The sequence below is a fragment of the Gloeocapsa sp. DLM2.Bin57 genome (genome assembly GCA_007693955.1).
Taxonomy (GTDB): Bacteria; Cyanobacteriota; Cyanobacteriia; order Cyanobacteriales; family Gloeocapsaceae; genus Gloeocapsa.
Genome location: RECR01000066.1, coordinates 1 through 115,343, shown reverse-complemented (window position 1 = coordinate 115,343; position 115,343 = coordinate 1). Strand labels below are relative to the sequence as shown.

Here is a 115,343-nt window from a genome sequence, read left to right as displayed (position 1 = left end):
TTAAATTGGGTAGAAAAACAAATTAATCAATTACGTCCTTACGCTTCCTTACTCAAAGCTTGGGTAGCCTCTAACTATGAAGATGAGGCTTATTTATTAAAAGGACAAGACCTAATCAACGCTCAAATATGGGCTAAAGATAAAAACTTAAGCAACGAAGATTATCGTTACCTAGCGGCTAGTCAAGAAAGAGAAAAAAAAGAGGTACATAGCCATTTAATTATTACTCAAAAAGCCAACCAAATTCTCAGCAAAGCCGAAAAAAAAGGGAAAAAAATTATTCATTTTGGGTTATTAATTGCTTTAAGTTTATTAGGAACAGCAGGATGGTTAGCCATACAAACTTCTAGACAAAAAAGACAAGTAGCTTTTGGGGAAATTAAAGCCATGACCTTAGCTTCTGAGGCATCTTTTGAGTCTCAATATAACCTAGATGCACTCTTACAAAGTCTGCAAGCCGGGAGAAAACTACAGTCTATGGGTTGGGAAAATACAGATTTAAGCGTACAGGTAGAAAAAACCTTACTACAATCTCTTTATTGGGTAAGAGAAGGTAACCGTTTAGAAGGTCATAAAGATGTAGTCACTAGAGTTAAATTTAGTCCCGATGGTCAAACCTTAACTAGCGCTAGTTGGGATAAAACCGTTAGAATTTGGCGACCTGATGGAACTTTACTCCATACTATCACAGGTCATAACGATGCGGTCTGGAGCGTTAATTACAGTTTAGATGGTAAATACCTAGTTAGCGCGGGTAGGGATAAAACCGCTAGAATTTGGCGTGTTGAAGATGGACAAGAAATAGTTACCCTAGATGTTGGGGATTGGGTAGCTTGTGTAGGTTTTAGTAAAAATGGTCAGATAGTGGTTACTATAGGTTGGAATGGGATAATAAAGTTATGGAATATACAGGGTGAACTGTTACAATCCTTTCCTACTCATCAAGAACCCGTTGTGGCTATTTCTGTAAGTCCTAAAGATAATTTAATCGCTACCGCTAGTCGTGATGGGACAGCCAAAATTTGGAACTTTCAGGGTGAAGAAATAGCTAGTTTAGAAGGACATACAGATTGGTTAATGTACGTCAATTTTAGTCCTGATGGTCAAAGTTTAGTTACCAGTAGTAAAGATAAAACCGCTAAACTCTGGAATCTTCAAGGAGAAGAATTAGCTACTTTTAGAGGACATACAGATACAGTAGCTAGTGTCGTCTTTTGTCGAGATGGTCAGATCATTGCTACAGCAAGTTTTGATCACACCGTTCGTTTGTGGAATACTCAAGGTCAATTACTAGAAATATTCCAAGGTCATACCCAAGGGGTTTTAGGAGTTAATTTTAATAATTATGGTAATCTTCTCGCTAGTAGTGGAGAAGATGGGACAGTACGTCTGTGGAATGTGTCTGATACCACCCTAAAAACTCCTCATCGAGAGCGTTTTTTTCTAGGAGATACAGCTACTGCTTATCTTAGTCTGAGTCCTGATGGTCGTTTGTTGGCAACAGCAGGAAATTACAATATGGGTCAGTTATGGGATTTACAGGGGAATTCTCTAGCTGTTTTCAATGATCATGGTGATAACCTCAGAAGCATTAATTTTAGTCGAGATAATCAATTAGTAGTCACCGCTAGTAGAGATCAAACCGCTAAAGTCTGGAATACTCAAGGAGAACTATTAGTTAGCTTAGAAGGACATCAAGGAGACGTCAGAGACGCTCATTTTAGTCATGATAGTCAACGAATTGTGACAGCTAGTTGGGATACCACTGCTATAATTTGGGATTTACAAGGACAACCTAGAGTGACTTTACGAGGACATCAGGGTAGTCTCAGAAGCGTTAGTTTTAGTGAAGATGATCAATATTTAGTTACAGCTAGTGATGATACCACCGCTAAAGTCTGGAATAGTCAAGGAGAACTATTAGTTACCTTAAAAGGTCATCAAGATAGTGTTTTGAAAGCTATTTTTAGTCCTGATGGTCAAACCATTGCTACGGTAAGTAAAGATAAAACTATCAAATTATGGAATTTAACGGGAGAAGAGTTAATTACTTTACGAGGTCATCAAGGAGAAGTCAATACCGTCAGTTTTCATCCCCAAGGTCAAATCATAGCTACCGGTAGTGAAGATGGAACTATTAAATTATGGAATCTTCAAGGAAAGATTTTACAAACTCTAGGTGGTCATAATTCAGGAATCAATACTGTTAATTTTACTCCAGATGGTTTGAAATTAGTTTCTGCTGAAGCTTCAGGTGAAGTTATTGTCTGGGATTTAATCTTAGATGCTGATCCAGAAACAATGTTAAAACAAGGTTGTCAATGGGTAGCTGATTATTTACAAACCAATCAGAAGTTATCCCCACAAGAGCGAGCACTCTGTAAGTAAACTAGTTACGATATATAGCATCAAAAACAGTACAAACCTCACTCATTTCCCTAACATCGTGGACTCGGAGAAGATCAGCACCACCTGCGATCGCCAGACAACAAGCAGCAGCTGTCCCCCACACCCTATCTTTAGGATCACTTTTCCCGAGAATTTGACCGATAAAGCTTTTACGAGATGGTCCTACTAAGATAGGAGTTTCTAAGTACTTAAATTCCTCTAAATTGCCTAAAATTTGGCGATTTTGGTCATAATTTTTGGCAAAACCAATACCAGGGTCAATAATCAAATGCGATCGCTTAATACCCATAGCCACAGCAGTATTGATTCTAGCTGCTAAAAAAGCCTTTATTTCTGTGATTAAATCATCATATTGGGTTAATTGCTGCATAGTTTGAGGAGTACCCCGACTGTGCATTAAAATAAGGGGAACACCTAGATTAGCCACTACTGTAAACATTTCAGGATCTATTGTTCCACCTGAGATATCGTTGATTAAATCAGCCCCTGCGGCGATCGCCGCCGAAGCTACTTGAGATCTAGTGGTATCCACAGAAATAGGAATATCTAATCTTGAGCGCAATTCTTTAACTACAGGAATAACTCGTTCAAGTTCTGTTGCTAAAGGGATAATTTCAGCCCCAGGACGAGTGGATTGACCACCAATATCGAGGAGATCAGCACCTGAATTGACCAGTTTTTCAGCTTGTGCAATAGCCTTAGAGAGGTTATTAAATTCGCCACCATCACTAAAACTATCGGGAGTAACGTTAAGTATCCCCATCAGATAGGTTTTGCTTCCCCAGTTAAAGGAATGATTTCTAATAGTTAAACTAGACAAAGAGAAAGAGTATAATAAGAATCCGTAGTTATTATAGCAGACACTCATGGCTATTTGGATAAACGAACAAATTGATCCCAGCGGCATAATATATGCCTGTATTGCATCACCTGATGAAGAATTAGCCAAGTCTTGTCACCAATCCTGGCAAGAGAGTTTAAGTCCCGAACAAAAACAACAGGGTTGGTCTGCTAATTTACGTACTGTAGAATCTTGGGACGAAGTACCTGTAAACGCCTTAAAACTAAACTAGGAATGATAATATGGAGATATCAGAACTAAAAAGAGAAATCGATTCCACCAACGCGCGCCTGGGGAAAACCCAGGACTATCTTTGACCTGAATACTTTAACAGCCAAAATCAAAGATTTAGAATATACCGCCTCTGAACCAGAATTTTGGGATAATCCCGACACAGCCCAAATGGTTTTAAGTGAGTTAAATGAGCTGAAAAATACCCTCAAAGAATACCAAAAATGGCAAAATCAGTTAGAAGATACCCAAGCGATCGTCGAACTCTTAGAGGTAGAAACCGATAACAGTTTATTAGAAGAAGCCACAACCACTCTGACAACCCTCAATCAGGAATTAGACCGCTGGGAATTAGAACAACTTCTTTGTGGTACTTATGACGCTAAAGGGGCGGTATTAACCATTAATGCTGGTGCAGGAGGTACAGACGCTCAGGATTGGGCAGAAATGTTATTGCGAATGTACACCCGTTGGGCACAAAAACAGGGATACAAAGTACAATTAGCCGAATTATCAGAGGGAGACGAAGCGGGGATTAAATCAGCTACCCTGGAAATCGAAGGGCGTTACGCTTTTGGTTATCTCAAAGGTGAAAAAGGAACTCATCGACTAGTTAGAATTTCTCCTTTTAACGCTAATGGTAAACGTCAAACCAGTTTTGCAGGGGTAGAAGTCATGCCGGCTTTAGGTTTAGACGCGGTTAATGTAGATATACCTGACAAGGATCTAGAAATAACCACTACTCGTTCCGGTGGTAAAGGAGGACAAAATGTTAATAAGGTAGAAACAGCTGTACGTATCCTTCATATCCCTACAGGAATAGCCGTACGTTGTACCCAAGAACGTTCTCAACTACAAAATAAAGACAAAGCCCTCGCTTTACTCAAGGCTAAGTTATTAATCATCGCTCAAGAACAACGCGCACAGGCGATCGCCGAAATCAGAGGGGATATGGTAGAAGCAGCTTGGGGTAATCAAATCCGTAACTATGTTTTTCATCCCTACCAGATGGTTAAAGACTTGCGTACAAACGTAGAAACTACCGCAGTAACTGACGTTTTAGATGGTGATTTAGAACAATTTGTCGAAGCTTATTTACGTAGTTTATAAGTTAAAATGAACCAAAGAGGGTTTTTGAGGAAAACATGAATAAAGCAGCTAAAGACGTTCAAGTATTACCAATTGCCCAAAATACTAGGGTATTAAGATCGCGCACTTGGACTAGATTAAAATTTGAAATAGAATATGGTCTGCAAAAAGGTACAACCGCCAATAGTTATCTAATTGAGAGCGATCGCACTATTTTATTAGATCCTCCAGGAGAGTCTTTTGGTGATATTTTCCTCAAAAATCTCCAACAGCGAATAGACCTGAAAACCATAGACTACGTTATTTTAGGTCACGTCAACGCTAATCGTGGTTATACCCTCAAAGCTTTACTAGCATTAGCCCCCCAAATTACCTGTGTCTGTACCAATCCCGCGGCGATCGTCCTCGGGGAAATCTTTAACGAAAACCTTCCTAACCTCAAAATTATTAAAGGAGAAGAAAGTCTAGACATCGGTCAAGGTCATCAATTAGAATTAATCCCTATACCCTTACCTCGTTGGCCCGACGCACTCGCTACCTACGATCCTCAAACCCAAATCCTCTATACCGATAAATTATTTGGTGCTCATGTTTGTGGAGATCAAGTTTTTGATGAAGGTTGGAGGGTTTATGAACAAGATAGACGCTATTATTTTGACTGTTTAATGGCCCCTTGTGCTAAACAAGTAAGTACTGCTATCCATAAATTAGGGGAAAAAAACCCTAAAATCTACGCTACAGGTCATGGACCATTGGTACGCTATGGGTTGCAAGAATTAAACCAATCTTATCAACAATGGCTAGAACAGGAAAAAACTCAAGCATTAAGCGTAGCTCTAATTTATGCCTCAGCTTATGGTAATACAGCAACCCTAGCTCAAGCGATCGCCCGTGGAATCAGTAAAGCAGGAGTTAGGGTAGAATCCATCAACGCCGAAATTGCCGACGGAGAAACCATTAAAACCGCAGTCGTAGCAGCAGATGGCTTTATTTTTGGTTCTCCTACTCTCGGTGGTCATGCTCCAACCCAAATACAAACAGCATTAGGGATAACTCTAGCCAACGCTGACTCTAAGAAACTAGCGGGAGTTTTTGGCTCTTATGGTTGGAGTGGAGAGGCGATCGACTTTTTGGAGAGTAAGTTACGGGATGGGGGTTATAGTTTTGGTTTTGAACCAATCAGAGTTAAATTTACTCCTACAGAAGTAGTGTTAAAAACTTGTGAAGAAGCGGGGACAGATTTTGCTCAAGGGTTGAAAAAGGCTAAAAAAGCTCAAACCCCACGTCCTTCGGTTTTAGGTGCTACAGCTAATTACACAGACCAAGCTTTAGGGCGAATCGTTGGCTCTCTTTGTATCGTTACTACCCAACAGGGAGAACTTAAAAGCGCTATGCTCGCTTCTTGGGTATCTCAAGCTACCTTTACTCCTCCAGGTATCACCGTGGCTGTAGCTAAAGAAAGAGCAATAGAATCTCTGTTATATCAGGATAGCAAGTTTGTCCTCAATATTCTCGCTGAGGGTAAGCATTTAAAACTAATGAAACATTTTCTCAAACCCTTCGCACCGGGAGAAGATCGCTTTATAGGAGTAGAAACCACCACAGCTAATAATGGTTGTCCGATTTTGAGTGATGCTTTAGCTTATCTAGAATGTAGAGTAGTTAACCGTATGGAATGTGGCGATCACTGGTTAATTTACGCGATCGCCGAAGTGGGTGAACTCCTCCAATCTACTGGTATAACCGCAGTGCATCACCGTAAATCAGGAAATCATTATTAGTTATTGAAAAGCGTCTTTGAGAGCAGTCCGAGCAGCTAAATGATTACGAGTAGAGGTCAGAATTTCCCCTTCTCTATCTAGTCTGGCTGCAGTGTCGCGCATTTCTAAGAGCATTTGTTGTTCTGAAGCTACATCATAGAGATTACTAGCAATCCAGTAAGATAACTCCATAGGAAGTTCAGGTAAATCATCGGGTAATTCTATCTTCTGATCGGTTAACTTAGCAGATAAATGTACCACATCTGTTAATAAACTTTTGACCTCTTGAGCTTTTGGGTTAAGATCCTCATTAGTGGGCTGATCCTCAAACCATTCCACTAAACCCACTAAATAGGGTTTCTCCCGCACAAATTCTAGGACTCGAAAACGAGATTGTCCAAGGGTAAGTATTTTCAGGCGATCGTCAGGTAAACGCTGAAAATGGATAATTTCCGCACAACAACCAATTTGTGCTACCTTACCCTCTACAGGATCAACCATGAGTACCCCAAAACGACTATCGGTTTCCAAGATAGTGTTCATCATGATTCTATAGCGGAATTCAAAAATATGCAGTGGGAGAGGACGTCCTGGAAATAACACTACCTTGGGTAAAGGAAATAAAGGAAGTTCTCTAACGGCGATTGAAGAAGGAGATTCCATGAAACTATAATCTTAAGTTGATAGCTATCTGTCTCTACTTTAACTAATTTTTACACTTATGTTGTTTTTAGCAAAATTATGACCACAATTTCTCCTAATCCCGACGATTTAATCGCAGCTTTGACTAGTACAACTGATTTAAACTTTGAATTACCAGATCCAGAAGATGAAACCATCGCTGAAAGTGAGTTTCAAACCCAGTTAGAGCAAATTTGGCAAGTTTGCGAACGTTTTGATTTACAGACAGATATCTGGAGAGGTAGAATTCTCAGAGTAATACGCGATCGCGAAAAAAAAGGGGGAGATGGTCGAGGTACAGGTTTTATCAACTGGTTAAAAAACCGCGAAATCACCAAAAGTCAAGCTTATGGGCTGATTCAATTGGCTAATAGCGCTGATACTTTACTCGCAGAAGGGAAATTAGACCCAAATAGTATTAATAATTTTAGTAAGCGCGCTTTTGTAGAAACGGCTAAATCAGCACCTGAAATACAACAATTAGTTAGTGAAGCAGCGCAACAGGGAGAAAAAATCACCCGTAGGGAAGTACAACAACTTGCTGATCAATGGACGAGTTTAAATTCAGAACTTTTACCCTCAGAAATTAAGGAAAAAGCCAGTGATGGTTCTTTACCTCCCCGTCATCTCGTTCCTTTGGTGAGGGAAATGGAGAAATTACCCGATCTCCACCTCAAAGAAATTCAACAAGAAGTAGCCACTAATCCTGATTTAGATACGGTAAAACAAGTTACTTCTCAAGCGCGTAATTTAGCCAAGTACCTAGATTTAGCAGGTCAAGTACAGACTCTCAATAGTGCTTCTTGTGATTTAGAATTAGCTTTAGAAGAAGCTTTACGTCTTGATGTCTTGTCAAATACTTCTGAATTAGTCAAACAAGCGAGTCAGTTAGAACAAAATGTAGCTAAACTTTATACCACCTGGAAAAGACTCAGAAGTGTCGCCGATCGCCTTTATGTGGAAACAGGTGCGAGTAATCCTCATTTACGTTCCATGTTAACTTCTCTAGAAACTCTCACAGGGGAATTGATTCAGATTAACTTAGATGAAAACGGCGATCGCTCAATTCGTCTGCAGATTTTTGACGATAATGACTAATTCATGGAGATATTGTTTAGTTTTATTACCTATCAACGTCCATTTCTTACTCCCTTGGTGACACATTATGGGACTTGGAAAGTTAGAGAAGGTATAATTATCTACTTAGTTGACCAAGAAGGTAGAGTAGGAAAGGGTGAAATTGCTCCTTTACCTTGGTTTGGTTCAGAATCTTTAGCACAAGCACTGTTATTTTGTCAAGAGTTAAACCAAGAAAAATTTAGAGAAAGTACCCTTAATCAGATTCCCTCTGGGTTAACCGCTTGTCAGTTTGGTTTTACAACCGCTTGGGAGGATTTGCATTCTCCCTCTACTGTTTTGGAAGATTCCCTCAATTATAGTTATCTACTTCCTCATGGTGAAAAAGCTATCTCTATCTGTCAACAAGAAAGACAAAAGGGGAGAACAACTTTTAAATGGAAAATTGCGATACAACCCCTAGAAACAGAATTGCAGATTTTTAGTCAACTGGTGTCTGTGTTAAAAGGGGCTAAATTAAGGTTAGACGCTAATGGGGGGTTAAATTACCAAGAAGCGATCGCCTGGTTAAAGATAGCAGATAAAACTGGTGTGGTGGAATTCCTCGAACAACCCCTACCCCCAAGAGAATTTAGCACTATGCTAGACTTGAGTCAAAAATCTAACACAGCGATCGCCCTAGACGAATCCGTGGCTACTTTAACAGAATTAGAAACTTGTTATCAGCAAGGTTGGCGAGGGGTTTATGTGGTTAAACCTGCGATCGCGGGTTCGCCCCAAAAATTAAAACAACTGTGTCAAAAATATCAACTTGATATCGTCTTTTCTTCAGTCTTTGAGACAGAAATCGGAAGACAAGGGATACTTAAACTAGCTAGAGAATTAAACTTAACTCGTCCCCTCGGTTTTAGCGTTAATCAATGGTTCAAAGAAAATTAGCACAACAAATAACCAACAACTGGTTAGTTAACTATGATAATCAAAAATTTTATAACCAAGTACAAGGGTTTATTAACCTCTTGCAATCCACTTGGCAAAAATCAACCCCCCCTAAAATACTTTTAGCTGAGGATAATCCCTATTTATTTTTAGCCTTATTTTTAGCCTGTGTCATCCTAGACTATCCCGTTTTCCTGGCTAATCCTTCCTGGAGTGTATCGGAATGGCAACAGGTGTGCCAACTTATACAACCATCATTACTTTGGGATACCCATAAACAGCAATTTATCTTCTCTGATTTCTCAGAAATACCCTCTAATCACTTTTCGGGAAAAATTATGATCCCAACAGGAGGAAGTTCTGGTCAAATTCGCTTTGCTATGCACAATTGGGAGACTCTAACCGCATCAATTCAGGGTTTTAGTCAATATTTTGCGCAAAAAACCATCAATTCCTGTTGTTTGTTGCCACTATATCACGTCAGTGGTTTAATGCAGTGTTTGCGTTCATTAGTAACAGGAGGAAAACTGCTGATTTTTCCTTACTCAGACTTAAAAAATGATCACATACCCTCATTTTCTCCTCAAGACTATTTTCTATCTCTAGTCCCTACTCAATTACAATTTTTATTAGCCTCAAATCCTCTGTGGTTATCTCAATTTAAAACTATTTTACTCGGTGGTGCACCTAGTTGGACAAGCCTACTTAATCAAGCTAGACAGGAGGGAATCCCCTTAGCTTTAACCTATGGGATGACAGAGACAGCAGCTTTGATAGTTGCTCTTAAACCTGAACAATTTCTCCAGGGGAATGATACCATGGGTCAAGTTCTTCCTCATGCTCAGGTTGAGATCTTAACTGAACAAGGAGAAATTCTCGATTATGGACAAACTGGCATAATTGGGATTAAAGCATCTTCTCTCTGTTTAGGCTATTATCCCGATACTTTTAGTCAAGATGTCCTTTTTTGGAGTAATGATTTAGGTAGTTTGAATGCTGAAGGTTATTTAACCATACTTGGGCGTAGAAATCGCCTGATTATTACCGGGGGTGAGAAAGTTTGTGCAGAAGAAGTGGAAAAAGTAATTAAAGATACTGGATTAGTGGATGATGTCTGTGTTGTCGGTTTACCCCATTCCTATTGGGGAGAAGTTGTCGTCGCGGTTTATGTCTCTTTTACCTCTAACCCGACAGATCAAGCTATAACCGAGAAAATGAGCGGAAAATTGAGTAAGTTTAAACTTCCTAAACACTGGTTACAGATAGACAAGATACCTCGTAATAGTCAGGGAAAAATTAATTATCTGCAAGTTCAACAATGGGTAGTTACACAGCTAGGGGTTGTTTATTGAAGAGGGAAGACTTGCGGAATTTAGCGTAAGAAGTAGGTTGGGGATGGAATCTGGACATAAAGTTAGTCTGAATGCCAATACTGTTAAGGTAGAATAGGTAAGAATTCATACTCTCTACGGTTTGAGCATCGGTATAGTCTAAATAGTATAAACTCGGTTGTTCCCCATCTTGCCAATAATTATCTTGGGGTACGTCTCCTTGGATTTCTTTTACTTCGGGATTAGGATAAAGGGGAAGATGGAGATGTTTGATTAAAATGCGATTTAAGGCTTTACGCTGAACCGATACTCCTAATGTTCTACCTATAGACCTCACTAACAAATATTTAGAGAACACCAATAACATCAAAATGGGTTGTCTTAACTCGTTAGGAACATCCTGACTAATTGACAACCCCGATATCTCAAAAACCTCATCATTACTTACTTCTGCGCAACATCCCCAGTGTTGTGTTCCGAAAAATTTCTCACTCTTGATAAGTTTGTCTTCTTTTTTGAGTTCTATATTTAAATTACCTACTACTTTTCCTTTGTTGATGATCACAATACCATAATCGTTATCATCGATCAGTCTATCAGTTCCCCAAACCTGATGATAAACTTCATCCGCAAGTAATCGCCCTTTTTTGTAAAAGATGTCATTATGATTTACCAAATGCACATCTATCTTAGTCTGAAATTCAGTCTCTGTTCTATCTTTTGTCCAGATAGCCAGTTTTTCCATGAGTGCGTTAGAAATGTTTAGCATTTGTTTAATCCTCGATTAACTCGTACTTGTTACCTTGTTAAATTGATAGTTGGTCTTGGTATTGTTTGATACAAATTTATCTTTTTTCAAGGTTTTCTAGGCTTTTCGTTGTGATTAATAATCAGTAATTTTAACGATGAACAACCTAGGGTTATACAGAAATTAGTTAACTTTTCTGATGTTTTTGGGCTACAGATAGGAATGTTTTTTCAGCTTTTTGCCTTATTATATATAGGTTTTGAGCTTTGTTAAGAACTGCATCTGTAGCCATCTTTTTCAGAAAAATAACAGACTTATACGAATATATGAGGAATAATCGCAATTGTCAAGACATTTTAAGCTTAGATAAAATATTCTTATTGCTGTTTTTTAGGGATAATTGAAGAGTCGCTTTTCTAGCTTAGGGTTTGAGGGATGTTTAATCGGTTATCCCTGATATTATCAAAACGAATCAATTTATTGCTATCATAATTATATTCGTAGAGTACTCAGTTTATGCTTGATTTGGTTAAATTAGCTAAACAATTACCCGGTATGAGTGAGCAGATGAAGCAAGAAGCCCTAGCTTCCGCTAAAAGGCTGCAAAAAGCCCTAGAATTATTAAATGAGGCTCAAAACAATCTAGCACAGTTATTGGAAAAACAGCAACAATGGAGCGATCGCCTGATTTTTCCCGCAGCCACTCCCATTGAATCTCTAGATACACCCATTACTATCCCTAAACCTCCTACCAGTCATAGTGTGTTTGCTACCGATGGTTCACAAATAGCCCCATCTCATCACGAAATAGCCTATTGTTATCTGATTAATATCGGTTTGATTATGCTTCACTATGGGCAAAATCTTCACCCTCTTTTAGAGAGTATTCCAGAAATATATTATAAGCCAGAAGATTTATACATCGCTAAACAATGGGGAATTCGTACCGAAGAATGGATGAGTTATAAACGCACCATAGCAGAAGCAAAAGCACTCGCTACCACCGCTTGTGATTGGGTTAAACCACCTGGTGCACATTATGAACCAAATTTAGCTTTAGTAGATGGTTCACTGATTTACTGGTTTTTAGAAACTTTACCCACAGAAGCTAAAAATCTCATTCTTCCGGAAATTTTCGCCTCTTGGGCAGCTTTACGAGCAGAAAATATCCCTTTAATAGGTTATATTAGCGCTTCAAGGAGTAGAGAAAGTCTGAGTTTTTTACGTTTACAAGCTTGTCCTTACCCTGAAAGCGATTGTCAACGATATTGCGCTAATCTCGATAAAACCCCTTGTCATGTCACAGAGTCTCTCAGAGATACCACTGTTTGGGGTTATCTTTTACAACCAGGAGAAAGAAGTCCACTCTGGCGTAGTAATATCAGGATTTTAAATGACTATAATCAGATTGATCGTGTCTATTTTTGTTATCTCAACGTAGGTACAGAGATAGCTAGGTTAGATATACCAGCTTGGGTGGTGGAAAATCCACCCTTACTCGAACAATCCCTGAGTATCATTCTCGCACAAGTGTATAAAGGTGATGGTTATCCTATTTCTCTAGCTGAAGCACATAATCAAGCGGTAGTTAAAGGAGGCGATCGCTATCGCTTTTTTGCACTTTTAGAAAAAGAAATGATTAGCGCAGGTTTAAAAAATGTCAGTATCTCTTATAAGGAAACTAGTAAACGGGGAAGTATTGCTTAATTTTTAAGCTTTTTTGCTATACTGAGATAATCTCAAGGCGACTAAATTACTATGGAAGTTATCCCCGCTATCGATATATTAGATGGAAATTGCGTCAGATTGTACCAAGGAGACTATCAACAAGCACAGATTTATAATTCTGATCCTGTAGTAGTTGCTCAAGAATGGGCGCAAAAAGGAGCTAGTCTCGTACATCTGGTGGATTTAGATGGAGCTAAACAGGGTAAACCAGTTAATTTAGAGGTAATTAAAGCCATTATCGCAGCAGTAGATATCCCTGTACAAGTAGGGGGAGGTTTACGCGATCGCCAAAGTTTACAAGAGTTATTTGCTTTAGGTGTAGCTAGAGTAATTGTGGGGACGATCGCCGTAGAAAACACCAAAGAAGTACAAAACTGGTGTCAAGACTTTCCAGGAAAGGTAATTATTGGTATTGACGCTAGAGACGGTAAAGTAGCTACCAAAGGTTGGTTAGAAACCTCAAGGATCACAGCAACATCTTTAGCTCAACAATTTCCTAACACTGCAGCTATTATCTATACCGATATTCAACGAGATGGTACACTTACAGGACCTAATTTGACCGCACTGAGGGAATTAGCCCAAGTCGTAGATGTACCGATTATCGCTTCTGGAGGGGTTAGCTCTCTGACAGATTTATTAAGTTTATTATCTTTAGAATCATTAGGAGTAACAGGAGTAATACTGGGACGGGCTCTTTATACGGGAGCGGTTGATTTAACCGAAGCGATTCGCGCTATTGGTAATGGGCGTTGGCAAGATGTACCCCCTGAAGGGAATTTCTCTACTTTTGCTTAGGAGCATTTTTGAGTAGGTTTTCGGTCATTTTTGCTAATTCAGCTAATTGCTTTTCTAAATCTTGTGCTTGACTTTGATAAGATAATTTACGTTGCAATGCTGCTTTAGCTAAGTCTTCGCGATTACGTCGTAAAGCTTCTTGAGCGACTTTTTGCCAACTATCCCTTTCTTGTAAAGCTTGTTGATATTGGGGTTGAATCTTATCCCAAACTGTTCTAATATCTCCTAAAGCTTTATTAATCATATTTTGAGCGTTAGCAGAATCTGTTTGTTTAAAAGCGTTGAACAGAGGATTAGTTAACTCATCTACATTCAGGCGAGAAATTATGGGTGTAAAATCCCGCACTTGTTTACTATCACTAATCCCTGTTTTACACCAAGTAGCAAAATGTTCACAATTGTTAAACAAGAGGTTATATTTTTGCTCTCCTAAACGACTTTTCGCTCTTTCTACGACTATTTCGGGAATAAAACAAAAACCATCGAGATATTCTCTAAGGTAAACTTGATTACCCCGAGCAAAAGTTACTAAAGAAGTTTGCTCAATTATCTCTGATGGTTTACGATAATGAATTACTGTCCCATCACCACAGTCAATCCCATGATGTTGATAGACTCCTTCGAGATTTAATAACTCACGATAAACGTAAATTTGTTCACCTAAACCCATTTATCAGTATTGTCCTTTTTGCCGTTTTGAGAAATTACACGGGCTGAGAATACCCCCCCTAGAAACCCGAATAAATGACCTTGCCAAGAAATATGGGGAACACCAGGTAATATACCCCAAATCATGTGACCATAGAGTAGAAATGTGACTACAGCTAGGGCGATCGAAGCTGGATTACCCTGGAATAAACCACGGGATAATAAAAAGCCTAAATAGCCGAAAATTAAAATACTAGCGCCAATATGTACCGAATTAGGCGCACCAAAAAACCAAATACCTAAACCTCCAATTAGCGTTGCTAAGATAGTAACTAGCCAAAAATCCCTAATTCTCTGCAGCATTACTAACCAACCCAGAATCAGAAAAGGGATGGTATTGGCGATTAAATGACCTAACCCTCCATGTAAAAATGGCGCTAAAGGAATCCCCCATAACCCACTAATACGAGTTGGTCTAATCCCGAAGCGATCTAAATTACCGCCAAAAATCACGATATCGACAATCTCTAAAATCCAAAATACCGCAACAAAGCTAATCAGAATAGTCAATTGTTGCTTGATTTTATTTTTAGTTTTGTGAACCATTGTTGTCACTTTTAAAACTCAATAAACATATTATAACCTTATATCAAGTTGTTATCCACCCGAAGGAATCCCGAAGAGATAAGCACTCACGGTGTGGAAGATTTATTTAACGTTATTATAGTTTGTCTAAATTTATAACCAGAAACCAAGCCAAGCCCAAAGATTAGACAATCAACATCTTCAAACCTGGGATCCTGAGGAATAGCTTCGTTATCTCCACATCTGGCTACCTACTTATCTAAAGGATAAACATAAGCTGTTGAGGTATCTAGAAATAAATTTGCTTGTTCAAACAAGATATTATTCTCTTCTATTTCTAAAACGGGCCAAATATTAGTTAAAGGGATAACCAATTTATATTTAGCAGAGATATAATAATCACCCTGTTGACAGTCAGGAGTAATGATCAAGTTTCTTTTAGTTATATAAGTATCTAGATAATCATATTGATTGTGAACTTCTCGTTTACCTGTTTTCTCGGGATAACATATTCTTGATTCTGGGGGTATTGCTGCTAAAATATTAACAACATCATTAACCGCCATTACTCTATGTTGACCATATTTACTAGCTAAGTATTTACTAGTATGATGTAGATTAATACTTATAGATAGGACAATTAAACCAATAATTATCAATTTAACTACTTTAGGGATAAACTGATTACCTAGGGTTAAAACAGTAAAAATTATTGGCGCAAATAAGATAAGTAACTTATAAGTTATAAAGAAATATTGTCCTTGAAAATTAGCTGCAGCATAGAGAAAGATTAACCAAGTTAACATTAAACAACCTAAAATTACTTGATTACCTTTGAATTTAATTAACCCTAACAATGTTACGGCAACAATAAAAATAGCAGATAACCAAACACTTAAGGATGATTCACCAATAAAATACGCTTGTTGTCCTAACTCTAAATAATCTTTGATAACTAGTAGTTTTGACCATAAACTAGTTTGCTCTGAACTAGAAGTAATTAATTGTCTAATTTTTCTACTGTTATTAAAATTACTAGCTATTTCTATTTTCCAATAAAGCAATAAAGCTAGATTAGTAGCAATCACCGCAACTATTGGTAATAAAAAATGATACTTATCCTGACGTTTTTGATAAATAAACCAGAGAGAAGTAATTATAAAAACTACTGGCATCACGAAGAGGGTACTAGAGTGTAAACTGACTAAGATAGCTAACACTATTCCCGAAGCTATCCAAGCAATTACCTGTTTAGGTAAAGAAGCTTGACTAGTCATTTGATAATTATATAACAACACAAATAATAATAAGAAAAAAGGGGTAGGACTAGGGTTAAAATTAAAATTACTGATAAATATTTCTGGAAAAATTGTACTATACCAAAATCCAGCTACACCAGCTAAAAATATTCGTTGATCTCTAGCTAAATTAGGTAATAACAAGTAAACTAAATACATTAATAAAAGAATTGATAAAAAAGAAAAGACACCATTAGCTAAAGCTTGATAAACAGGATTTGGACCAAAAATAGTAAAAGGGAAAACCAGATAATAATATAAAGGTGGTAAATAATAATTGCCTTGAGAAGCCCATGGACCTAAATGAGGGAATTTTCCTGACCAAATACCCATATAAATAAAAGCATCTCTAATTTGGTCAGGATCTGGCCCTATATCAAAAGTATTATAAGTAAAAACAGCAATAATTCTTGTAAAAAACCCGAACAATATCCCTAAAGCAATTAAAATTAAGCCGATAACTTCTAATTGGTTAGTTGGGTGGATTATCTTGTTTATCTTTGCTAAAACCATAGGATTCTCTGATTAGATATAAAGGTCTTCTTTTAACTTCTTCATAAACACGACTCAGGTATTCTCCAATAATTCCTAAACTAATTAGTTGGATACCCCCTAAGAATAAAATAGCCACAATAAGTGAAGCGTAACCTGGAACATCAATACCAAAAATAAGGGTACGCAACACTAAAAAACTAGCATACAATAAAGAGATAAAAGAGATAAATAAACCTAAATAACTCCAAATTTTCAGAGGAAGAGAACTAAAAGAAGTAATACCCTCGATCGCTAAATTCCATAATCGCCAATAATTCCAGCTAGTTTTCCCCTGAAAACGCGGTTGACGTTCAAATAACACCGAAGTTTGCTTAAAACCCACCCAAGCGAATAATCCCTTCATAAAGCGAGTTTTTTCGGGCATTTGCTTGATTGCTTCTATTACTTGGCGATCGAGTAAACGAAAGTCACCAGTATTCGGGGGAATGGCAATAGGGCTTAAATTACTGATAGTTTGATAAAAAGCTTTAGCGGTAAAACGTTTTAACCAACTCTCCCCTTGACGAGATTTTCTAGTAGCGTAAACAACATCATAACCTTCTCGCCATTTCTGTAATAACTCCACAATTAATTCTGGTGGATCTTGTAAATCCGCGTCAATAGGAATAACCGCATTACCATTAGCGTAGTCTATTCCCGCACTCAGGGCAATTTCTTTACCAAAATTCCGAGAAAGATTAATAACCTTAATCACGGGATAGCGTTGATGATATTGCAGTAATTTAGATAATGTCTCGTCTTTACTCCCATCGTTGATACAGATAATTTCGTAAGTTATTGCTAAATTATTTATCACTATAAACAATCTCTCAAAGAGATAGTCAAGATTAGACTCTTCGTTATACATAGGAATAACTATGGAAACCTCAATACTCATGTAACTTCTTAATCAAGACAACTTCTCTAGGGTTAGTTTGTAGCCATTTTTCCCTATCCTCACGAATGTTAGCCAAATGTTTTTCTATATTCTCACTAGTCAAGAAAACCCCAAAATCTGGGGGGATTCCTTCTTTTTGAGTCTGGAATATTCTCGCTAAAATTAAATCACCAATTTCTGGAGTATAGTGAGACTCATCTATATAATTACTCATGTAATCAGCAAGAGGTTCTCTTGTCACGCTATTATACCCCGAAAAATCCCAAACGGTAGTAATTCTCGTTATTTCTCGTTTCCAATCCTCAAAAATTTGCCAACGTCCCGTAATATAGATAGCTTCTAATCTACTAGCGTGCGGAGGAGAAATAAAGACTATTAAGTTAATTTCATTTTCTTGACAAAGTTGCACAATTTTCTCAAAATCTCTGAGATATTCAGGAGATAATTGATAGTCAGAATGCAAGCTAAAATATTGTCTCAGGGAACTTTCAAATCTTCTCACTGTCTCTCCATCATTGGTATCAGGATTAACCAGAAAACCATTCTGACTCTTTTCTCTCCCTGGTTGATTTAAACTAGCTAACAAAGTGTTATGACTCACAGATAGAGTACCAACAGAAAATAAAGCATTAATTCCATCAAGAGGAGTAATAAAAGTTTTACCTAAACGATGTTCACTAAAACTAGGTTGATTACCCAAATCAGCGTTGAACATAAAAAAATCCAAACCGAGGATAATTGTTTCTAAGTCTGGTTGATTAGTCAGAGAATGTTCTATGTATCTTAATAATTCATACATATTAGCCCCATTGAGACCTAAATTATAAACAGGTTGTTTTCGTTCAAAGATAGGATTGTTGGGGTTTATACCTTGTTTGACGCGGGAAGAACCAACTATAATTGTCTTGGGTTTGATTCTGATAATATCTAAAGCTTTATAGAGTCTGTCGTTATTATCTTTTTCTGGTTTAATATGATTTATCCCTAAAAAGTTAGGAGTATTAAATACCTGATAAGGATCAATTAGCCAATTAAACCCTGATACCGTAACCAGAGGGAGACTAGTAAATAACAGTAGGAGTAAATTAAATTGACGATATTTACTCATGGTTAAAATTGAAAGTATAAAAATTCAGAAACTCGATTCAGAGACAATAGGGATACACTGGCTAATAAACCGATAACTAAAGCCCATCTCCAGTTAGGTTGAAACTTAGCCATAATTTCTTGGGTATTCGGAGTAAAGGCAACAATAATTGTCAGTATAGCTAAAATTATTATACTTAGAGATTTACTTTCCCAAACTAGGGGTAAATAAGCTAACTTAGTCCAGGATTGTAGTTGTATCCCTAAATGAGTGATAACCGCTAACTTACCCTCTGCTTCACCAGGTAAAATAATACCATGTAAACCCATTAGAGTTTGGGCGATCGCTATCCCATCAGATAAACTTTCAGCCCGAAATAATCCCCACCCTATCACTACTGCAACAAAAGTCAACCCCCACCCTAACCAACCAGGAAGAGGTTTATTTAATTTACTCCAAGCGTGATTAATACAGAGATACATTCCCTGTAACCCTCCCCAAAGTACAAAAGTCCACCCTGCACCATGCCATAGCCCACCTAGTAACATAGTGGTGAACAAATTACCATAGCGACGGATTTCACTGCGACGACTTCCCCCCAAAGGGATATACAGATAATCTTTCAGAAAATTAGACAAAGTAATATGCCATCTGCGCCAAAAATCACTAATTGAGGTAGCCTTATAGGGAGAGTTAAAATTAATAGGAAGATTGATATTAAATAATAAACCCAAACCAATCGCCATATCCGAATAACCCCCAAAATCAAAATAAAGCTGAAAGGTATAAGCTAATACTCCCACCCAAGCTTCAATAAATACCACCTCATGAGAGTGATTAAATACTGTTGATACCCAAGGAGAAAGATGATCAGCAATGAGGACTTTTTTAGCCAATCCTAAGCTAAATAAACTCAATCCCATCGCCAGATTTTGTTGAGAGAGTCGAAATATTGCAGGTTTTTGTAATTGGGGAATTAATTGATCATGACGTAAAATAGGACCTGCGATTAATTGGGGAAAAAATGTCACAAAGAGACTATAGGTGATTAAGTCATACTTATTTTCTTTAGTTTCTCCGCGATAAACATCTACTAAATAAGCAATCTGAGTAAAGGTATAGAAGGAAATGGCTAAAGGAAGGATTATCTCTGTTAAGCTTAGGTTAATTCTCAGAGAATCAAGAAAAAAATCAGCGTATTTGTAATAACCAATTATCAGTAAATTAACTCCGATTCCTAACCCTAGAAATAATTTAGCTTGATTGCTTTTGGGTTTAGTAGCTAAAATGACGTTTCCCATTTGATAGTTAAAGAGGATAGAAAACAACATCAGTGGTAGATAAAAAGGATTCCAATAAGCATAAAAAAACAACGAAGTTATGATTAACCAGATTAATCTACCTTGCTTGAGTAGGAAAAATACTATTAAACTTATGGGTAAAAAAAGGAAAATAAACTCAAGGGAATTGAATAACATAACGTTCAACCTTAGTAACAGTTTGTTTTTCTCCTGGAGAGACAGTGGTTTCATCCATAAAATAAATGGTTAAACTTTTAATGTGTTGACTATCTAGATTATTTTGATTCCATTCTCTTACTAAATAAGCTGCAAATTCTGGTAATAATATGTCCCCGATTGAACGATTTAATCTAATAAAATAAGACCGCCATTGCATATTTTTTAAGACTTTATTTCTTTCTTTTCTAGTTGGCTTATCCCAAGTAATTGTTCCAATTTGATTGCGTAAAATATCAACTTCTGAGCCATCTTTTAAGGTAGCTGTAACCACGTACCAACCATCATCCATAGGAGGATTAGGAGCAAAAATACTCCAGGATTGATCTAAACGAGTTAGTTTAGCCAAGGGTTCTAATCTATTAACAGTACGACGATTCAAGACTTGATATTGAGTTTCTACCCAAGGTTTTCTTAAATCATCTCGCCAATATAGAGTATTAATAAAAGTTCGCCAATTCCACAAAGAAGCTAAAGCGAATAAACTCAAAGTAATGATATTTAAAGTTAAAGAAGACTTGAGAATAAGGGGACGAAATTTTAAAGGTTTAATAAAAGTTCCCGCTAGTTGACGATTATTGGCGATCGCTGTGTAGAATTTATTACCCCAAAATGATATTAGCTTCTGACTCATAATTATCCCTAAAGGGAAGAAAACTGGTGATAAACTGACTACATAGGTTAAACCTTGCCATTTATAATAACGTTTACTTTGACAATCTTCTATAACCCAAGAATTATATCTCTCTAAATCAGTATAAATAGAAGGATAATCCTGGGCTGGTAAGAGAGGAGTTTTTGGTAAAATTAATAAGGTTCTTAATAAATGGACGACTTTTTTACAAAAGCCACAATCTGAGTCATAGTAAATTTTTAATCCTTGTCGAGAAGGAGTATCTAACCTTTGCTGTAAACCATCCCAAAACTCACTAGGAAGAAAAACTAACCAAGTAATAATTCCTAAAGCAGGAAAAAGACCAATCGTAAAGATTAAACCAAAGGAAAAGTGTAACCCCACAAATAGACTAATCGCTAAATAACGACAAATTTTTGCACTGAAAATAGGTATTAAGGGTAATAACACAATCAATGGTCCTAAAAGTTCAAACCAAAGGGTAAACCAGGTTAAAAACTTGAGAATACTATCAGGTAAAGATAGTAATAAGTTACTCACAGGAGTTGCATAATAGTCAAAACTTAAAGAATAATAAACAGCATCACCATTTTGCCAAAAAGGACTTTGATGCTTATAAGCTACTGACCACATATAAAAGTAACAAATCTGGAAAATTAAAGCAATAGTTGCTCCAGATAACCATCTTTTTGGTAAGGGTTGGTTATGATTATTTAAAGCACTATCAAAAGAATAAGTAGCCCCTAAAGGTAAAAACATCGACCAAAATAATAAAGCCCTTAAAACGTCATCTCCTGCAAACAAAATAAAAGGGTTACGATTGTGTAAGGAAATCATCATTACCCAAGTGGCGATCGCCGCTAATCTGGTACGATATCCCACTAAAAAACAGATAGCGATTAATAAAGCAACCCAAAAAATCAACCACTGTACCCAAGGATAACCACTAATTGCATTAATAGACCAATAGAAGTTATCCGTTAATAGCTTACGCGGAACAATCCCTGAGTCGCTATAATGGGCTTTAACATCTCCCCAACGTATCCACAAATCAATTATGACGATCGCCCCTATTCCTAAACGAAATATAGCGAGGGAACGCAAGTCAAAACCTAGTATTTTATCCATTGATTGTATAAGTCTTGCACTACTCGATCTAATTGTACAGAACGAGAAGCTTTAAATAAGAGGCGATCGCCAGGGATAATTAATCCTTGTAAATAGTTTAACAACTCTTGGTGGTTTCTAAATATTTCTGTCTCAACACCAGTAGCACCTAATGCTATAGCTTCGGTAGCAGGTTCATCAGCTAAGATACATAGACATTGAATACCTAATTGTTTCACCTTTTCACCCACCCGATGATGAAACTCAAGACTATAATCTCCTAACTCCTTCATCGTACCTAAAACAGCGATATGACGTTGACCGGGGGATTGTTTGAGCATTTCTAAAGCTGCTTCCATGGATTCTAAACCCGCGTTGTAGGTTTCGTCCAAAATTACAATATCTGGTTCAAGGTGATAGGTTTTAGCCCTACCCTTGGGTATATTAATTATTAGCCCCTGAGTTAATGGTTGTAGATCAATTCCTAAGACTTTAGCTACAGCTAACGCTGCTAAATAATTAAGCGCGTTATGTCTCCCTGGTAACGGTAAAGGAAACTCTAAACCATCTACTCTCAACTTGTCTGGATTGATTAACTCACCTTGTACATCCCCACCCTCTAAACCAAAAGTAACCGTTTTACCTTGCCAAACTGCTCTTGCCGTTTTGATTAATCTTGGGTTATCATAGTTAAGTATAGCGATCGCCTCTGGAGACATTTGAGCTAGTAACTCACATTTAGCCTGTGCAATCGCCTCTGTTGAACCCAACCTTCCTATGTGAGCTGTACCTACGTTAGTGATGACCCCAATATTAGGTCTAGCTATCTTTGTAAGAAGGGCAATTTCGCCCCTAGCTCGCATAGCCATCTCAATCACCCCGTAGTCATGCTTAACCTCTAACTCTAAGAGCGTTTTGGGTACTCCAATCTCGTTGTTCTGGTTAGCGTGAGTCTTTAAAACCTCCCCCTGAGTACTTAACACCCCCGCAATTAACTCTTTTGTAGTAGTTTTTCCTACTGAACCAGTTACAGCAATAATCGGGATAGGCAGTTGATTACGCCACCATAAGGCTATCTCTTGATAAGCCTCTAGGGTGTTTTCAACGATAAATTGTGGTATTTGCTTAAGTAAACTCACTGAAACAAGTTTATCTACAATAATAACACTCGCACCTTTACTAACAGCAACATCTAAGAAATCATGACCATTAAAATTTTCGCCTTTTAAAGCTAGAAAAGCTTGATCAGGTTCTAAACAACGACTATCTGTACAAATTCCTGTGAGAAAACGATTAGTCAAATCTACTGAATTGATAATTAGACTAGGTCTAATAATCTTACTGAGTTGAGCAAGAGAAAACCGTAAAGACATAAGTAAAATCAAGAAAAAAAGAAAAATTACCGCAAAAACAAGGAGAAATTAACCCCAAAAAATAGGTAAGAAAGCTGTACTCATTTTAGAAGATTATGCCTTATAATGTAATTTAAACGGTGAGCTTTAACTAAAGTAGTTCACGACTTAAGGATGGCTAAAAAAGGTGGTTACATCAGTGAAAGAGAGTTTCCTCCAAAATACCAGTCAAGAGGAACAAATAATCTATGATCACCTACTCGAATGTGTGCAACATCAATCCCCAGAAGAGGTGATCGATGCTTTTCGTTGTCTTTTTATCAAAGGCAAAGACTATCGCGATCATCAAGTTCGTATAGCCCTAGCTAGAATAATTAACTCTAAAATAGGAGAACAACAGTTTAATTATATACTGAATAGATGTTGTCATATTCTGGTTAACCGTTGGCAAATGCAACCGCAGTATCAAACGGCTATATCCGCTTTGTCTGAATTATTCGAGCACCTAGCCCCTCCTACATCTACTTACTCAAATACTTCTGCTCGACTCAGAGAACTAGTAATCGAGTTTAGCAAAACCGATCACTATCTCAGACTAAAACGTCTAGGAAGAGTAATTACCCAAGGAAAAGATACAACCTATGTAGGGAATCTGATTAATCGTTATCCCTATCTCTATGAACATTACTTACTCTCAGAAGATAGTAACTTTGAAGATCAAAGAACAGTTAGACAACTACAATCGAAATCGCAACAACGCTTTGAACTAGATTTATCTAAATACGTAACCTATAAAGTTAGACAAGTACAGGTAACCCGTAAACCAGACTTAATCACACCGAATAAATCGATAATTACACCCATAGACAATCCAACCTTACTAAGCGATCGCGAATTAGGTATGGCTTTAAAACAATTCGTCGGGACAATAGAAGGAGGTTATAGCTACAGAGACCTCTCCCAAAGTTTTCTGACTCACACCAGTCAAACCAAAGACTATAAAACCTTTAAAGACGAACTATACCATTATCTGATTACTTCTGTAGATACTAAATACGGCAGACATAAATTTAACGAGAAACTTTATAAAAGAATCCAGACAACCCTACCCCATTGTGATAGTAAAAAACCCGACGAATTCCTGGTCTTACGTACCACTAGTCAACTCCTCAATTTCCTAGTGGTAGAAAGTGGTGCTAACCCCAATCACTACATCTTCATGGACTTAATTACTAATATGGGAGCAACACCTACGGTAGGATTACTCCTTAAAGTAGTTTTACTCTGTCACAAAGTCAAACCCTACTTAGAAAAACGCTTCTCTATCCTCTTTGGTCACTACGAATCCTTTACCAAAGAAGGTGTACCCTGGTTAGTTAAAGCCTTAGAAAACATGAATATCGCTTTTAGCGTTAACTTCGGTAAAGCTGACCTATCTTTCTTAAGACAAATGATGTAAATCCCGCTTAAAAAGCGGGATAGTTGACTATTTAGCTATAGGTTGTAACAAACTGAGTAAGTGTCCATCAGGGGTTCTTACCGCTGCTACTTTACCAAAAGAAGGCTCTCTAACTCTACCCTCTAGTTTAGCACCTAAGCTCTCTAATTTAGTCAAAGTATCCTGTACATCGGTGACATGAAAACTGAGGATAGGTGAGTTACTCCCCTCTACTCCTTCTCCCGCTGCGTGAAGGGCGATCGTCGTCCCATTGGCGTCTAATTCAGCCCAACCAGGACTAGACATCCTAATCGGTAAACCCAAACCATCTGCATAAAATTTAGCAGTTGCTTGTACATCCTTGACCATCAACATTACGTGTTTGAATTCAGCAGTCATAAATTTAATTCCTACTTAACCACTTTTGACCATTCAGACGTTGTAGAGTATATAAAACCAGCAAATCTAGAGTGATTTTACGTTCATCAATCATAAAAGACTCAATCGTACTAGGACTGGTATTGAATGTACTATAAGAAAAAGCCTTCTGACCACTGATACTCTCTTCTAGAAAATAAACATTAAAACGACGTTGACCATCTAGAAACTTTCCTTGTACTTGCCAACAGTTCTGACCATTCCCTGCTATGGGTAAACTATCTTGGGTAAATTTTAGCTCAATATCTTCTATCCCTTCACTCTTTAAAGCCTTTTCCAGCGCACCTAAAAAATGCTGTTCGATAAATTCCCCAAAGGGTTTATCTTCTAATGCGGGAGGTTTTGCTTTCTTAGCCGCGGGTGGCTTGCTTTGGGGTTTAGCTTCTTCTACCATAGTCAGAGTGATTCTAGATCTTAACTTTTTACCCTAAAGCTTACCAGATTCCCCGAGAAAAGGCAATAATTATCTTAAGTTCTTAAGTGGTTTCAATTGCCAGATTTGCTCCTCAGACAGTTCTAACAACAAATCATGATACTTAGTTAAAGTGGGACGATGTCCTACACTAACATAGGTTGTCCCCGTACTTCTTAAATGAGAGTAGAGACTTTCTTCGTTATTAATATCTAAGGCGCTAGTAGCTTCATCTAATACAGCATAAGCGGGTTTAGTAACTAAGATACGCGCAAAAGCCACTCTCTGTTGTTCCCCTAGCGATAAAACATCTCCCCAGTCTTTCTCTATCTCTAAACTACCAAATCTACTGATTAAATCAGGAAGGTTAACTAAGTTGAGGATTTTTTCTAACTCCCACTCTTCTATCTCTAGGTTACCCTTGGGGTAAAGTAATTGTTCTTTTAGACTTCCTAAAATCATATAGGGACGTTGGGGCAGAAACAAGATATCATCTAAATCAGGACGATTAATCTTCCCACTTCCAGAATTCCATAAACCGGCGATCGCCCTTAACAGAGAACTTTTCCCACAACCACTCGCACCCATAATCAATAAACCCTGTCCTGGTTGTAAACTTAAAGAAAGATCCTTAATCAATGTTCTTTGATAATTAGGGGTTTGTAGGGTTAAATTATCAAAACTCAAACTCGGTTTAATGATTGTTTCGATCGTATCATAACCATTAGTTTCGGAAATCGACTGAGGTTTGGAGAGATACTCTTCAAAGGAATAAAGACGATTAATCCCCGCAGCGAAACTAGTTAGAGATTGGAAACGGCTTACAATTATATTAAGGGAGAAAAACACCCGCAAAAATGCTCCCGTAGATTCTTGTAGTTTCCCTACTTCTAAATCCCCGTTTAAAATACTCGGTCCAATAATTAAAGCGGGAATAATATAGGGTAAAAATTCATAGGTATTTGTAAAGATGCCTAAATAAATTTCTTGCCAGATAATCAAGAGATTAAAATTATCAAAGACTTCCACAAAACTTCTTTTTACCTGGTTATTTTCTCTATTTTCTCCACGGTAAAAAGCGATGGACTCGGCATTTTCCCTAACTCTGACTAACCCAAACCTAAAATTTGCTTCTTTTTTCAGTTGGTTAAAATTAAGTTTAATTAGTTTTTTACCAAACACGACAACCGTTACGATTGTGCCTATTACACCATAACCTATCAAAAAAATTACTAAAGGTTGGGATATTTTCCAGAGAACTACACTAAAGGCGATTATCTGTAAAATTGATTGAGCAAAAACTAATAAAAATAACAGAGAATCTTGCGAAAAACTGCGGATATCTTCTGAGATACGTTGGTCAGGGTTATCTATATCATTATAAGCATGACTAAGATTATAAAAAGCCCGATTACCAAAATATTTACCCAAGAAATGATAAGTTAACCAACGTCGCCAATATAAACCTAACCTTCTTTGTAAATAACTAAATCCAGCAAACAGGGGTACATACACTACTAACACCCCTAAGTATATCCAGACAGTGCGCCAAAATCTAGAGGTATCCTGTTGAGACAAAGCCGAAAAAAGCTCACCCTGTTGAGTATTTAACTGTACACTCAATTGGGTATAGGCTACTAATAAGACAGCTAATAAAGCTAACAGGGTGAGTGCGCCTTTTTTTTCTTCTCCTAACCAATAAAGTTTAGCGATCGCCCAAAATCTTTTAACAACAGTCAGGTTAATTCGATTCATCCAGCCAAAGTTACTAATTTTTGGTGATTATAGCATTATTACAATTAGTAACTCGCTATATCTCAACGAAATCTCGATAGAGGTACTGTCCCACCCTGACTAGGTACATCTCCATGATTCTGTTTTTCCCACTCATAAGGGTTTGGCTGGTTTTGTTCAAAGATAATCAAGCTATCTTTTGATTCTGTTCTCATTTGATAAGTAGGCGCTTCATTATTGGGATAGTTATCACCACCTACACTCCAACTATCCGTTTGATTGTTTATACCGTCTAGATTAGCTAAATCCGCGGCTGATCCTTCTACTGGTTTTAATTCCTCTACCTCGGTTACTGGTATTGGTTGAGTTTCTGTTTGGGCTAAAACAGGTACAGAATTTAACCCCAGGTTTAGTAATAATACACTTGCTAATATAACTTTCATGATTCTAATCAAATTAGTCACGTTATTTTTTATTCTACTATTAATTAATCAAGAGATTGTTTTAGTTATAAAAATTTAATATTTAATCCAATAAAAGTAAGCTTAAATACTCATTAATTGTAATAGTATTTTAACTATTCAACTACAGAAACTACTCAAAAAAGCCTACACCAGACGTAAATTCCTGAAAAAAGTTACTTTAGCCACAGCTACAGCCATAACTACCAGTCTAGTATCTCCGAGATTACCCGTAAATAGTCAGAGTCCTCCTCATGTGGCGATCGCTGGGGGTGGTTTAGCAGGTTTAAACGCAGCTTATCAACTACAAAAAAACGGTATCAAAGCAACAGTTTATGAAGCGAATAATCGCTTAGGAGGAAGAGTTATTTCAATTACTTCTAGAGTAGGTAAAGACTTAGTATCAGATTTAGGCGGGTCTTTTATTAATGTAAATCACCAAGATATGCTTAGCTTAATTGATGATTTTCAACTAAAATTATTTAATCGTAACGAACACGCAGAATCTCTTGATTATCCTTTGGTTAAATATTATCTCGATGGTCGCAGTCTTTCTGAAGCTGAACTAGTAGAAGCATTAACCCCAATTGCTACACAAATAGGGGAAGATTCAGGCTTGATTTACAGCGATTATGAAGAAAACTCAATGGACATCTAATCCTCTCTCTCAAGGTAGTTATACTAGTTTTAAACCTGGACAATTAACTGAGTTTAGTGAATTTTTTTATGTAGAAGAAGATGGGGAAATATCCCAAGAAGTAAGAGTAGATCAACTGATTTTCGCAGGAGAAAATTTCAGCGATGAATTTTACGGTTATATGAATGGTGCTGCTCAAACGGGTAGATTAGCTGCTCAGATTATTATCAGAGAAATTGGTTAAGAAATTTGACATTATAAGTTTTATGGTTTTCTCGGCATTATATAGTTATTTAATAATCTTATTGGTTATAGGGAAGAGAGGGTGTAGGGTGTAGGGTGTAGGAAACAATAATTAATTCTTAATTCAGAATAACACCGTTCCACCGTTCCACCTAACCCTAAATTATTTTATTTCTCAACCAATTCTCTAAATCTGCTTGACTAGTAAAATCCATTAAATCTTCGGCTAATGTCTCTAAAGATTCTAAATTTAATTGAGAAATTGTTGTTATTAAATCAGGGTTAATATTTCCTAATTTTTTAGTTAATAATCGCTGAATTAGACTTAAAGCCTCTTCAGTTTTAGCTCTGGCTCTATCTTCTTGATATAATGGTGCTAGTCTCATGATTAACTCACTCTCTTCTGTGTTTGTACTTGGTTGATTAACTTCTAAATTCTTTTGTAAGGTATAGAGTATCTCTAGAATAACTGATTTAAGAGGATTATCTGGAGATAAGTTGATTAACTCTTCTATTGCTCGTTGTTGTACTTTTCCCCTTCCTAATAATCTTAACCATAAAGTCTCACTAGTAGAGGGTAACTGGTGTATCACTATTATAGCCGCTCTTAATAGATTAGCCAAAAAGTAGATACCTTCTCCCCAATCGGATTGAATCTCTCCACCACATTGACTCAGTATTGCTTTAGACGCTGTTGGGGTAATAATCCAGAGTCGGGGTAAGTCTGAATCTAAGATAGTTTGCTTATTTCGGTTACCTTCACGGTATAATTGTGCTCTAACGGCTAAAAGTTTGAGCAGACAATCGCCAATTTCTCTAGGAGTAACGGGATTACGGTAAGGTTCAAATAGAGACTTTGTCGCTGCTAGTTTAGCTAGGATACCCAATTCAGTAGGAAGTGTCGCAACGGTGGGGTTAAAATAAAGGTCGATTTCTCTGATTTCGTCAGAAAGTTGTTTAGCCACTTGTACTTCTCCATAAGGAGTTAAAAGGGTTTCGAGATAATCTTTATTAAATTGGTCATAGATAAATCTAGTCAAGGTAAAATGATCTCTATAGTTATTTAATAATCTTATTGGTTATAGCCAAGCAACAGGCAATTAATTTGCTTTGTTTTTAAGATTATCCCAACACTACCGCTTCCCAAAGATGTCGATACTCCTCTAAAGTAGCAGCAGATAAAGGTAATAAAAACTCGCTACGTTCTAAAATATTCTCGTCAACAACTACTAAAGGTTTATCTATTTCCGCAGCGATAGGATTATTTAAAATCATCGGAGAAGCAGCATCAGTCAAACGGGTAATAGCTTCAACGGCTTGGGGTTGCCAACAGAAATCAAGCCATTGTTTAATTATATTAGTATCTTGATGATTTTCTTGAGTTGCTTTAACCCAAACATCTACCCAAAGAGACGTTCCCGAAGAGGGTATAACCGCCTCAATTCTGCTATAATTTTTGGCTAAGGGTATAATATCTGTTGACCACCCTACAGCTAACCAGGTATCACCCATAATTAACGGTTGTAAATAAGAGTCAGAACTATAAAACTTAACTTGTTGATGTAATCGTTCTAATTCGGGTTTTAATTGGGGTATAGCTGTTAAATTTTCTTGATTATAGGAATAACCTAGTTTTTTCAGGGTTAAACCAATAACCTCCCGAGGATCATTAGGTAAAGAAAAGCGATCGCGCAATTCTTCTCGCCATAAATCACCCCAATCATTAGGGGTAATACCTAATTTACTTAAATAATCACTGCGATAAGCGATCATCATTGTACCCCAGCGGTAAGGTGCTCCCCAAATTTGCCCATTAGGGTTAGGATAACCAAGGCGATCGCGAGTTACCAACTGTTGATAGTTAGAGGGTAATTGTTGCCAATTGCTTAACTCCTCTTTACTTAGAGGTTGTACTAAATTTTCTCTAATCGCTTTTTCTAACCAAGTATCCCCAAGAGTAACTAAACTTGCTTCTTGATTAACTAGTAATTCCCAGAGGTTGTCTAAACTAGTTTCTAGTTGAAAATTAATCAATCTATCTTGATCTACTCCCTGACGAAATTTAGTTAAAAGTTGCGCAGGAATAGAACTTCTCAACAGAGATACCCGTAAACCATTGTGCTTATTTTGACAACTTGTTAAAAGATTAGCTGCTACGATACCACTTAAACCAATTAATAAAGAGCGACGAGTTAACATTAGGAATATTAAATTAATCAGAAATAGTTGCTATTTAACCCAAAAGTATGATTAGGATAGCAGTAACCAGTTAAATAATAGAATAACTATGGAATCAATGCAGAGGCAAATTCTCGAATTACACTACAAAGTTGACCAACTTTACCGCACTATCGAAGGCTTGAGCAATAAATTAGAACGTTTGCTCAAAGACTCTAAACAAACCCCTGTCAGTAATTATACTAGCTATAAAAAACAAAAAACAACTCAAAAGAATAAACATAAAGATATTTTAGACGATAATGACAATGGTCAAGAACATTATCAAAAATCTGATTTAGAAGAATTACTCTCACCAGATGTTCAGATTCAGAGACTAACCGCGCAGTTAACCGCATCTTACCATCGTATCGCTGCCCTCGAAGAACAATTATTAGCCGTGAGAAGCAAAATTTAGCTTAAACCACTAGCTACAGCTTCTATAGCTTCTAATAGCTCAACTTGAGACCAATTTTGAGCAAGATGAGCAGCGATCGCACAACCACCTGCACCTACTCCTTCTTTAACATAACCCCTTTCATAAGCTCTGAGAGTTTCATAGCGAGAATGGGTAAAATTGAGTTGAGTCGCTATTACAGGTAAACCCTGTAATTGATAAAATGATTCTATAGTTTTAGCTAAACCGACAGTATCTCCTGTAGAATCTTCCACAACCCAACGAGTTGTACCAATGGTAATGTATTCTAGTCTCATTTCTAGGTTTAAAGCATTAATTAAAGCATAAACAGCTAACATTTGTGTACCACCTGCGAGCATTACACCAGTATAACGACTAGCGGCGATCGCCATTCCCGCAGCTACGATTTGCATTGGATCACCTACTGTCGCTACCCCTAATAAAGGAGACAGAGGTATTGTTAACCCCTCTAAACCCTGTTGTACGATTGACCATTTTTGCGCGTGATTACAGCGACGATGACTACTATTAACTTTATCTTTAGCCTCAATTCCTAAAGCTGTCAATAAAGCCAAAGCTGTCGTAGTTCCACCTACCACACACTCTCCAATAATAACATAATCATGCTCTTGGGCTAATTTCTCACCCCAACTTAAACCCTGGTTAAAAAGATGTTTTACTACCTCAACAGGTAAAGCTTTACCAGAACTTACACAAAGAGCAGGCATACCACCTAGATTAATATTAAAAACTACAGGAGGAGTAGGTAACCCAGCGTTAAATAAATAAACAGGAATATCTAAAGCACTAACTACAGCACGACTAATTAAAGCAGGAGATGCACCTACATCTAAAGGAGGTAAAGGGTAACAAGGAGTCACACCAGGTCCATTGATTAAAAACTCAGCATCGGCGATCGCTGTATATTGACGTTGAGCAGGAGTAGCACCCGCGGCAGAAATTCCCTCTAACAATCCTGTAGCGGTAAAACCCAATATACAAGCAAACACAGGTTTTTTACCTTGATGACGCTCTAACCACGCTTTTCCTTGCTCTAGAGAGTGATAAACCTTAATCATAGTCTAGGATCGTTTTTAACCATTCAGGAGGACGAGGAATGGGGTTACCCAACTTATCTAAAACCAGTAACGCTGCTAAATGTACCGTCAGCACATAGATAATATTACTGATAAAAATCATCACCAATGCTAATAACTCAATCATCCACAAACTAGGTTCAATCAATAACCCTAATTTGAGAAAAATCCAGTTAGCTAATTCCGTGATTTGTACCATAAAATAACTCCACAAGTCCTCCCCAAGAAAGAGAGAAAACAACGCGACACGGAAGAAAACCCCAAAAGTCCCAATAATTCCACCCACAATTAGCGAAAAATTCCAAGTCGCACCCCGTCGCCAAAATAAGCCTAATTGTACTCCCATTAAGCCATAGGGTATCAAAAATACGATACTGCGCACAGGTCCCATTAAAACAGATAATAACAAACTAGTCACTAAAGTAGCCATCCAAGCCGCCCGTTGACCTTGACGTAGGTAAATCAAAGCGATGGGAATCGGAAAAAATAGCCTTAAAATTGGACCTAGAGGAAAATAATAGTTAATCAACCAAATCAAAGCAGAAGTACTCGCTAAAAAAGCGGTTTCTACCATGACTAGAGTTTTACTCTTTCCTTTAGATATAGGTTTTAGTTGATTAGGGGGAGTAGGTTTACTATAGTAGGATTCGCTGGAATCTTCATCAACCCAATTACTTTTATCTGTCATAATTTACTTCTTTAATAGTTTGCAGTAAAGCGCGTTTCTGTTCTAAGATATCCTCTATATTATCTTCAGCGAGACGCTCTACATAATTCACTTTAACCTCTTCTAATAAAGCAGTGATCAGATATTCGATCTTTTTCATACTTTTTTGTGCTTGCATTTCTGAAGTCATAATTTTACGAAAATCTTTTAAGAGTTTTTCTAAGATTTGATCATATACAGGATCTTCTTCAACGATAACGAATAAAACATTATAAACATTTTGATAAACTTGTTTAGCTATTTGTTCACTTATTCCTTTATTGACTTGTTCTGCTCCTGGTAATTTAGCTATACTTTGCCAAGCTGGAGATTCTTTTAAACCTTGACCTAAAATATGTTGAAATAATGCTTCTATATCTGTTTCTAGTTTAGGTAAAACTTCCCTCACCATCAGATTAGAGACTAATTTAACTATTTCTTTCGTCTCATCAATATCATTTAAATCAATATATTGTTGGTCATTATATTGAGAGATAAAATTAGCTAATTCTCCTCTTCTGACTGAATTTTGCAGTTGATTAATGATTTGGATTACCACCACTTCGGTGATATCTCCCGCGATATTAGCTACAAAACCTTGACTAACTTGTCTTTGGACTCGACGTAAGTCTAATAATTTAGCTTGACTCAAACGAATAATTACAGGAATTACCCGCAAAGTGCGAAAAACTGGTAAAAATAAAAACACATCATACCAACGCCATAACATCGCGTCAAGCCAATTTACACCGGTATAACGACGACTAATAATCAATGTTCTTAAGAGAAATTCAGCGAAGAAAATTAACCCAAAAGGGAAATCTATTAAACCAAAGTTATCAACTGGTTGTCCCGTTTCTCCTACAGGTCTAAAATAATTAGTCGCTATTAATGGTTCAATTTGTTCGTAAAAAAAATCTAATTCTTGTTGGTGATTAGTTAATAAGTGACTCCGAGACCAAAAAATATTGAATGATTGGGTAGCTGAAGCCTGTTTATTACCAAAAATGTGTAAACGCATTTTGCGTTTTATTCTCTCTAACGTACCAGTTTTATTAGCAGCAGAAAAAGGATCATTAGCAATCATTTGCTCACTTTTTTCTCTTAAATCTGCTAAGAGAGTATCAATACGAACAATATTTTCAGGAGCAGGATTTACCTCATTTTCTTCTAAAAGTTGTCTTAATTCAGCAACGGTTTGTAAATAATCACTGGTAAAACGTTCAGGTTCAATTCCTTTCACTAAATCATAATATGGAGTAATATTAAAGGGTAAAACCTTCAGAGGAGGATTAGGTATTTCATACTCTAATGTACCTAGTTTGACAAAAACTTGCAGTCTTCCCTGTAACCAAAAATCCCGTAAGGGAATATAAGTTAAGTCAAAAAAGACTAAAATAAGATTAATCAGAGCTAAAATAGCCATGATCTTCTCAAACCAAATCCGATTATGTGTAGATTTATATTTACGAGTGGTAATAGTCATAATTATTTATCTGCTAAAACTCCATGAAGGAAAATATCAGCGATACCCTCAGCCATTTCTTGTAATACTTCAGGTGACGCGTCGGGTTCAATGATGGTATGGTTAGAAAAACCAGCGATCGCAAACATTCCTAAAAAGACTTGAGCGACAATACGAGGATTACTACGACGATAAATACCTTTATCCATAGCGGTTTGAAAAAAAGCTTCAGCAACAGTAGTCATTTTACTAATAATCTCTGTCTGAATGCGATCGCGCAAATCGGGATGAAATTGCGCTTCTAGAAAACAAACGCGAAACAATTCGCCACTGTCTTTTAGTCTGAGCATTCTTTTGCGCATTACTTTTGCTACCGCTTTGTAGTTATCCATTTCGCTTAACTCAGTGAGTAAATCGGTGAGAATTTCTACCCAACCCTCGGTTACCACTTCTATGAGAATAGCCTTTTTATTGGGAAAATAACGAAAAAGTGTACCCTCAGCAATTTGAGCAGCAGCAGCGATATCTTTAGTGGTAGCGCCATCAAAACCCTTGCTAGCAAATAAACTTTGAGCTTGTTTTAAAATACGTTTACGGATTTTTTCTTCTCTAGAATCGTTGTGAGTTGAATTTTTGTTGGTATTTTTGAACCGAAAAACTTGCATAATATTTAAAGTGTCTAATTGAGGAGACTTATTGTTATTTTGCTATAAAAATCCCGCTAAATCTCGCTAAACTTTACAGATTGTTATTAAGAGACTCATGTTAACGAAAATTTTGTTTTTGACGATTGTACCCCTTTATTTTGCCTTAAATTGCTTAATCTTACCAGTTAATGCAGCAGAAGCAATTCAACCTTATTTAGATCAAGTCACGGAAAGTTTACAAGAATTTACCCTAGATAATGGTCTAAAATTTATTATCCTAGAGAATCACCAAGCACCCGTAATCTCATTTGTGACATATGCTGACGTAGGGGCAGTGGATGAACCTGATGGTCAGACAGGAGTAGCACATTATTTAGAACATTTAGCCTTCAAGGGAACTACTAAGATAGGAACAACCAACTATCAAGAAGAAAAAAAAGTCTTAGCGCGTTTAGACGCAACCTTTGCTGAATTAATGGAGAATCCCACTGTCGAATTAATCGAAAAATGGCAACAACTCCAACAAGAAGCTAGTCAATACGTTAAACAAAACGAATTTGGTCAAATCGTGGAGATAGAGGGAGGAGTAGGTTTAAATGCAGTAACTAGCGCCGATTATACCGCTTATTTTTATAACTTTCCCGCTAATAAACTAGAATTATGGATGTCTCTAGAATCAGAAAGATTTTTACAACCAGTATTTAGGGAATTCTACGAAGAAAAAGAAGTTATCCTAGAAGAGAGACAATTACGCACAGATAACTCTCCCATTGGGAGAATGATTGAAGCTTTTTTAGATACAGCCTTTAGTGAACATCCCTATAGACGTCCAATTATTGGTTATGAAGAAGATATCCGCAACTTAACCAGAACAGATGTAGAAAAGTTCTTCCAAACTTACTATATACCCGATAACTTGACCATGGCTATAGTAGGAGACGTCCAACCCGAAGAGGTAAAACGATTAGCTAAAATCTATTTTGGCAGATATCGTCAAAAACCTCAATCACCCCAATTACAAATAGTTGAACCACCCCAAAACCAACCACGGGAAGTAAACTTAAACTTACTATCTCAACCATTGTATCTAGAGGGTTATCATCGTCCTAGTTTAACTGATCCCGATAGCGTGGTTTATGACGTGATTAGCGGTATTTTAAGCGAGGGAAGAACTTCTAGACTATATCAATCTCTAGTAGAAGAACAACAAGTAGCTTTAAGTGCACAAACCTTTAATGGTTTTCCAGGTAATAAATACCCTAATTTAATCCTATTCTACGCTTTAAGTGCACCTAATCACAGTCTCGAAGAACTAGAAGCAGCTTTAAGTGTAGAAATTGAACGACTCAAAACCGAAGAGGTCACCCAAGCAGAGTTAGATAGAGTCAAAACTCAAGCTAAAGCTAGTTTATTACGAACCCTAGATACTAATGGGGGAATGGCACGATTATTGGTAGAATATGACGTGAAAACAGGAAGCTGGAAAAATCTGTTTAAGGATTTAGAGGCGATCGCCGAAGTCACACCAGCTGACATCCAAAGAGTAGCAAAGATAACCTTTACCCCAGAAAATAGAACCAGAGGACGCATTGTTAACGATGAAAAAATTTACTAAACTATTACTGTGGCTAATCTTAGCAATAGCGATCGCCCAATTTGGCTTAGGGATTAATCCCGCATTAGCAAAAGCAGCCGCGCATTATACTGAGTTGGAATTTCCACCCCTACCAGAACTAAGCATACCCGATTATGAACGCTACGAATTAGACAATGGGATGGTAGTGTATCTGATGGAGGATCATAAATTACCCCTAATCCAAGGAACAGCTTTAATCAAGGTAGGATCTCGATGGGAAAAACCCCAACAAGTAGGATTAGCGGAATTAACAGGGATAACTTGGCGCAGTGGAGGGACTAAATATCATTCTCCCACGGAAATTAATCTGTTACTAGAAAATAAAGCCGCCATCATAGAATCTAGTATTGGGACATCCCTAGGAAACGTGAGTTTTAACGCACTCAGCAGCGATATAGAGACGATTTTACCCCTATTTGGCGAAATTATTCGTTATCCTGATTTTGACGCTCAACAAGTCACTATAGCCAAAACCCGTATAGAAGGAGGTATCGCCCGTCGTAACGATAATCCAGGAGCGATCGCCAATCGAGAATTTAATAAATTAATCTATGGGGAAGATAGTCCTTACGCACGTACAGTAGAATACGAAACCTTAAAACCTTTAGAACGTAAAGATGTCATCAGATTTTACCAAACCTATGTACATCCAGAACAGGTTATTTTAGGGATAATCGGAGACTTTGAAACTAATCAGATCAAAGAATTAATCTCAGCAACTTTCGCTGACTGGTCTGATACAAAAGTAACTAAAGACCTTACGATTCCTGTAGCCCAACAAAAACTACTCTCGGGAGTTTATCTAGTAGATCAACCACAATTAACTCAGAGTAATATTGTTTTAGGACATATAGGAGGAGAATTGCAAGATCCTGACTATCCCACCTTATCGGTATTAAATGGTTTACTCAATGGTTTTGGTGGACGTCTCTTTCGAGAAGTGCGATCGCGTCAAGGGTTAGCTTATTCCGTCTATGGTGTCTGGAGACCTCGTTATGATTATCCAGGATTATTCATTGCAGGTGCACAAACTCGCTCAGAAACTACTGTACCTCTGATTGAATCATTAAAAACCGAAATTGACCAAATACGCACAACTCCCATTACCGATGCAGAATTAGACTACGCTAAAAACTCCATTCTCAACTCTTTTGTCTTTGAATTTGAACAACCAAGTCAGACTCTCTCCCGTTTAATGTCCTACGAATACTATGGTTATCCCGAGGATTTTATCTTTACCTATCAACAACAAGTACAAAACACCACCACAGCAGAACTCCTCAGAGTCGCCCAAACCCATCTTAAACCCGAAAATATCGTTATCCTAGTAGTAGGTAATCAAAGCCAAATTGAACCCCCCCTAACTAGCTTACAATCAGAACCCAAAATCCTGGAGATTTCCCGTAGTTAACCATCATGCAATTTATTGACCAAGCAGAAGTAGAAGTTTATGGAGGAAAGGGAGGAGATGGAATCGTCGCCTTTCGTCGCGAAAAATACGTACCCGCGGGAGGTCCTGCGGGAGGAAATGGGGGTAAAGGTGGTTCGGTTATTTTTGTAGCTGATAGTAATCTACAGACACTGTTAGACTTTCGCTACGCGCGCATCTTTCGCGCTGAAGATGGTAAACGGGGAGGACCAAATAATTGTACTGGTGCATCGGGAAGCGATCGCCTGATTGCCGTACCTTGTGGTACTTTAATATTAAATGCAGATACAGAAGAATTAGTCGGGGATTTAGTCACACCAGGTCAAACCATCTGTGTCGCAGCAGGGGGAAAAGGTGGACTAGGAAACCGTCACTTTTTAAGTAACCAAAATCGCGCCCCAGAATACGCCTTACCAGGTTTAGAAGGAGAATACAAACGCCTACGCTTAGAACTAAAATTATTAGCTGAAGTAGGTATTATTGGTTTACCCAACGCAGGTAAATCTACCCTGATTTCTGCTGTCTCCTCAGCCCGTCCTAAAATAGCTAATTATCCCTTTACTACCCTTATTCCTAATTTAGGAGTAGTTCGTAAACCCACGGGCGATGGTACTGTCTTTGCTGATATTCCAGGTTTAATCGAAGGTGCACACCAAGGAATAGGACTTGGTCACGATTTCTTACGTCATATCGAACGTACTCGTCTCTTACTCCACCTTATCGATGGTACAGCAGATGAACCCATTCAAGACTATCAAACCATCCAAACCGAGTTAACAGCCTATGGTAAGGGTTTAGGTGAACGTCCCCAAATTATCGCTCTTAATAAATCTGACGCTGTTTCCCCCGACAAGGTAACAGAAATTATCTCTGGCTTAAATCAGTTAACCAATGACCCCATTTTAGTTATTTCCGCAGTCACTGGTAAGGGTTTAGACTCTCTGTTACAAAAGATTTGGCAAGCTTTAGAATCTCAATTAGTTTAATCAAAACGTGGCAAGGGAAGTCATGTTACTTTGTATTTTGGCGATCGTTTCACTATTTTGCGTAATCCTAAAGATGAACTAAAAACAGGTACTGCTATAGATGAGCAAGAAATCGATCAGATCATTAATCCTCGTCTAGGAATAAATTTGGCAATTGTAGAGCGAATTTTGTTGAGTTTGGACAAAAATATAGATGTGCGCGTTATCTCCAAATAGTACTCAATTAATTTCAATTAACCTCAACTTCAGCTGCTGAAATACCTTGATTTTGATAGCCAAAATACCATAATACCGCAGCAGCTTCAACCCTAGTTACAGATTTATCCGGTTGAAATAAAGTAGTAAATCCAAAAGCTCGACGTACATTAGATTTAGCTTGCCCAGTTTGATAGTCTATATAAAGAGCTTGTAAAACCCGAGGCTCGATATCTGTAACGTCTTGAAAACCCCAAGTCTGACGAATATCATCGAGCGAAGTAATCGGTAAAGCCTTACGATAGTCTAAAGGTACTTTCCAAGCGATTAAATCACCTCGATTGAGAGGAGTATCGGGATTAAAGCCGGTAGCGGTAACATCTCTACTCAGTGGTGAAGGGATTACACCCGCTTCTGCTAAACCTTGAATAATGGCAAAATCTGGATCATCTCGGGTAACATCTTCAAAAGCTGGATTAGCTTCAGGAGAAGCTAGTTTAATCTGTTGACTAGGGTTATTCTGATGAAAGCGATTATTAGTTTCTAATAACCAACGAGCGTATTCTCGACGGGTAACGATTTGATTGGGTTGAAAGTCTTCGATTTCGCCAAAAATACCTAATCTAGCTAAATCTTGGATATATTGTTGGTGGATTGAGGATATTTGGGTATCCTTAGTAGTTTCAGTTTCAGTTTCAGTTTCAGGTGTAGGGGTTGTTTGGGGTTGGTAACTAATGATGATTTCTGTCAGAGAAGCAGATGAGTCGAGAGTAACTTCTAAATCAAGGTTATCTTTTTGTGCTTTGATTTGGTTTTCAGAAGCTGAGGGAGATAAGATCCAACCTTGAGACTCTAACTCTTGTTGATAATAACTGCTAATCAGGTTACTAGGATCTGATGATTCCCAAGTTATCATACCTTGATCAGATTTTAAATCAGGAGAGATCTCCTTAATTTCTGCTTCAGGATAAATGGGTATGCTTTCGGGAAATTCTGGGGGTACACTTAATGCTGGTGGTGTAACGGTAACAGTAGTGGTAGTAGGGGTTTCTAACTGAGGATCAGGGGTAAATAACCCTTCCACGTTTTGATTACCGCTACAACTACTTAAAACTGTGGCTAAAAGTATCAGAGAAAGTAAGGATAGGGGAAATTTACGAGACATTGTTTAAGCTGGTTTAAGAGTGACTAAATCTTCAGGTTTAACCGCACCTTTTTCGGTAATAATCGCGGTGATTAGAGATGCTGGTGTCACGTCAAAAGCGGGATTATAATATTCTACTCCTTGAGGACATATTACTGTCTCTCCTACTTGATACACTTCTACGGGGTTTCTTTCTTCGATAGGTATCTGACTACCATCACTGAGACTAAAATCAATGGTGGAGAGGGGAGCTGCTACAAAAAAAGGTACATCATGATATTGTGCTACAATGGCTAGAGAATAAGTACCAATTTTATTAGCGGTATCCCCATTAGCAGTGATCCGATCTGCTCCTACTATAACAGCGTGAATCATCCCTTGTTGCAGACAATGGGCTGCCATATTGTCGGTAATTACTGTGACAGGGATATTTTCTTGAACACATTCCCAAGCGGTGAGTTTTGCTCCTTGAAGACGGGGACGTGTTTCGTCTGCATATACCATAGATAGGCGATCGCTCGACCAAGCTGCTCTGATTACTCCTAATGCTGTACCGTAACCTGCTGTAGCTAGAGAACCAGTATTACAATGGGTCAGAATATTGAGTTGAGTTGGGCTTTCTGGTAATACAGTCAATCCCTCTTTACCGATAGCTAGACAAGTTTCTAAATCTTCTTGTTGTATAGTTTGAGCGGTTTCTAGTAAGGTTGCTTTGAGGGTAGCAATATCTCCTACGCTTTCATAAGCTGTTTTCAACATTCTGGCGATCGCCCAAGATAGATTAACAGCGGTGGGGCGAGTTTCTCGCAGACATTGGGCTATTTTGGCTAATTCAGCGATAAATACACTTCTCTTCTCGGTTTTAATCTCTCTTGCACCTAAATACATTCCATAAGCTGCTGCTACTCCTATTGCTGGTGCACCTCTGACAATCATCGTTTTGATTGCTTGAGCGAGATCTTCATAACGACTGATATCTATAACGCTATATTCTCCTGGTAGTCTGGTTTGATCTATGAGTCTAACTTTGTCTTGATACCAAACCACGGGGTAAATTGATTGAGCTGATTTGCGCATATTGGTTAATTAATAGATCAATTGAGCATCTTGATTAAAAAATTGACGACTAATACCTCTAGTTACTAGCAATAAAGTAATGAGATTACTAAGTGCTATCATAAATAAAATCAAAATTTGATAAGAAGCTGCATTCAAAGGGTTAGCACCTGCTAAAACTTGTCCTGTAAACATCCCAGGTAAGCTCACAATTCCCACCACCATCATTTGATTAAGGATAGGAATAAAACCCGCGCGAATCGCTTCTTGTCGATAGGAAACAATCGCTTGAGTAGGGGTAGCACCTAAACAGAGATGGGTTTCTATTTCTTGACGATTTCTGGTGATTAAACTGACTAAACGCTCTCCCGCTACAGAAGCACTATTCATAGCTTGACCTAAAACCATTCCCATCAGAGGTATTAAATATTGGGGTTCATACCAGGGATTAGGTTGGATAATTAATAACAGAGCGTAAGCTAGGGTAAAAGCACTACCTGCTAACAAAGATAGCCAGACAGTGGGAATTAAACCCTTAAGCTTTTGACTAATCCGATTGCGCGCTACTATGGCTGCGATAGTTAACATAACCCCTAGTAGTAATACTACTAGGAGCGGATTGTTTAAAGCAAAAATGATGGTTAGAAAATAACCTACCACCATTAATTGTAACAGCGATCGCCCCGTAGCCAAGATTAACTGAGATTCTAACCCAAGCCGATGCCAACGTACTAGAGCGATCGCCATTGCCATTATCCCCAAGGAATAGACTAAATCTTCAACATCTAACTCAATTATATTAGGCATAAATACCTAATTAATCGAGATATATTCAGGTTTATTACCATTGTCATTATCTTGAGAGGTGTTAACTTGAGTTAAACCTTGTTTTTCTAGCCAACTTTTCAGGGGATCTTCTGCTAAATTCAGACGCAAAGCACCTGCGATCAATCCATTGACAAAGGGTACGGGTTGTTTGATAAATTCTTGGAAAATTGGATTAAGTTCTTGTAAAAACATAAATTACCACTGCAAATAAGCACATATATTATCTCATGATAGAGAATTGTTGAAAGATTGGTAACTCAATTTGGTAAATTAGATCCGATAAGACTAAAAATAACAAAATTGAGGTTAAACATGAAATACCGTGGCTTGATTACCACTTTTTTACTGGTGATATGTTTTGGGTTGATCTCTGCTTGCTCTGACGCACCAGATACTACTGTTTTTAACAGAGAAGATTACACATACGATCAGATTGTTAATACAGGATTAGCCAATAAATGTCCCGAACTTCCCGAAAGCGCGCGGGGATCTCTTCCTATTAAAGCTAACGAGACTTACGCCTTTGAAGAGTTATGTATCGAACCTCAAAAATACGCCGTTAAAGAAGAAAGCGGAATTAAGCGTAAAGAAGCTGAATTTATCTCGGCTAAAGCTTTAACTCGCTATACTTCTAGTTTGGAACAAATTAACGGTACAATCAAAGTAAGTGACAATGGTGTATTAACCCTCAAAGAAGATAGCGGCATTGACTTCCAAGCAGTTACTGTTCAACTACCAGGTGGAGAACAAGTACCCTTTTTATTCACCGTTAAACAATTAGTAGCTCAGACTGAACCAGGTTTTAGCAGTATTAACACCTCTACCAACTTTAAAGGAAAGTTTAACGTTCCCTCCTATCGTGGTAACGTTTTCCTAGATCCTAAAGGTCGTGGTGCAGCTAGTGGTTATGAAAACGCTGTAGCGCTTCCTTCTCAAGCTGATAGCGAAGAGTTCCTAGCGTCTAACATCAAACGCTTAGATAAAGGAAAAGGAGAAATCTCTCTATCTATCACTAAAATCGATAGTGAAACTGGAGAAATCGCTGGTCTTTTTGAGAGTATTCAGCCCTCTGATACTGATTTAGGAGCAAAAGAAGCAGTAGATGTAAAAATTAAGGGTACTTTTTACGCTCGTATTAAATCACAAGCTTAGTCACCTTTTTACCAACTGAATTGGGAATCTAGGTTGGGTTTAATCATTATTAGACTCAACCTTTATTGTAAACTTCTCATAACATCTAGTAGTTTTTGCTCTAACTCTTGATCTTGTCTAACCTGTTGGGTAATCTGGTTAAACTGCTCCACAGTCATACCCGTATCTTTAACGATATTTTCGGAAGTTTGACAATAGATTATCGCTATTTGAGCTGCATCTTCTGGAAGACTATTATAGCTACTCGGTTGATTACAGACTATGTCTGGGGGATTCTCCCCCATAATCTGTTGAATTTCAGCATAAGCTTGCTGACGATTAGATTCAATCTGCATTACTGCTTGAGCGTAATTACTAATCTGTTCATCACTCAGGGTTTGAGCTCTAACTACTCCACCACAGAGAGTGATTACAGTGGTGAGTAGAGTTAAATGATAGAGTTTACGTAAGTACATACATCTAAAACTTGAGAGACAATATAATCATTATTGATGGTTTTTTGGTTAAATAAGTTCCTGATTATTGATTAATCTTCGTCTAAAGGAAGACCAAAACGCACTTTACCCCTACCAAAGTAGCGACCAAACTGTAACTCATAGACCTCATCTTCTGCTTGAGTTTCCACTACTAAATCAGAACAAGCATAACTGACGCATAATAAAGCGTAACCTTGTTTTTGTAAGTCTGGAGATAATCCCATCGCTTCGGGTTGTGCTAATGTACCTGAAAGGATTTTAACCGCACAAGTTGTACAAGCGCCATTACGACAGGAAAAAGGTAGTTGATAACCCTGCGCTTCCGCACTTTGGAGAATATAGCGATCGCTACTAACGGTAAAGTTGTAGATTTCTTGTTGATGATGAACAGTAACTTGATATTGCTCAGACATTGGTTTATTAAGATTATTTAAGTTATATTTTACCTGAAATCTACCTGCATAATAGACAAATCATCAGCAAAATCATCACCACCATTAATGATGCGAACTTGTGCGAGCAAATCATCTAGATTACACTTAGAACAGTATTGATAGCGCAATAGACTAATAAATTGCTTCAAGTTCCAGAATTCCCCTGGGTTGCGATCAATCTCATAAATACCATCACTAAACACATATAATCTAGATTGAGGAGTAATCACACAAGTTTCTTGACGATATTCTGATTCGGGAAAAAAACCAATACTAGCACCACGAGTAATTAAATGTTTTTCTACCACACTACCATAATCATCAGTAGCAATGAGTACAGCAGGTGGATGGCCGGCGCTAGCATAAACTAAACTATGATTTTTACGGTTATAAACCCCATACCAAATCGTGAAAGATTGTTGATTATGTTCACTCATGGGAAAAGAGCGATTTAAACCCGCTAAAACCTCCCGAGGATAATAAAAATTAACCTGATTCAAACTTTGAGAACGTAATAGATTCAAAATAGAAACAGAAGGAAAAGCAGCTTTAATACCATGTCCTTCCACATCGAGTAAATAAATAGCTAAATGATCTTGATCAAGCCAATAATAGTCAAAACCATCCCCACCCAATTGACGGGAAGGAATAAAATGAGAATCAATATCAATATATTGACAATGAAGAGGTTTTGGTAAGATAGAGCTAACATATTCTGCAGCGTCTTCTAATTCTGCTTCTAGATGTCTTTTCTCCTGTTGTAGTGCTTGATAGAGACTATAAACCCTGACACCTGCTCTTACCCTAGCTTTTAACTCATGATGTTTGCGCATCACCGATTTAGACAAAAAGTCATCACAACCCCCATCTAAACCAGTGACTTTATTTTCCTCATTAGACTCTGCTGAAGTTAACAGAATAAAAAAAGTTGCTGAAAGTTGAGGATTACATTTAATTTTACTACAAACATCTAGACCACTCATCCCTGGCATTTTCCAATCACAGATAATTAAAGCAGGTTGATATTGGTAAGCTAAATCTATCCCTTCTTGACCACTACTAGCTACCAAAATCTCATACCCATCAGGAGCTAGAATCCTCCTTAAGATTACCTGTATGCTTGGATCATCATCAATAATTAAAATAGTCGTCATAAAGACAAGGTGGTTACTGCTGCTAATTGGCGATTACATTGATTTAGGTTGACTAAAATATTATATTATCAGGTAATATAGTTTGATAATATTGTTGTCCTTGAAAAAATATATCTAAATATAACGATTCTAGCTATTATACTCAAAGTTAACACTGAAGATCTTATGATTACTAATAGCCAATGGCTTCTCGAAAATCTTGATAACCCTAATTTAATTATTATTGACTGTCGTTTTCGTTTAAGTGATCCTGCTTGGGGCTATCAACAATACTTGTTGAGTCATTTACCCCAAGCTTATTACTTGGACTTAGATTTAGACCTTTCGGGGAAATTAGCTACACATGGTGGACGTCATCCCCTTCCCGATGCTGCTGTTTTTACTGAAAAGTTAAACAAGATAGGGGTAAATTCTGCTAGTATTATTGTAGCTTATGACGATAATAGGTTTGCTTTTGCAGCTCGTCTTTGGTGGCTTTTACGCTATTTTGGACATCAACAAGTAATGGTTTTAGATGGTGGCTTCTCAGCTTGGGTAAGTTCGGGTTATCCTGTAACCTCAGACATTCCCCTACCTAAACAGGGCAATTTTTCCCCTATCCCTCAATTAGAGAAAATAGCTACTAGGGAAGAACTCATCACTAGTGAAAACACCCCTGAGATAGTTTTAATCGATTCTCGTGCAAGCGATCGCTATTTAGGTAAACGAGAACCCCTCGACCCTGTAGCTGGTCATATTCCAGGAGCAATTAATTTCCCTTGGTTAGATGTTTCTACTTCTGAGGGTTATTTTCTCTCATCGGCAGATCAAGAGCAAATCTGGCAAAAACTCCCACCTCATGACTCAATTATCGTTTATTGTGGCTCGGGAGTGACCGCTTGTGTTAATCTTTTATCTCTAGACTCTTTGGGTATTACCAATACAAAATTATATCTAGGTGGTTGGAGTGATTGGTGTTCTTATTTAATTTAAATTGCTTCGGCTTTTTCGACAAACCTCTCGTCAGCTCTGAGGGTTAACTTCAAAGCTTGTCCAGATTGGGCAGCCCTTACCGCTTGACGATAGACGGGATAATGGGTAGGAAGAGTTACATAACTACTTCCCTGTCTGTAACTAATAGTATAATCAACCTGTCGCAACATCTCAGGTGGGCTATGTCTTTCTCCCGTTTTTTGTAGATCCTCGACTTCATCGATGGTAGGTTTAGGGGGTATTCTTGGCCACCATAAACCCTGATTATCTGCGTCTCCAAAAGCATCAGGGGGACGTTCTCCGTTAATATTTTCTAAAGAAGCACTGCTAAACTCTTCCCAACGAGATCGCGATGGTCGATCATTGCTACCGATATAATATTCTACTCTCCAGGTTAGGCTAGTAGTAGCAACAGCCTCATATTCGTCAATAATTAATCTGGTACAACTATTGAGAACAATTGCTAAACAAAAAGTGATCAGAGTTAAACATAGATTTTTAAACATATCTAAATCAAGTATTTAATCTTAATAGCTATGGTACTTTGTTCAGGAGTAAAATCAAATTTCATCGCTTCATAATCAGGACCACCTTTCCAAATGCTAGGATTATTAGAAAAGCCCATACCTTCTTTAGGAATACCTAGAAAATTAGTATTGAGTTGAAAATCCTCATTTTCGTCGTGAAAAACAGCGATCGCATAACTCCCATAGGGAAGTTCACTAAAAGTTAGATTTTGAGGATCATCAACCAACAACAGACAGGAACTTCTAATCGGTTGTAGATTACTTTTATCATTATAAGAGTCTGGATTATCGAATAAAGCGACACAAAGGTTACCCTTAATCTTGCGAAAACCAGAAACTTCAACGGTTAAGATATTAGTGACCATTTACCTAGAGCTATATAATCAAACAGGGCAATTCTAACATTTTTTCTAAAGAGCAATATGACATCTATTCGTGAATTACATCAACAACTAGTAAACAAGGAACGTTCAGCAGTAGAAATTACTACAGAATATTTAGAGAGAATTGACGCGGTAGAAGGGAAAGTCAAGAGTTTTTTAACGGTCACGAGCGATCGCGCTTTAACCCAAGCTAAAGTAGTAGATGAGAAAATCGCCCAAGGTGAAGCAATTGGATTATTAGAAGGGATTCCTATTGCTATTAAAGATAATATCTGTACCCAAGGGATAACCACTACTTGTGCTTCACAGATTCTCGCTAACTTTGTACCTCCCTATGAATCTACAGTCACCCAAAAATTAGCGGATTTAGGGACAATTTTACTAGGTAAAACTAATCTAGATGAATTTGCTATGGGTAGTTCTACAGAAAATTCAGCCTATCAAGTTACCGCTAATCCCTGGGATTTATCCCGTGTTCCGGGGGGATCTTCGGGGGGTTCAGCAGCAGCGGTAGCCGCCTCAGAATGCGTTGTGGCTTTAGGTTCAGACACGGGTGGTTCGATTCGTCAACCTGCTTCTTTTTGTGGCGTGGTGGGCTTAAAACCTACCTATGGGTTAGTATCTCGTTATGGGTTGGTAGCTTATGCGTCTTCTTTGGATCAAATTGGACCATTGAGTCAAACTGTGGAAGATACTGCTATTATACTCAAAGCGATCGCAGGTCATGATCCTAAAGATTCTACTAGTTTACGGTTGGAAATTCCTGACTATCCTAGTTTACTCAAACCCGAATTACCCAAGGTCAAAATAGGTATCATCGAGGAAACCTTTGGAGAGGGATTAAACCCTGAAGTAGAGACAGCGATAAAAGCGGCGATTCAACAATGGGAAAATCTCGGCGCGACGGTAACCACGGTATCTTGTCCCCGTTTTCGTTACGGGTTACCCGCTTATTATATCATCGCTCCTAGTGAAGCTTCCGCTAATTTAGCTCGTTACGACGCGGTTAAATATGGTTTACGTCAAGAAGCAGAAAATCTCTTATCGATGTACACTAAAACTCGTTCCCAAGGATTTGGTACAGAAGTAAAACGTCGGATTATGTTAGGAACTTATGCTCTCTCTGCGGGTTATTATGATGCTTATTATCTCAAAGCCCAAAAAGTGAGAACATTGATTAAACAGGATTTTGAGCAAGCTTTTGAGACTGTAGATATTTTAGTTTCTCCTACTGCTCCTGTGACTGCGTTTAAAGCGGGAGAAAAAACCGCTGATCCTCTGAGTATGTATTTACTGGATTTAATGACTATTTCGGTTAATTTAGCAGGTTTACCCGCTTTGAGTCTTCCCTGTGGTTTTGATGCTCAAGGTTTACCCATTGGTGTACAGTTAATCGGGAATGTCTTAAGTGAAAGTTTATTATTACAAACCGCTTATGCCTATGAACAGAGTACAATATGGCATAAAAAAACGCCGAGTCTATGATTAAGCAATACCCAAGAGTAATATTAGCCCTCATTTGGTTACTAGGGGCGATCGTCGATCGCCTTTGGTTAAGCTTAGATAGTACTGTACCTGCTTGGGACCAAAGTGAGTACCTTAATGGTGCAATTAGATATTATCAAGCTTTACAATCTCCCCTGTGGTTTAGCCTCGATTGGTGGCGAGAATTATGGTTATTATCACCAAAAGTACCGCCTTTTACCTATCTGATGGCTACTCCTGTACTTAATATTTGGGGAACTAGTGTAGAAGCTGCTACTATTTTAATGCTTTTTTGTAGCGCTATCTTGATTTACTGTGTTTATATTCTAGGAAAATTACTATTTTCTCCTGGGGTAGGATTATTAGGGGCGATCATCTGTCTATTATTACCAGGATTATATATTTATCGTCTCGAATTTCTTCTAGATTATCCTCTGACGATGATCGTTACTCTCAGTTTTACCGTTTTAACTGTGTGGAGAGAGAAACAGACTTATCTGTGGATGATAATTTGGGGTGTATCCTTTGGGTTAGCGATGTTAACGAAACAACCAGCGCTGTTTTTTCTATTGATTCCCTATCTCTGGTTAGTAGGAAGTAGCATTAAACAAAGAAAGTGGTCAGCTTTGCTCCAATTATTACTAGGATGGGGAATAGGGATGGCGGTTTTATTTCCCTGGTATCGTACTAATTGGTTATTGATGCTAACTTCAGGAAAAAGGGCTACCATTGACAGTGCGATCGCTGAAGGAGATCCCCCCCTCAATACTCTAGCTGCGTGGACTTTTTACCTAGAAATCTCGCCCTATTTACTCTCTTGGGTATTGATAGTTGTTCCCTTATTGGGTTTAATTATCTATGGTTGGCGCAATCGGACTCTTAAAAAGAACAATCTAGTTTGGTTACTAGTATTTCTAGTGGGGGGTTATTTACTCTCCTCTGTTAATCTCAATAAAGATGCTCGCTACATTCTCCCTTTGTTACCCGTATTGTCTATCCTCTTAGCAGTAGGTTTACTCTCCTGGAAGGGAAGATGGGGTTATCAAGTACGCGTAGCGACTATCTCGGTGAGTATTGTTTTAATGTTAGCTCATTTATTTCCCTTGGGGTTATCTCCTCTACGCCATGCTTTAACCCCTGGTAGAGATAATTTTCCCTATCAGGGTGCACAATGGCCCCATAATGAGGTTATTGCTACTATTAATCAAACTTCTCCTTATCTGCATTCTACTTTAGGGGTTTTACCCTCTACTCCCGAGATTAATCAACATAATTTCTCTTTTTATGGCGCACAGTTGGAGTTTCCTGTATCTGGACGTCAAGTAGGAGTCAGAAAAGCAGAGGTTGTCTCAGACGCTAACTCCCTAGATTGGTTTGTGACGAAAACTAAAGGACAGGGTTCTGTACCCCCCGCTCAAGGTATGATTGTAGAATTAGTAGAAAATGAGCCTAATTTTAGCTTAGAAAAAGCTTGGCAATTACCCGATCAAAGTATTTTACATCTCTATCACCGCGAACCACCTAGTTTAAGGGTTACACCCACAACAACCACTGCTGAGATCGTTACTCTAGACGCTGTAAGTATTCCTGAGAGTTTCCCTCCTGGAATACCTATACCTGTTACCTATGAGTGGTCCGGTTCGGATCAACAACTTAAACAGGGTATCGTGTTATTAACTTGGGTAAATATTGACCCGAATCAGGGTGATTCTTTCTGGATTCATGACCATGGTTTAGGTATGGGTAGGTTAAATTGGGGTAATTCTAGTGGAGACTTTACCGTAATAGAAAGAACCGCTACTTTTCCTCCTGCTGAATTAATACCTGGTGATTATCGTTTAGAAGCTATTTATCTTAATCGTGACACTAATCAAACCTACTCTATCTCTGTACCTGATATCATTGTTACTGTTGATCCTAATGCTCAATCAACTATCGCTCCTGAGTTAGATTTACCTACCCAATTGCGTCTAGCAGCTCCTGATTTAGCTAAAGGTATCGATGGTTTAGAGCCAATTTTTGCCCTAACTGCAAGGATTAATCAGTATGATCCTCGTTTAGATTATCTCTCTCAATTAGAAAAGTCTTTAGAATATCGCTTATCTACGACTGATTCCTTAGATTGGACATACGCTTTAGCTTTAGCTAATGTTCTCCAACAAGATGTAACTCAGGCTAGATTAGCTGTGCAACGCTTAATTAAATTAGATCCTGACAATCCCTATCATCATGCTTATTTAGCTTTTATCTATCTCTATGATTGGAATCCTACCCCCGCAGCTGTGGCTATTAACCAAGCGATCGCCTTGAATCCTGATGTTCCTGAATTTACTATTCTCAGAGGTCTTACTTATCTATTTCGTGGTCGTTTCTTCTTAGCTTGGCAGGATTTAAAATCTCTGGTAAGCAATGGGGAATAGGTTCGAGAGGGGGGAGTGTCAACACTAACCGAGCAGTATTGCTTTGTGTTTGACATTTTCAAGTCTTGAAATCCATCCAATTCTTACTCCCATGAATATTTACTACTAAAGGAATTGATAACTTAACTACGTTTTCCATAGTTGATTTAAGTTGTGGTTGTAACTCTTCCCATTCTTGTCGGGGTACTTCTAAAATTAATTCATCATGAACTTGTAATAATAATTGTCCTTGATAATTAGCTAAGATTTTGTCGAGATTAATCATCGCCATTTTAATAATATCAGCACTTGAACCCTGAATAGGTGCATTAGCTGCAGCCCTGAGTAACTGATTATCAGCGTAGTTAATCTTTAGTTGATCTAGATTAATTAAATTAGCAGGTGTACCCCGTAATTGTTGCAGATCATCACTACTAAAATTAAAATAGCGTCTTCTTCCTAAAATAGTAGTAACATAACCAGAGGCGATCGCTTGTTTTTTCACAGTCTCTAAATAAGTAAAAACCCGAGAATATCTTTGACGATATCTATCAATAAATTGTTTACCCTCTGAGGCGCTAACTCCTGCTTCTTTAGCGAATTTTTGCGCACCCATACCATAAATTACCCCAAAATTAATAATCTTACCTAAACGTCTTTCTTCTGGACTAATATCGGGTTTTTCTAATAAAATTTGTGCTGTTAAAGTATGGACATCTTGATTATTTTGATAAGCTTCGACTAAGAGAGTTTCTTGACTTAAATGGGCGAGTATTCTTAACTCTATTTGGGAATAATCTGCACTTACTAATAACCAATCCCTTTGGGGTATAAACGCGCGACGAATTTGACGAGAAAAAGCGGTACGAATAGGGATATTTTGTAAATTAGGATTAGAAGAAGATAATCTACCTGTAGAGGTCTTAGTTTGATTAAAGTTAGTATGTACACGTCCTGTATCTTTTCTAACTAGTAATGGTAAGGCGTCAACGTAGGTAGATTTAAGTTTAGCTAGGGTACGATAACTCAAAATTTGGTCTATAATTGGATGGTCACCTTGTAACTTTTCTAAAGTAGCATGGTCTGTAGAATAACCCGTTTTAGTTTTACGAGATTTACGACGATCTAACCCTAGATTATCAAATAAAATTGTTTCTAATTGTCTAGGAGAATCTAGATTAAATTCTTGTTTAGCGAGTAAATAAGCTTCTTTTTGAATTGTGCTTAATTCTGAGTCTAGTTGTTGAGAGAATTCTTGTAAATAAGGGATATCTAAACTGATTCCTTGGTACTCCATCTCTGCTAGAATTGGCTCTAAGGGAAGTTCTACTTCTAGTAAGAGTTTATTTAACTCGGGAATAGCGGCTAATTCTTGTTGCAAAATAGGAAAAAGAGCTAAGGTTGTATAAGCGTCCATTCCACAATATTCTGCTACCGTGGCTATATTTAAACTGGCGATGTTTTCTCCCTTGGGGATATTTAAATCTTGATAACTTTTCGATTCTAGGTTAGTTAAATACTTTTGGGTGAGACTTTTGAGGCTATGACTTTGTTCAGAATTAAGTACATAACTAGCTAACATTGTATCAAAGACAACCCCAGCTAATTTAATTCCCTGGGTTAAGAAGACTTTGCGATCGAATTTAGCGTTGTGGAAAACTTTAGAGTAATCTCGATTAGTTAAAATAGTCTCTAGGGATGATAATACCTCATTCAATGGTAATTGTTTACCCTGAAGATGTCCTAGGGGAATATAAGCTACTTGATCTAGTTTATTTCCCCAACAACAACCAATCCCTACTAATTTAGCATCCCTAGGCTCTAAAGAAGTGGTTTCTGTATCCCAAGCTATTGGATGTTCAATTGTCGTTAATATTTCTCTTAATTGGGTTAATTTTTCCTGAGTATCAATAATTTGGGGTTGAATAACTGGTTGGTTGGGAAATAATTCTAGTTGTGTTGGATTTCCTGTTACCTGTAATTGGTTTAACTTACTACGAAAGGTATTTAATTCTAGTTTAGACAGTAAAGGTTCAATTTTACGCCAATCGAATCCTTGTAAACCACAACTTTCTAAGTTAATATCTAAGGGAACGTCTAAGATTATTTGTGCAAGTTTTTGAGAGTGATAAGCATCTGCTTGACCTGCAATCAGTTTTTTAGCGAATTTATCAGGTATTTGGTCTAAATTAGCGTATATTTGCTCTAAACTACCATATTCGGTTAATAACTTAACCGTGGTTTTTTCCCCAATACCTTTTACTCCAGGAATATTATCAGATTTATCACCACATAAAGCCTTATAGTCAACTATTTGCTCAGGAGTAACTCCGAGTTTTTCGATGACTTCCTCGGGATGAAATTCAGCATAATTAACGGTTTTAATCGTACTGCGATGGAGATAAAGTACAGAGATACCTTGTTTACGATTGACGAGTTGGAATAAATCGCGATCGCCTGTCATGATTTTAACCTGAAAACCCTCTTGAGACGCTTTTTGAGCTAAAGTAGCCAGAACATCATCAGCTTCGTAACCAATGGCAGTAACTATAGTAAAATTTAAATTAGAGAGTAACTCCTGTAAATTAGCTAAATCCACCAAAAGATCAGGAGGTGGTGCTTCTCGATCTGCTTTATAATTTTGATCAGCTTGATGACGAAAAGTCGGCTCAGCTAAATCAAAAGCGATCGCCACATAGTCAGGTTTTTCTGCTTCGAGCACTTGTAACAAAGAATTAACAAAACCAAAACAGACACTAGTAGGAATACCCGTAGAAGTGCGCAACCCTCCCGAGGTAGCAAAAGCATAATAAGCGCGAAAAGCTAAAGAATGACCATCAACCAGCAAAAATACCATTTGAAAACACCCCTACTATCAAGGTGAGGGGATTCTGAACCACCATTACTAGCAGTTCCCTACTCTTTTAAAAGGTTTGCTAGGCTGACCGTGCAACCACTAGTCATACTTCCATCTATTGCTAGACACCTTGCCAATTCAAGGTTAGCCGTTACTTTCTGAGGGACTCTCAGTAGATAGCCGTTAACGCTATACACCAATACTAGCACAAAGCTGTCTGTTCAGGACAGGGTTTTAGACCCATTTTTTTGATAAATATTTGTAAAATTTACCCGAAAAAAGAGATAATATCTTCTTTATCCATGATAGGTTATTAATCATGAACAATAGAGCTTGTAATTTTCGCTCTAAATTCCCTCATCTGTGATCATCAGAAGTGGGATAATAATTGTTAGGAGTCCAACTCGCTTGTTTATGATTTATCCGCCAATTTTGGCGGTTTTAGTTTATTAAAACATAGTTTTTGATAGAATAGTGCTTTCGTTAAATCAAAGCAATATCATAAAAATTATCTTATGTGTGGAATTGTCGGTTATGTAGGTACTCAAGAAGCCACAAATATTTTAATCAATGGATTAGAAAGATTAGAATATCGGGGTTATGATTCAGCAGGGCTAGCAACGGTTAACCAAAGTGAATTACATTGTATTCGTGCTCAAGGTAAACTATTCAATCTACGTCAGAAGTTAACAACAGAAATAAATCCCTCTCAAATTGGTATAGCTCACACCCGTTGGGCTACTCATGGAGTACCAGCAGAACATAACGCTCATCCCCACAGAGATATGTATAATCGGGTAGCGGTGGTGCAAAATGGGATTATCGAAAATTATCAAGAAATTAAAACTGAGTTAATTAATCAAGGGTATCAATTTACCTCAGAAACAGATACAGAAGTCATCCCCCAACTTTTATCTAGCTATCTACCTGACAACCCCGAAGGAGATGATTTTTTAATTGCGGTACAAAAAACTGTTAATCGCTTACAGGGTGCTTTTGCTTTAGGGATTCTTTGTGCTGATTATAGCGATGAAATAATTATAGTGCGCAATCAAGCACCTTTAGTCATAGGTTTTGGTCAAGGTGAGTTCTTTTGTGCTTCAGATGTTACTGCAATAGTTCCCTACACCTCCACGGTTTTATACTTAGAAAATGGCGAAATAGCTCGTTTAACCCCCATTGGCGTAGAATTATACGATTTTGCTTTAAAACGCTTACGCAGATTCCCCCGCAATCTAGATTTAACCCATGTAAGTGTGGATAAAGATGGCTTTAAGCATTTTATGCTCAAAGAGATTCACGAGCAACCTATAGTTATTCAATCCTGCTTAGACCATTATCTCAATAGTGACACAGAAGGTAACCCCATTTCTTTAAATTTAGATCCCCAAATATATAATAATACCCAACAGATTTTAATTTTAGGATGTGGCACAAGTTGGCACGCAGGTTTAGTGGGAAAATATCTCTTAGAACAATTAGCAGGTATTCCTACTTCAGTACAGTACGCTTCAGAATTTCGCTACGCTCCCTCACCAATTCTCCCTAATACTTTAACCATTGGCGTAACTCAATCAGGAGAAACAGCCGATACTTTAGCTGCTTTAGAAATGGAAAAACAACGCTATTTGAACTTAAGTAAAGAAGGAAAATTTAAAATCTTAGGGATTACTAGTCGTCCTGAAAGTACTCTCGCTCAAGTAGTTGAACAAATTATTAATACCCATGGAGGGATTGAAATTGGCGTAGCTTCTACCAAAAGTTTTATCGCTCAACTAATGAGTTTTTATCTTTTAGCCTTAGATTTTGCTTCCCGTAGAGGTACTTTATCTGGAGAAAAAATTAACAGCATTATTCAAGATTTACGTCAACTTCCTAGTCAAATCGAAGCAATTATTAAGGAACAAAATAGTAAAATTGAAGCAATTGCTCATGAATTTGGCGAAACCCAAGATTTCATTTTTATCGGCAGAGGAGTTAATTTTCCTATAGCTTTAGAAGGAGCACTCAAATTAAAAGAAATCAGCTATATTCACGCTGAGGGATATCCCGCGGGTGAAATGAAACATGGACCGATTGCTCTATTAGATGCTAAAGTACCTGTAGTGGCGATCGCTGTACCAGGAGAAGTCCACGATAAAGTCTTATCTAATGCTCAAGAAGCCAAAGCCAGAGATGCTCGCTTAATTGGGATATGTTCCTTAGAAGACCAAACAGCTAGCAATACCTTCAATGATATCTTATTTGTTCCCAAGGTAGAAGAGTTATTGTCTCCAATTCTGACTGTAGTTCCCTTGCAATTACTTGCTTATCATATCGCAGCGATTAAAGGTTTAGACGTAGATCAACCCAGAAACTTAGCTAAAAGCGTAACAGTTGAGTAGTTTTTAGGTTTTTATTAACATATGTGTAATGCAACTAATTTATTTTTAGCCAAAACTAATTACTTTTGAGATGCGTTACGCTAACGCTAACACATCCAACAAATTGTTATTCTTGACCTATATTATCAGGTATTATTATATGCTCATTTCTTCCCCAATCAGGGGGATATACCCCTTCTAAAATCAAGCGATGAAGACTCGAATAAGACCAATCTTGAGGCGAATCACATAACCCATGATTCACAGGATTATAATGAATATAATCAGAATGTAAAGCAAAATCTCGCTCATCTCTAATACAATGTTCCCAAAAACGACGTTGCCAAAGATTACTTTCTCCTCGCTTTTGTCGAGACAAAGAAACCCCTAAATCAATCCCTAATTGATCCCGATAATGTTTGGTTACATAAGTTTTAATTAATCGTAACCTAACTGATATATTTTTATCATGTTCGGGTAATGTCCAAAGACCATGAAAATGATCAGGTAACAACACAAAAGCATCAATAGAAAATGGATATTTTTCTCGTACTTTTTCGATCGCTTCTCTTAATCCTTTTCGTCCAATTTCAGAACATAACCATTTTTGGCGATGGTAAGTGACTTGGGTAATAAAATATGTCCCCCCAGATACATATAATCTTCGATAATTGGGCATTTGGCTAGTCAATTACGTTTAAGATGCGTTCCTACATTTTAGCTTCTCTTGTAGGGTGCATTAACGTAAGTGTAATGCACCTAGTTTATTATCCTCCAAGCCTAATTAATCTAATCTCCCCTAATTAGACATTTGACTAATCAAGTTAAACTTGAAATGCGTTACGCTAGCGCTAACACATCCTACATTTAAACGTACGTATAATGCTCCTAATTTATTGAACGAATTGCACCCCTTTGAGGGAATAAAAATCTATTGTCTTCCAAACCTAATTACTTTTAAAATGCGTTACGCTAGCGCTAACACATCCAACAAATTGAAAATTTTTGCTCCTTTTGTCTAATTCAGAGAATCAATAATAAACAGAAATCTGATGTTGAAGAATATTTGGCTATTTTTACTTTCTTTGGTTATAAGCATTTCTTTTGCCGCTTGCACTTCTGATCCACCTATTACTGAAACAACCAATACTGATGATGGTGTACTTAGACTATTATATTGGCAAGCTCCAACTATTCTTAACCCCCATCTTTCCACTGGATTTAAAGATTATGAAGCTGGTAGAATTACTCTAGAGCCTTTAGCTAGTTTTAATCAACAGGGAGAATTAGTCTTATTTTTAGCAGCAGAAATCCCTAGTCTCGAAAATGGACAAGTAGCAGCTGACGGAAAATCTGTTACCTGGAAACTCAAAGAGAATCTTAAATGGTCTGATGGTGAACCCTTCACAGCTGCTGACGTAGTCTTTACCTATGATTATATAAGTAATCCAGAAGTGGGTTCAAGCAACGCAGGAACTTATGAAGTAGTGGAAAGCGTGGAAGCGATCGACGATTATACCGTTAAGGTGAATTTCAAAAACGTTAATCCTGCTTGGTTTGCTGTGTTTGTTGGTACAGAAGGTATGATTTTACCTCGTCATCAATTCGCTGATTATAACGGTAATAACGCTCGTCAAGCACCAGGGAATCAATTACCAGTGGGAACAGGTCCATATCGCGTAGTAGAATTTAAACCAGGTGATACGGTTATTTATGAACCTAATTCGGAGTTTCGTAACCCTGACATCGTCGCTTTTCAACGGGTGGATCTCAAAGGGGGAGGAGATGCAACCTCAGCCGCAAGAGCAGTCTTACAAACTCAAGAGGCTGACTATGCTTATAATTTACAAGTAGAAGCTAACGTTTTAAATCAGTTAGTAGCCGTAGGACAGGGTCAAATTTTATCTAGTTTCGGTGCTTTGATGGAACGAATCTTGATTAATCATACTGATCCTAATCAAGTAACCGCTACAGGAGAGAGGTCTAGTTTAGAGTTTCCTCATCCTTTTTTTAGTGATGTCAAAGTACGTCAAGCTTTTAATTTAGCAGTCGATCGCCAACTCATCGCCGAACAACTTTATGGAGTCACAGGAAAACCCACAGCTAATGTTTTAGTCGCTCCAGAAGAGTATAATTCTCTTAATACTAATTATGAGTTTAATTTAGCTCAAGCTAGTCAATTACTCGATGAAGCGGGTTGGGTAGATACTAATAATAATGGCATACGCGATCGCGATGGACAAGAAATGAACATACTCTTTCAAACCTCTGTTAATCCCTTGCGTCAAAAAACCCAACAAATCGTTAAACAAGCTTTACAAGAGATTGGTGTAGAAGTAGAGTTAAAAAGCATCGATCCTAGTGTTTTCTTTTCTGGTGATCCCGCTAATAACGATACCATTGAAAGGTTTCACGCAGACATCCAAATGTACACTACTGGCAACACTAACCCAGATCCTACTGCTTATCTCCAGAGTTTTACCTGTAGTGCTATTCCTCAACAGTCTAACAATTGGAGTGGTAATAATACCTCTCGCTATTGTAATCCCGACTACGATCAATTATGGCAACAATCAGCCCAAGAATTAGATCCTGACACAAGAAAACAAATACTAATCCAGATGAATGATTTACTAGTTCAAGAAGCTGTACTTATCCCCATGGTACATCGTGCTGACGTTATTGCTATTAGTAATAGTCTTCAGGGAGTTGAGTTAACACCTTGGGATTTAAGAACTTGGAATATTCAAAATTGGCGTAGATAGTTAATTTACAAGCAAAAATTGCACCCTTAGTAAGAAGTGCAATCTAGTTTATGTTAAATTTTGACTGAAAAATTAGGCGATATGGTAGGAATCTACTGGTTGATAAGTTTTTGATTCATTAAGTTTTTTTTGTGCTTGAATTGTTTCTTGTTTACCTTCAGATATATTTAAAGAATTTTCCAATAAAACAATATCTTGTATTTTTTCCCAAGGGGTTACAAAAGGAGGAAGAGCAAAAGAACAAGACTTCCAATTAGCTTGAACCTCTACTCCTAATTGATTACATAGACCACCGCGACGTCCTTCAGGACAGTAATGACGACAATAGCGACAAGCAGAAGTGATTCGATGTGGCTCGTTCATGAAGGTGGACCTCTCTTAAAGTGGAGAATGATTATAAGCTTGTCTATAGCAAGTTTCTTATTATTTAATTATCACTGATCGCTTGTGCTGTAATTATTGGGTTAAAGCCTAGATACAGTATGGTTTTGAGTGATCCCAAAATATACTCAGAACTTTAGAATCTTTTAATAATGCCTTTACAAAGGTACATATAAAATGATTAACTACTCATTTTTATCACTTTGAAAAAATTTGATATATCAGAGAATATTGCTTAAAAACCAATGGGGATCAACTTTAAAGTGGCTATGATTGTGTCAAGACAATTATTAAAAAAAAAGTTAACAAAACCTTAAAACAGGAATTTAGTTAAATCTAAGACAATTTAGGGTTGGTCTTGCCTAAAGCTATTTACAATTGTTAATATAATCAAGAGTTAAGTAAAAAAGATGGTTAAAAATAATTGGCAAATCAAACTGCTATACGATGGAGAATGTCCACTCTGTCTAAGAGAGGTTAAATTTCTCCAAAGCAAAGACAATGGGAGAGGATTAATCGCTTTTGTAGATATTAGCGATCGCAACTACTCACCAGCAGAAAACAATGATATCGACTTCGCCACAGCTATGGGAACAATCCACGCCATTTTACCAGATGGAACAGTAATCACCAATTTAGAGGTATTCAGGCGAGTATATACCATTTTAGGCATGGGGTGGTTATATAGCTTTACCAAATTACCAATCATCGGACCAATCGCCGAAGCTATTTATCAAGTTTGGGCAAAATGGCGCTTAAAAATCACAGGGAGAGCAACTCTAGAAGAAATTATCGCTGAACGAGAAAAAACCCTCAACTGTACAGAAACCCAACGTTGTCGAATCAACTAGAGTAATTATGCTAACCATCTCAGGACCAAAAAACCCCCAATTCTTACAGGTAGCCAACTGGATTTTAGATCCCGTTAATTATTTAAACAAAACCTCTCAAGAATATCCCGACTTATTCCAAACTAAAGTAATACCATCAGCGGATAACGTTATCTTTGTCAGTAATCCCAAAATATTGCAACAGATTCTTACCAACGATCGCCAACAGTTTATAGCTTCAGCAGAAGGAAATAAAATTCTTTCCACCCTACTAGGGAATTATTCCGTCATTATGTTAGACGGCGATCGACATAAACAGCGACGACAATTATTAATGCCTCCTTTTCACGGACAACAGATTAATAATTACGCTAACACCATCACTCGGATTACTAGAGAAATTATGGATAGAGCACCCGTAAACCAAGTGGTAGAAGCCCGCAGCCTCACCCAAGCCATCACCATGAATGTGATTATGGAGGCTGTCTTTGGTCTTAGTAGTGGAGAGAGGTACAACAAACTCAAAAGCTTATTAACCTCACTTTTAGATATATTCCGTGTCCCCGCCAAAGTCGCTTTTTTAGTCTTTCCCAGTTTACAAAAAGACTTAGGTAAATGGAGTCCTTGGGGTAATTTTCTCGCCCTTAAAGCAGAGATTGACGAGCAGATCTATGCTGAAATCCTCGAACGTCGCCAACTACCCCCCAGGGATGATATTCTCTCCCTATTGCTTTCAGCTCAAGACGCAGAAGGTAACCCCTTAACTGATGAAGAATTGCGCGACGAACTGATTACCCTATTATTCGCAGGACACGAAACAACCGCTACTGCTTTAGCATGGGGTATTTATTGGACACATCATTTACCCGAAGTAAAAGCTAAAATCCTGTTAGAATTAGCTAGTTTAGCAGATTGCGAACCCACAGCAATCACTCGTTTATCCTATTTAAGCGCTGTTTGTCAGGAAACTTTGCGCATTTACCCAGTAGCTATGGTTACTTTTCCGAGGATTGTCCAAACAGACACCGAAATAGACGGTTACTTTTTCCCCGCTCATAGTACCATTATGGGTTGTATTTACCAAACCCATCACCGTGAGGATATTTATCCCAATCCAGACAGTTTTAAACCCGATCGCTTCTTAGAAAAACAGTTCTCCCCCTATGAATTTTTACCCTTTGGTGGGGGTGTTCGTCGTTGTCTTGGGGAAGTTTTAGCCCTATTTGAGTTTAAGTTAGCTTTAGCCGAAATAATTTCTAATTACAACATAGTTTTAGCCGACAGCAAACCTGAAAAACCGCAAAGACGAGGACTTACCCTCGCACCTGCTCGCGGTGTTCCCATTATGATTAAATCAAGTAATGTCACCTAAATAAGCTTCCAAAACCTCAGAATTACTTTGAATCTCAGCAGGAGTACCATCAGCCAGATTTTTTCCCTCAGCTAAAACCCAAATATGCTCACATAAAGACATCACCACGTCCATATTGTGTTCAATAATTAAGAAAGAAATACCTTGGTTATTCCAGTTCACGATATGTTCGCAAATTTCCTCAATCAAAGCGGGGTTAACTCCTGCAGCAGGTTCATCTAGTAAGATTAACTTAGGTTGAACCATGACTGCTCTAGCCATTTCTAACAATTTCCGCTGACCACCAGAAAGAGAACCCGCGTAATCATTAGCTTTAGCGCTTAAACCAACCTCAGAGAGGATTGCTAAGGCTTTTTCTCGGTTAATACGCTCTTCTTGTCTAATTTGTCCTTGTGTAAACCAAATTTTAACTAAATTCTCCCCAGTTTGTTTTTGGGGAGCTAATAACATATTTTCTAATACCGAGAGACGAGATAAAACTCGGGGAACTTGAAAAGTACGTACACAACCTCTTTGCGCAATTTTATGAGGTTTGAGTTTCTCAATAGATTTACCATCAAAGATAACTTTACCCGCGTCAGGAGTAATAAAATTAGATAATAGATTAAATAAAGTACTTTTTCCTGCACCATTAGGACCGATTAAACCAGTAATCCTTCCTTTGGTTACAGTAATATTAGCTTGATCTACAGCCCTAATTCCACCAAAGTTTTTCGATAGTTGTGAAGCTAATAATAAAGGTTCGCTCATTTATTTAAGGTTAATTCTTGTTTTTTACCTAGAATACCCTGGGGTTGCCATAACATTAAACCCATCAGAATAATACCAATCAGCATAATTCTCACTGCTCCTTGTTGGGAGGGTTGAAGTATTCCTAATTCACTAGAAGTTAAATAACGAGTTAGTGGTTCAAAAGTAACCCAAAACAAAATTGCTCCTAAAATCGTACCCAGGTTATTTCCAGCTCCACCTAAAACAACTATCATCCAAGTGTTAAAGGTAATAATTGGTTCAAAATTATCAGGATAAACGCTAAATTGCCAAGCGTAAAATGCTCCCGCTATACCTCCGATCGCTCCTCCTAGAATAAAGGATTGTAATTTATACCAAAAGACGTTTTTTCCTAATGCTTTGGCTACTTCTTCATCTTCTCTAATCGCTTTGAGAATTCTTCCCCAGGGCGATCGCACTAAAAACTCTAATCCCCAATACATCAAAGCTAAGACAATCAAACTCAAAAACATCAAACCTACTTTAGCGTTATAATTAGCAAAAGCAATTAAACCAATAATATAAGTCAAGATAATTAAACCACTCCCGACTACTCCTCCTATCCCTAGGCTTATTTTCTGCCAGATTTTAGCCTCTTTGCGCCAGTTTTTCCGCAATTGTCGCCATAATTGCCACATTCCTATAATAGCGATAACAGTCAAAATAGCACTCATAGACCATTGCTGCATTAAACTAGATTCAATCTTTTCTAAAGGACGAGGATAGACTTGAATACCCGCAGATCCCCTAGTTAACCAAGCTTCATTTTTAGCGATTAACCTAACTACCTCTGATGTACCAATGGTCATAATTGCTAGATAATCTTCTCTAAGTCTGAGGGTGGATAAGCCAATTAATAACCCCAATAAAGCAGCTAAAATCCCTCCTGCTATTACCGCTAAAATTAAAGGTACACCAGCAAGACTTAACAAGACTGTTGTATAAACCCCAATCGTCATGAAAGCTACGTGACCGAAATTAATCAACCCCGTAAAACCCCATTGTAGATTTAAACCCAAAGCGAAAATAGCGTATAAAGCTATATTAATAATTAGGAAAACCCCATAACCAATCGGTATCCCTAAAAATGAATCTACCTCATTAAAAATCATCTTCTCTAATTGGCTTAATATTTAATAATTGTTAATTATAGAAAATTTTCAGTTTAAGCAAGAAAACTTTTGTTACAAAAAAGCTAGAATCAAATCAAACTAACCTAAGATAGATAAGAACAATGACAAGTAGTAACGGCAATACACCAGGAACCAACGGCAATGGTAAAGCCAATAAAAAAATTAGCTTAGGGATACCCAAACCCAAACCTCAATCAGAATTAAGTAAATTTGAACAGAAGGTAATTCTTAAACAGACACCAGTATGGTCGAGAGCAGCAGCTTGGACGATCGTCGGGGTCTCAGGATTTAGTATATTATGGGCATCAGTAGCTAGAATAGAACAAGTAGTAAACGCAAGAGGTCAACTAGAGCCAGTAGGAAGAGTACAAGAAGTTAGACCACCAGTTAACGGCGTAGTTAAAGAAGTTTTAGTTCAAGATGGCGAAAAGGTTGTTCAAGGACAAGAGTTGATTATCTTTGATACTAGTACTTCTGAAGCAGAATTAGCAGCACTGCAAAATATTTTAGCTTCTCTAACTCAAGAAAACCAATTCTACCGCACATTATTAAATAACTCTCTCTCAACCGTAGAATTAGAAAGGGAGATCGCCGAGTTAGATATACCACCAGAAATAGCCTCTTTAGCTCGTCATTTAATCGAATTAGACAACGAAAATAAAGTACTCAATTTCTATCTCTATCCCGAAGCCGAATTAGAAACAGGATTAACCCCCACTGATCAAGCTAGATTAAACGCTATTAGATCCGAATATGACTCCCGTCGAGAAGCATCTGATTTAGAAAAACAAAAACTAGAAAAACAACTAGCCCAAAATGAACTACAATTAGCCGATACACAAGCCAAACTAGCCACAGATCAACAAGTCTTAGCTGAAATTAAAGAACGCAACGAAACAGCGATCGTCGCAGCTGAAGAAAGCTTATCGATTGATCAAGGTATTGTCAGAGATATCGAACCACTTGTAGATGAAGGTGCTTTAGCTAGATTACAACTAGAACAACAGAGACAAAGAGTCAACGATCGCTCGCGGGAATTAATCCAACAAAGAGCCAACGGCAACGTAGAATATAACAATCAACAACAACAAGTACAAACTCGTCTAGCCGAAATCGACCAACTACTCCAAGAACAACAAAGATTACAATTAAATATCAATCAAGCTCAAGCCGAATTAAACAACGTTACCGCACTCAGAGACAGAGACATTAGACAGCAAATAGCCACCAATACTCAAAGAAAAGCCGAAATCGAAAGTCAATTGATGAAGCTAGTGGTAGAAAACGATAAACGCATAGCTGAGACTACCAGTCAAATCAGTCGCGCTGAACAAACCCTAACCTATCAAGTATTGCGTGCGCCTGTAGCAGGTACAGTATTTGACTTACAAGCATTTCCAGGTTTTGTTCCCCAACCTAGTCAAGCCGAATCACTGTTAAAAATCGTCCCTGATGATCATCTCATTGCCAAAGTCTATATCAGTAACAAAGATATTGGTTTTGTTCAAGAAAACATGAACACTGACGTTAGAATTGATTCTTTTCCCTATAGTGAATTTGGGGATATCAAAGGAGAAGTGATTTGGATAGGATCTGACGCTTTACCACCAGATCAATTTAATCAATTTTATCGCTTCCCCGCCATAATCAAATTAGACGCACAATACCTAACCATCAACTCTCGGGATATCCAATTACAATCAGGTATGTCAGTGAGTGTTAACATCAAAATTCGCGAAAATCGTACAGTGTTAAGCCTCTTAACCGAACTATTTACCGAGAAAACCGAAAGTCTCAAAAAAGTACGTTAAAAATTTAACACGTGAGCGAGAAGTCCCCAGTGCTGTTAAGCCTGGGGATGAAAGCGAACACCTTGTATCGGAACTTCCCCCTGAGAAAAAAGCAAGAAACGGCTGAAAAGATTGTCGATTGAGTTTGTACCCATGTAAATTTAAGATTTTCTTAAGATTTGTGGATTAAGAAAAATGTTAAAATTGTAGACATGTACATAGAAAGAGTTCCCAATCGTAATTCTCCTCCTGCCATATTACTTCGCGAATCCTATCGCGAGGGAGATCAGGTTCGCAAAAGAACCATAGCCAATCTTTCTCAACTACCAGATGATGTCATTGAAAATCTCAAAGCAGCTCTTAAAGGTGGTAAGGTTATAGATAATATTGAGTCAGTATTGAAGGTAAAAAGAAGTCTACCACATGGTCATGTAGCAGCGATATTAGGAACAATCAAAAAGATAGGATTAGAGCCAATAATAGAAAGCGAAAATAACAAGAGAAACGCAATCATAAAAAGTTTAATTACCGCCAGAATTATTGACCCAAAATCTAAGCTAGCCACGAGTCGAGGGTTAAGAAGAGAAACGGCTAACAGTAGCTTGGGCAAAATACTGAACTTAGAAAAAGTAACAGAAGATGATTTGTATGAAGCCTTAGATTGGTTAGGAGACTCTCAAGAAGCAATAGAAGAAAAATTGGCAGCAAAAGAATTAAGAGAAGGTTCACTAGTACTATATGACCTCACATCAACTTATTTAGAAGGAGAGGCATGTAATTTAGGAGAATATGGCTATAGCAGAGATAAGAAAAGAGGATATACTCAAATAGTATTTGGCTTGATTTGTAACAGTCAAGGATGTCCTGTTGCAGTAGAAGTGTTTCCAGGAAATACGAATGATGCCACCACAGTAAAAGCACAAATAGAAAAAGTAAGAAACAGATTTGGACTCTCTTGTGTAGTGTGGGTAGGAGATAAAGGAATGCTCACTAGTTTAGTTATCAAAGAGGAATTAATGAACAGTGAAGGTATCGATTGGATAACCACATTGAGAAAAAATCAAATCAAGCAACTAGTTGAAAGACAAGAAATACAGCTTGGACTATTTGATGAGAGAAACATAGTCGAGATTGAATCGGAAGAATATCCAGGGGAAAGACTAGTGGTGTGTAAAAATCCTCTATTAGCGGCAAGGAATCAACACAAAAGAGAAGAACTAATCAAAGCCACAACTATTGAATTAGATAAAATAGTAGCGGCAACTCAAAGAGAAAAAAGAGCCTTATTTGGTCAAGATAAAATCGGGTTAAGAGTAGGTAAAGTAATTAATAAATATAAAGTAGGCAAATACTTTGAGTTAGAAATTACTGAGAATAGTTTCAATTATTGCCTAAAACAAGAAATAAAAAAAGCCGACGAGATTATGGATGGACTATACACGATTAGAACCTCAGTTAAAGCCGAAAATATGTCCCCAATTGAGACAGTCAAAGCCTATAAACAATTAGCCAAAGTTGAGCAAGCATTTCGCTCCTTGAAGAGTATAGATTTAAAAATAAGACCAATTTATCATTATCGTGACCATCGAGTTAAAGCACATATTTTCTTATGTATGTTATCTTATTATGTAGAGTGGTATATGAAGCGGTCTGCCCGCAGGGCAGCGCTACGCGAGCGCTCACAAGTTTATTATTTGAAGAAGAGCCAGAAGAATTAAGTCTTGATGAAAGTCGAGTGCTGAAATATGAAGCTAATTCTAAAACGAAAAGAAAGAGTAGAACAAAAAGAAATGAACTAAATGAACCTGTGCATAGTTTTCGGACTTTACTTAATGATTTAGGTACAATCTGTTTAAATACTATTGAGGTAATCGCTGTTGGTCAATCTGCGGTGTTTGAAAAGATTACAGAATTTACTAAACTACAACAGAAAGCGATGGATTTGCTCGAAGTTGGCCACTTTTGTACCCATGTAAATTGCTAACGCACCGCGAAGCGGATCTCTTCGAGATCGCTCTTCAAACTCAGACACAGCATAGATTTCTATTTTTGTCAAAAGGGAAGTTCCGTTGTATTAGTACTCTACACTTTGATTTTGTATATATTTTTTGAGAACATCTAAACTAACCCCACCACTAGAAGAAACAAAATAGGAGCTTGACCAAAACACAGGCTTCCAATAGTAATGGTTTACGTGCTCTTCAAATTCTTTTCTAATGACCATACTTGATGCAGACTTAAGAGACTTTATCAAAGTTGAAATATTATTGTTAGGCGCTAAATTAACCAACAAATGGCAATGGTCTGACTCACCATTAAATTCTACCAGTAGCGAATTATTGCGAGAGCAAACATCCTCAAATATAGTCTTAAGCCTATCCATTATCTCAGGTGTAATTACTTTCCTCCTGTATTTAGTCACTAGTACTATGTGTAAGTGAATACAAAAAACAGCATGAGAACTTTTTCTTAATTGGCTTGACATTTACCTAAGTGAATATACTATAATAAGTTAAGTCTAGCAAAGGGGGCAGGAACTGTCCTCTCTAGATGCAGAGTCACCTAGCTCTACTTTATACGGAAGTATGAAGCAACTAGGGGCGTTGAAGCGTCAGAAACCGCGTCACGATAGTGCACGGTAGTTCATGTCTAGCAAAAAACCTTATGGCTATCAAGCAAGTTATTTTTCAGCTATACCCAAATAAAGCTCAGGAAGCAAAATTACATTATTGGCGTAAGCTTCATTGCTTGCTATATAATGCTGCTGTTGCCAACCGTAAGACCCAATATCAAAAATTTGGACGCAGTGTTGATTATTTTGAACAACAAAATTGTTTACCTGAGTTTAAAAAGGTGTGGGTAGAGTATGCTGAGCTTGGTAGTCAAGCATTGCAAGCTACTCTTAAGCGGTGCGAGTCGTTCTCGTTGAAATAGGATAAAACCTTATAAAACGAGGCAAGGGAAATCAATAATGAACCTTGACAACTGAAATTTCCATGTAGGTGACTGAATTCTACCGAGTATATACGGAGACAGTAGAAGATTTAATCTTAAAAGAGGAAGACCTACCCACTTAATGCTGGTGGAAAAGCATAGAGCGCCTCCTATAGAAATGTAGAGAGGAGACCCTCAACACATAAACGATGACGACGTATGGAGTTGAAGCAGGGCTAAAAGCTAGACTGAGGCAAAGTATAACCTTGCGCCGGAAGAATAGTAAGCATGTAATTTATAATCGAGCGGGACTAAGATAGTATCAAGGAAGCGGAACTCGTGGGTTAGGAAACAAATTATCGCTAGAAGCATCGTAAGTTAACAGTCAGGGAGATATATAGGTTAAGTTCCTGGCGTTCTGAACAAAGAACAAGGTCAATACTACAGAATTTGCTTTTTCATGTAGAGCATTTATAAAAGACCCGGTGTATAGATAAGACCTAAAGATTACAATCAATGGAAATTTCGGAACGAATTAACCCATATCTATCTCTTGGAATGGTCGATATTCCAAGTAGGTTAGTCAGCCAGATGGTAGATATTGGAGGGATGGAGTAAGAAGCTAAAGCCTAGCCTGAATTAACAGGTATCGCCTGAAAAGGGAAGGGGTAATGCCCAGGATATGCAAACGTACTCCGCAATTAGAACAGAGTATAGTTTCAAGTAGGAAAGGTAAATGGCTAAAACAGAAAATGTGGCAAGAGATATGAACAGCTGGGAATGGACTGATGTCAATTGGCGGAAAGTTCAAACTACAGTCTTTAGCCTCCAAAAGAGAATATACAAAGCTTCACGTTGTGGGGATGTCCGTAAAGTAAGGAGACTCCAAAAAACGCTGATGAGGTCTTGGTCAGCTAAGGTGCTGGCAGTCAGACAGGTAACACAAGACAATCGAGGAAAGAAAACGGCAGGTGTGGATGGTGTTAAATCTCTATCCCCAGAAGCACGTGTGAAACTCGTAGGTCAATTAAAGTTAACTGGTAAGTCAAAATCGACACGCAGAGTGTGGATTCCAAAACCCGGGAAAACAGAAAAAAGACCATTGGGAATACCAACAATGTATGACAGAGCACTCCAGGCATTGGTAAAATTAGCTTTAGAGCCCGAATGGGAGGCAAAATTCGAGCCTTCGAGTTATGGGTTCAGACCAGGAAGGTCCTGTCAAGATGCAATTCATCACATTAAACTCACAGTAAAAGGAGCGGAGAAATTTGTTCTTGATGCTGATATAGCTAAATGTTTTGACCGCATAAACCATAATGCCTTACTAGATAAAGCAGGTTATAAAGGTTTGTTAAGGCAACAAATCAAAGCTTGGTTAAAATCTGGTGTATTAGACCATAAGGTATTTTCTAAGACAGAAATGGGAACTCCTCAAGGTGGAGTCATAAGTCCTTTATTAGCAAATATAGCCCTAGATGGGATTGAAAGAATGCTAATAAACTATGCAGAAAATGCAAAAGGATGGAAAACACCAAGAGGAAACAGTCTAGGTAAGAAGAATAGAGTAGAATCTTTAACTTTTATTCGTTATGCCGACGACTTTGTAGTCCTTCATAAAGATAAAGAAGTGGTCTTAGAATGTAAGGAATTGATATCCACATGGTTACTTGAAATAGGACTTGAATTAAAACCTGAAAAGACACGACTTGCACATACTGTGAACCAAAATCTAAGTGAGGATGGAGAAGCAGGGTTTAATTTCCTTGGATTTCATATTCAGGGGTATAAGATGAGTAAGCATAAGTGTGCAAAAAATGCAAGAAGTGTTCCGCTGGGGTGGAGAGTGCTCATTCATCCGACCAAAGAGAAAATAGCAAATCATATGAGAGAAATTGAAAGAGTAACTAAAGCTCTAAGAAAAGCTCCACAAGCTGCCCTAATTAAGGAATTAAATCCGAAGATAAGAGGGTGGCGACAGTATTACATATATAGTGATGCAAAAACCATGGGGATACTATCAAAATGTGAGCATATGCTATATGAAAAACTCAGAGGTTGGGCAGTATCGAAGGGAGTAAAAGAAAACTTCTATGAAAAATACTGGCATAGAATTGATGGAAGAAAGGTATTTTCAACCAAAGAAGGAGATACTAGCTTAAAGTTAGAAGTCTATAACCCTAAAGATGAACATCATTCAAGTGTTGACTATATAAAGGTGAAAGGCGACAAAAGTCCTTATGATGGAGATTGGAAGTACTGGGCTACACGAAGAGGACAATATCCTGAAACGCCTAATAAGGTTGCGAAACTTTTACAGAGGCAGAAGGGTAAATGCACTTGGTGTGGTCTATATTTCAAAGATGGAGATATATTGGAGGTTGACCATATAAAGCCAAAATCGAAAGGTGGAGGTCATGGACTGAAAAACCTACAAATATTACACGGACATTGTCATGATAAAAAAACAAGACTGGATTCAGAGGCATATTATAATGGATATGTCTAATAAGATATCTGGAATTAAGGAAGCGCGTAATGTCAATACGCAGTCTAGTTGAGTAGCCGTATGAGGGGAAACTCTCACGTACGGTTTCGGAAGAGAGGTGCGGTGTAGTGATACACCCATCGACTCTAACACTTAGGCACAATGTCCATAAGAGGTAAAGCTAAAGATTGGGGTATGCCCAAAACATGTACAATTATTTTCAAACAAAACAAATGGTATGTATCAATTACTGTTGACTGTATCCCAACAAGACCTACTACAGATATAGGAGCAATAGGATTAGACTTTGGAGTTAATCATGCGATCGCCACTAGTGAAGGAGCGTTAATCGATAATCCCAAATTCTTAAAACAAGCTCAAGAAAAAATAAAACAAATTGCTAAAAAAGCAAGACGAAAAAGGATAGGGAGAAAAGGAGTTAAGCCGTCTAGAAGATGTAGAAAAGCACAAAAAGCTTTAGGTAAAATTCAGTCTAAAGTAGGAAGACAAAGACAAGATTGGCAGCACCAAATTAGTAGCAGGATAGTTAGCGATAATAGCCTAATTGCTACAGAAAAGCTTAATCTTAAAGGGATGACCAGAAAATCTAGAGGTAAAAGAAAGAAACAAAAAACAGGCTTAAATCGCTCAATTTTAGATGTAGGAATAGGTAACCTAAAATCTCTAATAAACTATAAGGTTACAGAAGCAGGAGGTTTTTATATTGAAGTACCTACAACAAAAGTAAAACCATCTCAAACCTGTCCTAAATGTGGTTATCAAGAAAAGAAAACGTTAGCCCAAAGAGAGCATAATTGCCAAAAATGCGGCTATAAAGCTAATCGTGATGTAGCAGCAGCACAAGTAATGCTCAATTACGCAAGGGGTTTGGAACGAGCCTCTATAGATGCTGAGTCGCCTAGCTCTACTTTGTGCGGAAGCATGAAGCAACTAGGGGCGTTGAAGCGTCAGAAACCGCGTCACGATAGTGCGCGGTAGTTCATGATTGACTGCGTTAGTTTATTACTAACGCTTCAACCAAACTTGATTTGTGAAAACAATATTGTCTCAATAACCAAAATAGAAAAAATAAGTTATCATAACTCTCGGATTAACATTTATTGATATATCCCAATCAGGTGATTAGTGAGGCAGTAATGAACATTAACAAACATTCGTTCCGTAAAATCTTAACAGGAGTAAGTCTAACGGCTTTAACCCTAGGTTTAATCGCTCCTGGAAGTATCGCTTCTGTTAAACAAGAAATCAGTGGCGATATCGCCATCGATGGATCTAGTACAGTATTTCCTGTAACTGAAGCGATGGCAGAAGAGTTTCAAATAGCTAATCCCGGTGTCAGAGTAACCGTTGGTATTTCTGGTTCTGGTGGCGGGTTCAAAAAATTCTGTGCAGGAGAAACCGATATTTCTAACGCTTCTCGTCCCATTAAAACCTCAGAAATGGAAGAATGTGCTCAAGCAGGAATCGAATTTATTGAACTTCCCATCGCTTTTGACGCTCTTTCTGTGGTAGTCAATCCTAACAACGATTGGGCAGAATGTCTAACCGTGGAAGAGTTAAATACAATGTGGGCTACGGAGTCTCAAGGTACTGTTACCAATTGGAATCAAATTAGAGAAGGATTCCCCGATCGCCCTCTAACCTTATACGGACCTGGAGTAGATTCAGGAACATTTGATTACTTTACTGACGCTATTAATGGTGCGGAGGGAGATAGTCGCGGTGATTTCACCGCTAGTGAAGATGATAACGTCATCGTTTTAGGGGTGGCTCAAGATGAAAATGCTTTAGGTTTCTTTGGACTAGCTTACCTAGAAGAAAATAGAGATACTCTCAGAGCTGTTAAAATTGATGAGGGTAATGGTTGTGTAGAGCCTTCTGTAGCAACTGTAGAAGATGGTACTTATCAACCTCTAGCGCGTCCCATTTTTATCTATGTGAGGAAATCTTCTTTAGAACGTCCCGAAGTTAAAGCCTTTGTTGATTTTTATCTAGCCCCAGAAAACATGGAACTAGTATCAGAAGTAGGTTATATAGCCTTACCTGCAGCTGTTAACGAAAAAGCTCGCAATCGTCTCAATAGTCAAACTACCGGTACAATTTTTGAGGGTGGCTCTACCGTAGGGGTTAACCTTAATGAAGTGCTCTAAAATTAGTTATTGACCAGAATTAGGAGGGTTTAGCCCTCCTGAACCTAAATCTTATGGAAACAAGCAATATCCCTAGATCCGAGAATTGGCGACCTAGAACCAAGCTCAAAAAATGGACTCAGCGTCTAATTGTGGGCATTTGTGCCCTGTTTGCTAGTATCTCTATCGCTACCACTATCGGTATTGTTGTGACTTTAGTAGTAGATGCTTTAGGTTTTTTTGCTGAAGTACCCCTAACCCGCTTTCTCACCGATACAGAGTGGACACCTTTATTCACTAACGCACAATTCGGTATTTTTGTACTAATTAGCGCAACTTTTTTAACTTCTGTGATAGCGCTGCTCGTAGCTGTACCCTTGGGTTTATTAGCAGCTATCTGTTTAAGTGAATACGCTCCCCGCTCCTGGAGACGATGGCTTAAACCAGGCTTAGAAATCCTCGCAGGAGTACCTTCAGTAGTTTATGGTTATTTTGCCTTATTATTTGTAACTCCCTTACTTAGAAGTATTATACCCGAGATTAAACCCTTTAATGCTTTAAGCGCAGGTTTAATCTTAGGTATATCTATCTTACCTACCGTAGCTTCTTTAAGCGAAGATGCTATTTTTGCTGTACCTAATAGTTTACGTCAAGGAGCTTACGCCCTAGGCTCGACTAAACGAGAAGTAGTTACAGGGGTGGTGATTCCTGCTGCTTTATCAGGGATTGTGGCTTCTTTTATCCTCGGTGTTTCTCGTGCGGTAGGAGAGACGATGATTGTAACCATCGCCGCGGGACAAAATCCAACTTTAACCCTTAATCCCTTTGTACCAGTGGCTACGATGACAGCTTTTATCGTACAGGTGAGCTTAGGAGATGCTCCTCATGGTACTCTAGCTTTTAAGACTATCTATGCAGTTGGTTTAACCCTATTTTTAATTACTCTAGCTTTAAATATCTTGAGCTATTGGTTTGTACGTCGTTTTCAACAGAAATATGATTAACTCACAAGCAGATTCTACCAAGACAGGAATATTTAATTATGCTCTCAACCGTCGTTATCAAGTAGGGCGGATTTTTGCTACTTTATGTTGGCTAGCAGTAGCTTTAGCCTTAATCGTTCTCGTAGTGTTACTAATTAATGTATTTATCGATGGTTTACCTCGTCTAGACTGGGGTTTGTTGACTAACTTTCCTTCTCGTCGTCCTGCTCAAGCTGGTTTAAAATCGGCTTTAGTGGGTAGCATTTGGTTAATGGTGTTAACTAGTATCATCACTTTTCCCCTAGGTGTAGGAGCAGCTATCTTTCTAGAAGAGTTCGCCGTAGATAGTTGGTTCGCTAAAGTTATCGAGATTAATATTAATAATTTAGCTGCTGTACCTTCGATTATTTATGGTCTGTTGGGGTTAGAATTATTTGTAAGGGTGATGAGTCCGATTACTAATGGACGTAGTGTGATTTCAGGTGCTCTGACTCTTTCTTTGTTAGTTTTACCGATTATTATTGTAGCTACTCGTGAAGCCCTTCGGGCTGTACCTAATAGCTTACGTCAAGCGGGTTTTGCTCTAGGAGCAACTCGCTGGGAAGTGGTTAAAGACCATGTTTTTCCTCTAGCTTTTCCTGGTATTCTCACGGGAGTAATTCTCGCTTTGTCTCGTGCTATTGGAGAAACTGCACCCTTGATTACTATTGGTGCACTAACTTTTATCGCCTTTTTACCTCCTCTAGGTTTGGAAGGATTGCATTCACCCTTTACCGCCTTACCTATTCAGATTTTTAACTGGGTTTCTCGCCCTCAAGCTGCTTTTCATACCGTTGCCGCCGCCGGAATCATTGTTTTAATGGTTGTCTTGTTGTTAATGAATGCTGTGGCAATTTTGCTAAGAAATAAATTTCAACGTAATTTTTAGTTATTGATATGGTTGATTCTAAGGCTGAGACTGCAAAGACTGTTTTTGAGGTTAAGGGGGTTTCGGTTTACTATAAACAATTTGAAGCCCTTCGTCAGGTATCCATGAATATTCCCCAAAAGCAAATTACCGCTTTTATTGGTCCATCAGGTTGTGGGAAAAGTACTCTGTTACGTTGTTTTAATCGTCTTAATGATTTGATTCCTGGTGCTAAAGTACAAGGACAAATCTATTACCATGGTCAGGATTTATACGGTCAGAAAGTTGATCCTGTTGAGGTTCGTCAAAAAATTGGGATGGTGTTCCAAAAACCTAACCCTTTTCCTAAGTCTATTTACGATAATATCGCCTATGGAGCAAGAATCAACGGTTATAAGGGCAATATGGATGAACTCGTAGAGCGATCGCTGCGTCAAGCTGCTCTCTGGGATGAGGTCAAAAGTAAACTTAAAGAAAGTGGACTCTCTCTTTCGGGTGGACAACAACAACGACTTTGTATCGCTAGGGCGATCGCTATTGAACCAGAGGCGATCTTAATGGATGAACCCTGTTCAGCTTTAGATCCGATTTCTACTTTGAAAATTGAAGAGTTGATGCACGAGTTAAAATCCCAATATACCATTATTATTGTTACTCATAATATGCAGCAAGCCCTTCGGGTTTCTAATATGACTGCTTTTTTTAACGTGGTTGCAGGAGATGACGGTAAACGTTCAGGTTATTTGGTTGAATACGATCGCACCGAGAAGATTTTTAGTTTCCCCCAAGAAAACGCTACTCAAGAATACGTTAGCGGTAAATTCGGTTAACGCCAATAGCTGCTCGTTGAAGAGGCGATGCCATTGCTGATAATCCCTTATATTAGTACTAATGTTCTGATATAAGGTTTATCTAAAATGGAAAAGTTAACCAAAGTGCAAGAGGAATTATATAGTTATTTGCTTGAATATATTAACGAGACTCAACACGCACCCTCGATTCGCCAAATGATGCAAGCAATGAATCTGAAATCACCCGCACCGATTCAAAGTCGTTTAGAAAGATTGCGCAGTAAAGGTTATATCGATTGGATTGATGGACAAGCTAGGACTATCAGAATTTTACAACAATCAAACCAGAAACAACTACCTATTTTAGGAGCGATCGCCGCGGGAGGATTAGTCGAACCCTTTAATGATGTTCAAGAAACCTTGAATCTGAATTATCTATCTCAATCTAGCAAGCATTACGCTTTAGTGGTAGTAGGAGATAGCATGATTCAAGACTTAATCGCTGAAGGAGATTATGTGATTATGCGTTCTCTTTCTCCCGATGAAGTGATTAAAAATGGTGAAATTGTCGCAGCTAGAGTCAAAGGATTAGGAACAACCCTAAAGCGATTTTACCAAAAACAAGGTATGATTATTCTCCAAGCCTCTAACCCTAAATACAAGCCTATCACAGTTAATCCCGATGAGGTAGAAATACAGGGAGTTTTAGTAGGTGTATGGCGAGAAATGTAACCCTAGCAATAGGGAAGAGAGCGGGAAAGGGGGGAGTAGGGAGCTTCTAAGTATGATATATAGGAATAATAGCACCTAAAACCGTTCAACCGTTCTACCTAACTCATTAAATCTCCTCACCCTTGATAATGTTTCTTCAAAGGTAATAAACCTCCCAATAACATTAAAGAAGTAATTATTGTAGTAGGCTCGGGTACGGGTTGAAAGGTGATAGAGGCGATCGCATAAGATCCCGGAGAACCTGCTGGTCTGCCAAATTCAAAAAAGCTACCAGTTAAACTTAAACCAGTAACGTCAGCTAATGCTGTAACTGGCTGCACTACGTTATCGATTCTAGTAACATAATTCCCTGGGCTAGCGATACTAAAATCAATTGCGGTTAAGATTACAGGTTGAGTAAAGCTAAATCTCAGGATTTCTCCATCATTTCCAGTTCCTCTATTGATTCTACCTTGATTAAAACCAGTTTCACCTGTAGAAGTAACCCCGATACCTTCAGCATTACTGATACCAATCAAAGCCGATTGTTGATTGAACGTAGAGGTAATTGTAGTAGTGATACCATCTTCAGTTAGGATTACCTCGGTTAAATTAGGTTGGTTACCACCACCTGTAAAAGTAAAGGTAGCAGCTTCTGCACGATAATTAGAGAAAAATAAACCAGTTAGGGCTAAAGTACTAGCAATAGTAAGAGTTTGTGCTTTCATAGGTTCAAATTTTTTGATAACTTTTCTATCTTTATAGCGTTTCTAAAATTAACAGGCACGGATTTCCCTACCTTTAATTAAATGAATTGTTCTTTACACTTCGTTACAATGAATTTAGTTACTCCAAAAGGAGCAAAAATATATGAACGGAAACATCAGGGTAGGTAATCTCTTTGGTATTCCTTTTTACCTCAATCCCTCCTGGTTTTTTATTTTAGGCTTAATTACTCTAACCTATGGACAACAATTAGCGGGATTTTTTCCACAGCCAAGTATTCTACCTTGGGTATTGGGATTTATAACCGCAATCTTGCTATTTAGTTCGGTTTTAGCCCACGAATTGGGTCATAGTTTAGTAGCAATTAGTCAAGGGATAGAGGTTAAATCAATTACCCTGTTTTTATTTGGAGGGGTTGCTAGTTTAGAAAAAGAATCAGAAAAACCTTGGCAATCCTTATTAATCGCGATCGCAGGTCCTGGGGTTAGTCTATTATTATACGGTTTGTTTACTGTAATTAGTCTAAACCTAGCCTTATCTCCACCTCTACAAGGGATTGTGTTTTTATTAGGTACGATCAACCTAGTTTTAGCCCTATTTAACATGATTCCTGGATTACCCCTAGACGGTGGTAATGTCCTCAAAGCCATAGTTTGGCAAATCACAGGTAACCCTAATAAAGGGATCTTGATAGCTAGTAGATTTGGTCAATTCTTTGGGTGGTTAGGGATTGTTATTGGTATCCTTGCTACTTTAGGAATTAGTCCCATCGGTAGTTTTTGGACAGGTTTAATAGGTTGGTTTATCCTGACTAATGCTTCCAATTCAGCTACAGCAGCGAAAATACAAGGAAAACTAAGTAATTTAACCGCAGCTGATGCAGTCTTAAAAGATAGTCCGATCGTTCCTGGAAATTTAACCCTCAGAGAATTTGCTAACGATTATGTGATTGGACAAAAATCCTGGCGTCGTTTTTTAATTACTAACCCAGAAGGAGAATTAATCGGAGTAGTCGCTGTAGAGGATTTAAAGAAAGTCTCCACCTCTGATTGGAATGAGCAACAACTAACAGATATCTTGTCACCTGTTACCAGTATCACCACCGTTGAGGGCGATCGCAATCTCCTAGACGTAGTGCAACTAATTGAACAAAAGCAACTCCAAGAGATCATTGTTTTAGATAAAGAGCAAAAATTACTAGGATTAATCGAAAAACCAGGGATTATTAGCCTCTTGCAACAAGCCAAAGCCTAACATATACTTTTAAATAATACGATTATCTAACCTTTCTCTAATTAAGGCAAAATTTGCTAAGATTATAGATTAGGCTTAGATATCGTTTTATTTTTTATTAAATTCTTAGGTCATTAAATTGTATGAATTATGCTAATAACCTTCCTATGTGTAAAAGAGATAGATTATCGATTTTTGTAGATGGAAACAATATGTTTTATGCTCAACAAAAAAATGGGTGGTTTTTCGATCCAAGAAGAGTTTTAACCTACTTTACAGATGATCCTCACGTAAGTTTAATCAATGCTTTTTGGTACACAGGGTTAAAAGACTCTCAAGATCAACGAGGTTTTAGAGATGCTTTAATTAGTTTAGGATACACCGTCAGAACGAAAATATTAAAAGAATATTATGACGATAGCTCGGGGAAATATTCCCAAAAAGCTAATCTAGATATAGAAATAGTAGTAGATATGTTTAATACCGTTGAACAATACGATCGCGTAATTTTATTTAGTGGTGACGGAGACTTTGAAAGAGCAATAGAATTATTACGCTCTAAAAATACCCATATAACAGTGGTTTCTACAGAAGGAATGATCGCAAGAGAGTTAAGAAATGCAACAGATCGTTACGTAGATTTAAACGATATTCGCGAATATATCGAAAAAAATGATTAAAAATATAAATAAGGAAGGAAAAATAACATGACCAATACAACAGATCGGATTATTATCTTTGATACCACCTTAAGAGATGGAGAACAATCCCCTGGTGCTACCCTAAACGGAGAAGAAAAAATCACCATAGCTAGAGCATTAGCGCGTCTAGGAGTAGATATAATTGAAGCGGGTTTCCCCTTCGCAAGTCCAGGGGATTTTAACGCAGTCCAAAAAGTAGCCCAAGAAGTAGGTACAGAATCAGGACCGACAATCTGCGCTCTAGCCCGCGCAACCCAACAAGATATCAAAACAGCAGCCGAAGCGATTAAACCAGCAGCGAAAGGGCGCATACATACCTTTCTGGCGACATCTGATATCCATATGGAATATAAGCTCAAAAAAACCCGCCAGGAAGTGTTAGCCATAGTTCCAGAAATGGTAGCTTATGCTAGATCCTTCGTAGAAGACGTAGAATTCTCACCAGAAGACGCAGGGAGAAGTGACCCGGAATTTCTCTATCAAGTCTTAGAAAGAGCGATCGCCGCAGGAGCTACCACGGTTAATATCCCTGATACCGTAGGTTATACCACTCCTAGTGAATTTGGGGCAATAATTCGAGGTATCAAAGAAAACGTACCCAACATCGATAATGCGATTATCTCAGTCCATGGACATAATGACTTGGGTTTAGCAGTGGCTAACTTCCTCGAAGCAATTAAAAACGGCGCGAGACAACTAGAATGCACCATCAATGGTATCGGGGAAAGAGCGGGAAACGCAGCCCTAGAAGAGTTGGTTATGGCGCTACACGTACGCCGTCAATATTTTAACCCCTTTTTGGGACGTCCCGTCGAATCCACAGAGCCTTTAACTAACATCGATACCACCTGTATCTATAAAACCTCCCGACTAGTATCTAATCTCACGGGAATGATGGTACAACCTAATAAGGCGATCGTTGGCTCTAATGCTTTTGCTCATGAATCGGGTATTCACCAAGACGGAGTACTCAAACATAAGCTAACCTACGAAATTATGGATGCTCAATCTATTGGGTTAACTAATAATCAAATTGTACTAGGCAAACATTCAGGTCGTAATGCTTTTCGCACTCGTCTCAAAGAGTTAGGTTTTGACCTTTCCGAAAGTGAATTAAATAGCGCTTTTGTGGCTTTTAAAGAAATCGCTGATAAAAAGAAAGAAATCACCGATTGGGATTTAGAAGCGATTATCAACGAGGAGATACACCAAGTACCCGAACTATTTCGCTTAGAGTTAGTCCAAGTATCTAGCGGCGATCATTCTCGTCCTACTGCTACAGTAACCCTACGTACTCCCCAGGGAGAAGAACTCACCGACGCAGCTATAGGTACAGGACCGGTTGACGCGGTTTATAAAGCTATTAATCGTGTAGTTCAAGTTCCTAACGAATTGATTGAGTTTTCTGTGCAATCAGTAACCGCGGGTATCGACGCTATGGGAGAGGTAACTATACGCTTACGTCATCAAGACAGGATTTATTCTGGTCATTCTGCGGATACAGATATTATAGTAGCTTCAGCCAGAGCCTATATTAACGCTTTAAATCGTCTTTATAGCGCTTTACAAGCTCAAAAAACCGAGGAATTGGTTTAGTTACTCATCAGCAAAAGTGTAAAACCCCCCTAACTTCTTTTAAAACAGGGGGGGTAAATACAGTAAACAAATAACTAATCAAACTTACTCAACCTTGTCCATTTACTTAGCTAAATGACAATAATGACTAACTTTTTTCTCGATTAAGGTCAATTAACCTAAGCTTAGCAGGAAACAGAGAATAGGCAACAGGGAATTTAATTTAAGTGCATCTGTTGCTTATTATCGGTTATCATGACCAGCTAAAAGTAGCTAGTTAAACGTCATGCTTATTACCAAAATTAGAGACAATAAAGTCTTTCGACTTGTTCTCACTCATCAAGAGAAATTATAACTGTTTTTTTTGTGTTGACTTTATGGTTCAAGAAGCCAGAAAAATAAAAAGCTAGTAGAGGAATTAAAAGATGTCCCTAGTAGGATTTAAAACTTCTTTGAGACTCAATAACAAGCAGGCTACGTTAGCAGCCAAACACGCAGGCGTAGCCAGACACGCTTATAATTGGGGACTAGCCACTTGTTTTCAAGCGTTAGAAAATAACGAGAAACTACCATCTTCTATTGACCTTCATAAAAAATTAGTAGCTGAAGTCAAATCAGTTTACGACTGGTATTATGAGGTTAGTAAATGTGCTCCTCAAGAAGCATTAAGACATTTAAGTACAGCCTTTAAAAACTGGTGGGTACATAAACATTGCAAGCGTCCTGTCTTTAAGAAAAAAGGAAAAGGAGATAGTTTTTATCTTGAAGGAAACATCAGGATATCAGGCAATAAAATTAAAATACCTATTTTTGGTTGGGTAACTTGTGACGAAATACTCCCAACAGTTATTCCGAAAAATGTAACCATCAGCAAACGAGCTAATAAATGGTTTATTTCTTTTCGCTATGAACTAGAAAATAGAATCACTACCAAAAAAGCAGAAAGAGTAGGAGTTGATGTTGGAATAAATGCCCTTGCTACCTGTTCAGAAGGAACAGTTTTCCCTAATCCTAAAGCCTATAGAAAAGCTAAAAGGAGATTAGCTAGATTGCAACGAAGAGTTAGCAAAAAAGTAAAAGGTTCAAGTAACAGGAAAAAAGCAATTACTAAATTAGGGATTGCGCACAAAAAAGTATCTGATATCAGAAAAGATAATCTTCATAAAATAACTACTTTCCTGGCTAAAAACCACAGCCAGGTAGTAATTGAAGATTTAAATGTGTCAGGAATGATGAAAAATCATAGACTGGCAAGTGCAATAGCAGATTGTGGCTTTTTTGAGTTTAAAAGGCAATTAACCTACAAATGTGATTGGTACGGAAGTGAATTAATCGTAGCAGATAGATTCTTTCCATCTAGTCAAATTTGCTCTAATTGTGGGAACAGGCAAAAAATGCCATTAAAGGCAAGAGTCTATAACTGTCCTAACTGCAACATCAGTATAGATAGAGATTTAAATGCTAGTATAAATCTTAAGAATTATGCAAGTACCTCAAGCTCTGGGGAAACTTTAAATAAAGCTTGTGGAGAAGATACTACTCTTGATAGCAAAGCTATTGAGTCTTCGTTGAAGCAAGAAATAAGCTTTAAACCTATACAGTTAAGTCTTTTTGACTTTTCTGTATAAGATTGAATAAGTCTTATAGAGCGGAATTGTCTAACTGGTCATTAACATAAGTATTAAATCAAGTCTCAAAGACATTAAGTGATAGATGGTATTCTTGTCCTAATTGTAGTTTTAAGTATAGATAGAGATTTAAATTCAGCAATTTTAATTCAAGTTTAACTAAGCTTAAACTGAAGATAACGAGGTCTTAATCTCAGTAGAGTAGCATAATTTAGTAACTCAGACTAGGAGCTAAAATGGCTGAATTTACTTTACAGATTATACATACCTCTGACCAAGAAGCAGGGATACCAGCGCTACAAGATATCATCGGATTATCTGCAGTGATGAACGCGATAGAGGATGATTACGAAAATACGATTAAACTAACTTCAGGAGATATGTATATCTCAGGACCATTTTATGGTGCGAGTAGTGATATATATGATTCTCAAGCCACAGAAAGTAACGCTAATGTTCCAGGTATAGCGGATATTTTAGTTAATAACGCTTTAGGATGGGATGCTGCCGCGGTAGGAAACCACGAGTTTAGTTCTGCAGATACAGGGTTTTTTAACTTAATCGCTTCTAATCCTGATATCGTTGACGGTGAAGCAGGTGGAGTAGGTATCGGTGAGGATGGTTATCCAGGTACAGCATTTCCCTACTTAGCCACTAATTTAGACTACTCAGAAGCTACTCTACCCGAAGGTTTAGAAGTAATAGAAGGTGGTCAACCTGCTCAAGGTAATACCCTTGCTCCTAGTACAATAGTAGAAGTTAATGGAGAAGAAATAGGGATAATTGGTACAGTAACTCCTTATTTACCAGCGATCGCCAATATTGGTAACATTCGTATGACCACAGGGGATAATATAAATGCTACCACTCCTATTGAAACCCAAGTAGATGTATTGGTAGAGAGTATCCAACCTGAAGTAGATTTACTTCTGGATCAGGATATTAATAAAATCATCTTAATGACGCACCTACAGGAAGCAGAAATAGAACAAGCTTTAGCCCAAAGACTAGTAGATGAGGGAATACCGATAGATGTTCACATCGGTGGTGGTTCACACCGAGTCATGGCTGATTCTGATACTGAATTACGCGCAGATGAAACCCAAGAACCACCTAGACTACTGCAACCCTATCCCCAAGAATTTAGCAACGGTGATAATACTATTTATTATGTTAACACCGACTCTAATTATCGTTATCTGAGTCAATTAATCACTACCTTTGATGAAGATGGCAATATTATTGAAATAGGAGAGGATAGTCAAACCTTTGCTACAGATATCGGTGGTGTTAACCGAGTTTACGATGACGAAATCACCAGTTTTGCTGAGGTTAGAGACAACGCAGATCCCGAGATAGTTGACATTGTTGACGGAGTTGGTAACTACATCAATGCTCAAGACGCGGTTATTTTTGGTCAAACCGAGGTTTTTCTCAATGGGTTACGTGGTTCAGTGCGTAGTGAAGAGACTAACTTAGGTAATTTAACTGCTGATTCTCAACGTTTTTACGCTCAAAAGTATTTAGATGAGTATGGAGACGAACTCCTCGAAGGATTTGATGAGATTCAGATTTCCTTTAAAAATGGTGGTGGGATTCGTGATGCGATCGGAGAGTCTTATATCGAAGGTGGTACTAATGAACTGATTCAAAGACCAACCGCAGCTAACCCTGAAGTAGATAAACAACAAGGTGATATTTCTCAACTAGATATCAACAATTCTCTTCGTTTTAACAGTGGTATAGTGGTTGGAAAAGTTACCGCAGAAGGACTACAGCAACTTGCAGAGCATATGGTTTCTGCTGTAGAACTCGGTAGCGGACGTTTTGGTCAAATTAGCGGGATGAAGTTTAGCTTTGATCCTGACGCACCTGCAGCTACAGATGAACAACCAGGAGAACGTTTACAGAATTTAGTTCTTACCAACGATGAGGGAGAAGGGATTCTCACAGTGGTAGAAAATGGTGAATTAGTGGTTGATCCTGATTTAACCTTTAGCATCTCTACCCAAGACTTTTTAGCTAATGGGGGTGATAGTTATCCTCAAGTTATTACCGATATCGTAGAGTTAGTAACCTTAGAAGAACCTAATAGTCTAGCGGATTTAGAGTCAGGTAGAGAACAAGACGCTTTAGCAGAGTATTTAGCTGCTGTTTATAATAACGAAAATGGACAAGATCCCTTTGATGTTGCAGATACACCTGTACAACGAGATGAGCGCTTACAAAACCTTGCTTTTCGTCGAGATACTATCTTATCGGAAACACCCATAGTTGGTGATGGACCTGTCAAAGCTGATTTTAACCTTGATGGAATTTCCGATTTAGTCTGGCGTAATTTCTCTACGGGAGATAATGGTCTCTGGTTGATGAGTGATGCGACAGAGGGTGGTAGCTTTGGTCCTGAAGAGATAGTTACCATTGAGTCACAACTTAACCTAGATTGGGCTATTTCTGGTGTAGCTGATTTCAACGGTAATGGTACAGAAGATCTTCTCTGGCGTAATTTTGAAACTGGTGCTAACGCTATTTGGTTGATGAATGGGGCTGAACGTAGAGCTGTTCGTAATCTAGAAGCTGAAACTAATACTGATTGGTATATCGGTGGTGTTGGTGACGCTAACGAGGATGGAGTACCTGACTTATATTGGCGTAACGATCGCACTGGTACTAATGGTATCTGGTATCTCAACGAAGATTTCTCTGTCAGCGCTAAAGTCGTGATTGGTGGACAAGATAACCCCAATTGGCAACTAGTAGCGGTAGATGACATGAATAATAATGGTGTTCCCGATTTAATCTGGCGCAATCGTCAAACTGGTACTAATGGTGTTTGGTTAATGGGTGGAGAAGTAGGACAAGATATTAACGAGATAGTTACTCTAGATGAGGAACTCAACTCTGATTGGACTATTCGCGGTACTGGTGATTTTAATGGCGATGGTAACGCAGACTTAATCTGGCGTAACAATGCTAATGGTAATAATGGTATTTGGTTGTACAATGGCAATTTAGGTCGTATTGCTACAGTTGCTTTTGAAACTCAAGAAAATACTGACTGGCAAATCGTACAACGTTAAGTTGACACTCCCCCGCTAAATGCTACCGCATTATAACTTATTTGGATACAGCTTTAATTCCTGCTGTATCCCCGACAAACCGACTCCACAAGCTTTTTCTTTAACGGTGTGCCCCACCTCTATTATAGCAGTACGCATCTGGAGTGTCTGACATTTTTGAGTCATCAAACCTATATTAGGTGGAACGGTTTTAGGTGCTATTATTCTTATATATCATACTCTGAAACTATCCTATTCCCTATTCAAGTAGCGCTATATTAAAAAAAGATTAAGTATATATAATTTGCTACTTTAAAAAATACGATGTTAGAATTTAATTAGTTCATTGAGTTAAAATCATGGCACAGAAAAACGAAACCCTTCCTCTGGTTCTAGCTTTTTTGATAACCTGTGGTATAGTTGGAGGGGGTATCTGGTGGTTTTTGCAACAATCCTCTAATTTACCAGTAGCAGAAACAACCCCTACCCAACCAATTACAGAAACACCCCCTACCGAACCAGTAGCAGAAACAACCCCTACTATCCCTGTTAACCCTACTACTGCAACTGAGCAAAACTTACCCTTTGTTTCCCAAGTCCCCATGGGAACTACCATCAGAATTAATGGTTCTACTAGTATGGTACAGGTAAATGAAGCTTTTAAAAAAGGTTTTATGGAACAATACCCTGGCACAATGGTAATAGCTAGAGCAAGTGGTACAGAAGTAGGACTAAGAGAATTGTTAGAGGGAAAAGTGGATATAGCTGCTATGTCTCGTCCTTTAACTCCAGGAGAACAACAACAAGGATTAGCATCCATACCAGTAGTTCGAGACGCGATCGCCGTTTTTGTGGGTATAAATAACCCTTTTACAGGTAGTTTAACCTCTCAACAGGTTGCTGGTATTTTCCAAGGCAGAATTCAAAATTGGTCAGAGGTAGGCGGCCCCAATGTACCCATTAGAGTAATTAATCGTGCTCCTACTAGTGGGACATATGGTTTTTTCCAAGAAGTAGCATTACAAGGTCAAGAGTTTGGTAATACCCCCAATATTACTACTCTCACCGTAGATGAAACAACCCCCATTATTCGGGATATTGGTACAGACGCCATTAGCTATGCTACCTATAGTCAAATTGCCAATCAATCCACGGCTAAAGTTTTACCAATAGATGGTTTAAATCCCAATGATGGTAATTATCCTCTGCAAAGAATTTTATACTATGTCTATAAAGAACCAACTAGTCCACAAGTTGAAGCATTTTTAGGCTTTGTTAGGTCTCCCCAAGGTCAACAAAGTCTCTAACGGGGAAATTTGGCAATAAAGGGCAATAACAGAAAAATATAATAATATACTAATGGCGCAGTAAAGACATAACTATCAGTGCGATCTAATATACCACCATGACCAGGTATGAGTTGTCCAGAGTCTTTTACCCCTGCGTCTCTTTTAATCATCGATTCGGTTAAATCACCTAATAAACTAACTACCCCAATCAATAAACCAAAAATAGCCCCTGTAACCTCCCAAACGGGCCAACCTAAATACCAAGCGCCAATCTCTCCAATTGCTATACTTCCTGCGATACCAAATAAAGCACCTTCTACGGTTTTTTTAGGGCTAATGGCTGAGAGTCTTGTACGTCCAAAGTATTTACCCATTAAATAAGCGCCTATATCTGCCGCCCAAATACAGCTAAAAGCGAATAAGGTGACTGTTAAAGCCACAGGAAAACTGCGCCAATCCAACCAAGATTCCGGCCAATATCCCTGTAAAAACAGTTGATTATCAGGTAAGGTTAGATCTGAACCTACTCTTAAACGAATCCAAAAAGAGGGTAAGTAACCACCGTAGAATAACCCAAAGACAGAACTAGATAAATCAGCAATAGTCGCAGGTTTAGATTGAAATAACAAATAAAAACAAGTCAAAGCCCCAGCTAAGGGAAAAATAACGTCAACTAACTCGGGAGTGACAGTGGCCGTAATTAACAAAATTTGCGAAGCAACTAGAGTAGTTTTAGTAGCAGGAATTATACCCTTAGCTTGGATTAGTTTAAATAATTCCAATTGTCCTAAAAACACAATCAGCGAAAATCCTAGGGTAAAGTACCAACTTCCTAGGATAATCATTAAAAAAGCAATGGCGATCGCGACTAAAGCGCTAACAAGACGTTGAGGTGACATTTATACTTAAAATAAGAAAAGGTTAAGAAGCTATTAATAGAAGCTTAACAAATTAACTCTGATAATGGGTTAAAACTTATCCCCACTCAGGATAAACATCGGATCTACCGCAGCAAAGACTTGTTGTATTCCTCTTGTCTCTAAACGATTAATCGCTGATTGAACTACCTCTATATTACGAGCTTGTAATTCTGCTAAGCCTTCTGATAATAAATATAACTGCTCTAAACTGCTCGCGGTGGCTACTACCCTTCCTCCTGACTGTAGATATTGCCAGGCTTTTTGCAAGATTTCTTTAACGGGTTTTCCCCCTTCTAAACAAATACGATCTGGTGGAGGTTGTAAATGGGCAAAACATTCCGGGGCTTCTTCTTCTAAGACTTGAACATTACTTACCCCAAATCTACTGCAATTATAACGAATTAAATTAGCTACCTCTTCGTCTCTTTCTACCGCAATGATTTGAGCATCGGGACATAATAAGCCAATTTCTACAGGAATTGTTCCAGTTCCTGCGCCGATATCCCAGAGAATAGATTTTTCTTTGATTTGTAAAGCTGAAATGAGCAATAAACGCACTTCTTTTTTACTCAAAGGAATACCAGGAAGTCTTTCAAAGAGATGATCAGATATCCCTGGAGTTTTGTAGGGCCATAACATAATAGATTAGTCCTCATAGTATTAAATCAAAAGACCCTTTGCTTTCAACCAATCAGAATTATAGAGTCGAGACTGATAACGTCCCCCACCATCACAAAGTACCGTTACAATAGTATGACCTGGTCCTAGTTCCTTAGCTAAGGCTACAGCAGCAGCTACATTGATCCCTACAGATCCACCCATAAACAGACCTTCTTGACGCAATAATTGATAGATTACTTTTACTGCTTCAGGATCTTCTACTTGAATTGCATCATCTATAGGTACATTCTGCATATTAGCGGTGATACGACTATTACCGATACCCTCGGTGATGGAACTTCCCTCTATGTTAATTTCTCCGGTTTTAACGTAGCTATATAAACCACTCCCCAGGGGATCTGCGACAACGCACTTAATGTCGGGATTTTGTTCCTTTAAAAATAAAGCAACTCCCGCGTAAGTACCACCAGTACCGGTAGCAGCTACCCAAGCGTCTATTTTACCATCGGTTTGGGACCAAATTTCTGGTCCTGTGGTTTCATAATGTGCCTGACGATTAGCTAGATTATCAAACTGATTAGCCCAGATCGCGTTTTCCATCTCTTCAGCGATACGCCCTGAGAGTTTAACATAGTTATTGGGGTTTTTATAGGGTACAGCAGGTACAGGTCTAACTTGGGCCCCTAGTAACCTGAGTGTGTCCATTTTCTCTTGAGATTGAGTCTCGGGGATAACAATCAAGCATTTATAACCTTTTGCATTACATATGTGCGCTAAACCAATACCCGTATTCCCTGCTGTACCTTCTACCACAGTCCCACCAGGTAAGAGCAGACCTTTTGCTTCTGCGTCTTCGATAATATATAAAGCTGCGCGATCTTTGACGCTACCACCAGGATTGAGAAACTCTGCTTTACCTAAAATCTCACAACCTGTAGCTTCACTAAAAGTATTTAGTCTAATTAAGGGTGTATTGCCAATTGTGCCCACAAAACCGTTTTTAATATCCATATTCGCTATTAATCCTTGAGACATTGATATTGTTCTTTAGTAATTCTTCCTGCTTCGTATAGGGTTTGGGTTATCTCAGAAATAGTTAAAACTGCATGAGCTTGATAACCCGCCGCTTGTAGTCTCTCTTGTACACCCTGTTCATGATTAATAAACACAACGATATCTTCTACAATTAAACCACAGGATGTTAACTTTTCTGCACCTTCTAGAGCACTTTTACCAGAAATTAAGATATCATCAATAACAACTACTTTTTCTCCTTCCTGATAATGTCCCTCAATCAGACGACGTGTACCATGGGCTTTAACTTCTTTACGGGGAAAAATCATCGGATGATGTAACATTAGGGCTAAACCAGTAGCTGTAGGTAATGCACCATAGGGAATCCCTGCAATACGATCAAAGGTTAACTTCTCTACTATTTTGGCGTAAGCTAATAAAACTTGGTGGAATAATTGAGGTTGAGAAATAATCTTTCTTAAATCGACATAGTAGGGAAAAATCGCCCCAGAAGCTTGGACAAATTCTCCAAATAGTAAACAACCTATATCATATAATTGCAGGATTAATTCTTGATAAGGATGTTCTGCTAATAAACAGATATCAGGTGTCCATAATTCACAACTATTGTTATTCTGAGTATGGGTAATTCTAATCTCGTTGACTTGTTGTTTAAGGTTTTCAACTCTCTGTTGCAGATTATCTTCACTTAACCAATCTTGGGGAATAGGTAAGATTAAACCTGTACCATTTTGATCTAAACCAGTGGTTAAGATTTCCTTGAGGTGATCTCCTTCTCCCCAAAAACTACGTAATAGTATAGTTCTTTCTGGTGCTAAAGAGCGAATTTTACTTAATACGCTGGTTTGACTAGTTCCTACTTCTAAAAAGACTTGTTCTGGTGAACCCCAGTTTCTCGCTTCTTTAATTAATTGTAGATAAAAAGGATACGCTCCGCTAGGGTACTCTTGTAGAATAACTGCACCAGGATTAGAGGTACAACAGAGTAAAAATACTCCTTTATCAGGATATAATAAAAAGGGTGTGGCTTGATCTTGTCCTGGATAAGGATTAAGGGTAACCCCATCTACTCCCCAACTTTCAAAAATAGTCTCAGCAAAGACACTGCTACTGTTAAGATCACTATGTTTAGCATCTAAAATAATCGGAATATTTTTAGGGATACTAGCGATAATTTCGATTAATAATTCTATTCCCTCTACCCCCAAGGCTTGATAAAATCCTAATGTAGGTTTATAAGCACAGACATGATCTTGAGTTTGGGAGATGATCTCCTTTAACCATTCTCTGAGGTTATATTTTTGAGGTAACATTTCAGGATTAGGATCTAACCCTACTACTAACAAACTTTGATTGAGGGAGATCGCTTGGTTTAATTTCTCAAAAAAACTCATTAATCTTGCTTATTTAACCAAAGGGATTATGCTTTTTAGTAAGTTTATCATAGAATCATAGCCAGTATCAAAACTAAATTAGCTAGATTAGCCACGATGAAAATCAGATTACACACTAAAGCAATAGTAAATAATGGAGAATTGAAAGCTACCATACCTCCAGAAATTCAAGACGGTGAAAGAGATATTATTTTAATTGACCAAGATCAAGAGGATGACTTTGAAAGTATGAGGCAAATAGCCAAAGATCAAGGCTATGATAGCAGAGAAAAAATATGGGAACTTATCAAAAACAATTAACTTGTCAGAAGAAATACCAACAGAAGATATAGACATATTCTTAACCGCCAAATTTGGGTTAGCTGATTGTTTTGTATCTGCTAATCGAAAACTGTTAAAAGCGATCGCCGACACTAATTTGATTAAGTGCGGACAGCGAAACGTATCTCTTCGAGATCACTTCGTTTGATTTAGCAAAAAACCATTATATTAAGATTAGATAAAAGTTAGTAACCCATTAACATGAAAGTTTTAGTAACAGGAGCATCAGGGTTTATTGGTAGTTATTTAACCAAAATGCTTACAGAACAAGGATATGAAGTTAAAGTATTAGTGCGTCCCAATAGTGATTTAACTGCATTAGAAACCTTAGACATAGAAATAATTACTGGAGATATTCAAGATCGAGATTGTTTAACTAAAGCTATGAACGGTTGTCAACAAGTCTATCATGGGGCTGCACAATGTACCAAGAGCAATGTTCCTAAAACAGCCTATTATGCTATAAACGTTGAAGGAGCGAAAAATTTAGCTCAAATTGCTGACAAAACTAGTCTAGAAAGGTTGGTTTATCTAAGTACAGCGGGGGTGTATGGAACAAACAAACAATCGAAAGTTAATGAGCAGACAACTCCTAAACCCAATACTTATTATAGAACTACGAAATTACTAGCAGAGCAGGTATTTTTACAAGCATATCAAGAACAGGGTTTACCTGTGGTCATTGCTAGATTATCAGGAGTATGTGGAGAAGGTTATTTAAGCTGGTTAGGGTTAGCGCGAGAAATCGCTACAGGTAATTTTGCTTTAATTGGAACAGGGGAAAATTACTATCATTTAGGACATATTTCTGATGTTGTGCAAGGATTAAAATTATGTGCTCAAACTCCTGGTATCGAAGGAGAAATTTATAATCTTGCAGCTAAAGAACCTATAAAAGTCAAAAATATAGTTAAAGCCATTGCTGATACTCTTCAAGTTAACTATACTGGCAAACAATTACCCGCTTTTCCCTATCAAAGTTATAATGCGATCACCGAATGGATTTACCATAATTTAGGCAGACAAATACCAGGTCATCATCGTTATGATATTTTTTTAGGCAATCGCTATAATGACATCTCCAAAGCTATGACAGAGTTAAACTATTCTCCTCAAATTGCACCAGAGGAGGCAATTAAACAACTAGTCTCTTGGTATCGTAGTCAAGGTTATCTATCTTAAGAACAATGAACCTTCCTTTTTTTTCGATTATTATTCCTACTTATGCACGTCCAGACAAGTTATCTAACTGTTTAGCAGCATTATCAAAGTTAAATTATCCTAGTGATAAGTTTGAGGTAATTATTGTGGACGATGGTAGTCCTATGAGTTTAGAGGAAGTGATTGCACCTTGGCAGTCTCAACTGACTTTGATACTATTAAAACAAAAGAATCAAGGTCCTTCTGTAGCTCGCAATTTAGGTAGTAACCATGCTCAAGGAGAGTTCCTCGCTTTTACAGATGATGATTGTGCACCCGATGTAAATTGGTTACAGACATTAGCTGAGGAGTTTGTTAAAAATCCTGATTGTTTTATCGGTGGTCGCACAGTCAATGGCTTACCAGATAATCTCTTTTCTACGACAAGTCAGTTATTAGTTGATTATCTTTATGGTTATTATAATAGTGAGGAAACCAAAACTCGTCAAACTAGCTTTTTCACTTCTAACAACTTTGCTGTGTCTCGGGAAATATTTCAAAGTCTCGAGGGATTTAGTGAAAAATTTCCTTTAGCTGCTGCTGAGGATCGAGAATTATGCGATCGCGCTTTACAATTAGGCTATAAAATGATTTATGTTCCTGAAGCTTTGGTTTACCACTATCATTATCTGACCTTATCTAAATTCTGTCGTCAACATTTTAACTATGGTAGAGGTGCAATCCATTTTAATCAAGCTAGGGCTAAACGAGATTTAGGTAAAATTAAGCCAGAATCATCGCCTTTTTACATTAATTTACTACTTTACCCTTTTAGAAGAGGGTTTTCTTTTAAAGCTCCTGTTATGTCAGGATTACTAGTATTAACGCAAATTGTCCATAGCGTAGGCTGTTTTTGGGAAAGAAGGAAAATTTAAAAGACTAAAATTATGAAAAATCCTGTTATTGCTATTGGTTTAGATTCAGCTGATCCAATCTTACTAGAAAAATACATCAAACAAGGTTACCTAAAAAACTTGGCTAAATTGCGATCGCAAGGTACTTACGGACGACTTTTTAACCCGGTTCAATATCCCGAACAAAAAGATCAATTTGTAATTACTGAATGTCTCTGGGTGATTTTTGCTACTGGGTGTTTACCCCATAAAACGGGTTATTGGACTCCTGTTGATTATCGCCAAGATAGTTATCAAGTGACTTATGATACTAGAAATGGAGGCTACGATTATCAAGAGTATTTACCCTTTTATACCCTATTAGAAAATCAGCGCGCTACCATTTTTGACCTTCCTGTGTCAACCCTGTGTGAACAAGTCAACGGTTTACAAGTTCTCGGTTGGGGTGGTCATGATCCTTTCACTCCGAGTCATTCTCTTCCTCCTGAACTCTTACCAGAACTTACCGCGAAACACGGTAAAGATCAAATTTATCAAAATGATATTGGTATTTGGTGGGATAAAAAGTACCGTAAATGGTTACCAGAGGTTTTAAAAACGAACATCGCTAAACGTTCGGCTATTTGTCAGGATTTATTATCTCGTGAACCCTGGGATTTCTTTTTAACGGTTTTAAGCGAAACTCATACAGCAGGTCATGATTTATGTGGCTATAGTTACCCTGATCACCCTCTCTATCAAACCCTAAAACCAGATAAAAACTCTCCTGATGTGATGTTAGAGGTTTATGAACATATAGATCAAGCTGTAGGAGAAATCCTCGCTCAAGCTCCTGAAAATGCCTATACCCTAGTTTTCTCTCTTCATGGTATGGATGTTAATATGGCTGATCTACTAACTATGCTCTTTTTACCAGAATATCTCTATCGCTTTAATTTTCCTGGTAAAACCGCTATAGCTCCAGGTGAAATTGATACTCCTCCAGGACCAATGATTACTAATCCTGTGCGCAATTCTTGGCTAGGGGAAATCTGGGTGAGAAATACACCTCAAAATTGGGCACAAAAATTGTTCAAATCATGGACACCAAGTAATTTACTCTCTTCTCCCCAAAATGGTCTAGATTGTCCTTTCTCCTTATTAGATGGGTCACATAATTTAGCTTGGATGCCTTCACGTTGGTATCAACCTCTCTGGTCTCAAATGAAAGCTTTTGCTTTACCTACCTTTACTGATGGTCAAATTCGCATTAATCTTAAAGGTCGAGAAGCTCAAGGAATCGTCGAACCATCTGAGTATGATGGACTTTGTGAGGAAATTACCCAATTTCTCTCTCAAATTGTGAACGCGAGAACTGGAAAACCTGTAGTTAAACGAGTTATTCGTACTCGTCAATCACCCCTGGAAGATGAGTCTAAACTTCCTGATGCAGATTTAATCGTTAAATGGTACGATACTCCCGTTGATGTGGTGGATAGTCCTCAATTTGGTCGTATTGGACCTGTTCCCTATTTTCGCCCTGGTGGACATCGGGAAAGAGGCTTTTTAATGGCGACAGGACCTGGGATTACTCCTAATTCTAGTTTTGGTAGTGGTAATGTGGTAGATTTACCCGCAACTATGTTGCATTTGCTCAATGTCCCCATTCCTGATTACTTTGATGGTAAATCTTTATTAGAAAATGAACTCAGAACAACTTCGGTGTAATCAACGGATTTTTTCGATCATTATTCCGACTTACTCTCGTCCACAATCGATCGCTGCTTGTTTGCAGTCTCTGACTGGTCTCAATTATCCTCGGGATGATTTTGAGGTAATTGTGGTGGACGATGGTAGTCCTATGGATTTAGAGCCAGTTGTTAATCCCTATGGTGATCAATTACATCTTCGCTTAATTAAACAAGCTAATAGTGGTCCTGCTAAAGCGAGAAATGCGGGAGCAGAGGTAGCTAAAGGTTGTTTTCTAGTTTTTACTGATGATGATTGTGAGGCTTTACCCGATTGGTTAAATGCTTTTGCTGCTGGTTTTGCTGGTACACCTGATAGTTTATTAGGGGGTCATACTCTTAATAAGTTAACAGATAATCTTTATTCAGAAGCGAGTCAATTATTGATTGATTATCTGTATCAATACTATAATGTAGAAACAGAAACACCTTTGTTTTTTGCTTCTAATAATATCGCTTTACCTAGAGAAATATTTGAGAAAATGGGAGGATTTAATATTAATTTTCCTCTCGCTGCGGGAGAAGATCGGGAATTTTGCGATCGCGCTTTACAACTGGGTTATACTCTTAGATATATTCCAGAAGCAGAAATAGCTCACTCTCACTATTTAACTTTAGCTAAATTTTGGCGTCAGCATTTTAATTATGGTCGTGGTGCTTATTTTTTTCATCAGAATAAAGCTCAAGGTTTAGACGGTAAAATAAAAGTAGAACCTCTGACTTTTTATGTCAATTTACTAACTTATCCTTTTGGTCATAAATCTTGGCTTCCAGGAACATTAATAGCTAGTTTATTTTGGCTTTCTCAGGTTGCTAATGTAGCTGGGTTTTTCCAACAGAAATTAACAAGAGGAGAAAGTATTTAAGTTAAAACCTAGTTTTATCACCAAAATTATAGCCAAACAATTAAAAATATGCAATAATATCTGTGAAAAGTCGCCAAAAATGGGGCTTTAAACTAGTTAACCAAATTAATAATGTAATATTTACGTTACAAAAATGGTTAGAATATCTTAGAAACGTTTTATTGGTAAATGGCGTTATTGTTTTATAGTTAGACTGTCAAAACAATTTAATTTTAACTAAGTTTAATCCTATGGCTTTGACAATTAAACAAACATCTTTCTTGAAAGAAGAACCAGGAAGGCTTCCAGACTTTATTATTATTGGTGGTATGAAATGCGGAACAACGAGTTTACACTATTACCTTAATTGTCATCCTGATATTTCCATGTCACGGGAAAAAGAATTAAACTTTTTCATTGAGGAAAAAAATTGGCATAAAGGAATTGAATGGTATCAGTCAAAATTTACAGGTAACGCTAAAATTTACGGCGAAGCCTCCCCAAATTATACCTATTATCCTAATTGGCAAGGAGTTCCAGAAAGACTCTATTCTACAATTCCCCATGCTAAACTTATTTATATTCTTCGAGATCCAATAGAAAGAATTATTTCTCATTATGTTCATCGCTACGCTGATGGTAGAGAAAATTGCTCTATTACAGAAGTACTAGCAGATTTTGAAAATAATCCCTATAATCCTTATGTTTGTCGCAGTCGTTATTACTGGCAATTAGAGCAGTATTTACGCTATTTTCCTTCCTCTAACATTTTGATTTTAACCTCTGAACAATTAGAACATTTCCCTCAGAAAACCCTACAAACAATTTTTAGATTTTTAGCAGTATCTGAAGATATTAATCTAAACAATTATCAGAAAAAACTGCATAAATCTATCTATAAACGTCGCAAAAACAATCTGGGCAATGCTATAGCTGAACTTCCAATAATGACTAAAATTGATAATCTTCATCCTGCTGTAAGATATAATCTAAAACAGATAATTTATTTTCCTTTTTCTGCACCTGTTAACAAACCGCAGTTAACATCAGATTTACAAAGTAAATTAGTTAAATATTTTCAAGATGATATTAATCGTTTACGAGAATACACTGGTTATGATTTTACCGAATGGTCTCTAAATATATAGCGCTACGCGCAAAGCACTTATGCACTCATGTTAGCTATTAATGGTGTCTCTCCTCTGTGTCAGGAGAGTCATATCAATCCTTCTTAGCAGTGGCTAAAGAAAAAAGACTGAGTAACTCTTGGAAAAGTTGGGGGTTAATTAATCTAATGGTTAAAGGATAACTCAACAGACCAACTGCTGTACAAACTAATAGTAAAGCTATAGGAGATAACCAAATCTCCAAAAAGTATGTTGTTAAATAAAGAGAAGCAACCATAACTGAAGAACCTAATAAAGGAGTTAGAAACTGTTTAAAATAAGTTAACCAAGAAATATTAATTAGTTTCTTTAATAACCATAAATTAGCAGGAAAAATACTATAAACCCCAACCACAAAAGCTATTGCTACAGCAATAATACCTTTGTCTATTACCAATAAAGCCACTAGAAAACTGAAAATACCATTAAATAAACTCAACCAAAGTCGCCAATCAGGTTTACCCAGAGCGACAAAAACAGCCAAATTTAAAAAAGAAAGAGAGGAGAGAATACCCATAAACGTTAATATTCTCATCACAGGTACAGAATTACTCCATTGTTCACCAAACAAAGTAGTAATAACAATAGGCGCTAATGTTAGCATACCCAAAAAAGCAGGAAAAGCGATTAAGGTAATTAATTGAGTTACTCGGTAAAAAGCTTGACGAAAATACTCTGGTTGTTTCTGTAATCGTGAGAAAACAGGGAGAGAGACCTGATTAATAGTATTGACTAGTAATTGAGTCATAACTTCCAGGATACGATAGGCGATCGCGTAATAACCTAAAGCTACTTCCCCTAAAAAATAGCCAATCAACAAATTATCAGAATTTCTTTCAAAGAATTTTACAACTTTATAAAGTAAAACATAGATACTAAAACCAAATAAATCCTGAAAATGTTTTTTTGAGAACCTAAATTGTGGACGCCATTTTATTGCTCTCCACATCACTAAAACTACAACAGATTCAAAGGTTAACTGTTGACCAACTAAACTCCAAACACCGAAACCAGAAAAAGCCATAGTAATGCCCACAATTCCGCTAATTGTAATAGCGATTAATGAGCGAATTGCCATAATTTTAAAACCAAAATCTCGCTGGAGAATTGCTTTAGGTATTTGACCCAAAGAATTTATAATCAATAAACCTGCAAAACAACGTAAAATTGGTGTAAGTTGTGGTTGTTGAAAAATTACTGCTAATTGCCCAGCTAAAAGTAAACTAATCAGAAAAAGTAAGATACCACTAATTACTTGAATCCAAAATCCTGTATCTAAATGTTCAGTTTCTAGTTCTTCCCGTTGAACTAATGCAGGTGTCAAACCTTGTTCTAAAAAGATATTTAAAAATATCAAAAAAACATTAGCTAAGCTAACTAGACCAAAATCTTCTGGGGTTAACAAGCGAGCTAGAATCATAAAAATGATAAAAGATCCCGCTTGACTACCCCAGTGTTGGATTATAGACCAGATAGCACCTTGAATAGCTTTTGTTTTGATGTTCATAGACACCAAGTCAAAGGATTAGCTAAAACTTCTGCTTGACTCATTTTTAGTCATAAACTCTTCTTGATAAGAACGTTCTGTATTAACTTTCCACAAATCAAAATCAGCTCCGAGAATATTTTTAGCTGCTAAGATTCCAGTCAACATAGAATGATCTTGGTTATTATAGCGGTGCATACCATTACGTCCAACTGTCTGTAGATTTTCAAAACCAGTGATATAGTCTTGGATAACCTTGAGGTGTTGTTGGTACTCACCGTCATAAACAGGGTATGCTTTTAACTGACGAATCACCGTAGCATCTTCAACTTTACCAAGGTTATCTACTAAACCAAGTGCGACTATTTCTTCACTAGCCAATTGGATCAATTCTTGATCTGACATTGACCATAATTCATCTCCAACGCTACAAAAATACTCCATCCCTAAACAAGTTTTATTAGGATCAGGGACCATTTTCGGACTCCAATTTTTAAAGTTTTGGATACGTCCTACTTTAAATTCGGGACTATGGATATAAATCCAATTATCCGGAAAGAGATCCTTTTCTTGAATAATTAGGGGGACAATCAAGAAATCACGGTATTTGAGACCATTAGCCGCTTGCAGCACTGTTTCAGGGGGTAAGGGGTCTAGACAACGCAATAAAGCCGTTACAGGCATACTAGAAAGAAAATAATCTCCTGTGATTTCCCTAGTTTCTCCTTGGTGTTCAGCAATAACTTTGGTAATACGTTGACCAACTCTTTCTACCTTAACTACTTTTGTGTTTAAGTAAACTGGTGAGCCTTGGTTTTCTAGCTTTTGTTGGAAGGTTTCCCACATCATCCCTGGTCCTAAAATAGGATAATCAAATTCTTTGATCAAGGTTTTAGTATCGTTACTCCCAAAAAAAGCGTTAATCAAGGCTTTTTTCAAAGATAAACCTTTAATACGTTGTGCTGCCCAATCAGCCCGAATTTGGTTACAGGGAATACCCCAGACCTTCTCGGTATAACTTTTAAAAAAGGTTTGGTAAAGACGCTCTCCAAAGCGATTAGTTACCCATTGTTCAAAGTTCTCCTCTACGGGTAGGGGTTTTAGCTTGATTTTGAGATAACTATAGACACTTAAAAAGCTATAGACAATCCCCAAATTGATTAACGCGTTAAAAGGCTCTATAGGATAATTAAAGAACTTACCCTTGTAGTAAATACGGGATAAACGAGGGACTTTAATAAAATCATCTTCTAAAACTTCGTACCATAGTTCTTGGACTTCGGGAACTTTGGTAAAAAATCGGTGTCCTCCAATGTCAAAGCGATAATCTTTATAAGTTTCTGTGCGGGATATCCCTCCTACGCGATCGCCTTGTTCTAGTATGACAGAACGCCAGCCCTGTTTAGCTAGTTGGTAAGCCGCAGTTAAACCGGCCGGACCTCCGCCAATAACAATGGTAGTAGGAGAATTAGGGTTGTAAGCATTAAACTCACTATTTTGAGAGGTTGCTTGTATCATTTCTAGGCTTGTTTTAATTTTTGACGTAACCAATAACGAATTGTTCCTATGGCAAAACTAGCACCACTATAGAAGTAATAAAACCAGTGCCAAGGAAGAGTTCTGATTGTAAATAAAACGCCCCGCTTTTCTAGGAAAAAATTATATACCGAAGCGTTAAGGCTTAATAGTGCCACAATTATTAATACTGTTATTGTTAATACAGACGGTGTCCAAATTGCTTGGAACGATAACGCTAATAATCCATAAACTAATAACACACTCAAACGACTTGACCATTGTAAATTGAGGTCATTGGGTAGATAACCCTGACGATGAATTAATTCTGTCCAAGGTAAAGCGCGGTAAAACACATCTGCTCTTAACATAGAATAGGGTGTCCAATGCTTGAGATGTTTGACGTGTATCTCTTTACAGAGACGAATAGAATAACCTGAGGCTTTGAGACGGTATCCTAACTCAATATCTTCGATACAAGGACGACGATATTTTTCATCAAAACCGCCTATTTTCAAGAAAATTTCTCTTTTAATACCCCCACAAGCTCCCCAAAAAGTTGAGGCTTCTTCTTTACTGATTTGATGATTATAATGGTGAAAAAGATTTCTATACTGAGAGAGAAAATTAGGTGCACCTGGTTCATCGTCATAAGAACCAATTAAAGCGGCTAAATCTGGCTCAGAGGTGAAAACCTCAGCTACTTTTTCTAGGGTATCGGGATAAATGGTGACATCTGCGTCTATAAAAAATAAAATATCTCCTCTAGCTATTGCTGCACCCTTATTTCTAGCTGCTGCTGGTCCTTGACTAGTTTCGTTGCGTAGTACTTTTGCTCCAAACTCGGCGGCTAATTCTCCTGAACCATCGGTATCGCCATCGGCTATGACAATGACTTCTAATGGCTTACTATGGCTATCTTTTAAACTAGTAAGACATTTGTAAAAAGCTTCACCACCGTTATAAACAGGTATAATTACTGAAATTGTTTTTTGAAGCATTGTATTTTTATAATAATTTATGTTATTGATTATTAACCTATTGTTTAGGTTTTGTCAAGGAAAATTATCTACCATTTTGAAAGCATGCTTTACTTATTGATTATTTGGTTAATATTGCTACCAATTTGTCTATTTATTGGTCTTTTTGTCCTCAATTTAGGTCATGACCAAGCTTTTACTCCTGGTGGTGATCGCTTTATTGTAGCTATTTGGTTGGGAATTGTTTTACTGAGTATTTCTAACTTTGCTATTGCACTCATTTTACCTTTATCTCCTTGGGTTGGTTTATTGGTTGCTTTGATTTGGTTGATAGTTGCGCAATTATCAACTAATACCTGGCAAGATTTCAGACAATTACAACGGTTTCTTACTCCTGTTATTTTAGTCCAAGGTTTAGCTTTAACTATTGCTACTGCTGCTTTTAGCAGTCAACAAGTTATCTGGTTTGATAGTGGTTTATATCATGTAGGTTCAATTTATTGGTTAGCTAAATATGGTGTGGTGACAGGGATAGGTTTAATCCACTCCCGCTTTGGTTTTACTTCGTCTTGGTTTGGTTTTACCGCACCTTTATTACCTAACGCTTTAGGAGATAATATTGGGGCTGTTAGTAATGGTTTTATCTTCTTAATCTTCTTTTTTTGGGGCTTAATTGGCTTAAATCAAGCTTTAAGTCAAAATGGGAAAATAGCTGATTGGTTTGCGGTCATCTTTGTCTGTTTAATTTCTTTTATTTATTTAGCTGATAATAATAATGGTTTTAGTGTTATTTCTTTTTCCCAAGATATACCCATAGCGTTTTTAATTGGTATAGTGGCTTGGTCAATGCTAATAGTTGTCAATAGTATTAATAGTCAATGGATACCTCTAATTTTAGCGAGCGGTGCATTTAGTATTAAATTAACAGCGATACCTTTGCTAGGTTTAGTATTATTGTTTTATGTATGGAGAACCAAGAAAATTGTAGTAGCAATAGCTTTAACTATTATTCTTTTATTACCTAATACCTTGGTTTCTCTGCGCACTTCTGGATGTCCATTATATCCTTCTAGTGTCTTATGTTTAAATTTACCTTGGACCGTAGCTCAAGAAACAATCGCAGCTGAAGTGAATATGATAGGTAATATTGATCATATTGACTTTGAAGGTTCTGAGGTAAACCCTTTAGTCAAAATAGTGCAACAACGTTATAAATGGTTGACTAGATCTAAACAAATGTTGATAACCTTTGTGAGTTATCTTATTTCAGTAGGATTAGGTTTTTACCTATTATTATTTAGTAAAAAAACAGAGATAAATTGGGTTATTTTTCTAGGCTTATCCGGGACAACTTTTATTATGAGTCTTAGTCCTTTATTTAGATTCGGTGTAGGTTATTTGATGATGATTCCTGCTTTATTTACTGCTAATTACTTATTAAATCTTAAATTTAGGTTATCTCAACCACAAAAATACCTTAGATTAGTTTTAGTCTTTTTAATTTTTATTTTAATAATTCGGGGATGGGATAACTTAAATAATCGCTTGTTATTACCAGCTAAATTACCTTCATTTCCCCTAGTTAAAGGTCAAGTAAATGATGTAGAATATTATTATCCTGACAATTTTAAAATCCAATGTTGGCAGCGTCAATTACCTTGTGCGACTTTACCAATTCAACGTGATATTCAATTACGCAATCCTGAGAAAGGAATTAAAGCTGGTTTTATCTGGAAAACTCCCCCAAGTCAATAAACATATTTAATTGGATAGATATCTATGTTAATCTAAGTTAATTTCAACCATGTATTCACAATCTGTTAGTTAAATGCTTAATAAGTCTGGGTTAACTATTCCTGTACTCATTCCTACCCTGAAACTATCTTTAGTACTTCCTAGGAGTAATAGAGCGACTATCGACGCTATTATACATCTTCTCGATCGCGTCATTCCGAGAAATTATGAGTTAATCATTCCAGAAGATTTAGCCAGACAATATCCTCATCTTAAAACAATACCACCGAGTTCCCATTTAAGTTTAGCAGATACTATCATTCGTGGTTGGCAAGTTGCACAAGGAAATATTCTTGGTGTTATTCCCGCAGATATGCAACCTCCCCCAGAGATATTATTACAATTACTGCAAGAGATAGAAAGAGGTGCAGATTTAGCGGTAGGTAATTTAACTCCTCGTCGTTTCTCTCCTATTGCTAAGACTTTGGGATTATTAATTTTACCAGAAATTATCAATCGTTTAGGCGATCCTCTCAGTAATTATTTTTTAGTACGTAGAGAAGCCATTACACAGCACAAATTTACTCCCATTGATACTCAAATTCTTTTAGAAATAATGGGTAAAGGGAAGATTTATAAAATAGCTGAGATTAATTATGTTTGTCCACAAGCAAAAAGTGATTTAAGCTATCGAGAATATTTTGATTATTTTCAACATTTAATTAGGTTACGCTTCTCTATTTCTTCTCGATTTATTCAATTTTGTATCGTGGGAATTGGTGGAGTAATTGTTGATATGACTGTACTATTTATTTTTAGTGATCCTAATTGGTTTAATCTTCCTATTATTTTGAGTAAAAGTCTTTCTGCTGAAGCAGGAGTTATTCATAACTTTTTGTGGAATGATGCTTGGACTTTTCGAGATGTTGCTAAACAACAACCTGGAATTATCCCTAAGTTAAAAAGGTTACTCAAGTTTAATTTTGTTTGTTTGACTGGTTTAGTGATTAGTGTTGTGGTGTTATATATCCTTTATAATTATCTAAGGTTTGGCAATTTTCCTGGGGGGAAATATATAGCTAATTTAATGGCGATCGCTGTGGTTACTTTTTGGAATTTTTGGTTACATTCTAAATTAAGCTGGCGAGTCAGTCATGGTAAGTAATAAGGAATCATAAATAACTGGTTTTCAATCTTCTTCTGACCAAGTTTTTAACTGTAAATAAACAAAAAATAAGGTCACTAATAATAATAAAGTAGCTCCAGTTGCTGCATAACCAAATTGAAAACGAGCAAAAGCTTCTTGATAAACATAAAAAGCTAAAATATTAGTAGAATTTACTGGACCTCCACCAGTAATCACGTAAACTTGTTCAAAACTGCGCAGGGTAAAAATAACCGTAGTTACTACCACAAAGATCAAAGTAGGTTTTAATCCTGGTAAGGTAACGTACCAAAATTTAGCCCAAGGATTAGCCCCATCTAATTCTGCTGCTTCATAGAGAGATCCCGGGATAGTTTGTAACCCTGCTAAAAAGACTACTAGGTTAAAACCTAATTGTTTCCAAATACTTAGTAAAATTAAAACTAACATCGCCCAAACCCCACTACTTAACCAAGGGATAGCTTTAATCCCGAAAAACTCTAGTAAACTATTGACAGGTCCATCGGTTTGAAATAACCAACGAAAACCTAACCCAACCGCAACTAGAGAGGTAACCGAGGGAAGAAAATAAGCTGTTCGCAATAATCCTCGGGTTGGTAAAGATTGATTCAGTAGAACTGCTAAAATCAAAGGAATAATAATACTAGGTATAACCGTGGCAATAGTAAAATAAAGAGTGTTACCAATTACTTGACGAAAGTCATCATCGGTTAATAGCTTGAGATAATTTTGAATCCCTACCCAATGACTACCTTGACTACCAAGATTACCATCCGTAAAACTCAGGTAGATGAGATAAAGAATGGGCCAAAAGAGAAAGATACCGAGTAAAACTAAGGCGGGAGTCAAAAATAACCAAGCTGCAAAGTTATCTTGATCTAACCAAGTTAGGGGTGAAAAGCGTTTTTTCATGGTATTATTAAAAAGTCTATGTGAGACTAGTATCGCTCATCGGGAACTCACGTTAAGGTAAGGTTGATTCTACAGCTTGGGGTTGTTTAATTTTTTGACTTACCCATTGGGTGATGATATGGGATAATAAACCTACAGGACCTGCAAAGAGACATAAAATCAAAGAATGTATCGTCAGGACTCCTGTTTGTTGACCTTGTTGATAAATCCAACGACCGACGAATAAATCCATAACCAGAAAATGTACCCAACCTGTGGCTGCTGCTTGTTCATCACTAAAAAAACGAGCGATATCAGCGAGTTGGGGATTGGCTAAAGCTTGGGCTGATTCACCAGTAATTGCTCCAGAAATAAAGTAAATATATAAAGCGATCAAAGCAATAAAAGGTAAATAAGACTCCATGACTTTTTTGGTTATTCCCCAATTGGGTAGGATAATCATTAAAGTCCAGAAAGGTAAAACGAATAGATTGGCTAAGTTAAATAAGTTAGTCGTACTGAACATGATTATTCCTTGAATTTAGTACCTAAATACAATCCTGCAACTTTGGGGTCATTGAGTAAGTCTTCTCCCCTACCACAAAAGCGATCGCGACCATTTTCTAATACATAACCACGATCAGCCATTAATAAAGCTTTTTTAGCGTTTTGTTCTACAAGTATAATCGCTTTGCCTTGTTGATTAATAGCTTGTATTTGCTTAAAGACATTATCCACCAAGATAGGAGATAAAGCGGCTGAGGGTTCATCTAATAACAATAAATCTGGATCAAGCATTAATGCTCTACCCATCGCTAACATTTGACGTTCTCCTCCTGAGAGCGTCCCTGCGGCTTGACGGCGTCGTTCTGCTAGAATAGGGAAAATACCATAGATCTTGTTTTTACGTTCTTTTAAAGAACCAGAACTAATAAAAGCTCCCATTTCAAGATTTTCCTCTACAGAGAGGGAGGGAAAAACGTTAGCTACTTGTGGTACATAAGACATCCCTTTGGGGACAATTTGATTAGATTTAAGTCCGCTGATATTTTCCCCTTTAAAGATTATTTTACCTTGATTGGGTTTAAGCAAGCCAAAAATGGTTTTAGCTAGGGTAGATTTACCCGCTCCATTTGGACCGATTACCGCTACTAATTCTCCTGGAGCGATCTTAAAATTTATACCCTGTAAGATATTTAAGTCTTGATTATAGCCCGCGTAAACCTCTTCTACGGTTAATAAATTAGTCATTATCCGTTGGGGTTTTTTGTAAATCGGGACGCTCTTCGGGGATAATTGCTCCTTCTACGGGACATACTTGTAAACAGATACCGCAGTCGATACAAGTAGCGAAGTCTATCCAATACCAATCTGTACCTTTAGTATTTTTACCAGGTCCTGGATGAATACAAGCTACAGGACAAGCATCTACGCAATCAGCTACACCTTCACAGGTTTCTGTCAGGATTGTATGAGCCACTTTTAATTTACTCCCCTCAATTTACTTAACATAATTTTACAAATATTCTAGCTTAGCTTGACCTTGACTATCAACCCAAGCTAGATGAAGAATATTACAATCACGAGCATAGGCGTGAATAGTGGAGCGATCGCGTGTTCCTAAATCTAACTCTACTCTAACTAGATGTTTACAGTTGCGCAGTTTTTGAGCGTAGAGTATCGCTGCGCTAATTGCTTGGTCATTTTCGGGTATCACCAACCAATCTACAGGGAGAGTTTGTTGAGGTAGTATATAAGTAGAGAGTAAACAAGCGTGTAAAGCTTCGATATTGAGAGCAAAACCGATACCTGGTAAACTTTCTCCTTGGGGGTGATATATTTCTAATAATTGATCGTATCGTCCTCCTTGTCCGAGAATTTGCCATTGTTGGTTAGTATAGCCAAGGATTTTAAAGGTTATGCCACTGTAGTAGTCAATGGTTTGTAATAAGCTTAAATCTAGGGTAAGAGGAATTTTAGCTGTTTCTGAGATAAGTTGACAGAGAAATTCTAAGTTATTAACTATTTTTTGCCCTGAAGTCGATAAATTTAACTGATTAAGTTTACTTAAAACTGTTTCGGGGTTTCCGCGTAAGTCAAAGATTAATAAAGCTTGATCTAAAAGTTCTTGACTCAGGGATAATTGTTCTAAACCTACTCTATCTAGATTAGCTAGACAATCACGTACTTGTTGACGAATAGAGCTAGGAAAGGGTGCTAATAGAGACTGAGTTAATCCTACTTCACCTAGGACAATTTGCCATTGACTAACCCCGAGTTTTTCGAGACAATCAGCTACTAATAAGAGAATTTCTAAATCAGCTAGATTCCCACCTGCGAAGAGTAACTCTACACCTGCTTGAAAGAATTCTAATTGACGTCCATGATATCCTAAAGGGGGGTTACGGAAGATATTGGCTCGATAACATAAACGTTGGGGATAGCTACTATCAGACATACGCGTTACAGCTGCTCTAGCTATAGAAGCGGTTAAATCAGGACGTAATCCTAGGGGTGCTCCCTCTGCTTGTTGTAGTTGTATTATTTTGTCTGGAGTAATCGCCTCTTTAGCCACTAGGGTTTCTAGCCATTCTATTGTAGAAGTAACAATGCGCTGATAGCCCCAGCGAGAGAAGATATCCTGAAGGCGATCGTTGATCCAGGATTTCTGGGCTACTTCTAAGGGTAATAAATCTCTTGCTCCTGCTGGTGGTTGGTGAATCATAGTAATATTGACTTATTTCTTTTTGCCGAATAAATTAGAAAACATTCCCGACTTGGTTTTTTGCTCTTTTGGCTGAGTTTGTTTACTGTCTTTATTTTGTTGATCTAAGGCTGCTTTTGCCTCTATTACTATAGGATTTTTGGGGTCAGCTTGCCAAGCTTTGGCGATATGAATTTTGGCTAAACTGAGACTTTTTTGCTCTAGATAGATTAACCCTAACATAGCGTGACAAGCACTATTATTAGGTTCTATTTCTAAAACGTCTCTTAATTCTAGAGTAGCTTCTTTATACTTGTGGTTTTCTCTATATTCTTGCGCTCTTTTCAGACAAGATTCTATTGGGGAGGTTTTTTCAGCTTTTGTTTCTGTTGTTGGTGTTTGTGTGGTTTTGGCTTCCGGGGATATTGGTTGTGGTTGGGGTAAGATACCTGAGTCTGGTATTCCCTGTTGTTTTTTGATTTCCCGTTTTTGGGTTTCTTTGAAGACTAAGTAAACTAAGTTAATTTCGCTAATTTGGGCTATTTTATCGAGGATAGTATCTAAGTCTCGATATTGATCCATCGCTAGAGCGTTAACTAGTTTATGATAAATTTCTTCTAGTTTGCTTCCCGCTTTAGCTAGAGACTTGGCTTTATCTGAAGCTAAGGTTAATCTTCTTCCCTCTGCTGCGATGGTTTTCCCTTTTTGAGATAATAATAATTGATGTTCTATTCTAAATTTTTCTTTACTCAGTTGCTCATAAGCAGGATTAACTAAACAAGCTAAAATGTTACTAGCTAGTTTTTTAGCTTCGGGATGATTAACTTTACAAGTATCTGGGTGTAATTTGGGGACGATTTTCAGATATCTGAGACGAATTTCACGAGCATCTGCATCAAGAGGTACTCCAAGGATGGCATGATAATCGGTAATATCTAATTTGAATAACCCCTGTTTAATCTGAAATGACATATTTTTGTATTCCTAGCATCTTAAAATTATTACTTGTGTTGGTTATCCCATTCTCCCCAGGGAGGAGTTTCCTTTAAAGCTTGACTGAGAGAATTATGAATCTTACCATTAGTAGCAAGGATACGACCTGATACCATATTTAAGGGTGTTTGGTCGTAAGCTGTGATTTTCCCCCCTGCTTCTTCTAATATAACTATTCCTGCGGCGATATCCCAAGGTTTGATCCCTCTTTCCCAGTAACCATCGATTCTTCCTGCTGCTACATCGGTTAAGTCTAATGCTGCTGAACCACTGCGACGTACTCCTTGGGTAAGATGAGTTAGGTGGCAAAATTCTCGGTAATTATTATCTTGGGTTTCTCGGCGATCGTAAGCGAAGCCTGTTACTAATAAGCTTTGCTCTAATTTAGCTATATTTGAGACTTTAATACTACGACGGTTACAGGTAGCTCCTAATCCTGTAGCTGCACGAAATAATTCGTTACGAAAGGGGTTATAAACGACTCCTACTCTAGGTATTCCTGCGATTAGTAATCCAATAGAAACAGCAGCGATGGGGTAACCATGAGCGTAATTAGTTGTACCATCTAAAGGGTCGATCGCCCAGAGATATTCTTGACTACCTTTGTCTATTGCTCCTGATTCTTCAGCTAAGAGTGAGTGAGTAGGAAAATGACGCTGGATGATTTCGACGATTATCTGTTCAGATTTGGTATCTACTTCGGTGACTAAGTCTCCCGATCGCCCTTTTTCACTAATTGTCTCTAATTTTCCCCAAGATTCTTGGATAATCGCTCCTGCTGCTAAAGCTGCTTCTGTAGCAATATCCAAAAAATTTGACAATGATTGTGATTCCATTATGGTTAACCTCCACCTACTATGGTCACTACTTCGAGGCGATCGCCTTGTTTAATTTGGGTTTGTTGCCAATACTGTTTATGGAGGATTTCTCCATTATATTCTACTACCACCAAGCGAGGGTTTAAGTCTAATTGCTCTAATAATTGGGGTAGGGTTATTCCTTGGCTAGATTGATGGGTTTCACCGTTAACTTGTACGTTTATTTGAGTCATTTTCCTAACTGAGAAAGAAGATTTTGAGTAACTTGGGTAGGGTTATCTGCTTCCATAATCGCCCGCACTACAGCTACTTTTTTCGCTCCTGCGTCGATTACTGCGTTAAGGTTAGAGGTATCTATACCTCCAATAGCATACCAAGGAAGGGGTGAGTTAGCTACTGCGTAGCGTACGTATTCTAATCCTGCTGCTGGTTTTCCTGGTTTGGTGGGGGTAGTATATACAGGTCCTACTCCTAGATAATCTGCTCCTTGGGCGATCGCTTGGTTCATTTCCTCTGGGGATGTGGTGGAACGTCCGATCATAGCTTGAGGTCCGAGAATTTGTCTAGCTACTGCTATGGGTAAGTCTTGTTGTCCTAAATGTATTCCATCTGCTTTGACTGCTTGAGCTAAATCGAGGCGATCGTTAATAATAAATAGGGCGTTATATTGACTACATAGTTCTCTAAGTTTGCTTACTTGGGCTAGTCTGGTTAAATCATCTCCTTCTTTTTGACGATATTGTACAAGGGGTAGTCCTCCTTGGAGGGATGCTTCTACTATTGACAGTAAGTTAGGTTGGTTGGCAGTAATTAGATATAAATTGGCGTTTTGCAGTTTTTGTTTGAGAGGATAACCTAATAGTTCACTTTCTAGGGTATAGACTTGGTAACGCATTTGTTTAAAGGTTTTACCCATGTCTGGGTTAGAGAGTTTGCCGTATTCTTCTAATACTCTTAGGGCTTCCTGGACTCTAGCTATATTTGCTTGTAGTAAGGCTTGTATGTCTTCTCTGTGTTCTTCTTGGTCATGAGTCAGGGTTGTTCCTATATCTTGGGGTGTATTTCTAGACATTTTTAACTCTAGACTGTGCCAAGATCCTAAATTAGCGCGCATTTCTTTACATATTTGAGCTAAATTGGGGTTATCTAACCCAAAACGCGCCCATTCTTCGATAATTCTTAGTCCTTCTCTAGCTCTATCTAGATTGGCGTCTAAAATACGGTTAATTCTGGGGTCGTTCATAGGTTGGGTAGGTTAATTTCTCGTTTACTATAGGGTAAGTCTTGGTTAATAGCTTCGATTTCTTCGTTTTCTAGTTGATTAATCTGGTCAATATAGTTGTGGAGAATTTGACTCATACGTTGATTATAGAAACGGTGTAAGCTATAATTAGGGGTAGCAGGGAAACCACGACGGCGTTTATGACGTCCCCCAGCTCCAGGGTCAAACATTTGGATACCTTGATTAATAGCCCATTCTATGGGTTGGTAGTAACAAGCTTCAAAGTGTAAACAGTCAAATTCTTGTAAACATCCCCAATAACGTCCATAGAGGTTTTCTTCTTTGCGAATACAAAAAGACATCCCCACTGGTTTATGGGGATCATCTTCGGTGGTAGCAGTAACTAAAACGACGCGATCGCTATAATTGGGATGGAGTTGGGCGAAAAATTTGCGCGTTAGATATTTACTCCCTCCCCAAAATTTATCACAGGTACTGCTATAAAAGCGATAAATTAAGGGAAATAGTTGATGAGGTATATCTTCTCCTGTTAAGACTTGTATCTGTAATCCTGTGCTGGTAACTGCTTTACGTTCTCTTTTAATGTTACGTCGTTGATTAGCGTTGAATTGTTGTAAGTAATCGTCAAAGGTTTGAAAATTCTGGTTACTCCAGATATAACTATGGTGTAACCAACTCCTAAAACCAAAGTTTTCTAAAAGCGATCGCCAATCTGGATCAACAAAGAGAAAATGACAACCATTGATTCTATTTTTACTACAAAAATGTTCAATGGCTGTAATCATTACCTCTGTAATCGCTATTTCGTCTTGTCCCGGTGCAATCAAAAAGCGATAACCTACTGCAGGTGTAAAGGGTGTCATTCCCAACAATTTGGGATAGTAGCGTATTCCTAGGCGATAGGCTAAATCAGCCCATTGGTGGTCAAAGACGAACTCACCATAACTATGACTTTTGATATACAATGGTGCAGCTGCGATTAGTTCTTTTCCTAGCCAAATAGTTAAATGACAAGGTTGCCAACCTGTACTAGGTATTGCACTACCTGATGTTTCTAAGTTATGTAACCATTCCCATTCTAAAAAAGGGGTTTTTAGGGGTTTAGCCAAAGCATCCCAGGCTTGTTTAGGTATTTCGGCTATTTTGGCTAACCAATGAATAGAGTATTTCGGTTTTACTTGTTCAACCATATATGCTAAGTACTTATGCCGTCTCTCTATTAGTATAGAATTTATTAGAGCGATCGCTCTAAGTACTCAAACATTTAATTTCAAAGCCCGTGACGAGGATTGAACTCGTGACCTCACCCTTACCAAGGGTGTGCTCTACCACTGAGCCACACGGGCGATCTCGGGAACATGGGCCGAGCTGGATTTGAACCAGCGTAGGCATAGCCAGCGGATTTACAGTCCGCCCCCTTTAACCCCTCGGGCATCGACCCGTTTAGTTCCACGATTATTAATCTTAGCACAAGCATTAGGTAATGTAAAGGGGGTAGGCAGAAAATTAATTAACTTTTTTGGGAGACTGATAAATCGCTTTCATCGTAGATTTCTCCGACTAATTCTTCTAAGATATCTTCTAGGGTAATTAAGCCGAGAGTTCCCCCATATTCATCAATAACGATAACTAGATGTAAACGCTGTTGCAGCATTTCCCGTAGGAGATTACCGACTCGTTTAGTTTCGGGAACATAAAAAGGCGAATCCATCCCTTCTGTGACGCTGATTTGGTTAGCTTCTTCAGGAGAGAGATCCCGCAGGATTCTTAAAGCTTGTTTAAGGTGTACAATACCAATAATCTGATCCTTTGTTTCTTCTTGAACAGGAATGCGAGAATAACCCGTATCTAAAGATAAATTTACTAAATCAGGCAATTTAGCTGTACTAGAAATAGTTCGCATGGCAAAACGAGGTTTGACTACATCTCTAGCCATTAATTCATCTAGTAGTAATGCTTTATTGAGTAAATCGTGTTTATAAAAATCTAGTTGACCTTTACCCGTTAATAATTCCATCATCAACAGTAAATCAGCGAGAGATTCTCCTGTATTGATTGCTTTAGCTTGAAATAAACGAGCGATACTTTGAGTAATTTTTTCAAAAGTGGGTGTAATTCCCAACCAAGAGAAGATCCGAGATAACCAAAACACGGGACGAACCGTAGCCCTAAAAATAGCTTTGGTATTGGTAATAGCTAGGGATTTAGGGGTAATTTCGCCGAAAATAAGTACTAAAATCGTGATGATTGCTGTAGCTACTCCTAACCCCGCGTTACCTAGCCAAATAGCGAATAAATTACTAGTTAAAATAGCTGAGAAGTTATTAACTAGATTATTACCTAATAAGATAGTGGTAATAAAGCGATTACGATTATCTAAGACTAGACGATAAATCCCCGTGGGGTCTCCTTCTCTTTTAATGAGACCCTTTAATTTAAAGTTGTCAAAAGAGGTGATAGCTGTTTCTGAGCCTGAAAAAAAAGCTGAGAAAAACAGCATCAGGATTAAGACGGCAATATCTAACCAGATTTTCCCCAACAGAGGTTTTGGTTCAGATAAAGCTAACAATTGAGTAAAAATATTATCTACAATAGGTAAAAGCAAATTAGCCAACGACATAGGCTACTTTTAAAGCCCAAATAATCAGAGCAATGATACTCCCTAAAACTAGGAAGGCTGAAATAGCTACAAGTGTAGGCTTATCAGCCCCATCAAACTTCATAATACCGCGGTTTAGATCAGACATGATTATTATTCCTTCTTACGAAGATGATCTCAAAGATATTTTTATTTTACCAACACTCAAACTAATATGACTAATCTTACTTTAGAAGTACGTGATTTAGAAATTAAATTTAATAGTGATGATCGAGAGATTGTCGCGGTTGAAGGGGTAAGCTTTCAACTCGAACGTGGTAAAACTCTAGGAATCGTTGGGGAGTCAGGATCGGGGAAATCGGTAACATCTCTCGGGATTATGGGTTTAATTCCTCGTCCTGGTAAAATTACTCAAGGAGAAATTTGGCTGCATAGTGGGGATTTACCCCAACCGATTAACTTGTTAGCTTTAACATCACAAGAAAAGCGAACTTATCGTGGGGGGAAAATTGGGATGATTTTTCAAGAACCCATGAGTGCGCTTAATCCTGTTTATAATATCGGTTTCCAAATCACCGAAGCTATACAACTACACGACAAGATTAGTCTAGCTTCAGCAAGACGTCGAGCTTGTTCATTATTACAAGAGGTAAAATTATTAGCAACTGATCAAGAATTAACCGCTCAATATACGGCTATTCACCAAGACAACAGCGAGGCGCCCGATGTTACTCGCTATATCAATCAACAAAAACACAATCTACTGAAACGCTATCCCCATGAATTATCGGGAGGACAATTACAACGAGTGATGATCGCTATGGCGATTTCTTGTAATCCAGATATTCTAATCGCCGATGAACCGACTACAGCACTAGATGTAACTGTACAAGCTACCATTCTGAAGTTATTGCGAGATTTATCACAACAGCGGGGAATGTCGGTTATTTTTATTTCCCATGATTTAGGGGTAATCGCGTCAATGGCGGATCACGTAGCGGTAATGTATCAAGGCAAAATAGTAGAATATGGGGAAATTAAGCAAATATTACATAATCCCCAGCATCCCTATACTAAAGGTTTATTAGCTTGTCGTCCCCGTTTGGAACAATCATGGGAATATCTACCGACGATCGCTGATTTTATGCAGGTAACTACTAATTCTTCAGGAGAAGTAATCATTAAACCCCTAGAGACTGATCCTCCTCAAGTGGTTGATGAGATAGCACAAGCAGCTAGATTAGAACAAATCTTACAACAACCACCTTTACTGAGGGTGCGGAATCTCTGTGTTGGTTATCCTCAACGTAGTGTATTTGGTAATGAAAAAGGTTATCTAAGGGCGGTAAATCAGGTTTCTTTTGACTTGTATCCTGGAGAAACTTTAGGATTAGTGGGAGAGTCTGGTTGTGGAAAGTCAACCTTAGCTCGCGCTATTTTACGTTTGATTCCTCATCTCTCTGGGGAAATTAGCTTTAGGGGAGAGAATATCGCTAACTATTCCAGGGGCGATCGCCGTTTACGGAATTTGCGTCGAGAAATGCAGATTATCTTTCAAAATCCCTATAGTTCCCTCAATCCTCGCATGACTATTGGTAAGGCGATTCTTGAACCGATGTTGATTCATGGATTAGGGGGAAATCACACCAAGCGTCAACAACGATTAGTTTATTTATTAGATAGAGTGGGAATTAATCCTGATTTAGGCAATCGTTATCCTCACGAGTTTTCAGGTGGACAACGTCAACGCATTTGTATTGCAAGAGCATTAGCTATTAATCCTCAATTAATTATTTGTGATGAGTCTGTCTCTGCTTTAGATGTTTCTGTACAAGCACAAGTACTTAATTTACTTAAGGAGTTACAGCGCGAATTTGGCTTAACTTATATTTTCATTTCCCATGATTTAAGCGTGGTTAAATTTATCAGCGATCGCATTATGGTTATGAATCGCGGTAAAATCGAGGAACTCGGTACAGCCCAACAAATCTATCTTACTCCTACCCAAGCTTATACTCGTCAGTTGATCGCTTCTATTCCCCAAGGGTTTTAGGAATTAGGCAAGAGGGAAGAGGCAAGAGGGAAGAAGTTAGGTCAGTCAACCTTGATAACTATAATTAATTACAAATATAGATATTAATAGACAGATTCCCATTATCTAAAATTGTAGGTCAAATAAGCGTACTCTGTCAAGCCCCACACCCCGTAATTTTCGCCTCAGAGCCCTTGATTAG

The 115,343-nt window shown here is 37.8% G+C and carries 103 protein-coding genes, 2 tRNA genes and 2 pseudogenes (1 of these 107 running past the window's edge); 50 read left to right on the top strand and 57 right to left on the bottom strand.

All coding sequences use genetic code 11. The features are described from left to right. Window positions 1-2,388, top strand: the 3' portion of a protein-coding gene (locus tag EA365_08275; protein ID TVQ45422.1) for a hypothetical protein. 1,050 nt of this gene lie to the left of the window's left edge; 2,388 of the gene's 3,438 nt are visible here — the last part of the coding sequence; its start codon lies off the left edge, out of view; its stop codon occupies window positions 2,386-2,388. 1 nt (window position 2,389) lies between these two features. On the opposite strand, the gene folP is transcribed toward EA365_08275, so the two are convergent. Continuing rightward, window positions 2,390-3,229 carry a dihydropteroate synthase gene (folP, locus tag EA365_08270; protein TVQ45421.1) on the bottom strand — a complete coding sequence of 280 codons (840 nt, stop codon included), beginning with the start codon at window positions 3,227-3,229 and terminating at the stop codon, window positions 2,390-2,392. 46 nt (window positions 3,230-3,275) lie between these two features. Between folP and EA365_08265 the strand changes: the two genes are divergently transcribed. From EA365_08265 to EA365_08255, 3 genes are all read left to right on the top strand, one after another. Continuing rightward, window positions 3,276-3,482: a glycogen debranching protein gene (locus EA365_08265; GenBank protein TVQ45420.1), complete on the top strand. Its 207-nt coding sequence runs from the start codon at window positions 3,276-3,278 to the stop codon at window positions 3,480-3,482. Between the two features lie 10 nt (window positions 3,483-3,492). Continuing rightward, window positions 3,493-4,591, top strand: a protein-coding gene (prfB, locus tag EA365_08260; GenBank protein ID TVQ45419.1) for a peptide chain release factor 2 whose coding sequence is annotated in 2 segments (ribosomal slippage) — window positions 3,493-3,564 and window positions 3,566-4,591 — 1,098 coding nt in all. Because the reading frame shifts where the segments join, the coding sequence is not laid out codon by codon here. A 35-nt stretch (window positions 4,592-4,626) separates the two neighbouring features. Further along, a complete protein-coding gene (locus EA365_08255; GenBank protein ID TVQ45418.1) occupies window positions 4,627-6,351 on the top strand; it encodes a flavin oxidoreductase in 1,725 nt (574 codons plus the stop codon). Here EA365_08255 and EA365_08250 read toward each other — a convergent pair whose 3' ends face one another. Then, window positions 6,352-6,993 (bottom strand): ATP-dependent protease, encoded by a 642-nt coding sequence (locus EA365_08250; protein TVQ45417.1) that lies wholly within the window; start codon window positions 6,991-6,993, stop codon window positions 6,352-6,354. 78 nt (window positions 6,994-7,071) lie between these two features. Between EA365_08250 and EA365_08245 the strand changes: the two genes are divergently transcribed. Genes EA365_08245 through EA365_08235 form a run of 3 tightly spaced genes read left to right on the top strand, consistent with a single transcriptional unit; the run spans window position 7,072 to window position 10,379 of the window. Then, window positions 7,072-8,109 carry a hypothetical protein gene (locus tag EA365_08245; protein ID TVQ45416.1) on the top strand — a complete coding sequence of 346 codons (1,038 nt, stop codon included), beginning with the start codon at window positions 7,072-7,074 and terminating at the stop codon, window positions 8,107-8,109. Between the two features lie 3 nt (window positions 8,110-8,112). After that, window positions 8,113-9,027, top strand: coding sequence for an o-succinylbenzoate synthase (locus EA365_08240; GenBank protein TVQ45415.1), 915 nt, complete (start codon window positions 8,113-8,115; stop codon window positions 9,025-9,027). Beyond that, window positions 9,009-10,379: a 2-succinylbenzoate--CoA ligase gene (locus EA365_08235; protein TVQ45414.1), complete on the top strand. Its 1,371-nt coding sequence runs from the start codon at window positions 9,009-9,011 to the stop codon at window positions 10,377-10,379. Before EA365_08240 ends, EA365_08235 begins: the two co-directional genes overlap by 19 nt. On the opposite strand, the gene EA365_08230 is transcribed toward EA365_08235, so the two are convergent. Further along, window positions 10,354-11,127, bottom strand: coding sequence for a hypothetical protein (locus EA365_08230; GenBank protein TVQ45413.1), 774 nt, complete (start codon window positions 11,125-11,127; stop codon window positions 10,354-10,356). The two genes, EA365_08235 and EA365_08230, sit on opposite strands and share 26 nt — an antisense overlap. A 495-nt stretch (window positions 11,128-11,622) precedes the next feature. On the opposite strand from EA365_08230, the gene EA365_08225 reads away from it, so the two are divergent. Next, complete coding sequence (locus EA365_08225) at window positions 11,623-12,813, top strand: nuclease (GenBank protein TVQ45412.1); 1,191 nt, start codon at window positions 11,623-11,625, stop codon at window positions 12,811-12,813. A gap of 51 nt (window positions 12,814-12,864) precedes the next feature. Then, the gene (gene hisA, locus EA365_08220; GenBank protein TVQ45411.1) at window positions 12,865-13,632 is read left to right on the top strand and encodes a 1-(5-phosphoribosyl)-5-[(5-phosphoribosylamino)methylideneamino]imidazole-4-carboxamide isomerase; all 768 of its coding nucleotides are present in this window, start codon (window positions 12,865-12,867) and stop codon (window positions 13,630-13,632) included. On the opposite strand, the gene EA365_08215 is transcribed toward hisA, so the two are convergent. From EA365_08215 to EA365_08180, 8 genes are all read right to left on the bottom strand, one after another. Next, window positions 13,619-14,302 (bottom strand): NC domain-containing protein, encoded by a 684-nt coding sequence (locus tag EA365_08215; GenBank protein ID TVQ45410.1) that lies wholly within the window; start codon window positions 14,300-14,302, stop codon window positions 13,619-13,621. The two genes, hisA and EA365_08215, sit on opposite strands and share 14 nt — an antisense overlap. Further along, on the bottom strand, window positions 14,293-14,886 hold the full coding sequence (locus tag EA365_08210; protein TVQ45409.1) for a rhomboid family intramembrane serine protease: 594 nt from the start codon (window positions 14,884-14,886) through the stop codon (window positions 14,293-14,295). Before EA365_08210 ends, EA365_08215 begins: the two co-directional genes overlap by 10 nt. Before the next feature lie 230 nt (window positions 14,887-15,116). After that, on the bottom strand, window positions 15,117-16,676 hold the full coding sequence (locus EA365_08205) for a hypothetical protein (protein TVQ45408.1): 1,560 nt from the start codon (window positions 16,674-16,676) through the stop codon (window positions 15,117-15,119). Beyond that, window positions 16,636-17,595 carry a glycosyltransferase gene (locus EA365_08200; protein ID TVQ45407.1) on the bottom strand — a complete coding sequence of 320 codons (960 nt, stop codon included), beginning with the start codon at window positions 17,593-17,595 and terminating at the stop codon, window positions 16,636-16,638. The genes EA365_08205 and EA365_08200 overlap by 41 nt, the downstream gene beginning before the upstream one ends. Beyond that, window positions 17,585-18,703 carry a hypothetical protein gene (locus EA365_08195; protein ID TVQ45406.1) on the bottom strand — a complete coding sequence of 373 codons (1,119 nt, stop codon included), beginning with the start codon at window positions 18,701-18,703 and terminating at the stop codon, window positions 17,585-17,587. The genes EA365_08200 and EA365_08195 overlap by 11 nt, the downstream gene beginning before the upstream one ends. Window positions 18,704-18,705: 2 nt before the next feature. After that, window positions 18,706-20,160 carry an MBOAT family protein gene (locus tag EA365_08190; protein TVQ45405.1) on the bottom strand — a complete coding sequence of 485 codons (1,455 nt, stop codon included), beginning with the start codon at window positions 20,158-20,160 and terminating at the stop codon, window positions 18,706-18,708. Further along, the gene (locus tag EA365_08185) at window positions 20,141-21,961 is read right to left on the bottom strand and encodes an HTTM domain-containing protein (GenBank protein ID TVQ45404.1); all 1,821 of its coding nucleotides are present in this window, start codon (window positions 21,959-21,961) and stop codon (window positions 20,141-20,143) included. Before EA365_08185 ends, EA365_08190 begins: the two co-directional genes overlap by 20 nt. Next, window positions 21,946-23,313: a UDP-N-acetylmuramoyl-tripeptide--D-alanyl-D-alanine ligase gene (locus EA365_08180; GenBank protein ID TVQ45403.1), complete on the bottom strand. Its 1,368-nt coding sequence runs from the start codon at window positions 23,311-23,313 to the stop codon at window positions 21,946-21,948. The genes EA365_08185 and EA365_08180 overlap by 16 nt, the downstream gene beginning before the upstream one ends. Before the next feature lie 178 nt (window positions 23,314-23,491). Here EA365_08180 and EA365_08175 point away from each other — a divergent pair, with 178 nt between their 5' ends. After that, on the top strand, window positions 23,492-24,751 hold the full coding sequence (locus tag EA365_08175) for a hypothetical protein (GenBank protein ID TVQ45402.1): 1,260 nt from the start codon (window positions 23,492-23,494) through the stop codon (window positions 24,749-24,751). Window positions 24,752-24,778: 27 nt separating this feature from the next. Here the strand turns inward: EA365_08175 and EA365_08170 are convergent, their stop codons facing one another. From EA365_08170 to EA365_08155, 4 genes are all read right to left on the bottom strand, one after another. Continuing rightward, the gene (locus tag EA365_08170) at window positions 24,779-25,129 is read right to left on the bottom strand and encodes a VOC family protein (GenBank protein ID TVQ45401.1); all 351 of its coding nucleotides are present in this window, start codon (window positions 25,127-25,129) and stop codon (window positions 24,779-24,781) included. Between the two features lie 4 nt (window positions 25,130-25,133). Next, entirely contained in the window at window positions 25,134-25,562 is a 429-nt protein-coding gene (locus tag EA365_08165; GenBank protein ID TVQ45400.1) for a DUF2996 domain-containing protein, read from the bottom strand. 69 nt (window positions 25,563-25,631) lie between these two features. Continuing rightward, complete coding sequence (locus tag EA365_08160; GenBank protein TVQ45399.1) at window positions 25,632-27,335, bottom strand: ABC transporter ATP-binding protein/permease; 1,704 nt, start codon at window positions 27,333-27,335, stop codon at window positions 25,632-25,634. A 62-nt stretch (window positions 27,336-27,397) separates the two neighbouring features. After that, the gene (locus EA365_08155; GenBank protein ID TVQ45398.1) at window positions 27,398-27,757 is read right to left on the bottom strand and encodes a hypothetical protein; all 360 of its coding nucleotides are present in this window, start codon (window positions 27,755-27,757) and stop codon (window positions 27,398-27,400) included. A gap of 127 nt (window positions 27,758-27,884) precedes the next feature. Here EA365_08155 and EA365_08150 point away from each other — a divergent pair, with 127 nt between their 5' ends. Both EA365_08150 and EA365_08145 read left to right on the top strand, forming a co-directional pair. Beyond that, a complete protein-coding gene (locus tag EA365_08150; GenBank protein ID TVQ45397.1) occupies window positions 27,885-28,433 on the top strand; it encodes an FAD-binding protein in 549 nt (182 codons plus the stop codon). Continuing rightward, complete coding sequence (locus EA365_08145; protein ID TVQ45396.1) at window positions 28,408-28,656, top strand: hypothetical protein; 249 nt, start codon at window positions 28,408-28,410, stop codon at window positions 28,654-28,656. Before EA365_08150 ends, EA365_08145 begins: the two co-directional genes overlap by 26 nt. Window positions 28,657-28,813: 157 nt before the next feature. Here EA365_08145 and EA365_08140 read toward each other — a convergent pair whose 3' ends face one another. Then, entirely contained in the window at window positions 28,814-29,695 is an 882-nt protein-coding gene (locus tag EA365_08140) for a DUF4351 domain-containing protein (GenBank protein ID TVQ45395.1), read from the bottom strand. Window positions 29,696-29,777: 82 nt separating this feature from the next. Next, window positions 29,778-30,854, bottom strand: coding sequence for an extracellular solute-binding protein (locus EA365_08135; protein ID TVQ45394.1), 1,077 nt, complete (start codon window positions 30,852-30,854; stop codon window positions 29,778-29,780). Between the two features lie 88 nt (window positions 30,855-30,942). Here EA365_08135 and EA365_08130 point away from each other — a divergent pair, with 88 nt between their 5' ends. Further along, a complete protein-coding gene (locus EA365_08130) occupies window positions 30,943-31,290 on the top strand; it encodes a hypothetical protein (protein TVQ45393.1) in 348 nt (115 codons plus the stop codon). Here EA365_08130 and EA365_08125 read toward each other — a convergent pair. Genes EA365_08125 through EA365_08110 form a run of 4 tightly spaced genes read right to left on the bottom strand, consistent with a single transcriptional unit; the run spans window position 31,287 to window position 35,223 of the window. Beyond that, window positions 31,287-32,369: a TIGR00303 family protein gene (locus EA365_08125; protein ID TVQ45392.1), complete on the bottom strand. Its 1,083-nt coding sequence runs from the start codon at window positions 32,367-32,369 to the stop codon at window positions 31,287-31,289. The genes EA365_08130 and EA365_08125 overlap by 4 nt on opposite strands. Beyond that, window positions 32,362-33,075, bottom strand: coding sequence for a DUF2232 domain-containing protein (locus tag EA365_08120; protein TVQ45391.1), 714 nt, complete (start codon window positions 33,073-33,075; stop codon window positions 32,362-32,364). The genes EA365_08125 and EA365_08120 overlap by 8 nt, the downstream gene beginning before the upstream one ends. After that, window positions 33,065-34,579, bottom strand: coding sequence for a hypothetical protein (locus EA365_08115; GenBank protein TVQ45390.1), 1,515 nt, complete (start codon window positions 34,577-34,579; stop codon window positions 33,065-33,067). Before EA365_08115 ends, EA365_08120 begins: the two co-directional genes overlap by 11 nt. A gap of 2 nt (window positions 34,580-34,581) precedes the next feature. Continuing rightward, complete coding sequence (locus EA365_08110; GenBank protein TVQ45389.1) at window positions 34,582-35,223, bottom strand: TetR/AcrR family transcriptional regulator; 642 nt, start codon at window positions 35,221-35,223, stop codon at window positions 34,582-34,584. Between the two features lie 97 nt (window positions 35,224-35,320). Between EA365_08110 and EA365_08105 the strand changes: the two genes are divergently transcribed. The 4 genes and pseudogenes from EA365_08105 (at window position 35,321) to EA365_08090 (ending at window position 39,472) form a co-directional block, all read left to right on the top strand. Beyond that, window positions 35,321-36,820, top strand: coding sequence for an insulinase family protein (locus EA365_08105; protein ID TVQ45388.1), 1,500 nt, complete (start codon window positions 35,321-35,323; stop codon window positions 36,818-36,820). After that, on the top strand, window positions 36,804-38,252 hold the full coding sequence (locus tag EA365_08100) for an insulinase family protein (protein TVQ45387.1): 1,449 nt from the start codon (window positions 36,804-36,806) through the stop codon (window positions 38,250-38,252). The genes EA365_08105 and EA365_08100 overlap by 17 nt, the downstream gene beginning before the upstream one ends. A 5-nt stretch (window positions 38,253-38,257) precedes the next feature. After that, on the top strand, window positions 38,258-39,256 hold the full coding sequence (gene obgE, locus EA365_08095; GenBank protein ID TVQ45386.1) for a GTPase ObgE: 999 nt from the start codon (window positions 38,258-38,260) through the stop codon (window positions 39,254-39,256). Window positions 39,257-39,259: 3 nt separating this feature from the next. Beyond that, window positions 39,260-39,472, top strand: a pseudogene (locus tag EA365_08090) (hypothetical protein). 13 nt (window positions 39,473-39,485) lie between these two features. Here EA365_08090 and EA365_08085 read toward each other — a convergent pair. Genes EA365_08085 through EA365_08070 form a run of 4 tightly spaced genes read right to left on the bottom strand, consistent with a single transcriptional unit; the run spans window position 39,486 to window position 42,671 of the window. Further along, window positions 39,486-40,616, bottom strand: a complete 1,131-nt coding sequence (locus tag EA365_08085; protein TVQ45385.1) for an S-layer homology domain-containing protein — start codon at window positions 40,614-40,616, stop codon at window positions 39,486-39,488. A 3-nt stretch (window positions 40,617-40,619) separates the two neighbouring features. After that, complete coding sequence (mtnA, locus tag EA365_08080; protein ID TVQ45384.1) at window positions 40,620-41,672, bottom strand: S-methyl-5-thioribose-1-phosphate isomerase; 1,053 nt, start codon at window positions 41,670-41,672, stop codon at window positions 40,620-40,622. A 9-nt stretch (window positions 41,673-41,681) separates the two neighbouring features. Then, window positions 41,682-42,458 (bottom strand): iron export ABC transporter permease subunit FetB, encoded by a 777-nt coding sequence (gene fetB / locus EA365_08075; protein ID TVQ45383.1) that lies wholly within the window; start codon window positions 42,456-42,458, stop codon window positions 41,682-41,684. Window positions 42,459-42,464: 6 nt separating this feature from the next. Next, window positions 42,465-42,671, bottom strand: a complete 207-nt coding sequence (locus EA365_08070) for a hypothetical protein (GenBank protein ID TVQ45382.1) — start codon at window positions 42,669-42,671, stop codon at window positions 42,465-42,467. A gap of 120 nt (window positions 42,672-42,791) precedes the next feature. Here EA365_08070 and EA365_08065 point away from each other — a divergent pair, with 120 nt between their 5' ends. Next, window positions 42,792-43,631: a Photosystem II manganese-stabilizing polypeptide gene (locus EA365_08065; GenBank protein TVQ45381.1), complete on the top strand. Its 840-nt coding sequence runs from the start codon at window positions 42,792-42,794 to the stop codon at window positions 43,629-43,631. Window positions 43,632-43,693: 62 nt separating this feature from the next. On the opposite strand, the gene EA365_08060 is transcribed toward EA365_08065, so the two are convergent. The 3 genes from EA365_08060 to EA365_08050 form a co-directional block, all read right to left on the bottom strand. After that, window positions 43,694-44,086, bottom strand: coding sequence for a DUF4168 domain-containing protein (locus tag EA365_08060; GenBank protein TVQ45380.1), 393 nt, complete (start codon window positions 44,084-44,086; stop codon window positions 43,694-43,696). Between the two features lie 71 nt (window positions 44,087-44,157). Next, the gene (locus tag EA365_08055) at window positions 44,158-44,520 is read right to left on the bottom strand and encodes a ferredoxin (GenBank protein TVQ45379.1); all 363 of its coding nucleotides are present in this window, start codon (window positions 44,518-44,520) and stop codon (window positions 44,158-44,160) included. 29 nt (window positions 44,521-44,549) lie between these two features. Further along, window positions 44,550-45,695, bottom strand: a complete 1,146-nt coding sequence (locus tag EA365_08050; protein TVQ45378.1) for a response regulator — start codon at window positions 45,693-45,695, stop codon at window positions 44,550-44,552. 165 nt (window positions 45,696-45,860) lie between these two features. Between EA365_08050 and EA365_08045 the strand changes: the two genes are divergently transcribed. After that, on the top strand, window positions 45,861-46,667 hold the full coding sequence (locus tag EA365_08045; protein TVQ45377.1) for a sulfurtransferase: 807 nt from the start codon (window positions 45,861-45,863) through the stop codon (window positions 46,665-46,667). Here EA365_08045 and EA365_08040 read toward each other — a convergent pair. After that, on the bottom strand, window positions 46,664-47,173 hold the full coding sequence (locus EA365_08040; GenBank protein TVQ45376.1) for a hypothetical protein: 510 nt from the start codon (window positions 47,171-47,173) through the stop codon (window positions 46,664-46,666). The genes EA365_08045 and EA365_08040 overlap by 4 nt on opposite strands. A gap of 2 nt (window positions 47,174-47,175) precedes the next feature. Beyond that, a complete protein-coding gene (locus EA365_08035; GenBank protein ID TVQ45375.1) occupies window positions 47,176-47,559 on the bottom strand; it encodes a DUF2141 domain-containing protein in 384 nt (127 codons plus the stop codon). Window positions 47,560-47,616: 57 nt separating this feature from the next. On the opposite strand from EA365_08035, the gene gatA reads away from it, so the two are divergent. Then, window positions 47,617-49,062 carry an Asp-tRNA(Asn)/Glu-tRNA(Gln) amidotransferase subunit GatA gene (gene gatA / locus EA365_08030; GenBank protein ID TVQ45374.1) on the top strand — a complete coding sequence of 482 codons (1,446 nt, stop codon included), beginning with the start codon at window positions 47,617-47,619 and terminating at the stop codon, window positions 49,060-49,062. Next, window positions 49,059-51,482, top strand: coding sequence for a phospholipid carrier-dependent glycosyltransferase (locus EA365_08025; protein TVQ45373.1), 2,424 nt, complete (start codon window positions 49,059-49,061; stop codon window positions 51,480-51,482). Before gatA ends, EA365_08025 begins: the two co-directional genes overlap by 4 nt. 58 nt (window positions 51,483-51,540) lie before the next feature. Here the strand turns inward: EA365_08025 and polA are convergent, their stop codons facing one another. Beyond that, on the bottom strand, window positions 51,541-54,318 hold the full coding sequence (polA, locus tag EA365_08020) for a DNA polymerase I (protein TVQ45372.1): 2,778 nt from the start codon (window positions 54,316-54,318) through the stop codon (window positions 51,541-51,543). A gap of 515 nt (window positions 54,319-54,833) precedes the next feature. Here polA and glmS point away from each other — a divergent pair. Then, entirely contained in the window at window positions 54,834-56,702 is a 1,869-nt protein-coding gene (glmS, locus tag EA365_08015; protein ID TVQ45371.1) for a glutamine--fructose-6-phosphate transaminase (isomerizing), read from the top strand. A gap of 106 nt (window positions 56,703-56,808) precedes the next feature. Here glmS and EA365_08010 read toward each other — a convergent pair whose 3' ends face one another. Beyond that, window positions 56,809-57,360: a transposase gene (locus EA365_08010; GenBank protein ID TVQ45370.1), complete on the bottom strand. Its 552-nt coding sequence runs from the start codon at window positions 57,358-57,360 to the stop codon at window positions 56,809-56,811. 373 nt (window positions 57,361-57,733) lie between these two features. On the opposite strand from EA365_08010, the gene EA365_08005 reads away from it, so the two are divergent. After that, window positions 57,734-59,446 (top strand): peptide ABC transporter substrate-binding protein, encoded by a 1,713-nt coding sequence (locus tag EA365_08005; protein TVQ45369.1) that lies wholly within the window; start codon window positions 57,734-57,736, stop codon window positions 59,444-59,446. Window positions 59,447-59,518: 72 nt separating this feature from the next. Here the strand turns inward: EA365_08005 and EA365_08000 are convergent, their stop codons facing one another. After that, window positions 59,519-59,809 (bottom strand): hypothetical protein, encoded by a 291-nt coding sequence (locus EA365_08000; GenBank protein TVQ45368.1) that lies wholly within the window; start codon window positions 59,807-59,809, stop codon window positions 59,519-59,521. 428 nt (window positions 59,810-60,237) lie between these two features. On the opposite strand from EA365_08000, the gene EA365_07995 reads away from it, so the two are divergent. Together EA365_07995 and EA365_07990 are read left to right on the top strand one after the other, a co-directional pair. After that, window positions 60,238-60,678 carry a DUF393 domain-containing protein gene (locus EA365_07995; GenBank protein TVQ45367.1) on the top strand — a complete coding sequence of 147 codons (441 nt, stop codon included), beginning with the start codon at window positions 60,238-60,240 and terminating at the stop codon, window positions 60,676-60,678. 7 nt (window positions 60,679-60,685) lie between these two features. Continuing rightward, on the top strand, window positions 60,686-62,029 hold the full coding sequence (locus EA365_07990) for a cytochrome P450 (GenBank protein ID TVQ45366.1): 1,344 nt from the start codon (window positions 60,686-60,688) through the stop codon (window positions 62,027-62,029). Here the strand turns inward: EA365_07990 and EA365_07985 are convergent. Together EA365_07985 and EA365_07980 are read right to left on the bottom strand one after the other, a co-directional pair. Beyond that, entirely contained in the window at window positions 62,012-62,779 is a 768-nt protein-coding gene (locus tag EA365_07985) for an ABC transporter ATP-binding protein (protein ID TVQ45365.1), read from the bottom strand. The genes EA365_07990 and EA365_07985 overlap by 18 nt on opposite strands. Then, on the bottom strand, window positions 62,776-63,912 hold the full coding sequence (locus EA365_07980; GenBank protein TVQ45364.1) for a branched-chain amino acid ABC transporter permease: 1,137 nt from the start codon (window positions 63,910-63,912) through the stop codon (window positions 62,776-62,778). The genes EA365_07985 and EA365_07980 overlap by 4 nt, the downstream gene beginning before the upstream one ends. A 122-nt stretch (window positions 63,913-64,034) precedes the next feature. On the opposite strand from EA365_07980, the gene EA365_07975 reads away from it, so the two are divergent. Continuing rightward, the gene (locus tag EA365_07975) at window positions 64,035-65,744 is read left to right on the top strand and encodes an HlyD family efflux transporter periplasmic adaptor subunit (protein ID TVQ45363.1); all 1,710 of its coding nucleotides are present in this window, start codon (window positions 64,035-64,037) and stop codon (window positions 65,742-65,744) included. A gap of 191 nt (window positions 65,745-65,935) precedes the next feature. After that, window positions 65,936-67,707 (top strand): annotated as a pseudogene (locus EA365_07970) (IS1634 family transposase). Window positions 67,708-67,797: 90 nt separating this feature from the next. Here the strand turns inward: EA365_07970 and tnpA are convergent. After that, the gene (tnpA, locus tag EA365_07965) at window positions 67,798-68,208 is read right to left on the bottom strand and encodes an IS200/IS605 family transposase (protein ID TVQ45362.1); all 411 of its coding nucleotides are present in this window, start codon (window positions 68,206-68,208) and stop codon (window positions 67,798-67,800) included. 179 nt (window positions 68,209-68,387) lie between these two features. On the opposite strand from tnpA, the gene EA365_07960 reads away from it, so the two are divergent. From EA365_07960 to lexA, 8 genes are all read left to right on the top strand, one after another. After that, window positions 68,388-68,657: a hypothetical protein gene (locus tag EA365_07960; GenBank protein ID TVQ45361.1), complete on the top strand. Its 270-nt coding sequence runs from the start codon at window positions 68,388-68,390 to the stop codon at window positions 68,655-68,657. 736 nt (window positions 68,658-69,393) lie between these two features. Continuing rightward, complete coding sequence (gene ltrA / locus EA365_07955; GenBank protein TVQ45360.1) at window positions 69,394-71,166, top strand: group II intron reverse transcriptase/maturase; 1,773 nt, start codon at window positions 69,394-69,396, stop codon at window positions 71,164-71,166. 174 nt (window positions 71,167-71,340) lie between these two features. After that, window positions 71,341-72,144 carry a transposase gene (locus tag EA365_07950; GenBank protein TVQ45454.1) on the top strand — a complete coding sequence of 268 codons (804 nt, stop codon included), beginning with the start codon at window positions 71,341-71,343 and terminating at the stop codon, window positions 72,142-72,144. A gap of 158 nt (window positions 72,145-72,302) precedes the next feature. After that, on the top strand, window positions 72,303-73,316 hold the full coding sequence (locus tag EA365_07945) for a PstS family phosphate ABC transporter substrate-binding protein (protein TVQ45359.1): 1,014 nt from the start codon (window positions 72,303-72,305) through the stop codon (window positions 73,314-73,316). Window positions 73,317-73,369: 53 nt separating this feature from the next. Then, entirely contained in the window at window positions 73,370-74,299 is a 930-nt protein-coding gene (gene pstC, locus EA365_07940; GenBank protein ID TVQ45358.1) for a phosphate ABC transporter permease subunit PstC, read from the top strand. Further along, on the top strand, window positions 74,292-75,206 hold the full coding sequence (pstA, locus tag EA365_07935; protein TVQ45357.1) for a phosphate ABC transporter permease PstA: 915 nt from the start codon (window positions 74,292-74,294) through the stop codon (window positions 75,204-75,206). The genes pstC and pstA overlap by 8 nt, the downstream gene beginning before the upstream one ends. An 8-nt stretch (window positions 75,207-75,214) precedes the next feature. Continuing rightward, window positions 75,215-76,015: a phosphate ABC transporter ATP-binding protein gene (gene pstB, locus EA365_07930; GenBank protein TVQ45356.1), complete on the top strand. Its 801-nt coding sequence runs from the start codon at window positions 75,215-75,217 to the stop codon at window positions 76,013-76,015. Between the two features lie 87 nt (window positions 76,016-76,102). Beyond that, window positions 76,103-76,708, top strand: a complete 606-nt coding sequence (gene lexA, locus EA365_07925) for a repressor LexA (GenBank protein ID TVQ45355.1) — start codon at window positions 76,103-76,105, stop codon at window positions 76,706-76,708. Window positions 76,709-76,824: 116 nt separating this feature from the next. Here the strand turns inward: lexA and EA365_07920 are convergent, their stop codons facing one another. Beyond that, entirely contained in the window at window positions 76,825-77,415 is a 591-nt protein-coding gene (locus tag EA365_07920) for a hypothetical protein (GenBank protein TVQ45354.1), read from the bottom strand. 142 nt (window positions 77,416-77,557) lie between these two features. On the opposite strand from EA365_07920, the gene EA365_07915 reads away from it, so the two are divergent. From EA365_07915 to EA365_07890, 6 genes are all read left to right on the top strand, one after another. Beyond that, window positions 77,558-78,667, top strand: a complete 1,110-nt coding sequence (locus EA365_07915) for a site-2 protease family protein (protein TVQ45353.1) — start codon at window positions 77,558-77,560, stop codon at window positions 78,665-78,667. Between the two features lie 122 nt (window positions 78,668-78,789). Continuing rightward, the gene (locus EA365_07910) at window positions 78,790-79,326 is read left to right on the top strand and encodes an NYN domain-containing protein (protein ID TVQ45352.1); all 537 of its coding nucleotides are present in this window, start codon (window positions 78,790-78,792) and stop codon (window positions 79,324-79,326) included. Between the two features lie 27 nt (window positions 79,327-79,353). After that, window positions 79,354-80,943, top strand: coding sequence for a 2-isopropylmalate synthase (locus EA365_07905; protein TVQ45351.1), 1,590 nt, complete (start codon window positions 79,354-79,356; stop codon window positions 80,941-80,943). A 404-nt stretch (window positions 80,944-81,347) separates the two neighbouring features. Then, the gene (locus tag EA365_07900; GenBank protein ID TVQ45350.1) at window positions 81,348-82,550 is read left to right on the top strand and encodes a transposase; all 1,203 of its coding nucleotides are present in this window, start codon (window positions 81,348-81,350) and stop codon (window positions 82,548-82,550) included. Between the two features lie 236 nt (window positions 82,551-82,786). Further along, window positions 82,787-85,630, top strand: a complete 2,844-nt coding sequence (locus tag EA365_07895) for a bifunctional metallophosphatase/5'-nucleotidase (GenBank protein TVQ45349.1) — start codon at window positions 82,787-82,789, stop codon at window positions 85,628-85,630. A 338-nt stretch (window positions 85,631-85,968) separates the two neighbouring features. Further along, complete coding sequence (locus EA365_07890) at window positions 85,969-86,916, top strand: phosphate ABC transporter substrate-binding protein (GenBank protein TVQ45348.1); 948 nt, start codon at window positions 85,969-85,971, stop codon at window positions 86,914-86,916. Here the strand turns inward: EA365_07890 and EA365_07885 are convergent. The 4 genes from EA365_07885 to EA365_07870 all read right to left on the bottom strand — a co-directional run bounded on the left by EA365_07885 (window position 86,913) and on the right by EA365_07870 (window position 90,868). Beyond that, a complete protein-coding gene (locus tag EA365_07885) occupies window positions 86,913-87,797 on the bottom strand; it encodes a phosphatidate cytidylyltransferase (protein ID TVQ45347.1) in 885 nt (294 codons plus the stop codon). The genes EA365_07890 and EA365_07885 overlap by 4 nt on opposite strands. Window positions 87,798-87,866: 69 nt before the next feature. Continuing rightward, window positions 87,867-88,457, bottom strand: coding sequence for a precorrin-6Y C5,15-methyltransferase subunit CbiT (cbiT, locus tag EA365_07880; protein TVQ45346.1), 591 nt, complete (start codon window positions 88,455-88,457; stop codon window positions 87,867-87,869). 21 nt (window positions 88,458-88,478) lie between these two features. Further along, a complete protein-coding gene (locus tag EA365_07875; GenBank protein ID TVQ45453.1) occupies window positions 88,479-89,450 on the bottom strand; it encodes a cysteine synthase A in 972 nt (323 codons plus the stop codon). A gap of 8 nt (window positions 89,451-89,458) precedes the next feature. Further along, window positions 89,459-90,868 carry a bifunctional orotidine-5'-phosphate decarboxylase/orotate phosphoribosyltransferase gene (locus EA365_07870; protein ID TVQ45345.1) on the bottom strand — a complete coding sequence of 470 codons (1,410 nt, stop codon included), beginning with the start codon at window positions 90,866-90,868 and terminating at the stop codon, window positions 89,459-89,461. A 96-nt stretch (window positions 90,869-90,964) separates the two neighbouring features. Here EA365_07870 and EA365_07865 point away from each other — a divergent pair, with 96 nt between their 5' ends. The 6 genes from EA365_07865 to EA365_07840 all read left to right on the top strand — a co-directional run bounded on the left by EA365_07865 (window position 90,965) and on the right by EA365_07840 (window position 96,963). Continuing rightward, a complete protein-coding gene (locus tag EA365_07865) occupies window positions 90,965-91,168 on the top strand; it encodes a hypothetical protein (GenBank protein ID TVQ45344.1) in 204 nt (67 codons plus the stop codon). Window positions 91,169-91,390: 222 nt separating this feature from the next. Next, window positions 91,391-92,371 (top strand): NAD(P)-dependent oxidoreductase, encoded by a 981-nt coding sequence (locus tag EA365_07860; GenBank protein ID TVQ45343.1) that lies wholly within the window; start codon window positions 91,391-91,393, stop codon window positions 92,369-92,371. 5 nt (window positions 92,372-92,376) lie between these two features. After that, window positions 92,377-93,264 (top strand): glycosyltransferase, encoded by an 888-nt coding sequence (locus EA365_07855; GenBank protein ID TVQ45342.1) that lies wholly within the window; start codon window positions 92,377-92,379, stop codon window positions 93,262-93,264. 12 nt (window positions 93,265-93,276) lie between these two features. Next, the gene (locus EA365_07850) at window positions 93,277-94,950 is read left to right on the top strand and encodes a nucleotide pyrophosphatase (protein ID TVQ45341.1); all 1,674 of its coding nucleotides are present in this window, start codon (window positions 93,277-93,279) and stop codon (window positions 94,948-94,950) included. Beyond that, window positions 94,925-95,836, top strand: a complete 912-nt coding sequence (locus EA365_07845) for a glycosyltransferase (GenBank protein TVQ45340.1) — start codon at window positions 94,925-94,927, stop codon at window positions 95,834-95,836. The genes EA365_07850 and EA365_07845 overlap by 26 nt, the downstream gene beginning before the upstream one ends. Window positions 95,837-96,066: 230 nt before the next feature. Continuing rightward, a complete protein-coding gene (locus tag EA365_07840; protein ID TVQ45339.1) occupies window positions 96,067-96,963 on the top strand; it encodes a sulfotransferase in 897 nt (298 codons plus the stop codon). A 73-nt stretch (window positions 96,964-97,036) separates the two neighbouring features. On the opposite strand, the gene EA365_07835 is transcribed toward EA365_07840, so the two are convergent. Genes EA365_07835 through EA365_07825 form a run of 3 tightly spaced genes read right to left on the bottom strand, consistent with a single transcriptional unit; the run spans window position 97,037 to window position 100,983 of the window. Further along, window positions 97,037-98,488 carry a lipopolysaccharide biosynthesis protein gene (locus EA365_07835; GenBank protein ID TVQ45338.1) on the bottom strand — a complete coding sequence of 484 codons (1,452 nt, stop codon included), beginning with the start codon at window positions 98,486-98,488 and terminating at the stop codon, window positions 97,037-97,039. An 18-nt stretch (window positions 98,489-98,506) separates the two neighbouring features. Further along, entirely contained in the window at window positions 98,507-99,985 is a 1,479-nt protein-coding gene (locus EA365_07830) for an NAD(P)/FAD-dependent oxidoreductase (GenBank protein TVQ45337.1), read from the bottom strand. Window positions 99,986-99,987: 2 nt separating this feature from the next. Next, window positions 99,988-100,983: a glycosyltransferase gene (locus EA365_07825; protein TVQ45336.1), complete on the bottom strand. Its 996-nt coding sequence runs from the start codon at window positions 100,981-100,983 to the stop codon at window positions 99,988-99,990. Between the two features lie 84 nt (window positions 100,984-101,067). Here EA365_07825 and EA365_07820 point away from each other — a divergent pair, with 84 nt between their 5' ends. Next, a complete protein-coding gene (locus EA365_07820) occupies window positions 101,068-102,717 on the top strand; it encodes a hypothetical protein (GenBank protein ID TVQ45335.1) in 1,650 nt (549 codons plus the stop codon). Between the two features lie 73 nt (window positions 102,718-102,790). Beyond that, window positions 102,791-103,861, top strand: coding sequence for a glycosyltransferase (locus EA365_07815; protein TVQ45334.1), 1,071 nt, complete (start codon window positions 102,791-102,793; stop codon window positions 103,859-103,861). Between the two features lie 24 nt (window positions 103,862-103,885). Here EA365_07815 and EA365_07810 read toward each other — a convergent pair whose 3' ends face one another. The 13 genes from EA365_07810 to EA365_07750 all read right to left on the bottom strand — a co-directional run bounded on the left by EA365_07810 (window position 103,886) and on the right by EA365_07750 (window position 113,130). After that, entirely contained in the window at window positions 103,886-104,773 is an 888-nt protein-coding gene (locus tag EA365_07810; protein ID TVQ45333.1) for a sugar ABC transporter permease, read from the bottom strand. A gap of 52 nt (window positions 104,774-104,825) precedes the next feature. Next, window positions 104,826-105,278 (bottom strand): DUF4281 domain-containing protein, encoded by a 453-nt coding sequence (locus EA365_07805; GenBank protein TVQ45332.1) that lies wholly within the window; start codon window positions 105,276-105,278, stop codon window positions 104,826-104,828. Window positions 105,279-105,280: 2 nt separating this feature from the next. After that, entirely contained in the window at window positions 105,281-106,003 is a 723-nt protein-coding gene (locus EA365_07800; GenBank protein TVQ45331.1) for an ABC transporter ATP-binding protein, read from the bottom strand. After that, on the bottom strand, window positions 105,996-106,232 hold the full coding sequence (locus EA365_07795) for a ferredoxin family protein (GenBank protein TVQ45330.1): 237 nt from the start codon (window positions 106,230-106,232) through the stop codon (window positions 105,996-105,998). The genes EA365_07800 and EA365_07795 overlap by 8 nt, the downstream gene beginning before the upstream one ends. A gap of 36 nt (window positions 106,233-106,268) precedes the next feature. Further along, window positions 106,269-107,477, bottom strand: coding sequence for an ATP phosphoribosyltransferase regulatory subunit (locus tag EA365_07790; protein ID TVQ45329.1), 1,209 nt, complete (start codon window positions 107,475-107,477; stop codon window positions 106,269-106,271). 12 nt (window positions 107,478-107,489) lie between these two features. Beyond that, window positions 107,490-108,428, bottom strand: coding sequence for a molecular chaperone DnaJ (locus EA365_07785; GenBank protein TVQ45328.1), 939 nt, complete (start codon window positions 108,426-108,428; stop codon window positions 107,490-107,492). Window positions 108,429-108,457: 29 nt separating this feature from the next. Further along, window positions 108,458-109,285 carry an inositol monophosphatase gene (locus EA365_07780; GenBank protein ID TVQ45327.1) on the bottom strand — a complete coding sequence of 276 codons (828 nt, stop codon included), beginning with the start codon at window positions 109,283-109,285 and terminating at the stop codon, window positions 108,458-108,460. Window positions 109,286-109,290: 5 nt separating this feature from the next. Then, the gene (thiS, locus tag EA365_07775; protein TVQ45326.1) at window positions 109,291-109,500 is read right to left on the bottom strand and encodes a thiamine biosynthesis protein ThiS; all 210 of its coding nucleotides are present in this window, start codon (window positions 109,498-109,500) and stop codon (window positions 109,291-109,293) included. Next, window positions 109,497-110,510, bottom strand: a complete 1,014-nt coding sequence (locus EA365_07770) for a thiamine phosphate synthase (GenBank protein TVQ45325.1) — start codon at window positions 110,508-110,510, stop codon at window positions 109,497-109,499. Before EA365_07770 ends, thiS begins: the two co-directional genes overlap by 4 nt. After that, window positions 110,507-111,700 (bottom strand): N-acetyltransferase, encoded by a 1,194-nt coding sequence (locus EA365_07765; GenBank protein ID TVQ45324.1) that lies wholly within the window; start codon window positions 111,698-111,700, stop codon window positions 110,507-110,509. The genes EA365_07770 and EA365_07765 overlap by 4 nt, the downstream gene beginning before the upstream one ends. Window positions 111,701-111,784: 84 nt before the next feature. Next, window positions 111,785-111,856 (bottom strand) — tRNA-Thr (locus tag EA365_07760). A 13-nt stretch (window positions 111,857-111,869) separates the two neighbouring features. Beyond that, window positions 111,870-111,951, bottom strand: a tRNA-Tyr gene (locus tag EA365_07755). 69 nt (window positions 111,952-112,020) lie between these two features. After that, entirely contained in the window at window positions 112,021-113,130 is a 1,110-nt protein-coding gene (locus EA365_07750; GenBank protein ID TVQ45323.1) for an HlyC/CorC family transporter, read from the bottom strand. A gap of 193 nt (window positions 113,131-113,323) precedes the next feature. Between EA365_07750 and EA365_07745 the strand changes: the two genes are divergently transcribed. Then, window positions 113,324-115,162: an ABC transporter ATP-binding protein gene (locus EA365_07745; GenBank protein TVQ45322.1), complete on the top strand. Its 1,839-nt coding sequence runs from the start codon at window positions 113,324-113,326 to the stop codon at window positions 115,160-115,162. The last annotated feature ends 181 nt before the right edge of the window (window positions 115,163-115,343 follow it).

Coding starts and splice junctions, on each gene's coding strand:
- EA365_07900 (TVQ45350.1), top strand. CDS start 81,348: ATGTCCCTAGTAGGATTTAAAACTTCTTTGAGACTCAATAACAAGCAG.
- EA365_08230 (TVQ45413.1), bottom strand. CDS start 11,127: ATGCTAAACATTTCTAACGCACTCATGGAAAAACTGGCTATCTGGACA.
- obgE (TVQ45386.1), top strand. CDS start 38,258: ATGCAATTTATTGACCAAGCAGAAGTAGAAGTTTATGGAGGAAAGGGA.
- EA365_08195 (TVQ45406.1), bottom strand. CDS start 18,703: ATGAGTAAATATCGTCAATTTAATTTACTCCTACTGTTATTTACTAGT.
- EA365_07985 (TVQ45365.1), bottom strand. CDS start 62,779: ATGAGCGAACCTTTATTATTAGCTTCACAACTATCGAAAAACTTTGGT.
- EA365_07885 (TVQ45347.1), bottom strand. CDS start 87,797: ATGTCACCTCAACGTCTTGTTAGCGCTTTAGTCGCGATCGCCATTGCT.
- EA365_08205 (TVQ45408.1), bottom strand. CDS start 16,676: ATGGTTTTAGCAAAGATAAACAAGATAATCCACCCAACTAACCAATTA.
- EA365_07815 (TVQ45334.1), top strand. CDS start 102,791: ATGCTTAATAAGTCTGGGTTAACTATTCCTGTACTCATTCCTACCCTG.
- EA365_08165 (TVQ45400.1), bottom strand. CDS start 25,562: ATGGTAGAAGAAGCTAAACCCCAAAGCAAGCCACCCGCGGCTAAGAAA.
- EA365_07825 (TVQ45336.1), bottom strand. CDS start 100,983: ATGCTTCAAAAAACAATTTCAGTAATTATACCTGTTTATAACGGTGGT.
- EA365_08085 (TVQ45385.1), bottom strand. CDS start 40,616: ATGTCTCGTAAATTTCCCCTATCCTTACTTTCTCTGATACTTTTAGCC.
- pstC (TVQ45358.1), top strand. CDS start 73,370: ATGGAAACAAGCAATATCCCTAGATCCGAGAATTGGCGACCTAGAACC.
- EA365_08155 (TVQ45398.1), bottom strand. CDS start 27,757: ATGAAAGTTATATTAGCAAGTGTATTATTACTAAACCTGGGGTTAAAT.
- pstA (TVQ45357.1), top strand. CDS start 74,292: ATGATTAACTCACAAGCAGATTCTACCAAGACAGGAATATTTAATTAT.
- EA365_07850 (TVQ45341.1), top strand. CDS start 93,277: ATGAAAAATCCTGTTATTGCTATTGGTTTAGATTCAGCTGATCCAATC.
- EA365_07805 (TVQ45332.1), bottom strand. CDS start 105,278: ATGTTCAGTACGACTAACTTATTTAACTTAGCCAATCTATTCGTTTTA.
- gatA (TVQ45374.1), top strand. CDS start 47,617: ATGACATCTATTCGTGAATTACATCAACAACTAGTAAACAAGGAACGT.
- EA365_08040 (TVQ45376.1), bottom strand. CDS start 47,173: ATGTTTAAAAATCTATGTTTAACTCTGATCACTTTTTGTTTAGCAATT.
- EA365_07945 (TVQ45359.1), top strand. CDS start 72,303: ATGAACATTAACAAACATTCGTTCCGTAAAATCTTAACAGGAGTAAGT.
- EA365_08070 (TVQ45382.1), bottom strand. CDS start 42,671: ATGTTTTTACAAGAACTTAATCCAATTTTCCAAGAATTTATCAAACAA.
- EA365_08145 (TVQ45396.1), top strand. CDS start 28,408: ATGAAGAAAACTCAATGGACATCTAATCCTCTCTCTCAAGGTAGTTAT.
- EA365_07980 (TVQ45364.1), bottom strand. CDS start 63,912: ATGATTTTTAATGAGGTAGATTCATTTTTAGGGATACCGATTGGTTAT.
- EA365_08245 (TVQ45416.1), top strand. CDS start 7,072: ATGACCACAATTTCTCCTAATCCCGACGATTTAATCGCAGCTTTGACT.
- EA365_08115 (TVQ45390.1), bottom strand. CDS start 34,579: ATGACTATTACCACTCGTAAATATAAATCTACACATAATCGGATTTGG.
- EA365_08105 (TVQ45388.1), top strand. CDS start 35,321: ATGTTAACGAAAATTTTGTTTTTGACGATTGTACCCCTTTATTTTGCC.
- EA365_07870 (TVQ45345.1), bottom strand. CDS start 90,868: ATGAGTTTTTTTGAGAAATTAAACCAAGCGATCTCCCTCAATCAAAGT.
- hisA (TVQ45411.1), top strand. CDS start 12,865: ATGGAAGTTATCCCCGCTATCGATATATTAGATGGAAATTGCGTCAGA.
- EA365_07910 (TVQ45352.1), top strand. CDS start 78,790: ATGAATTATGCTAATAACCTTCCTATGTGTAAAAGAGATAGATTATCG.
- EA365_08160 (TVQ45399.1), bottom strand. CDS start 27,335: ATGAATCGAATTAACCTGACTGTTGTTAAAAGATTTTGGGCGATCGCT.
- EA365_08005 (TVQ45369.1), top strand. CDS start 57,734: ATGTTGAAGAATATTTGGCTATTTTTACTTTCTTTGGTTATAAGCATT.
- EA365_08125 (TVQ45392.1), bottom strand. CDS start 32,369: ATGATTAAGGTTTATCACTCTCTAGAGCAAGGAAAAGCGTGGTTAGAG.
- EA365_07780 (TVQ45327.1), bottom strand. CDS start 109,285: ATGGAATCACAATCATTGTCAAATTTTTTGGATATTGCTACAGAAGCA.
- EA365_08240 (TVQ45415.1), top strand. CDS start 8,113: ATGGAGATATTGTTTAGTTTTATTACCTATCAACGTCCATTTCTTACT.
- EA365_08110 (TVQ45389.1), bottom strand. CDS start 35,223: ATGCAAGTTTTTCGGTTCAAAAATACCAACAAAAATTCAACTCACAAC.
- EA365_08265 (TVQ45420.1), top strand. CDS start 3,276: ATGGCTATTTGGATAAACGAACAAATTGATCCCAGCGGCATAATATAT.
- EA365_08135 (TVQ45394.1), bottom strand. CDS start 30,854: ATGTTAACTCGTCGCTCTTTATTAATTGGTTTAAGTGGTATCGTAGCA.
- EA365_07990 (TVQ45366.1), top strand. CDS start 60,686: ATGCTAACCATCTCAGGACCAAAAAACCCCCAATTCTTACAGGTAGCC.
- EA365_08200 (TVQ45407.1), bottom strand. CDS start 17,595: ATGAGTATTGAGGTTTCCATAGTTATTCCTATGTATAACGAAGAGTCT.
- EA365_08235 (TVQ45414.1), top strand. CDS start 9,009: ATGGTTCAAAGAAAATTAGCACAACAAATAACCAACAACTGGTTAGTT.
- EA365_08120 (TVQ45391.1), bottom strand. CDS start 33,075: ATGACAGATAAAAGTAATTGGGTTGATGAAGATTCCAGCGAATCCTAC.
- EA365_07845 (TVQ45340.1), top strand. CDS start 94,925: ATGAACTCAGAACAACTTCGGTGTAATCAACGGATTTTTTCGATCATT.
- EA365_07865 (TVQ45344.1), top strand. CDS start 90,965: ATGAAAATCAGATTACACACTAAAGCAATAGTAAATAATGGAGAATTG.
- EA365_08170 (TVQ45401.1), bottom strand. CDS start 25,129: ATGACTGCTGAATTCAAACACGTAATGTTGATGGTCAAGGATGTACAA.
- EA365_07785 (TVQ45328.1), bottom strand. CDS start 108,428: ATGTCATTTCAGATTAAACAGGGGTTATTCAAATTAGATATTACCGAT.
- EA365_07835 (TVQ45338.1), bottom strand. CDS start 98,488: ATGAACATCAAAACAAAAGCTATTCAAGGTGCTATCTGGTCTATAATC.
- glmS (TVQ45371.1), top strand. CDS start 54,834: ATGTGTGGAATTGTCGGTTATGTAGGTACTCAAGAAGCCACAAATATT.
- EA365_07855 (TVQ45342.1), top strand. CDS start 92,377: ATGAACCTTCCTTTTTTTTCGATTATTATTCCTACTTATGCACGTCCA.
- tnpA (TVQ45362.1), bottom strand. CDS start 68,208: ATGTCAAGCCAATTAAGAAAAAGTTCTCATGCTGTTTTTTGTATTCAC.
- EA365_08100 (TVQ45387.1), top strand. CDS start 36,804: ATGAAAAAATTTACTAAACTATTACTGTGGCTAATCTTAGCAATAGCG.
- EA365_08180 (TVQ45403.1), bottom strand. CDS start 23,313: ATGTCTTTACGGTTTTCTCTTGCTCAACTCAGTAAGATTATTAGACCT.
- EA365_08010 (TVQ45370.1), bottom strand. CDS start 57,360: ATGCCCAATTATCGAAGATTATATGTATCTGGGGGGACATATTTTATT.
- EA365_08055 (TVQ45379.1), bottom strand. CDS start 44,520: ATGTCTGAGCAATATCAAGTTACTGTTCATCATCAACAAGAAATCTAC.
- EA365_08225 (TVQ45412.1), top strand. CDS start 11,623: ATGCTTGATTTGGTTAAATTAGCTAAACAATTACCCGGTATGAGTGAG.
- EA365_08050 (TVQ45378.1), bottom strand. CDS start 45,695: ATGACGACTATTTTAATTATTGATGATGATCCAAGCATACAGGTAATC.
- EA365_07840 (TVQ45339.1), top strand. CDS start 96,067: ATGGCTTTGACAATTAAACAAACATCTTTCTTGAAAGAAGAACCAGGA.
- EA365_08060 (TVQ45380.1), bottom strand. CDS start 44,086: ATGTACTTACGTAAACTCTATCATTTAACTCTACTCACCACTGTAATC.
- mtnA (TVQ45384.1), bottom strand. CDS start 41,672: ATGCGCAAATCAGCTCAATCAATTTACCCCGTGGTTTGGTATCAAGAC.
- EA365_07750 (TVQ45323.1), bottom strand. CDS start 113,130: ATGTCGTTGGCTAATTTGCTTTTACCTATTGTAGATAATATTTTTACT.
- thiS (TVQ45326.1), bottom strand. CDS start 109,500: ATGACTCAAATAAACGTACAAGTTAACGGTGAAACCCATCAATCTAGC.
- EA365_08215 (TVQ45410.1), bottom strand. CDS start 14,302: ATGGGTTTAGGTGAACAAATTTACGTTTATCGTGAGTTATTAAATCTC.
- EA365_07830 (TVQ45337.1), bottom strand. CDS start 99,985: ATGATACAAGCAACCTCTCAAAATAGTGAGTTTAATGCTTACAACCCT.
- EA365_07820 (TVQ45335.1), top strand. CDS start 101,068: ATGCTTTACTTATTGATTATTTGGTTAATATTGCTACCAATTTGTCTA.
- EA365_07905 (TVQ45351.1), top strand. CDS start 79,354: ATGACCAATACAACAGATCGGATTATTATCTTTGATACCACCTTAAGA.
- EA365_08065 (TVQ45381.1), top strand. CDS start 42,792: ATGAAATACCGTGGCTTGATTACCACTTTTTTACTGGTGATATGTTTT.
- EA365_08210 (TVQ45409.1), bottom strand. CDS start 14,886: ATGGTTCACAAAACTAAAAATAAAATCAAGCAACAATTGACTATTCTG.
- EA365_08190 (TVQ45405.1), bottom strand. CDS start 20,160: ATGTTATTCAATTCCCTTGAGTTTATTTTCCTTTTTTTACCCATAAGT.
- EA365_07895 (TVQ45349.1), top strand. CDS start 82,787: ATGGCTGAATTTACTTTACAGATTATACATACCTCTGACCAAGAAGCA.
- EA365_07975 (TVQ45363.1), top strand. CDS start 64,035: ATGACAAGTAGTAACGGCAATACACCAGGAACCAACGGCAATGGTAAA.
- EA365_07860 (TVQ45343.1), top strand. CDS start 91,391: ATGAAAGTTTTAGTAACAGGAGCATCAGGGTTTATTGGTAGTTATTTA.
- EA365_07765 (TVQ45324.1), bottom strand. CDS start 111,700: ATGGTTGAACAAGTAAAACCGAAATACTCTATTCATTGGTTAGCCAAA.
- EA365_07890 (TVQ45348.1), top strand. CDS start 85,969: ATGGCACAGAAAAACGAAACCCTTCCTCTGGTTCTAGCTTTTTTGATA.
- EA365_07875 (TVQ45453.1), bottom strand. CDS start 89,450: ATGGATATTAAAAACGGTTTTGTGGGCACAATTGGCAATACACCCTTA.
- EA365_07770 (TVQ45325.1), bottom strand. CDS start 110,510: ATGAACGACCCCAGAATTAACCGTATTTTAGACGCCAATCTAGATAGA.
- EA365_07810 (TVQ45333.1), bottom strand. CDS start 104,773: ATGAAAAAACGCTTTTCACCCCTAACTTGGTTAGATCAAGATAACTTT.
- EA365_07950 (TVQ45454.1), top strand. CDS start 71,341: ATGCCCAAAACATGTACAATTATTTTCAAACAAAACAAATGGTATGTA.
- EA365_07790 (TVQ45329.1), bottom strand. CDS start 107,477: ATGATTCACCAACCACCAGCAGGAGCAAGAGATTTATTACCCTTAGAA.
- polA (TVQ45372.1), bottom strand. CDS start 54,318: ATGGTATTTTTGCTGGTTGATGGTCATTCTTTAGCTTTTCGCGCTTAT.
- EA365_07960 (TVQ45361.1), top strand. CDS start 68,388: ATGGCTATCAAGCAAGTTATTTTTCAGCTATACCCAAATAAAGCTCAG.
- cbiT (TVQ45346.1), bottom strand. CDS start 88,457: ATGTTATGGCCCTACAAAACTCCAGGGATATCTGATCATCTCTTTGAA.
- EA365_07995 (TVQ45367.1), top strand. CDS start 60,238: ATGGTTAAAAATAATTGGCAAATCAAACTGCTATACGATGGAGAATGT.
- EA365_08035 (TVQ45375.1), bottom strand. CDS start 47,559: ATGGTCACTAATATCTTAACCGTTGAAGTTTCTGGTTTTCGCAAGATT.
- EA365_07920 (TVQ45354.1), bottom strand. CDS start 77,415: ATGAAAGCACAAACTCTTACTATTGCTAGTACTTTAGCCCTAACTGGT.
- EA365_08255 (TVQ45418.1), top strand. CDS start 4,627: ATGAATAAAGCAGCTAAAGACGTTCAAGTATTACCAATTGCCCAAAAT.
- EA365_08045 (TVQ45377.1), top strand. CDS start 45,861: ATGATTACTAATAGCCAATGGCTTCTCGAAAATCTTGATAACCCTAAT.
- EA365_08250 (TVQ45417.1), bottom strand. CDS start 6,993: ATGGAATCTCCTTCTTCAATCGCCGTTAGAGAACTTCCTTTATTTCCT.
- EA365_08130 (TVQ45393.1), top strand. CDS start 30,943: ATGGAATCAATGCAGAGGCAAATTCTCGAATTACACTACAAAGTTGAC.
- EA365_08185 (TVQ45404.1), bottom strand. CDS start 21,961: ATGGATAAAATACTAGGTTTTGACTTGCGTTCCCTCGCTATATTTCGT.
- EA365_07915 (TVQ45353.1), top strand. CDS start 77,558: ATGAACGGAAACATCAGGGTAGGTAATCTCTTTGGTATTCCTTTTTAC.
- EA365_08025 (TVQ45373.1), top strand. CDS start 49,059: ATGATTAAGCAATACCCAAGAGTAATATTAGCCCTCATTTGGTTACTA.
- EA365_08000 (TVQ45368.1), bottom strand. CDS start 59,809: ATGAACGAGCCACATCGAATCACTTCTGCTTGTCGCTATTGTCGTCAT.
- lexA (TVQ45355.1), top strand. CDS start 76,103: ATGGAAAAGTTAACCAAAGTGCAAGAGGAATTATATAGTTATTTGCTT.
- ltrA (TVQ45360.1), top strand. CDS start 69,394: ATGGCTAAAACAGAAAATGTGGCAAGAGATATGAACAGCTGGGAATGG.
- EA365_07745 (TVQ45322.1), top strand. CDS start 113,324: ATGACTAATCTTACTTTAGAAGTACGTGATTTAGAAATTAAATTTAAT.
- EA365_07800 (TVQ45331.1), bottom strand. CDS start 106,003: ATGACTAATTTATTAACCGTAGAAGAGGTTTACGCGGGCTATAATCAA.
- pstB (TVQ45356.1), top strand. CDS start 75,215: ATGGTTGATTCTAAGGCTGAGACTGCAAAGACTGTTTTTGAGGTTAAG.
- fetB (TVQ45383.1), bottom strand. CDS start 42,458: ATGCCTAATATAATTGAGTTAGATGTTGAAGATTTAGTCTATTCCTTG.